Origin of the sequence: Phenylobacterium sp., assembly GCF_965229015.1 — a bacterium.
Lineage (GTDB): Bacteria > Pseudomonadota > Alphaproteobacteria > Caulobacterales > Caulobacteraceae > Phenylobacterium.
In genome coordinates this window covers 2010812-2118405 of record NZ_CBDDIM010000001.1, presented here as the reverse complement: position 1 = coordinate 2118405, position 107594 = coordinate 2010812, and the positions used below count along the sequence as shown (strand labels likewise).

Here is a 107594-nt window from a genome sequence, read left to right as displayed (position 1 = left end):
GATCCGCACCGACCCTTCACAGGTGTTTACGGCGGCAAGTTCGGGCCCCACGACCGGCCGGAATTCTACAAGGCCATGCTGCGCTCCGGCTACGCCAACGCCGTGGCTTTGATCAACCTGCCGAGCACCGACGCGGCCCTGGCTTTCCGGCAACCGATCGGCCTGCTGTTCATCGACGGTGATCATACCGAACCGGGCGTGCAGGCCGATGCGGACGCCTGGCTCCCGCGCCTGGCCCCCGGGGGCATGGTCCTATTCGACGACGCCCTCGATCCCGAGATCGGCCCGTTCAAGGTGATCGAGCGGTTGAAGAGGACCAACCGCTTCCAAGTCACGGAGAGCGTCGGCAAGATCGTCGCGCTGAGGGCGCAGCCGCTCTGAAGCGGCCGCGTCCTACCGTGGCGGCCGTGGCTGGAATCCGATCCAGCGATCGGGCGCGTTGACGTTGACCATCTCGGCGAAGGGGGGGGAGTTCGCCACCCTTCACCAGCCTGGCCATTCCGAAGGTCACGGTCAGCTCCCGGATCGCGCCGTAGTTGGACGCGGTGGCCATGGCGAGCTCGAGGATCATGGTGGCAAGGGGCTGGCGGTCTTCGAAGAAGAAGTCGGGGGCCTTGTAGCCTGGCCAGTTGGCCCATCCCCAATCCTCGATGACGTAGCACCCGCCAACCCGCAGGCGTGGAAAGACGATGTCGAAGCAGCGTGTGGTGAAGCCGTACATGTGCGAGGCGTCATCAATCACGAGGTCGATCGGCTCGCCGCCGAACTCCTTCTCCAGGATCGCCTCCACCTGCGCCTTGTCGTCCTGGGAGACGCCGGAATAGAGCTTGATGCGGTCGCCATAGCCCATGTTGGCGATATGCCAGCGGACGGAGGGGTCGGCGGGCCGAATGTCGATGCCGACGATCTTGGCGTCCGGGAAGATGTCGGCGAGCAGCAGTGCCGAGCCGCCCTCGAAGACTCCCACCTCGAGAATTCTTTTGACGGGGCTGAGGGGCAGTTGACGATATTGCTCGAAGAAGGTGCGCGGTTTGAGGATCACCACCTGGTCGGCGGTCGTGCGCAGCGACCCATAGTCCGAGTTCCGATAGCGGAACGGCACGCCCTTGAGGACACAGAGGTCCTCCGATTCCCACACCTGCTCCATCGCGCGCCCTCTCGGTGGTCTCGTCTGAACCGTCGGGTACGCAACCAATCAACGCCGCCGCCGGAGGCCTCGTCGTCTAGCATCGGCCCGCCTGGGTGTGGAGTCGGGCTGGGCCCGGAGAGGCGTGGACCCGGGCGGTGCGCCCTTTGATTGCGGCCGCCCGGACGCCCGGCTATTTCTCCAGGCGATCATTCCGGGAGGTCGCGTCGCGTATGGCTCAGATGACAGTGGGCATGCCTGCCTACAAGACGACGTTTCTTGTGCAGGCCATCGCGAGCGTGCTGGAACAGACCTTCACCGACTTTGAACTGCTGATTTCCGACGACAGCCCCGATGGCTCCGTCAGCGACATCGTCCGCCGGTTCCGCGATCCCCGTATCCGTCTCGTCCAGGGGCCCCGCGCGGGTCTGGCGGCGAACTGCGCCCATGTCTGGGACAACACGACCACCGACCTCCTGAAGTTCCTCTGCGACGACGACCTGCTGTTCCCCACCGCCCTGGCCGACCTGCTTGGCGTGCTGCGGAAGAACCAGGACTATGTGTTCGCGTTCGGCCGCCGGTCCATCATCGACCGCTACGGGCGCGTGTTACGGAAGCCCCTCGGCTTCCTGGGCGACAACTGGGTCTGGTTCGAGCCGACGGCGCTCGCCAACAACCTTGTCCACGAGATCGACAACGACCTGGCGGAACTGAGCAGCCTGCTCATCCGGCGTTCGGTGTTCCAGGACGCCACCTGCCTGACCCGCTATGCCGGCGTGACCATCCGGCGCCTCGTCGATGTGGCCTTCATGATGAACGCCGCCGAGCGTGGGCCATCGGTGGCCACCTGCCAGCTGGTGGCCAGCGTTCGAGACCATCCGAACCGGATCTCGGCGCGGGCGGACGCGCCCGACATCTCCGCAGGGCTCTTCGAGTGGGAGATCTTCCTGCGCGGGGGCGTTCAGCGGGGCGTCGTCACCGCCGACCGCGCCCTGCTGGGGCTACCGAACCTGCAGCGCCTCTACCGGCGCCGGGGCCGCGGCCTGGGCGAGATTGTTCAGCTTCAGAAGGGGCTGCCCGAGCTGGAGGACATGCTCGCCAAGGGCCAGCCCAACCTCGTCACCGACCGGTTCCGCAGCGACCTCGAGATCGCCGACTACATGATCAACGGCCGCCTGGCCGCCGCCCAGCCCACGGCTGTGGATCCCGAGGCGGCCGAGGTGACGCAGTTCCACGGAAAGATCGAACACATCTCACGCGACCACGCCCGGGGCTGGGCCTGGGCGCCCGAGGCCGGCGACCGGACCGTCCAGGTGGTCGCCATGCTCGGTGATCGGGTGATCGGCCATGCGCTCGCCAACCAGGATCGGCGAGACCTGTCCGATTGGAACATCGGCAGCGGCCAATACGGCTTCGACATGACCTTCTACGAACCGCTGCTGACCGATGCCACGCCCACCTTCAGACTCTTCTCGGACGCCGAGGATTGGCGTCCCGAGGGGATCAAGCTGACGCCCCTGGACCGGACCGCGGTCGCCACGGGCGACAGCGCCCGCGCCGCCCTCCGGGAGCATTCGAAGTTCACCGAGCGCGGACCGCAGTTCGAGGACTTTCACTGGACCGAACTCGCCGGCATCCCGGAGATGCCGAGCGGCCGGGCGCCCTTGGTGGTGGCCTTCTACCTGCCGCAGTTCTACGCCACCCAGGAAAACGACCGCTTCTGGGGCAAGGGTTTCACGGAGTGGCGGCAGCTTCCCCGCGGCGTGCCGCGGTTCCCCGGGCACTACCAGCCGCGTATTCCCCGCGACCTGGGATTCTACAACCTTCTCGACGCCGACGTCATCGCGCGGCAGGCCGCCATGGCCAAGGCGGCCGGCGTCGGCGCGTTCGCCTACTATTACTACTGGTTCGACAAGCAGCGGGTGCTCGAGCGCCCGGTGGAGCTCCTGCTCAACTCAGACATCGACATGCCCTTCTTCATCATCTGGGCGAACGAGAACTGGACTCGTCAATGGGACGGCTCCGAGCAGGAGGTGCTCCTCAAGCAGGACTACAGGCTGGAGGACGAGGACGCGCTCCTGGCGGACCTGGCGCGACACATGCTGGATCCGCGGTACGTCCGGCTGGAAGGCCGGCCCCTGTTCGTCATCTACAACCCGGAGCCGATCCCCGACATCCGCAACACGATCGCCCGCTGGCGCGAGACGTGGGACGCCAAGTTCGGCCTGAAGCCCCTGATCTTCATGGCCCAGACCTTCAGCCGGCTGGACCCCCGGCCCTACGGTCTCGACGGGGCCCTGGAATTCCCGCCGCACAAGCTGGGTCAATACGCGCCGCGCCGGGATGTTCTCGATGCCTTCTCCCGCGACTTCGCCGGCCAGGTCATCCAGTACGATGACTTCGTGAGGACGTCCGTCTCGGAGCCCGCCAGCGGCTTCCCGCTGGTGAAGACCGTGGTGCCCAGCTGGGACAACGAGGCCCGCAGACCCAACCGCGGGGTCATCCTCGAGGGGTCTTCCCCGCAGAAGTACCAGGACTGGCTGCAGACCCTGGTGGAAAGCGCCATCGACAACCCCGTCTTCGGCACGCCCCTGGTGGCCATCAACGCCTGGAACGAGTGGGCGGAGGGCGCCTATCTCGAGCCCGACATCCATTTCGGCTCAAGCTATCTGAACGCGACCGCCCGCGCGGTGAAGGGCGCGATCCAGAAGAAACACCTCGAACTGTCGCGCGCCCGCGCAGAACGGCCGAAGCCTTCCGGGCGCGGCGGAAAGGTGCGCGTCTTCCTCCACGTCGGCCTGCACAAGACCGGGACCACCAGCATCCAGGGCGCCCTCACGACGCTGAGGGCCGAGCTCGCGGGGAGGGGGGTGCTCTATCCGAAGACGGGACGGCCGGAATGGGCCGACCTGGCTCAGCACCTGCTGCCTTGGTCCGTCGCGCGGGACCAGGACGCCCTGCCGACGGTGCATGGCCACCGGGCCAGGTTCGGCGACGGCGACGCTGACGCCCTCTGGGAGGCGCTGCGCCAGGAGATCGCCAGGTCCGGCTCCAGCGCGGTGATCATTTCGTCGGAAGAGTTCGACACCCTGGATCGAAGCGAGATTGAGGATATCGGCCATAGGCTGTCGGCCTATGACATCACGCCGGTGGTGCTGCTGCGGCGCTCCAGCAGACTGCTGGAATCCAACTACCGGACCTCGGTGATCTATTCCCGGTACGCGGGCGACATCCGGCAATTTCGGCAGGACCACCGCAACCGCCTGGACATGTGCGATCTGGTCAACGACTGGCGATCCATCGCCGCGGGCCGCGAGGCGATCATCCTGGACTACGAGCAGCCCGAGGTTCAGCGCGACGTCATCAGGGCCTTCATGACCGCCCTGGACCTCGGCGACATGGCCGGCGGCGCGCACGCGCGGCTCCACCTGAACAAGAGCACGCCGGCCTTCATCTGCGAGGCGGTGCGCTTCATGCGCCAGTCGGAGATTCCGGAGGATCAGATCTCGCAGTGGCTCGACGAGACGGGTCGCCTGCAGATCCCCACCCAGGCCAGTCGCGCCTATACCTGCATGCCCCCCGAGCTGGAGGCGGAACTGGATGCGCAATACGCCAACGAGCTGAAGCGCCTGATGAGCGATCCGGAGGTGGCCGCCATGGCGCGAGGCGAGTTCCGGACGGCGTTCGCCCCCGGCAAGGCCACGGTGATCGAGGAGCCGGCGACCGCGATGCTGATGCTGGGGCGCGAGCTTCGAAGAGGCGCGCAGCTCAGCGCGCGCTGAGCGTCCGGCCTCGGTCAGGCCAGCGCCTGGGCCAGGCCCGGCAGGCGGGCGATGACGCCGGCGTTGAGCGCCTCGCGCCGGTCACAGAGTTCGCGGTACCAGGCGCGGCGGTCGGCGGCCTGGTGGGCGAACATGCGCTCGGTCCGGACATAATCCCAGGCGTTGCGCGCCATGGCCTGACGGGCGGGCTCGTCGCGCAGGGCGCCGGCCAGCAGGGGCGCCCAGTCCTTCAACTGGCGGGCGATGAGGCCGGTCCGCCCGTGGGCGACGGTTCCGGCATAGATGGTGGGGGAGGCCAGCGTCACCACCCCCCGGCTGGCGGCGTCCAGGAACTTGGCGTCGCTCTTGGTGTCCTCGTAGAGCCTACCCTCCACCGGCGAGAGGGAGACCGCGCAGGCGCCCATCAGGTCCAGATAGTCGCCATAGGGCAGGTGGTCCTGGAAGGTCTTGTTGGCGGTGGGCAGGGCCTCGAACACCGCGCGGTCGCCTGCCACGACGAACTCCACCTCCGGGAATTCCTCGGCCACCGGTCCCAAGGATGCGGCCACGCGCGCGGCGAACCGGCCCCGCGAGAGGGCGCCGTAGAACACCCGCCGGGGCGCCGGACCCGCCGGGAAGGGCGGCAGCTCGAAGACCGCGTTGGGAAACACCTTCACCACCGGATGGTGTTGGGACAGCACCCGGGCCAGGGCCTCGGTGGAGGTCTGTATGGCGTGGGGAAAACCGTAGGTCAGCCATTCGGCGGGGGTGATCTTGCGGCCGGCGACGGCGGCCAGCAGGGCCGGATGGTCGTCGATCTCCAGCACCGGGAGCCAGCCGCGGCGAATGCTGTTGGCCGTGGCGGCGCGCCAGGCCTCCAGCGAGGGGAGGGCCGGACGTTGCAGGACCAGGATCTTGGGGGTCTCGGGCGGCAGGGGCAGGAGTTGAACCGGCGCCCCGCCATAGGCGACGATCAGCTCCGGATCGCCGCGCAGGGCGTGGGCGGGCAGTCGGGTGCGGATATCCATCAGGCGCGGGGCGAAGGCGGCGCTCTGCACCACCAGGGGCTCGGGCGGCGGGGGCGCGGCGTCACGCTTCTGGACCACCAGCAGCAGGTCGCGGTCGGAGACCTGATCTATGGCGGCCGGGTCGCGGCGCGGGGCCAGGTCGTTGAAGTGGTCGTCGCCGGGGACCAGGAACTGCAGCTTGGCGATCCGGAAGCCGTCTCCCAGGGCCGCCAGCACAGCGGCCACCCGGGCCCCCGATCGCGAGGCCGCCACCAGATAGCCGCCCGGCTCGACGACCGCGGCGGCGGCGGCGATATCCTGCGGCGTCCCGGCCTCCAGATCCGCCATCACCAGGACATCGGCCGCCTCGCCGTCCTCGACGAAGGCCGCCTGCGGATTGCGGGTCAGGTAGTCGTCCTCGAAGGCCGCGCGGCCGGGTCCCACATAGGCCAGCCGCCGGGCGGTCAGCGGCGTGCGGCCGGCGAGCAGCTGGAAGGACATACGCACCCCGGAACGCGCGGCCCCCTTGGCCGCGCCGCCGAAGTCTAGAAGCCTTTGGCCGAGCCGGACAAGCCGCTCGCGCCCGGCTCAGGCGCCGCGCCCGCACGCCGCTTGCCTGACGTGGGCGTCACCCGCCTAGCCTCCCGCCAAAGCCTTAGGGAGGCGACCCGTGTCCAGGACCTACGAGCACATCCTCTGCGACGTCTCAGAGGGGATCATGCAGATCACCCTCAACCGCCCCGACAAGCTCAACGCCTATACCGCCATCATGGGCGCCGAACTGGCCGACGCGTTTGATCGGGCCGACGGGGATGACGCCGTCCGCGTGGTGCTGGTGACCGGGGCGGGGCGGGGCTTCTGCGCCGGGGCCGACATGTCGGCCGGCGCCGGCGCCTTCGACACCACCTCGGCCGAGGGCTCGGCGGCCTTCGGGGATGTCTCCAAGGCCGGGCGCTCGGGCGGGTCGGGGATGGTGGGGGCGGTCTATGAGTGCCGCAAGCCCTCCATCGCCGCCTTCAACGGCTCGGCCGTGGGGGTGGGCCTAACCCTGACCCTGCCGATGGACATCCGAATCGCGGCGACCACCGCCAGGTTCGGCTTCGTCTTCGCCCGTCGCGGCCTGGTGCCCGAGGCCGGCAGCGCCTGGTTCCTGCCCCGGCTGGTGGGCGTCTCCCAGGCCCTGCGCTGGTGCCTGGATGGGGCGCTGTTCTCCGCCGAAGAGGCGCTGAAGGGCGGGCTGGTGAGCGAGGTGACGAGTCCCGAGGACCTGCTGCCCCGCGCGCGGGCGATCGCCCGCTCCATCGCCGACAACACCGCCCCGGTGTCGGTGGCCCTGACCCGACAGATGCTGTGGCGGCTGTCGGAGGCGGCCACGCCCTACGACACCCTGAAGGTGGACGGCCCGCTGGCCATGGCGCTTGGGACCGGGGCCGACGTGCGCGAGGGCGTGGCGGCCTTCCTGGAGAAGCGGCCGCCGGCCTTCACGGGCAAGGTCTCCACCGACATGCCGCGGGGTTATCCCTGGTGGTCGCGCTGACGGCGCCTCCTACGCCAATTCCGGACGTATAGGCAGAAAAGAACATCTTGTGAACGGAGAACAAACTAAGTACACCTGAGTCCGGCGGCGGGGAGAGCGATCTACCCCACCGGGTTGGCGGAATCATGGGATAGGGAGTGCTTGGTATGGCGTCTCAAACGGCATTGAAGCTCGTGGCACGAGAAGACGGTGACAAGCAGCGCGCGCTGGAAGCAGCGATGGCGCAGATCGATCGGGCCTTCGGCAAGGGCTCGGTGATGAAGCTTGGCGACAAGAGCCACATGGAGATCGAGTCGGTCTCCACCGGGTCCTTGGGCCTGGATATCGCCCTCGGCATCGGCGGCCTGCCCAAGGGGCGGATCGTGGAGATCTACGGGCCGGAAAGCTCGGGCAAGACGACCCTGGCCCTGCACGTGGTGGCCGAGGTCCAGAAGGCCGGCGGCACCGCGGCTTTCGTGGACGCCGAGCACGCGCTCGACCCCTCCTACGCCAACAAGCTGGGCGTGAACCTGGATGAACTGCTGGTCTCCCAGCCGGACACCGGCGAACAGGCCCTCGAGATCACCGACACCCTAGTGCGCTCCGGCGCGGTGGACATCGTGGTCATCGACTCCGTGGCGGCCCTGACCCCGCGGGCGGAAATCGAGGGCGAGATGGGCGACAGCCTGCCCGGCCTCCAGGCCCGCCTGATGAGCCAGGCCCTGCGCAAGCTGACCGCCTCGATCTCCAAGACCCACACCCTGGTGATCTTCATCAACCAGATCCGCATGAAGATCGGGGTGATGTACGGCAGCCCGGAAACCACCACCGGCGGCAACGCGCTGAAGTTCTACGCCTCGGTCCGCCTGGACATCCGTCGCACCGGCTCTGTGAAAATCCGCGACGAGATCATGGGCAACAACGTCCGCGTGAAGGTGGTGAAGAACAAGGTGGCCCCGCCGTTCCGCGAGGTCGAGTTCGATATCATGTACGGCGAGGGCATCTCCAAGCTGGGCGAGATCATCGACCTGGGGGTCAAGGCCGGGGTCATCGAGAAGTCCGGCTCCTGGTTCTCCTGGAACAGCCAGCGCATCGGCCAGGGCCGCGACAATGTGCGCGAGTTTCTGAAGGCCAATCCCGACATCGCCGACGCGATCGAAAAGCAGGTCCGCGGCGCCAAGGAAGTCATCCAGGAAGAACTCCTGGTCGGCCCCACGGCGGGCGAAGACGAGGAATAGGACGCAGGCCGGCCGGCGGACCTGAGCGCCCGCCGCCGCACCTGCCCGAAGGTTCAAGCGAACGGCCGCTTTGGCCCCCTGACATCGCCGTCGCGCCCCCGCCAACCCGCGCGGCTGGCGCGAAGGGGCTGAACCCCGCACGGTCGTTCACGAAGAGAAGGACGCTTGGACCCAGGTCCGGGCGTCCTTTTTCTTTGCGGGGGCGTCCAAGTCTCGTAAACGAACGCCGATGTCGCAGCGCAACACGCGCCCCAACTTTCAAGTTTAAGCGTCTAGAGCCATGCCGAGCCTGAACGAAATCCGCAGCGCCTTCCTGGGCTACTTCGAGAAGAATGATCACCTGATCATTCCGTCGGCTCCGCTCGTGCCGCAGAACGACCCGACCCTGCTGTTCGTCAACGCCGGGATGGTGCCGTTCAAGAACTACTTCACCGGCGCCGAGACCCCGCCCGCGCCGCGCGCGGCCTCGTCCCAGAAGTCGGTGCGCGCCGGCGGCAAGCACAACGACCTGGACAATGTCGGCTACACCGCCCGCCACCACACCTTCTTCGAGATGCTGGGGAACTTCTCCTTCGGCGACTACTTCAAGGCCGGCGCCATCGAGCACGCCTGGACCCTGCTGACCCAGGAATTCAAGATCCCGGCCGAGAAGCTGCTGGTGACGGTCTACCACACCGACACCGAAGCCGCCGACCTGTGGAAGAAGATCGCCGGCCTGCCCGACGAGAAGATCATCCGCATCTCCACCAGCGACAATTTCTGGTCGATGGGCGACACCGGCCCCTGCGGTCCGTGCTCGGAGATCTTCTACGACCACGGCGCCCACATCCCCGGCGGCCCCCCCGGCAGCCCGGACGAGGACGGCGACCGGTTCGTGGAGATCTGGAACCTGGTCTTCATGCAGTTCGAGCAGTTCGCCGACGGCTCGCGCAAGCCCCTGCCCAAGCCGCAGATCGACACCGGCATGGGTCTGGAGCGCATCGCCGCGGTGCTGCAGGGCGTGCACGACAACTACGACATCGACCTGTTCCGCACCCTGATCGCGGCCAGCAAGTCCCTGGTGGCCGGCGGCTCCAACGGCCCCTCGCACCGGGTGATCGCCGACCACCTGCGCTCCACCAGCTTCCTGATCGCCGACGGGGTCTCGCCCTCCAACGAGGGCCGCGGTTACGTCCTGCGCCGGATCATGCGCCGGGCCATGCGCCACGCCCACCTGCTGGGGGCCGAGGAGCCCCTGATGCACCGTCTGGCGCCCGTGCTGATCGCCGAGATGGGGGGCGCCTATCCCGAGCTGCGCCGCGCCGAGCCGGTGATCGTCGAGACCCTGCGCCAGGAGGAGGAACGCTTCCGCCGCACCCTGGGCCGCGGCATGGCCCTGCTGGACGAAGCGACCGCCAAGATGAGCGAGGGCGGCGTGCTGTCGGGCGAGACCGCCTTCAAGCTCTACGACACCTACGGCTTCCCGGTGGACCTGACCCAGGACGCGGTGCGCAGCAAGGGCATGACCGTCGACATGGAGGGCTTCGAGGCCGCCATGAACCAGCAGCGCGCCCAGGCCCGCGAAGCCTGGACCGGCTCGGGTCAGGCCTCGGCAGCCGGGGAGTGGTTCGCCATCCGTGAGCGCCTGGGGGCCACGGTCTTCCTGGGCTACGACGCCGTCGAGGCCACCGCCGAACTGCTGGCCCTGGTGGAGGGCGGCGCCGAGATCGACGGGGCCAAGGCCGGCCAGACCGTCCAGGCCCTGTTCGACCGCACTCCCTTCTACGCCGAAAGCGGCGGCCAGGCCGGCGATGTCGGCGAGGCCGAGTGGGAGGGCGGCAGGGGCCGCGTCATCGACACCCAGAAGCAGGCCGGCGACCTGCATGTCCATATCCTGGAGATCACGCAGGGCGCCCTGGCCAATGGCACGCGGGTGCGCTTGGCCGTGGACGCCGAGCGGCGCCTGACCACGCGCTCCAACCACTCCGCCGCCCACCTGTTGCACGCGGCCCTGCGCAATGTGCTGGGCCCCCACGTCTCCCAGAAGGGCCAGATGGTGGACGGCGAGCGGCTGCGCTTCGACTTCAGCCATGGCGGCCCGCTGACGGCGGCCGAGCTCGACGCCATCGAAACCGAGGTCAATGCGGTGATCCGCCAGAACCTGCCGGCGGTGACCAAGGTGATGGCCCCGGAAGAGGCCATCGAGGCCGGCGCCATGGCCTTGTTCGGCGAGAAGTACGGCGACAGCGTCCGCGTCCTGGCCCTGGGCAAGGCGCTGGAGGGCGAGGGCGACTATTCGGTGGAGCTCTGCGGCGGCACCCACGTCTCGCGCACCGGCGACATCGCCCTGTTCAAGATCGTCTCCGAGGGGGGCGTGGCCGCCGGCATACGGCGGATCGAGGCCCTGACCGGCGAGTCCGCGCGCCGCTACCTCAACGACCAGGCCGCCGTCGCCAAGGCCCTGGCCGACCAGTTCAAGACCCCGGTGGCCGAGGTCCTGGCCCGGGTCGACGCCCTCGACGCCCAGCGCCGCAAGCTGGAGAAGGACCTGGCCGACGCCAAGCGCCAGCTGGCAATGGGCGGCGGCGGCTCGGGCGGCGAGGCGGCGGCCATCGAGGATATCGCCGGGACCAAGTTCATGGCCCGGGTCATGGACGGGGTCGGCGGCAAGGACCTGCGGCCCATCGTCGAGGAATATCGCAAGCAGGTGCCCGACGGCGTCATCGCCATGGTGGGGGTCGCTGACGGCAAGGCCGCCATCGCCGTGGCGGTCATGGGTTCGGCGGCGGCGAAGTTCAACGCCGCCGAACTGGCCAAGGCCGCGGTGATCGCCATGGGCGGTCAGGGCGCCGGCGGCCGTCCGGACTTCGCCCAGGGCGGGGCCCCGGACGGCTCCAAGGCCGCCGAGGGGATCGCGGCGGTGAAGGCCGCCCTGGGCTAAGCGGCCCGCTACTTGCGGGGGCGGCGCTTGTTGAGGTCCCACTCGTCGTAGAAGGCGATCTTGGCGTCGATGTCGTCGACGGCGGATTGCAGGTTCGCGATCGTAGCCTCGATATCGGCGCGATGATCCAGCAGCAGCGACTTGCGCGCCTCCAGGGTTCGCCAGCCCTGCATCGACAGCTCGGTCAGGCGGCGCATCTCCGCCACCGACATGCCGGTGCGGCGCATGCGTTCCAAGAACAGCAGGTGCTCGACGTGATCGTCCTCGTACACCCGGCGGCCGCCCGCATCGCGGCCGACGGCTGGTATGAGGCCCTGGGCCTCATACCAGCGGATCGTATGGACGCTTCGATCCACGAGTTTGGCGAAGCGCCCGATATGATAGCGGATGCTCACCCCTTCAGCGGCTCCAGGACGGCCTCGGCCAGGGCCGAGTCGAGGTATTCGCGGACTTCCTTCATCTTGCCGCCCGCCATCTCGATCACGAAGCAGTAGCGGTTGTTGTAGGCTTTGCCGGACTTCAGGGTCACTGAGCCCTGGGCCTCGACGATCACGGCGTCACCGGCGCCGAAGATGTTGGTGGCGGTGTTGGTGTAGGCGCTGGCGTACTGCTTCCGCAGCGGAGCAAACAGATTGTCCCGCGCCTGTTCGCGGCCGTGGTGCACCTCGCCCCACACGCCGCCGACCATCGGACGCCAGATCACGTCCTCGGCCATGGCGTCGTAGAACGGGCGGTTGTCCCCCGTCGCCAGGGCCGCCATCGCGCCGGCGACGATCTCCTTGTTGTCGATATTTCGCATCTCACTGGTCTCCAGATTGAACCAGTGACGGAGGGAACACCCTAGAGCCCGCTCGAGGTCAAGCCCCCTACCGCGCCGTGCAGGTGACCTTGTTCAGCGGGAAGGTCTCGGCCTTCCGCCCGGCCTCGGTGTCGTAGAGGAACCCGCTATCGTCGGGCAACAGGGCGATGGCCTCCTGCTGGGCCAGGGGCGGGGCGCGGAACACCGAGACATTGTCGCCGGCGGTCAGCGTCGCCGGCACGCCGCCCGCCAGGTCGAAGCCCAGCTCCACCACCGCCATATAGGTCAGCAGCACCGCGCGCTTGCCGTCGCGGCTGATGTCCAGGCCGGTCGGGATCCAGCCGTAGAACGGCAGGTCGGACAGCAATTGCGGCAGGTTGAGTTCGCCCACCTTGGTGAAGACCTGAACGCCCTCGGTCTGACGCAGCTGGTTGGCCGACAGCCGGTAGACCGAGGCCGGCCCCGGCTTGGTCATCTGCTTGTCGATGGGCTTGGTGACGGCGAAGAGGTCGCCGTTCGGGTGGACGGCGAAGGCCTCGACATTGTGCGGGCCGTCGGGGTAGCGGGCGCGGACCACCCGCAGGGGCGTCTCGGTGTCGGAGAAGGTCTTCTTCTCCGGCAGGATCGTGAAGGCCACCTCGGTGCGGGCGCCGGCGTTGTCGCCGGTGTCGCCGAGATAGAGGCAGGTCTTCGCCCCGCAGGGGCCCAGGGACATCTCCTCGATATCGGCGGGCTTGGGGCCCTTTAGGTTCACCACCTGCAGGTTGCCGCCGGCCATGTCGGTGATGAAGAACCGTAGGTCATCGCCGGAGTCGTTGTTGTGGTAGAGCCGGCCCGGATAGGCCCGCGACGCCTCCAGGCCGCTGGCCTCGTCGATCGGCTTTGAAGCGATGGAGGCGGCCAGGACCGGCGCGCTCCAGGCCTTGCAGACTCCGGCCTGGGCGGGCAGCGGCAAGGTCGCCATCAGGGCGTAGGCGAGGGCGGCGACAGCGCGCATGGCGGCGGCTCCAGGTTGCATTTGAAGCCGCCACGATCGGGCCATGCGCCGCCCTGGTCAAGCTGGCAGGGCGGCCCCTAGCTCGGCTTGGTGAAGATGCAGAGCTTGTTGCCGGTCAGGTCGCGGACATAGGCGCCGTAGAAGCTGGTGGAGTCGGCGGGCCGCGGTCCGGGCGCGCCCTCGTCGGCGCCGCCCTGGGCGAGGGCGGCGTCATAGGCGGCCTGCACGGCGTCCTTGGAGGGGGCCAGGAAGGCCAGCATGATGCCGTTGCCCGGCCGGGCCGGCTCGCCGTCGAAGGGCGGGCAGAGGAAGACGTTGGCGTCGCCGTCCTTGGGGCCGTAGCCGGCCCAGCCGCCGTCCAGGAAGGCGCGGTGATAGCCGATGGCGCCGAGCACCGCATCGTAGAACGGCAGGGCCGACGCTACATCCAGCGCGCCGATGGTGACGTATCCGATGGTCATGGAATTCTCCCTCTCAAGCTGGCGGGAAGCCTAGCAGAGCGAGAGAACAAAACAAGAACTAAGGTTGCGTCTCGTCGTCGGCGGGCAGGCGGATCTGCACCAGCTTCCACTCGAACCAGCCGCGACGCTGGAAGGTGAAGACTGTCTCCCGCTCGGGCTTGCCCGGCGTGCGGACCACGAAGCGGGAGCGGTTGGGGCCCCAGTAGCGCAGGGAGGGCCAGGGCTCCTTGGCCGCGGCCATCAGCTGGTCGGGCAGGGCGGCCGGCGCCGGCGGCTCAGGCGGCGCCTTGCCGGGCTCGTAGCCGCGGGTCAGGGCGTGCAGGCCCTCGACGCTGACATAGCGCTCGACGGCGGGCGGCGGCGGAGTCAGGGGCTCGAGCGCCCGCTTCATGGCGCCGATGGGATCGGTCCAGATGGTGGGGGCCGGCGCCGTCGGCGCATTGGGGGTGGGGCCCAGCTGGGTCTTCAGGGTGGCGCGGACGGCGTTGTAATCCACCAGCTCGGCCAGACCCTGGACGTCGCCGTCGCGGGAGTCGGCCTTGAGCGCGCGAAAGGCGAACCAGGGCGCGGCCACGAAGGCCGCGGCGGCCCCCAGCAGCAGGACCAGGATCAGGTTGAAGATGGTCCGCCACATGGGCTTGAGCCTCGCTGAAGTCGCCCGATGATTAACATGCACGCGCGGGCTGGCGAGAGGTTCCTCCCAGGAGGCGAGCCCGACCGCCATTCCGGCGCTTGCGCGCATCGCCCAACGGCGCGAGGCTTGGGGATTGTTTGAACCATAAAAAGCCCAGGGAGGGCGCTATTTCATGTCGGCGAGCATCAACCCCAATGGAAATCTGAAGGGCAAGGTCGCCCTGGTCACCGGCGCCAGCCGCGGCATCGGCGAGGCCATCGCCGCCCGCCTGGCCATGGAGGGCGCCAAGGTCGTGGTCTCGGCCCGCACCGCCCAGGACGGCGAGAGCCGCCTGCCGGGCACCCTGATGGAGACCGTGGAACGCATCAAGAAGGCCGGCGGCGAAGCCACCTTCATCAAGGCCGACCTGGCCCAATCCATCGAGCGCGAGCGCCTGGTGGAGGAGACGGTGGCCACCTACGGCCCCATCGACATCCTGATCAACAACGCGGCCATCACCTATTTCACCCCGGTGGTCGACTTCACCGAGAAGCGCTTCAAGCTGATGATGGAGGTGCAGGTCTATGCGCCCTTCCACCTGTCGCAACTGGTCCTGCCCTCGATGATCGAGCGCAAGACCGGCCACATCGTCAACATCTCCTCGCCGGCCGGCATCCACCCGCAGAAGCCCTACCGCGGCGGCCGCGGCGGCACGGTCTACGGCCTGTGCAAGGCGGCCCTGGAGCGCTTCACCACGGGCCTCGCCTCCGAGGTCTATGACGACAACATCGCGGTCAACGTGGTGTCGCCGGGCCTGGTGGACACCCCTGGCGTGGCGGTGCACGGCCTGATCAACGAGGCCACCAAGGACCGCGTCCAGCCCATCGAGTACATCGCCGAGGCGGTCTACCAGCTGGCCAGCGGCGATCCCAAGACCATGACCGGCCGCGTCGACTACGCCGAGCCGCTGTTGAAGGAACTGAACCTCAAGCCGTCCGAACTGGTCTGAGCCGGTAAGGAAAGGTCTTCAGCCGTGAAGCCCATCGCCATGGTGACAGCGCGGGCCGAGACCCTGCCCCGCATCATCATCGACGCCTGCGCCGCCGCCGGTCGCCCGGTCGCGGGTCTGGTGCAGGTAGGCGATGAGGCCGATCGGCTGAAGACCCACCTGCCGGTGCTGGGCGGGCAGGAGCTGCTCAGTGATGCAGCCTTCCTGTCGGCGCACGACATCTTCGTGGCCATCGGCGACGGGCGCCGCAAAGCGCTCAGCGAGGCGGTGCTGGCGCGCGGCGGGACCGTGGCCACGGTGATCCACCCGGCGGCCACCGTCTCGGCCTCGGCGACCATTGGCGCAGGCACGGTGGTCTCGGCCGGGGTCGTCGTGCAGATGGACGCCCAGGTGGGCCGCTATTGCAGCCTCAACACCGCCTGCACGGTGGACCATGACAATGTCCTGGCCGACGGGGTCAATATCGCCCCCGGCGCCCACCTGGCCGGCGGGGTCCAGGTGGGGGAGGGCGCCTTCATCGGCATCGGGGCCACCATCAAGGGCTGGCTGCGGATCGGCGCGCGGGCGACGGTCGGGGCCGGCGCCGTGGTTCTGAAGGAAGTGCCCGACGGCGTGACCGTGGTGGGCAATCCGGCCAGGCCGATGGCGACCAAAACCTGACCTTGCCAACCCGCGCGACCACGCCTTTCATCCCCGGCCTTAGGGAGGGGGCGATGTAGCTCCTTCCGGGTGTCTTGGTGGCGGGTCTGATGGCTGGTGTGGCGCACGCGGAGAAACTGAGCCCTGAGCGGGTCTACGCGGCGCCGGACCTTTCGGGGCCGCGGGCCCGGGGGGTGACCCTGTCGCCGGACGGAGCGATGGTCACCTATCTGAAGGCCAAGGCCGACGACGCCCGGATGACCGATCTGTGGGCCGCCGACGTGGCCGGCGGCGAGCCGCGCCTGTTGCTGGACGCGCGCGACCTGATGCCTGAGGACCGCGAACTCTCCGAGGCCGAGAAGAGCCGCCGCGAGCGCCAGGGCGTCCAGACCCGGGGCGTGGTGGCCTATGACTGGGACGAGGAGGGCCGCTTCATCCTCGTGCCGGTGGAGGGCGATCTCTGGCTCTATACGGTGGCGGACGGGCAGGTCGCCCGCCTGACCCATTCGGCGACCGACGAGATCGACGCCAAGGTCTCGCCCAAGGGCGCCTTCGTCTCCTTCATCCGCGACGACAATCTGTTCGTCCTGCCCTCGCAGGGCGGCGCCGAGCGCGCCCTGACGACCGATGGGAGCGAACTCAGGTCCTGGGGCACGGCCGACTACATCGCCCAGGAGGAGATGGACCGCCAGACGGGTTACTGGTGGAGCCCTGACGAGACCCGCATCGCGCTCACCCATGTCGACCAGACCGGCGTGGACGTGGTGGAGCGCCTGGATATCGGCGCCACGGGCGCGGAGATCGTCAAGCAGCGCTATCCCCGGGTGGGCCGCCCCAACGCGGTGGTGGACCTCTACGTCGCCGACGTCGCGACGGGCGCGCGGGTGAGGATCGACCTGGGCGCCGAGACCGACATCTACCTGGCCCGCGTCGACTGGGCCAAGGACGGCAAGACCCTCTATGTCCAGCGCCAGAGCCGCGACCAGCGACGCCTGGACCTGCTGGCCGCCGATCCGGCCACCGGCGAGACCCGCGTCCTGCTCACCGAGACCAGCCCCCACTGGGTGGAGCTGACCTATGACTTCAAGCCGCTGACGGACGGCGGCTTCCTGTGGTCGTCGGAGCAGAGCGGTTGGCGCCACCTCCATCTGCACGGGCCCGACGGCAAGCGCGTGCGTCCGCTCACCTCGGGCGCCTGGCCGGTGGACGCGGTGGCGGGGGTCGACGAGGCGCGTGGGGTGGTGACCTTCACCGCCTTCAAGGACAGCCCCATCGAGCGGCGGCTCTACGAGGCGTCGCTCAGGACCCCCGGCGAACCCCACCCGCTCACCGCCGCCGGCGGCTGGTGGACGGTGAAGATGGCCAAGGCCGGCGGCGCCTTCGTGGGCGCCTACGAGGACCCGGCCACCCCGCCGCGCACCGGCCTCTATCGGGCCGACGGAACCCTGGTCCGCTGGATCGAGGCGAACGGGCTCGCCGAGGGCCATCCCTACGCCCCCTATGCCGCGCGCCTGCGCACCCCGACCTATGGGACGATCAAGGCCGAGGACGGCCAGGACCTCTGGTGGTCCCTGCGCACGCCCCCGGGTTTCGATCCGGCCAAGCGCTATCCGGTGATCGTCCAGGTCTATGGGGGGCCGGGCAGCGCCACGGTGCGGAGGATCTGGCAGAACCCCGCCGACCAGCTCTATCTGGAGGCCGGCTACATCCTGTTCTCCCTCGACAACCGCGGCACGCCCCATCGCTCCGTGGCCTTCAAGACCGCCATCGACCGGCGGCTGGGTCAGCTGGAGGTGGCCGACCAGATGGCGGGCGTCGGCTACCTCAAGTCGCTGCCCTATGTGGATCCGGCCCGCATCGGCGTCACCGGCTGGTCCTATGGCGGCTATATGAGCCTGCTGCTGATGACGGCGGAGAACAGCCCCTACGCCGCGACCGTGGCGGGCGCGCCGCCCACCGAGTGGACGCTCTACGACACCCACTATACCGAGCGCTACATGGGCACGCCGGCCACCGATCCGGCCAGCTACGCCGATTCCGACGTGCTGAACCGGGTGGGGCGGCTGAAGCCGGGGAGCCTGATGCTGATGCACGGCATGGCCGACGACAACGTCACCTTCGACAACTCCACCCGGCTGATGGCGGCGCTGCAGGCCCAGGGGACCCCCTTCGAGACCATGATGTATCCTGGCCTGCGCCACCGCGCCGGCTGGACCCAGGCCCACCTGCTGCACCGGACGCGCATGACGCTGGACTTCTTCGCGCGGAAGCTGACGCCGACAGCGGCGGAGTAGGGGGCGGATCAATCCCTATCCGCTCATCCCCACGAAAGCGGGGAGCCAGGCTTTTTTGGTTTTCTGAGGCTGTTGGAGCGCCAGGCTTTCAGGAGGGAGAAAACACCTGGGTCCCCGCTTTCGCGGGGATGAGCGGGGGTGGTCCTACTCCGGCGAACGCCGCTGCACCGGCCGATACCAGCAGAGCTGTTCGCTGGTCGCCAGGAGCTTGCCGTCGCGGCTCCAGTAGCTGGAGCGTTCGTCCGAGGCGCCGCCGGCGCCGACGCGGCCTTCGCATTCCACCAGGATGAAGTCGTCGCCCACCTGGGCCAGCTCCTCCTTGGTGGCGTGGAGATAGACCGTCAGGGACAGGGTGGTGTTGTTGATGGTGCGGCCCAGCGCGTACATGGCCCGCGGCGCGGAGTTGTCGGTGACCATGCCCAGCAGGGCCTTGTCCCACGGCGCGCGGCGCGAGCGGACCCAGACCAGGGACCGGGAATTGTCGCTCACCTGCGGCGGGAAGATATCCTGACCCCGGCGCTCGAAGGCCTGGGCGCCGTAGTGCATCGGAGCGTGGGTGTTCTCCGGCGCCGGCAGGCTCTCGGGGGAGGGCGCGTCGGGCATGGTGGCGAAGGCGAAGGCCGGGGTGTCGGGGCGCTTGGCCATGGTGACCATGCCGTGGACGCCCACCTGGTCCGAGCCCGCCGCCAGCAGTTCGACTTCCCAGACCCCGATCGACCCGCCCTGGCGCAGGCGCCGCGTGCGGATGTCCACCTGGCCCGAGGGCAGGGCGGCGGCGTAGGTGAGGGTCAGGGACAGGGCCTCGCCCACCGCCTCGGGCTCGGCCTCCAGCACCTTGATGAACAGGCCGATGGCGTAGCCGCCCCACAGCCCGCCGCCGGGGTTCTGCCATCCGGGACCGGCGAAGGTGGTCCAGCGGCCGGGCGCGACGGGGGTGAGCGATATGGAGTCGGACTGGGTCATGCCCGGTCTCTAACCCGACGCCGCCACGTCATGGAAGGCGCCTTGCCGCCGCTCCCGGGAGATGGCTAGCTGAGCCATTCATCCGGGGGTTCCTTCCATGCGCCGCACGCTCACCGCCATCGCCGCCCTGCTGGTCTTCGCCGCCGCCGGGCCGGCCCTGGCGCAGTCCTCGGACCTTGAGAAACGCTTCGACGCCCAGATCTCGCCGCCGGAGATGAGCGCCTGGATGAAGGACCTGGCCTCCCAGCCCAACCATGTGGGCTCGGCCCACGACAAGGCCAACGCCGAGGCCCTGCTGGCCAAGTACAGGTCCTGGGGCTGGGACGCCAAGATCGAGACCTTCTCCGTGCTCTATCCGACCCCCATCACCGTGGGCCTGGAGCTGATCTCCCCCACACCCTTCAAGGCCACGCTCACCGAGGCGCCGATCCCCGGCGACGAAAGCTCCAGCCGCACCGCCGACCAGCTGCCGGCCTATGTGGCCTTCCAGGGGGACGGGGACGTCACCGCGCCGCTGGTCTACGTCAACTACGGCATGCCCGCCGACTACGACGCCCTGGAGCGCATGGGGGTCTCGGTGAAGGGCAAGATCGTCATCGCCCGCTATGGCGCCGGCTGGCGGGGCCTGAAGCCCAAGCTGGCCCAGGACCACGGGGCCGTCGGGACCATCATCTATTCCGACCCGCGCGACGACGGCTATTCCACCGACGATGTCTATCCCAAGGGCGCGGCGCGGCCGGCCAATGGGTTCCAGCGCGGCTCGGTGGCCCAGATGCCGCTCTATCCCGGCGATCCCCTGACGCCCGGCGTCGGCGCCACGGAGAAGGCCAAGCGGTTGAAGCGTGAGAACGCGCCCTCCCTGCTGAAGATTCCGGTCCTGCCGATCTCCTATGGCGACGCCCAGCACTTCCTGGCGGCCCTGGACGGCAATGTGGTCCCCGCCGCCTGGCGCGGGTCCCTGCCCATCACCTACCACGTGGGCGGGTCGGACGCGGCCAAGGCCCATATCGTGGTGAAGTCCGACTGGAGCCAGAAGCCGATCTACAACGTGGTGGCCACCCTGAAGGGCTCCACCTGGCCCGATCAGTGGATCCTGCGCGGCAACCACCACGACGGCTGGGTGTTCGGCGCGTCCGACCCGCTCAGCGGCAATGTCGCCATGCTGGCCGAGGCCAAGGCCATCGGCGGCCTCGTGGCCCAGGGCTGGAAGCCCAAGCGGACGCTCGTCTATCTCAGCTGGGACGCCGAGGAGCCGCTGCTGCTGGGCTCCACCGAGTGGGTCGAGACCCACGCCGACGAACTGAAGGCCAAGGGCCTCATCTACATCAACAGCGACGGCAACGGCCGGGGTTTCCTGGACGTCGGCGGCAGCCACGCCTTCGAGCACCTGGTGACCCAGGTAGCCGACGACGTCACCGACCCGCAGACCGGCGTCAGCGTCGCCAAGCGGCTGCGGGCCTCCCTGCAGGTGGGGGCGAGCCAGACCGGCGCCAGCGAGGCCCTGAAGGCCCAGGCCAAGGTCGCCGCCGATCCCGCCAAGGACCTGCCCATCGACGCCCTGGGGTCCGGCTCGGACTATTCGGCCTTCCTGCAGCATGTGGGCCTGGCGTCGCTGAACATCGGCTATGGCGGGGAAGGCTCCAGCGGCGGGGTCTATCACTCGGCCTACGACACCTGGGAGCACCACAGCCGCTTCGTCGACCCGGGCTTCGCCTATGCCGGGGCGCTGGCCAAGACCGGCGGCCGCCTGGTCCTGCGCCTGGCCGACGCCGACCTGCCGCTGCAGCGCTATTCGAACTTCGCCGACACCGTGGCCACCTACCTCGACCAGGTGAAGAAGCTGGCCGACACCAAGCGGGAGACGGCCGACACGCAAGGCCGGCTGCTGGCCGCCGGCGCCTACAAACTGGCCGACGACCCCACCGAGACCCGCGGCGATCCCACTCCCCTGAAGGCCGTGCCCCACTTCAACTTCGCGCCCCTGGAGGACGCGGTGGACCACCTGAAGCGCAGCGCCAAGGCCTATGACTCGGCGCTCGCCGCCAAGGGCGCCGCCCTGTCGCCGGACGCCAAGGCGCGCCTGTCGAAACTAACCCAGGGGATCGAGCAGACCCTGACCCCTGAGGTCGGGCTGCCGGGACGGCCCTGGTACAAGAACCTGGTCTATGCGCCCGGGACCTTCACCGGCTACGGCGCCAAGACCCTGCCGGGCGTCCGCGAGGCCATCGAGGAAGAACGCTGGGCCGACGCCGACCAGTATTCGGCGCTCACCGCCCAGGCGCTGAACGACTACGCCGCCGAACTCGACAAGGCCGTGAAGCTGATCAACGGAGGCTAGAGCCTTCTAGGGTCGGATGGACTCATCTGACCCGTTCAAAAAGGCTCTAAATTCAAAAGAGTAGAGCGCGCCGGGCGGGTTAACCGGCTTCCACTTAACCCTGGCGCGCTCTAGCCGAAGCGCAGGGTCAGGGGGTTGGTCGCCTCGAAGGCCGGGCGCGCCCGCATGCGTTCCAGCCAGGCCGCGGCGTCGGGGGCGTGGCCGAGGGCCTCCTGGCCCTCCGGTGTGGTGGAGACCAGGTGCAGGTGGGGCGCCAGGAAGAGGTCGGCCAGGGTCAGCTGATCCCCGGCCAGGAAGGCCCGCCTTCCGACGGCGGCGTCGATCAGGCGAAACTGGTGGGCCAGGGGCTCGCGCATCGCCGCCAGGGCCGCGTCGTTGGGCGGGTCGCCCCGCCAGAAGGCGGCGGTGCGTTCCTTGATCAGGCCGTTCATCAGCGGGAAGACGTAACTGCTGACGATGCTGATCCAGCGCAGCATGTCGGTCTGGCCCTTGGTGTCGGTGGGCTGCAGGGCGGGGCCCGCGAAGGCGCGGTCGATATAGTGGGCGATGGCCAGGGTCTCGTAGACGAACACCTCGCCATGCTGCAGCACCGGCATCTTGCCGAAGGGGTGCAGCTTCAGGCGCTCCGGCGTGCCGGCCTCGGGAATGGGGACGATCTCGCAGTCGACGCCCTTCTCGGCCGCCGTCAGGGCGGCGGTCCAGCCATAGGGGCTCATGGCGATGGAGTGCAGGACCAGGGTGCTCATGGGCGTGACCCTGGCCATCGCCGGCGCGCGCCGCGTTGACCTGGGTCAACCGCCCGATTGTCGGGGCCGCCCCGTCCGCCTAAGGGTTCACGGGCACGCCGCGCGCAGGAACCCATGGCCTGGACCAAGACCTATGACGAAGCCGAGCCGCAGCGGGTCAACCGCTGGCTCGCCCAGAGCGGGGTGTGCTCCCGGCGCGAGGCCGAGGGGCTGATCGCCCAGGGCCTGGTGAGCATCGACGGCCAGACGGTGGAGGACGCCGGGCGCAAGATCGAGCCCGGTCAGACCCTGGTGCTGTCCGACGGGGCCCAGGCCAAGCTGGAATCCACCCTGACGGTGGTGATCCACAAGCCGGTGGGGATCGTCTCTGCCCATCCCGAGGCGGGGCAGATCGCGGCGGTGACCATGCTGACGGCGGGCGCCCTCTATGGCGAGAGCCCGGTGATCCCCACCCTGGAGAACCGCCTGGCCCCGGTGGGCCGGCTGGACATGGACTCGCGCGGCCTGCTGATCCTCTCGGAGGACGGGGTGGTGGCCAAGGCGGTCATCGGCCCGGAGTCGGACCTGGAGAAGGAATACCGGGTCAAGGTGACCGGCCAGATCACCGACAAGAAGATCGCCATGCTGCGCCACGGCCTGCAGCTGGACCGGCGGCAGTTGCGGCACGCCAAGGTCACCCTGATCGGCGACCAGCTGCTGCGCTTTGTCCTGAAGGAAGGCCGCAACCGCCAGATCCGGCGGATGTGCGAGCTGGTGGACCTGCACGTGGTCGACCTGTTCCGCGTGCGGATCGGCTCGCTGAAGATCGGCGACCTGCCCGAGGGCCGCTGGCGGGTGATCACCCCGCAGGAACGGACCGAGCTGATCAACCCGCCGGCGCACCCGGAGCGCTTGAGGACCGGCAAGCGATCCTCCTGACCGATCGCGCCTCACGCCGGTGCGGCCCTCCGGAGAGTCTTCGCAAAGGTTTCGAAGACCTGAATTGGCCGCGCCAAAGATTTCGCAGGCCTGAATTGATCGCGCCGTGAATCGCGACAGGCCGGGCCCGCGCCGTCGGGCGGGTCCATAAGTCAAAAACGCCGGTACGCCAAGCTGGGCCTCGGATTCCCGAGATCGCGGCTATCCAGGTCTCTGGATGCGACAGATCGTCCACATCCTGGTTCTCGGAAATTCTGTTTACGATTTCTCAAGACCCTCTTAGGCGGCCCGAAAGACTCAAGTGGTACAGATTCGGCAGAGCAAAAAAGCTCACGCCCATCAAAAATGATGGGTGAAACCTAGAATTGTGGGGTTTTGAGGATGCCGAATAGCGTCAACACGAACGTAGGTGCGATGATCGCCCTACAGAATCTCAATCAGACAAGTAGTGAGTTGATGGAGGTCCAGGCTCGCATCAACACCGGCAAGAAGATCGCCTCGGCCAAGGACAATGGCGCGGTCTGGGCCATCGCCCAGAACCAGCGCGCCACCTCGTCGTCCCTGAACGCGGTCCGGGATTCCCTTCAGCGGTCGCAGTCCACGGTCGATGTGGCCATCGCCGGCGGCGAGGCGGTCTCCGACCTCCTGCTGCAGATGAAGGAAAAGGCGCTCGCCGCCTCGGACTCCAGCCTCGACACCGCCTCCCGCACGGCGCTGAACGAGGACTTCATGGCCCTGCGCGACCAGGTCGCCAAGTCGGTCTCCAACGCAACCTTCAACGGTGTGAACATGATCAGTTCCGGGGGAACGACCGTCGCCGCCCTGGCCAATGACGACGGAACCTCGAAGATCACGGTCCTGGCCCAGGACCTGTCCCTCACCGGGATCGGCCTGTCGGCGACGGCCTCGGTGGGGACCCAGAGCCTGGCGGTGGCGATGGTGACCAACGTCGGCACGGCGATCAGCAATGTCTCGACGGCCCTGTCGAAGCTGGGCACGGGGTCCAAGGCGATCGCCTCGCACCTCACCTTCGTCGGCAAGCTGCAGGACTCCATCGACGCGGGCGTCGGCAACCTGGTGGACGCCGATCTCGCCAAGGAGAGCGCCAGGCTGACCTCGCTGCAGACCAAGCAGCAGCTGGGCGTGCAGGCCCTGTCGATCGCCAACACCTCGTCGGCGACGGTGCTCAGTCTCTTTCGCTAAACCGCAGGCCGGGCCGGGAGCCGCGCGGGCTCTCAAGGTCCCGGAATAGAGGCCGGGCCGCCCGTCACGGGCGGCCCGAGTCTTCGGCTCAGGCCGGTTGGGCCAGAGCCTTGTCGAGGTTCACCGCGACCTTGTCGATGAAGCCCTCGGTGGTCAGCCAGCCCTGGCTGTCGCCCACCAGCAGGGCCAGGTCCTTGGTCATGGAGCCGCTCTCGACGGTCTCGACGCAGACCCGCTCCAGCGTGCGGGCGAAGCGGTCCAGCTCGGGATTGCCGTCCAGCTTGGCGCGGTGCTCGAGGCCGCGCGTCCAGGCGAAGATCGAGGCGATGGAGTTGGTCGAGGTGCTCTCGCCGCGCTGGTGCTGGCGGTAGTGGCGGGTGACGGTGCCGTGGGCGGCCTCGGCCTCCATGGTCTTGCCGTCGGGGGTGACCAGCACCGAGGTCATCAGGCCGAGCGAGCCGAAGCCCTGGGCCACCTGGTCGGACTGCACGTCGCCGTCGTAGTTCTTGCAGGCCCAGATGAAGCCGCCGGACCACTTGAGGGCCGAGGCGACCATGTCGTCGATCAGGCGGTGCTCGTAGGTGATGCCGGCTTCCTTGAACTGCGCGGCGTACTCGGCGGCGAAGATCTCGGCGAAGATGTCCTTGAAGCGGCCGTCATAGCCCTTGAGGATCGTGTTCTTGGTGGAGAGATACAGCGGATAGGTGCGCTGCAGGGCGTAGGCGAAGGAGGCGTGGGCGAAGTCGCGGATCGACTCGTCGAGGTTGTACATGGCCATGGCCACGCCGCTGCCCGGATAGTCGAACACCTCGTGCTCGATGACCTGGCCGTCCTTGCCTTCCCACTTGATGGTCAGCTTGCCGGGGCCGGGGACCTTGAAGTCGGTGGCGCGGTACTGGTCGCCATAGGCGTGGCGGCCGATGATGATCGGCTGGGTCCAGCCGGGGATCAGGCGCGGTACGTTCTTGCAGATGATCGGTTCACGGAAGACGACGCCGCCGAGGATGTTGCGGATCGTGCCGTTGGGCGACTTCCACATCTTCTTCAGCTTGAACTCTTCGACCCGGGCCTCGTCGGGGGTGATGGTCGCGCACTTGATGCCGACGCCGTATTTCAGGATGGCCTCGGCAGATTCGACGGTGATCTTGTCGTCGGTGGCGTCGCGGCTCTCCATGCCCAGGTCGTAATAGGCCAGGTCGATATCGAGATAGGGCAGGATCAGCTTGTCCTTGATCCACTGCCAGATGATGCGGGTCATCTCATCGCCATCGATATCGACGACAGGATTGGCGACTTTGATCTTGGCCATGAGGGCGATGCGCTCCGGGGCGTAAAATTGGCTTTGGGGGCCGTATACTAGGCGTCGGCCTCCACGCAAAGGCCGCGGAGGCCCCGGGCGTGGATTAGCCGCGAACCGTTCCTGGCCAAGGAACGCTACTGCACGCCGCGGGTCACCATCCGGGCGACATCGGCGATGATCTTCTCGTTTTCCGCATCGTCGTGGGTCGAGCCCGAGAGGAAGACCGTCACGGCGTAGCGGCGGCCGTCGGCCAGGGTGACGATGCCGATGTCGTTGACCGCGGGGTTCATCCCCAGGTCGGTGCGCGCGGTTCCGGTCTTGTGGGCCAAGCGCGCGGTCTCCGGGAAGCCCGCCTTCAGGCGATCGGCGCCGGTGGGGGTCTCGGTCATGATCTTCAGCAGCAGGGCGGTGGAGGCCGGGGTCAGCAACTCGCCGTCGTCGAGGCGGTCGAGGAAGGCCAGCGCCCCGCGGGGCGTGGCGGTGTCCTGCGGGTCGGCCAGATAGGCGGCCGTGGCCCTGCGCCGGGTCTCGGGCGGGATCGAGTTCAGCACCGTCATATAGGCCGGGCCCTTCCAGGCCGGACGGAAGGAGGCCATGCCGGCGATGTCGGGCTGGAGCTGCCGCTCGTAGCGGTCGACGCGCATCTCCTCGACCTTCTTGTTCACCAGCCAGGCGGTCACCGCGCCGGGGCCGCCGATCTTCTTCATCAGCACGTCGGCGGCGGTGTTGTCGGAGCGCCCCGTCGCGGCCACCAGCAGCTCGCCGACGGTGTAGTCGCGCCGCGCCGGCCAGGCGTCGGCCACCGGGCTGAAGGGGGGTGACAGGTCCTGGTCGGTGATGGTGATGGGATCGTCGAGGCGCAGCCGCTTGGCGTCCACCTCGGCCAGGACCGCGGCGCCCAGGGGGGCCTTGAACACGCTCTGCATGGGGAAGCGGCGCTCGCCGTTGAAGTCCCAGCTCTGGCCGCTCTCCAGGTTCATGACGCCGATCCCCAGGACGCCGGGCTTGGCGCGCTCGGCGATCTCCACGACCTCGGTGTTCAGCCACGCCATGTTGATCTGGGGGGTGTTGGAGGCGGTCTGCGGCGAGCCCTGCCCGCAGGCGGCGAGAACCAGGCCGGCGAGGGCGACGAGCAGGGGAATACGCATGATCGAGCGCCTTAGCACACACCGCCCTTGCAATGAGACGGGCAAGCGATTGAAAACGCGCCATGCCCACAGGTTCCGCCGCTCCCCCCTGCATCATCCTCAATGCGCCGCAGCTGGCCCAGAACATCGGGGCGGTGGCCCGCGCCATGGCCAATTTCGGCCTTGCCGACCTGAGGCTGGTCAATCCCCGCGACGGCTGGCCCCAGGAGCGGGCGTGGTCCTCGGCCTCGGGCGCCGAATGGCCGCTGAACGCCGCGCGCGTCTATGACAGCGTCGAGGCCGCCATCGCCGACCTGCACCTGGTCTACGCCACCACCGCCCGTCCCCGCGAACTGCAGCTTCCGATCCTCACGCCCCGCGAGGCGGCGGCCAACCTGATCCACGAGGTGGCCGAGGGCCGCAGGGTGGGCCTGCTGTTCGGCGGCGAGCGCGCCGGGCTGGAGACCGCCGACATCGCGCTCTGCCAGGCGGTGGTGACCCTGCCCATCGACCCCCGGTTCCGGTCGCTGAACCTGGCCCAGGCGGTGATCATCCTGGCCTATGAGTGGCGCATGACCCAGGCGACGGGGGCGCCGGCCATCTTCCGCGACGCCCCGCCCCCGGCCGAGGCGGCCGCCATGCAGGGGCTCTACGATCATTTCGAGCAGGAGCTGGAGGCCGCCGGCTTCTTCCATCCGCCGGAGAAGAAGCCCTCCATGATGCAGAACCTGCGCTCGGCGCTGGGCCGCGCCCGGTTCTCCGACCAGGAGGTCCGCACCTTCCGCGGCGTGGTCACCGCGCTCTCCAAGGGTCGGGGCCGCGCCCTGCACAAGCTGGCCCGCGAGAAGGCCAAGCAGGGCCTGCCCGAGGCCTGAGGCTTGCGAAGCTTGGCCGCGCGGGCCAAGGGTGCGACGTCGAGAAATGGGGGAGACCATCATGGCGACCAAGGACCTCGAGGCCCTGAAGACCGCGGCGCGGGACGCCTATATCTTCACCCTGCCCCTGGTGGAGATCGCCACCACCCGGGCCCGCGGTCAGGCCGCCGGCTCGCCGATGAACGTCTTTGGCCACATGCGCCGCCTGGCCGACCACACGGCGCGGGCCGTCACCACCCCCAACAACGACACCTTCTATTCCACCGCCCAGGTGGACCTCTCCCAGGGGCCGGTGACCCTCAACCTGCCCGCCACCGGCGACCGCTATGTCTCCCTGGCCCTGATGGACGCCTACACCAACAACTTCGCCATCCTGGGAACCCGCACCACGGGACCGGAGGGCGGAACCTTCACCCTGGTGGGCCCCAACGACGCCGCCGAGGGGCCGAATGTGGTGCGGTCCCCCACCAACCATGTCTGGGCGCTCGCCCGCATCCTGGTGGACGGCCCCCATGACGTGGAGGGCGCCAAGGCCGTGCAGCACGGCCTCTCCATGCAGGGCCCCGCCGCCCCGACCCCTGGCCCCTTCGCCCATCGTGGCGCGCCCTGGGACGAGTATTTCGAGACCGCCGCCCGGCTGATGGCCGCCAACCCGCCGCGGGTCGAGGATCGCGCCTTCCTGGCCGCCATGGCGCCGTTGGGCCTCGCCGACTTCGACGCCTCGCGGTTCTCTCCGGAGGAGGCCGCCGCCATCGAGGCGGGCCTGGCCGAGGGCAAGATCGCCGCGCGCAAGGGCGGCCTCTCCGGCGCCGGCTTCGTCGAGGGCTGGTCCTATCCCTCGGCGCGGCTGGGAAACTTCGGCCAGGACTATGGCCTGCGGGCCTCGGTGGCGGTGGCGGGCCTGGCGGCCCTGCCGCCGGAGGAAGCGATGTACATGCGGGCCGAGGGCGACCTGCCACGCGCCCTGTTCGATGGGACCCGGTCCTGGCGGCTTTCCTTCCCGGCGGGCGGCCACCTCCCGGTCCACTCCTTCTGGTCGCTGAGCCTCTATGAGGCGACGCCGGACGGGCAGTTCTTCTTCACCGACAATCCCCTCGACCGCTACGCCATCGGCGACCGCACGCAGGGCCTGGTCACCGGGGCGGACGGTTCCCTGGACATCTGGATCGGCCACGAGGATCCAGGCCCCGAGCGCCGCGCCAACTGGCTGCCGGCTCCGGCCGGGCCCTTCGCCCTGTTCATGCGGGCCTATCTGCCCAAGACCGAGTTGCTGGAGGGCGGCTATCGCCTGCCGCCGGTCGTGCCGGCCTGAGCCTCCGCCTCGGGCTCAGGATGGCTCTGCCCCAGGCGCGGTTCCGTCCCGGCCAGCAGCCGCCCGATGTTGGCCCGATGGCGCACGATCACATAGACGCCGCCGGCGATCACCATCAGGCGGTAGGGCAGGGGTTGCTCCAGGGCGCAGACGAGGGCGATCGCGGTCAGGGCGGCGAGCATCGAACTGAAGGACATGATCCGGCACGCGGCCAGGACAGCGCCAAAGACCGCCAGGGCGCCGAGGCCGACAGGCCAGGCCATGGCCAGCAGCACGCCCAGCCCCGTCGCGACGGACTTGCCCCCCGAGAAATTCAGCCAGATCGACCGGCCATGTCCCAGCAGGGCGGCAAGTCCGGCGAGGGAGACGGCCCAGGGTGTCCAGGTTTGCAGATCCAGCGCCGCCGGCGGCGTGACGAACGGCAAGGTGAAGAACCAGGGATAGAACAGTCGGGCGAAGACGATCGCCGCCACACCCTTCAGAACATCGACCAGCAGCACCCCCCAGAACGGCCGCGCCCCCAGGGTGCGCAGGACGTTCGTCGCTCCGATGGATTTGGAGCCGTGCTCTCGGATGTCGATGCCCTTGAGCAGTTTTCCCGCCAGATAGCCCGTCGGGGTGGAGCCGAGCAGGTAGGCGACGGCCAGGACAACCAGGTTCGCGATCCAGAAGTCCATTGGGGGTCACCTCGGCGCTGAAGTTCCAAGCTTGTCGCGATGGCCTTGGTCAGGGCAAGCAGGATGACGACCCTGCGGGGCCAGGCAAGATCATAGGGGCGATTTCCGAACCGACCTAGCCAGGGCGCTATCCCCACCCGCCGCCGGATTGACTTACCGCGCCCGCCGCATCATAAACCGCCCCTTCGCGCCGCCGGGTCACCCTGGCGGCTGTGGACACCTATGACGGGTGATCTGGACGCCGCCGTTGAAATCGCACCTTCACTGATGAAGGCGCCGGCCCGGATCGTGTTGAAAGAGCTACCATGTCCAAGCGGCATTCCGCGAAATACAAGATCGACCGCCGGATGGGCGAAAACATCTGGGGCCGTCCGAAGTCCCCGGTGAACGCCCGTCAGTATGGCCCCGGCCAGCACGGTCAGCGCCGCAAGCAGAAGGTCTCCGACTTCGGCCTGCAGCTGCGCGCCAAGCAGAAGCTGAAGGGCTTCTACGGCAACATCACCGAGAAGCAGTTCGTCCGCACCTACGAGGAAGCCGACCGCCGCAAGGGCAACACCTCGGAAAACCTGATCGGCCTGCTGGAATCGCGCCTCGACGCCGTCGTCTATCGCGCCAAGTTCGTGCCGACCGTGTTCGCCGCCCGTCAGTTCGTCAACCACGGCCACGTGCTGGTGAACGGCAAGCGCGTCAACATCGCCTCCTACCGCGTGAAGGCCGGCGACATCGTCTCCGTCCGTGAGCGCTCCAAGAACATGGCCCTCGTGCTGGAAGCCCTGCAGTCGGGCGAGCGCGACACGCCCGACTACATCGAGCTGGACACCAAGGCGATGACCGCCAAGTTCATCCGTCAGCCGGAATTCAGCGAGGTTCCCTACGCTGTGAAGATGGAGCCGAACCTGGTCATCGAATTCTATTCGTCCTGATCACGTCCGACATTTCGAGTTCAGCGAAGGCCCCGGAGCGATCCGGGGCCTTTTGCTTTGGGGGTTTCGGCGATTCCGGGTGCGCGCCCGCCAGCCTCAACCGAAGGGTGAGCTTGACAGCCGTGTGACAGCTACGTTTCCTCCCAGACACAAACGGACCGCAGCGCCCGACCCGGGCGAGTCGACGGTTCCGAAAAACTCCGGGGGAAGCCCATGAAGAGACTAATGACGAGCGCGGCGACGCTCGCGCTCAGCGTGTTCGCTGCCGGCGCGGCCTACGCCCAGACCGCCAAGGATCCGACCGTCGAGGAGGTGGTGGTCACCGGCTCGCGCATCCGGACCAGCCCGCTGGATCAGATCCAGCCGGTGATCCAGATCGGCGAGGAGGCGATCCTCAAGACCGGCCTGTCCTCCACCGCCGACGTGCTGCAACGGCTGCCGGTGGCCTCCGGCGGCCTCAATTCCAAGTTCAACAATTCCGGCAACTTCGGCAACCCGCCGGACGGCGGCGGGGTGGGGGCCGGCGCCGCCGAGATCGACCTGCGCTACCTGTCCTCCCGCCGCGTCCTGGTGCTGGTGGACGGCCTGCGCTGGGTGCCGGGGGCCTCGGCCTCGGGCGTGCCGGGCTCGGTGGACCTGAACACCATTCCCTCCCCGATGATCTCGCGGGTCGAGGTGCTGCAGGAAGGCGCCTCGCCGATCTATGGCTCCGACGCCATCGCCGGGGTGGTCAACATCATCACCAAGACGCGGCAGGACGGCTTCCAGGCCTCCGCCCAGGTCGGCCAGTACGGCGACGGCGACGGCTTCTCCAAGGAGCTGAACGTCTCCTGGGGCGCCAGCCAGGACCACACCACCATCGTGGTGGGCGGCGGCTACATCAAGCAGGACGCCGTCTCCTCCGGCGACCGCAGCATCTCCCTGTTCCCCAGCCCCGGGGCGACCTCCTGCCTTGGCGGCGGCTGCAGCTCGGGCACCCTGCTGGGCCGGTTCATCATCCATGATCCGAACACCAACCAGGATATGGACATGACCCTGAAGCAGGCCCTGGCCGTCGGCCAGCGCCCGACCTACGTGCCCGCCGACCCCACCGGCGCGGCCTCCAGCTTCAAGGACTTCACGACCCTCGATCGGTTCAACTTCCAGCCCTACAACTACATCGTCAGCCCCTCGGAGCGGACGAGCCTGTTCGGGTCGGTGACCCAGGACATCACCGACAGCGTCAAGCTGCGGGTCCGGGCCTCCTATGTGAACCGCCGCTCCGCCAACCAGGCCGCGCCCCTGCCGCTGTTCGTCGGCCCCGACGCCGGCAACGGCAACCTGCTGGACACGGTCGCGGTCGACGCCACCAACCCCTACAACCCCTTCGGCTTCACCCTGCAGCAGGGCACCTACGCCTTCATCGGCCGCCGGCTGATCGAGAACGGGCCGCGCCACTACGAGCAGGACGTCAACACCTGGAACCTGACCGCGACCCTCGACGGGCAGATCGAGGCCGCGGGCCGGGTCTTCTACTGGGACGCCAACGCCGTCTGGTCGCGCAACCGCGCCGAACAGACCTTCACCGGCAACGTCAACGCCCAGCGGGTCCAGCAGGCCCTGGGCCCGGTCGCCCAGTGCACCGGGTCCTGCGTGCCCCTGAACATCTTCGGCGGGCAGGGGACCATCACCCCGGCCATGCTGGGCTTCATCGGCTTCACCCAGCAGGACGTCTCCGAGCAGGAGCTGCACGACTACTCCCTGAACATCACCGGGGACCTGTTCGACCTGCCGGCCGGGGCCCTGGGCGTCGCCGCGGGCTATGAGCACCGGGAGAACGAGGGCTTCTTCCAGCCGGACGCCATCGTCGCGGCCGGCCTGTCCTCCGACATCCCCGCCCAGCCGGCGCGGGGCTCCATCAAGGTCGACGAATTCTACACCGAGCTGTCGGCGCCCATCGTCAAGGACATGCCGCTCTTCCACCGCCTGGACGTCTCGCTGGCGGGCCGGTGGTTCGACTATTCCACCTCGGGCAAGGACTCCACCTACAAGGCGGGCCTCGCCTGGCGGCCGGTCAGCGACGTCCTGGTCCGCGCCTCCTGGGGCCAGGGCTTCCGGGCGCCCACCATCGGCGAGCTGTTCGGCACCGCCTCGCGCTTCGACCAGGAGGTCAACGACCCCTGCTCCAACCTGGCGACCAAGGCGGCCAATATCCGCGCCAACTGCATCGCCCACGGGGTTCCGGCCAGCGGCAGCTATTCGCAGCTCAACCCGCAGATCTCGGTCATCACCAGCGGCAACCGCAACCTCCAGCCGGAGACCAGCGAGAGCCGCACCTATGGGGTGGTGTGGGAGCCCAGCGCCCTGAAGACCGCCAGCTGGGCCAGCGGCGGCTCGATCGAGGTGATCTACGCCGACATCGAACTGGACGCCGCCATCCAGGCCCAGAACGGCCAGACCCTGCTGGACCGCTGCGCCCAGACCGGAGACGCGCTCTCCTGCGCCACCATCACCCGGACGGCGTCGGGCGCGGTGGCCGGGATCGCCAACCCGCTGATCAATATCGGCGGCATCAAGACCCGGGCGGTGGACCTGAACATCCTCTACCAGTCCCCCGACACCGCCATCGGCCGTTTCGCGGTGCGGTCGAACTCCAGCTTCCTGCTCGAGTTCACCGAGAACGTGCCCACCTCCTCGGGCCTGGCGGGCATCAAGCGTGAGGGCACCGAACGGGGCAGCCCGGACCAGGCCTATCCCAAGACCAAGTCCACCCTGGCGATCGACTGGGACAAGGCCGAATGGGGCGCCACCGCCTCGGCGCGCTACCTGTCGAGCATCACCGAGCCCGGCGCGGCCGACAACAAGCTCAAGGCCGTCACCTATTTCGACGCCCAGCTGCGCTACACCCCCGACTATCTCGACGGCTTCAGCTTCGCCGCCGGGGTCAACAACCTGTTCGACAAGGATCCCCCGGGCTGCATCACCTGCGGCCTGAACAACTACGATCCCAACGCCTATGACGCGCCGGGCCGGTTCTTCTATCTCCGGCTCAGCTACAAGCAGTAGGAACCAGGACCCCGGCGGGCCAACCGCCGGGGTCTTCGCTTTGGGGGTTGTCGCGCAGGCGGCGAACATGGCGAAGTGGGGCCATGCATCGTCGTCTTCTGTTGATCGCGGGCCTCAGCCTGCTCGCCGGCTGCGCCACCGCGGCCCCGCCCATCGTCGCCCCGGCCGGATCGGCCCTGGGGGAGCTCGAACCGCTCTACTCGGCCAGCGCCGGCCGCGAGGCCCTGACCATCCGGGTCTCCTCCAACGGCTGCACCAAGAAGGAGGACTTCGCCTTCTTCGTGGAGACGAAGGGCGACGCCGTGACCCTCGCCTTCGGCCGCAAGCGCCTGGACCCGTGCAAGTCCTTCGCCATGGGCCACACCGACCTGACCTTCAGCTATGCCGAGCTGGGGGTGGCGGGCCGCACCCCGCTCTTCCTGCTGAACCCCTTCTACCCGTGGACCGGGCCGGGGAGCTGAGGCTTCAGATAAACCTGTCCACCATGTCCTGGGGCACGCGCTTGGGGCGGCCGGTGGCGGCGTCGATCAGGCACCAGACCGTGACCGCCTGGGCGCACATGGCGCCGTCCGGGCCGTCGATCCGGACATAGCGGTCGAAGCGGGGGCCCTCGGGTTTGCGCGCCACCCAGGTGCGGGCCCGGGCGGTCTCGCCCGGCAGCAGGGCGCGGCGGTAGTCCACCTCGTGGCGCAGCACGATCCAGGCCCAGCGCGCCTGGTCCTCCGCCGGCTGGCGGGCGGCCCAGTGGGCGGTGGCCATGTCCTGAATCCAGCGCAGATAGACCACGTTGTTCACGTGGCCATTGGCGTCGATATCGGAGGCTTGCGGCGTGAACCCGGCCTCGAAGACCTGCTGGCCTTCGGGCGGTTCGAGCAGCCTGGTCACGGGAGGCCGCTTAGGCGGCGAGCACGCCCTGTTCGATGAGCAGGGGCTTGAGTTCGCCCGACTGGAACATCTCCTTGACGATGTCGGCGCCGCCGACGAACTCGCCCTTCACATAGAGCTGCGGGATGGTGGGCCAGTCGCTGAAGGTCTTGATGCCGTCGCGCAGGGCGTTGTCCTGCAGGACGTTGACGCCGACGAAGTCGACGCCGAGGTGGTCGAGCACCTGGACCACCATGCCGGAGAAGCCGCACTGCGGCTGTTCGGGCACCCCCTTCATAAACAGGACCACCGCGTTGTCGGTGACGGTCTTGGCGATGAAGTCATGCACGGGATTGGCGGCGTCGGTCATGGGACGGCTCTTTCGTCGAAACGTTCGGGTGAGAGCTAGGGAGCCGGGGGCCGCGGGTCAAGCTCCGGCGCGATTGGCCGCGGTTTCGCCCGCCCGCCGGGCGTGTCAAAAATAGTCAGGCTGCGGAGCGCCGACGTAGCTTGCCAAGGCGAGGCGAGCCGGTCATTGCCCTGGGCTGGGGGACTAATCTTGCAATCACATCCTATCAAGCACCGGCGTGCGCGTTGGTCGTCGGTTTCCGCCCTGGCCGTCGTCGGTCTGCTGGCGGCCGGCTCGGCCCGCGCCCAGACCGCGCAGGTTGACGAACTGGTGGTCACCGGGTTCCGCGCCAGCCTGGCCAGCGCCATCGAGATCAAGCGCGCCCGCAACGACATCGTCGACGTCATCAACGCCGAGGACATCGCCGACTTCCCGGACCTGAACCTGGCGGAGTCCCTGCAGCGGATCCCGGGCGTCGCCATCGACCGGGACGGCGGCGAGGGCCGCTCCATCACCGTGCGCGGCCTGTCGGGCGACTTCAGCCGCGTGCGCCTCAACGGCTTCGAGGCGCTCGCCACCACCGGCGGCAAGGACACCTCAGGTTTCGCCAATCGCGGCCGCGGGTTCGACTTCCAGGTCTTCGCCTCGGAGCTGTTCAGCCAGGTGGCGGTGCGCAAGTCGCAGTCGGCCGAGCTGGAGGAGGGCTCCCTGGGCGGCACCGTGGACCTGACCACCGCCAAGCCCTTCGACCATCCGGGCTTCACCGCCGTCGGCGGCGTCCAGTACGGCTACAACGACCTGTCGAGGGACTTCGACCCCCGGGCCACCGCCCTGATCTCCGACACCTGGTTCGACGGCAAGCTCGGAGCCCTGGTCTCGCTGGCCTATAGCGACCGGCACGTCACCGAGGGCTCCTTCTCCAGCGGCCGGTGGGAGAACCCCTCGGTCCCCACCAACTCCGCCGGATGCTTCCAGACGCCCGGCCCCTGCAACAGCCCCGCCGGCGTCTACAGCGCGGTCAATTCGGCCTGGCACGCGCGCATCCCGCGCTATGGCAAGCTGACCTATGACGCGACGCGCTACGGCTCCACCGCCGCCGTGCAGTTCCGGCCCACCGACGCCACCACCTTCAGCTTCGACGCCCTCTTCGCCCTGTTGGACACCCGCCGGCACGAGAGCTACCTGGAGGCCGTCTCGCTCAGCCGGGGCAGCCAGGGAACCCGCGAGACCGACGTCCGCAATCCGGTGTTCGACGCCCAGAACCAGCTGGTCAAGGCGACCTTCGACGACGTCGACATCCGCACCGAGGACCGCCAGGACGAGCTCTCCAGCGAGTTCAGCCAGCTCTCCCTGGGGCTGGAGCACGACTTCAACGACCGCCTGAAGCTCAAGGCGATGCTCGGCCAGTCCCGCTCGATCCAGGACAATCCGGTCCAGACCACCGCCTCCTTCGACCGCTACGACCAGGACGGCTACAGCTACGACTTCTCCTCCAGCCAGACCCTGCCCGGGTTCGACTACGGCTTCGACGTCACCGACCCGGCAAACTGGGTCTTCAGCCCCACCGCGGGCAAGGGCGACGCCTCCCTGCTGCGGATGCGGCCCAACAAGACGGTCAACCGCTTCAAGACCGCCGGGGTGGACCTGAGCTTCGTGGTCAACGAGGGCCTGACCCTCAAGGGCGGCCTGCTGTTCAAGGACTACAAGTTCCGCACCGCCGAATGGCGCCGCTACACCATCGGCGGCCTGGTGGACGGCGCCGTCGCCCTGCCCGGGGTGAGCCTGGCCTCCATCAGCCAGCTGGTCAGCGGCCTGGGCATGGACGCGCCGACCGGCACGCCCACCACCTGGCTGGCGCCCGACGTCAACAAGATCGCCGCCCTGGTGGACCTCTACTGCAACTGCGTGAACGCCTATGGCGACTTCCGGATCAGCTCCGACAACCAGCGCGGCGCCAACCGCGACGTGGCCGAGCGCGACCTGGGGCTCTACCTCCAGGCCGACTTCGCGACCCAGCTCTTCGACATGCCCCTGCGCGGCAATGTCGGCGTGCGCCGGGCCTCCACCAGCAGCACCGCGCGGGGCTATGTGGGGACCGACTACGTGGCGGTGTCGCGAAAGTACGACGACACACTGCCGGCCCTGAACCTGGTGCTGGAGCCGTGGACCGACGTCCAGGTCCGCTTCGGGGCGGCCAAGGTCATGGCCCGTCCGCAGCTGCCGAACCTGACCCCGGGCGGGACGCTGAGCAACACCGCCCGCACCCTGACCATCGGCAATCCCCTGCTGGATCCGATCCGGGCCACCACCTTCGACCTGAGCTTCGAATGGTATCCGGCGCGGGAGACCCAGTTCAGCGTGGGCCTGTTCTACAAGGACCTGCAGTCCTACATCCAAGGCTCGGCCACCACCGTGCCCTATGGCTCCACCGGCCTGCCGGTCAGCCTGCTGGCCAATGGCAACACCGCCGACACCGTGTTCCAGGTGACCCAGTTGCTGAACACCGCCGGCGGCGAGCTGAAGGGGTTCGAGATCAATCTGCAGGGGCCCTTCGCCTTCCTGCCGGCGCCCTTCGATCGGTTCGGCGGGATCGTGAACTACACCCATGTGGAATCGACGGTGACCTACATCACCAACGCCGCGGCCGTTCCCGTCGCCACCAAGGTCTTCCCCCTGGTAGGCCTCTCTCCGGAATCCTGGAACGCCACGCTCTACTATGAGGACCCGCGGTTCAGCGCGCGGGTGTCGGCGGGCTATCGCGACGCCTATCTCAGCGCCATTCCCGGCGGCAACGGCAACGACGTCCGCGGCAAGGACTCCACCCTGAACCTGGACATGAGCGCCAGCTACAAGCTCAGCGATCGCCTCAGCCTGACCTTCGAGGCCATCAACCTGACCGACGAATACGAGAACCGGTTCACCTCCACGGAACGCCACAATTCCGAGGAGTACACCCACACGGGCCGCCAGTTCTTCCTGGGCGCGAGGTATCGGTTCTGATGCAGGACCGACCCCGCATCGGTTTCATTCTCGGCAACGACACCGACCGGGCCATCCTGTTCGATCAGGACGGCGGCATCCTCCTGATGGGCAACAACGACGCCGACCGGGTGTTCGGCCTGCTGGAGGGCGAGGCGTTCAACTGGGCGCGGCTGCATTTCACGCCCAGCTACTTCCGCAAGGCCCGCCACTGGGACGTCTCCAAGGTCGACGTCCTGTGGAACATGGTCTCCGACGCCGACCAGAATCCGGAGACCCTGTCGGTCATCGAGAAGTTCACCCGCGGCCTGGACATCCCGATCATCGACCCCGCCGCGGCGATCAAGCAGACCCGGCGCCATCACATCTCCGCCCGGCTCGCCGGCCTCGAGAACGTGGTCATGCCCAAGACCCTGCTCCTGCGGAACCCGAGCCTGGAGCGGGTGAAGCGCCAGCTGGAGGAGGCCGACTTCCGGTTTCCCGCCATCGTCCGGCGCACCGGCAGCCACAATGGCGAGTTCCTGGGGCTGTTTGAGTCCGCCGAGGCCATCGAGGGCTGCTACGGCGATCGCCGCAACGAGTACTACATCACCGAATTCGTCGATGTGCGGGCCGCCGACGGCATCTATCGCAAGACGCGGTTCTTCTTCGTGGGCGAGGCGATCGTCCTGCGCCAGCACATCCTGGCCGACGTCTGGAACATCCACGGCAACACCTCGCGGCGTTTCATGGTCAACCATCCCGAGATGGTGGAGGAGAGTCGGGCCGCCCTGCTGGGGGGCTTCGACGCCCAGCCCGAGATCACCCGCACGGCCCTGCGCGCGATCCGCGACCGGATCGGCCTGGACTATTTCGGGATCGACGTCTGCGTCCAGGCCGACGGACGGCTGGTGGTCTTCGAGGCCAACGCGACGATGAACTTCAACCCGTTCTTCCGGAATCCGGCCATGCAGCACAACCGCGCCGCCGTGGCGCCGATGGTGGCCGCGGTCACCGAACTGCTCCACGCCAAGCTCGCTCAGCGCGCCTCAAGGATATAGCCCCGCTTGGCATAGGTCCGGCCGCCGATGGTCAGTTCGCTGGATTCCTGGCTGCGGAAGGTCTCCACCTGGCGGAAGCCCACGCTCCGCAGCAGAGCCTCCACCTGCTCCGGCGTGGTCACCCAGAGACGGGCGGGGCGGAGCGCGGCGTAGCGGACCAGGGCGGCGTCGAACTCGTCGGCCGGGCCGGGTAGGGGAATTCCCGACCGGGCGATCTTCGCCTGCGCCCGGGCGATCCAGGCCTCGTCGTGCCGGGCGGCGTCGGCGTCTTCCATGGCCGAGGCGCTGCGCATGGCCAGTAGCAGGCGCCCGCCGGGCGCCAGGGCCCGTCGCAGGCGCGTGAGGATCTCCAGCCGCGCCTCGGGACCCACGAAGGGCAGCATGGAGTGGGAGACGATGACGTCCCACGCCGCCTCATGATCGAGCGTCGTCAGGTCGAGTTGTAGCGTCTCCACCTGGATGGCCGGGTAGGGCCTGAGCGTCTCGATCACCTTCAGGGGCGTGGCGCAGATATCGGCCACCATGACCCGGAGCGGTGTCGTCCCGGCGGCCCGAGCCACCATGTCCAGGATGCCCGGGTCGGCTGACCCCGCCAGCAGCACCCGCGCGCCCGGCGTCAGGGCCCGCGTCAGCAGGGGCGCCAGGACCGCCTCGTCGGCGTCCGCGCCCCCCACCACACCGGCGGCCCGCAGGGCGCCCCACATGCGGTGATAGCCGCCGCAGGCGGTGCAGTACCGCGCGCCCAGCCGCCATCCGGCCCGGGCCAGGGCGATCAGGTCGTCGGGCGCCAGGGGCTCGGCCGGGTCGGAGAGAGTCGGGGTCACGGGGTCAGGGTCTCCAGGCCGAGGGCCGCCCCGGCGGCGGCCAGGGCGATGAGGCCGGCGCTCACATAGCCGACGCCGCCCCGGGTCACCAAGGCGGCGAACACCAGGGCGGCCACGCCGACCGGCAGGTTGATGGCCGCGGTCACCGCCAGGGCGCCGAGGAACAGGGTCAGGATCAGCCTGTCGCTGGCGGCCGGCGCGGTGGCCGCCGCCCTGTGGGGCCAGTAACGCAGGGCGGTCACGGCGGTGGCGGCCAGGCCGATCCCGGCGGCGACATAGAGGATCGCCGAGGCGGTGGGAGGCAGGGTCACGGCGGTGGCCAGGGCCAGGACGCACAGGCCGCCCACCAGGCACATGGCCGGGGTCAGCAGGGTGGTCCCGGCCTCACGGCCATGGGCCGCCGGCTCCCGGCGCGCGCGGGACGAGGCGAAGATGATCGCCGCGGCCAGGGCCAGGATGATCAGGACTCCGGGCCGCGTCAGGGCCTGCCAGCCATAGACCATGCCCGAGCGCACCAGGCCGGACTCCAGGCCGGGACCCAGCACGAACCCCAGCAGCAGCGGCGCGCGGGGCAGGTTGGCGCCTTTCAGAAGCAGGCCCAGGCCGGAGAACAGCGCCAGTTGGGCCAGGGTCGAGATCCCGTGCCCGGTAAGGACCGTGGCGGCCATCGCCGCGGCCAGCGCCAGGGGAACCACCTGCGCCCGCCGGATAGTGGCGAACCGCGCCATCGCCGGCGCAAGCAACAGGCACAGGGGCGCGGCCAGCAGGTTGGACAGGATGTTCGACCAGCCCAGCAGGAACACGAACTCCGGGGTCTTGGTGAGCATCTTCGGGCCCACCTCGACCCCCAGGGTGGCGAAGGCGGCCAGCAGGATGCCCATGCCCGAGGAGGCCGGGATGCCGAGGAAGAGGGTGGGGATCAGCGAGCCCCCCTCCTTGGAGTTGTTGGCGGCCTCGGGCGCGATCACCCCGGCGATGGCGCCCTCGCCATAGGGGATCTCGGAGGCATGGGTCTGGCGGGCGTGGCCATAGGCGATCCAGACCGCGGCGCTGGCGCCCAGGCCCGGCACCAGCCCCACCGCCACGCCAATCAGCGAGCTGCGCAACATCAGCCAGAAGTGGGTGAAACTCTCGGCGCAGCCCGCAAGAACGGCGCCGAGATGGGTCTGCTGGGGGCGGCCCGCGGCCGAGGCGGTCTCCCGCGCCGCCAGCTCGGGGGCGACGAAGAGGCCGGTGACCAGGGCCGCCGGGCTGACCCCATCCCACAGGTCGAGGAGGCCGAAGGTGAGCCGGGGCGCGCCGGAGAACGGATCGATCCCCACGGCGGCGATCAGCACTCCCAGGACCGCCACCATCAGGCCGGCCGACAGCCAGCCGCCGGACAGGGCGGCGATGGAGATCAGACCCAGGGCCGAGAGGGCGGCGATCTCCGGCGTCCCGAAGTGGACGATCAGGGCCATGGCCGCGGGAACCGCCAGGAACAGGACCAGGGCGCCCACCAAGCCCCCGAAGGCCGAGGCCGAGAGGGTGGCGCCGATGGCCCGGGCGGCCTCGCCCCGGCGGGCCATGGCGTAGCCGTCGATGGCCGTGGCCGCCTCCGCCGCCGAGGTCGGGGCGCCCAACAGGATGGCCGGGATCGAGCCGGAGGTGTGAACCACCGAATGGAAGGCGATCAGGAACACCGCCCCGGCGCTCGGTCCCAGGCTGAGCGCGATGGGCGTCACCAGCAGCAGGCCGGCGCGGCCGCTCACCCCGGGGGTCAGGCCGGCCAGCAGACCGGCCAGGGTGCCCGCCAGCAGGCCGCCTAGGCCCGCCGGGGATCCGGCGAGACCGGCCAGGGCTTCAAGCGCCGGGATCATCCCGGCGGCGTCGGCGCCAGGGCCCGGCGCAGGGCGCCGGCGATGGAGCCCGCCGCGTCCAGCACGCGGGTGAGCGCCTGCTGCACCTCGCCGCCGGACAGCTTCTCCAGGGTGTAGCCTCGCTTCGCCGCCTCGGCGCGGAAGGCGGGGTCGGCGAGCACGCCGTCAAGGTGGGCGCGCCACTCGGCCAAGAGACCGGCGGGCGCGCCCGGGGGCAGGGCGAACATCCGGCCCAGGGTGGCGTAGGTCTCCACCAGATAGAGCAGGTCCGTGGCGTCCTCGCCCCTGGCGAAGGCCGCCAGCAACGGCGGCGGCTCCGAGGCCTGGGGCGTGGCGGGGGGCAGGGGGCGGTCGTTGAGGCGCAGGATCAGCCGGGACCCGGGGGCCTCCAGCAGGGCGCCCATGCCATCCAGCCCCCCCACCATGCCATCGCCCTCGCCCGACAGGACCGCCAGGTTCCGGGCGCCGCCGCGATAGCCCGGCACCGGCTTGAGGGGCGCTCCGGTGAGGTGGCGGATGATCATCGGCTCGATGTAGTTGGCCGAGGCGGCCGAGGTGGACGGTAGCAGCAGCGGCTTCTGGCGCGCCAGGACCTCGCTGAAGCTGGTCACCCGACTCTGGCGGCTCACCAGCAGCACGCGGCGGTCGGCGCCGACGCCCCCCAGCCAGCTGAAACGCCGATAGTCCGTCGCGCCGCTGGCCCCCTCCAGCAGCTGCTCGTAGAGCAGGCCCGCCGGCAGGAAAGCCAGTGTCCGCCCGTCAGGCCTGGCCCGCGATAACAGGTCGGCCGCCAGCTTGCCGCCGGCGCGTCCCTCGTTCTCGACCTGCAGCGTCAGGCCGGTGAGGCGCTGCAGGTGGCGGGCGAACAGCCGGGAAAAATCGTCGTTGCCTCCGCCGGCGTCGGCTCCGACGATCAGCCGGACGGGCCCTGACTTGCGGGGGTGGCAGGCGCTCAGTCCAGCGGCGGTCCCGAAGGCCAGGACGGCGCGGCGGGTGGCCCTTCCGGAAGGCCACATCGGACGAGGCATGGATTCGAGTGCTCCTGGGGAAGCCGGCATATAGCCCGGAGGCGCCCGGAACTTAAAGCCACGCCGCGCGAGCGCGCGGCGAAATCGCGCGGTCGCTCAGGCGCGCCGCTGCTCGACGGTGTCGGCGCTGAAGCGCGCCATCTCGATCTGGGCGGCCACGCCGGTGGGCAGGTCCTTGTCGGTGATCATGGCCAGGCGCTCGATGGCCTCGGCGCGGAACTGCTCCACCTGGACCGTGGCGAAGGCGGGCTCGGTGAGGGCGTAGGCCAGGCAGAGCTCCTCGGCCGACCAGCCCTGGGTCTGGTGCAGGAAGGCGTAGGTGCCGGCGCCGGCCAGGGGCTCGGCGCGGCGGAACAGGCCCGCCTTCGGGACCACCCCGCCGCCGCCCGGTCGGCACAGGGCCGGCGGGAAGGGATCATAGGCGATCATGGTCATGTCGCGGGCCGAGGCGTCCTTGATCCGCCGCCGGGCCTTCCAGTCGGAGATCAGGCTGAAGGGGGTGGCGAGCACGTCGAAGGCGCCGCTGTCGATGCAGGTGTCGATGCAGGGGCCATCCCCCACCACGCCGATATGCAGGGCCAGGCCCGCGGCCCGCAGGTCGGCGAGATAGCCATGGGCGTCAGGCGCCAGGCTCTCGAAGGCCGCCTCGTCCATCATCAGCAGGTCGAAATAGCCGGCCCCGGTCTTGGCCAGGCCGCCGCGGACGCTCAGGGAGATGGCCTCGGCGGTCAGCACCTTGCGGGGATCGCCGCGCAGACGCCAGCCGACCGAGATCAGCCGGCGCTCCACCGCGCGCAGGGCTTCGCCGACCCCCAACGCCATGACGTCGGATCCGGCGGTGATCTCGAAGCAGTTGACGCCGGCCTCCATGGCCGAGAAGGCCAGGGTGCGCCAGGCGTGCGTCGTGGTCATGTTGGGAGCTTCGCGCAGCAGCAGGCTGATGGCCGAAACCGCCTTGCCGCTCGCGCCGAAGGGCCGGTAGCGCATGGCGGCCTAACCCGGGGCCTGGGTCTCGAGGGCGAGCGCATGCAACTCGCCGCCCATCTTGCCCTTCAGGGCGGCGTAGACGAGTTGGTGCTGCTTGACCCGCGAGAGGCCGGCGAAGGCCTTCGAGACGATGCGGGCGCGATAGTGGTCGCCGTCGCCTGCCAGGTCCTCGACCTGGATCTCGGCGTCGGGGAAACCCTCGCGGAGCGAGGCTTCCAGATCGGCGATGGGCATGGGCATGGGAATCGCGCCTCTCAGGTGATCGTTTCTGCGCTAGAAAGCTTAACAAGCCTTGGATCGGGGGGTCGGTTTCATGTTGCGGATGATCGTCGCGCTCGTCCTGGCCATGGGGACGTCGGCCTGCGCGGTGGTGAGTTCCGAGCGGCCGCTGTTCACCGCCGCCGACAGCGTCGGGGCGCCGGTGCTGCGGCCGGGTCTCTGGGCCGCCATCGAGCCGGCCTGCAAGTTCAATCCCCGCAGCCCCGCCGCGTCCTGGCCCAAGTGCGTCAGCGCCGTCGTGGTGGGCCCCAGCACCCTGGTCGACGTCAAGCGCAGCGACGATCCGTCCGGCTCCGACCCCACCGTCCAGACCTATCGGCTGGCGGCCGGCGACCCGGTGGTGGTGCAGATTCAGACCCCACCCGAGCCGGGCGCCTTCTATTACGGCCTGCGGCCCATGGCCTCGGACGGACAGGGGCGAATCACCAATGTCCGCTTCTGGTACGGGCGGTGCGAAGCGCCGATCCCCGCCGGCCAGACGGCCAAGAAGCGCAAGCTGCTGGCGGGCCTCTATCCCATCAAGGGTCAGGAAGCCGGTTGCCTGGCCCGGACGCCGGCGGCGGTGCGCAACGCCGTGCGGCTGAGCGAGGCCTGGGCCTTCGAGGGCGGGGCCGACGAGGCCGGCGGCGTCGTCCGCTGGATCCGCGACGGCGACCGATAGGCCCCTCCCGCGAGGAGAGGGGCCCCGGGATCGTCAGTCGATGATGGCCGAGTAGATCAGGCTCTTCAGCTGGCCGCGGAAGTTGAAGGTGCCCGAGGGCATCAGCTGGGTCATGAACACCACCGAGAGGTCCTCCTTGGGGTCCACCCAGAAGATGGTGGAGGCCGCGCCGCCCCAGTAGTAGTCGCCCGACCCCAGGGTGGCGGTCTGGGTCTGGCTCATGGTCGAGGCGAAGCCCAGGCCGAAGCCCACGCCCTCGTTGGCGGTCTCGGAGAAGCCGCCGATCGCCATCTGGGTCAGGTCCTTGCCGCCGGCCAGGTGGTTCATGTGCATCATTTCCAGGGTGCGCGGGCCGATCACGCGATGGCCGTCCAGCTCCCCGCCCCGGCGCAGCATCTCGCAGAAACGCATGTAGTCGGCCGTCGTGCCGGTGAGGCCGCCGCCGCCGGACTTGAAGCCGGGGTCCTTGGTGAACTCGCTGGTCATGGGGTCGTCCATCACCTTGAGCTTCTTGTCGGGGCCGCGCTGATAGTTGGCGCAGAAGCGGTCGATCTTGTCGGGCGCCACGAAGAAGGCGGTGTCCGTCATGCCCAGGGGGCCGAAGATCTCCTCCTGCAGGTACTGGGCGAAGGGCTTGCCGGATATCACCTCCACCAGGGCGCCGCAGATGTCGGTGGCGAGGGAATACATCCAGCGCTCGCCGGGCTGGTAGAGCAGCGGCACCTGGCCGAGCTTGTCGAGGAACTCCATCATGGAGTCCTTGCCGCCGACGCTGCGCACCTTCAGGCCGCGATAGATCTTGTCGACGGGGTGCTGGTCGCCGACGCCGGGCAGGCCGCCGCCATAGGTGAAGCCGCCGGTGTGGGAGAGCACGTCCTTGAAGGAGACCGGGCGCTTGGGCGCCTCGGTGACCATGTCCTCGCCCTCGCCGGAGACCCAGACGCGGTGCTTCTTCCAGGAGGGGACGAAGCGGCTGACAGGGTCGTTGAGCTGGAAATAGCCCTTTTCGTACAGGGTCATCAGCGCGATCGAAGTGATCGGCTTGGTCATGGAATAGATGCGGAAGATGGCGTCATCCATCATCGGCTTGCCGCGCTCCAGGTCCATGGAGCCGAAGGACTTCTGATAGGCAGAATGGCCGTGCCGGGAGACGGCGATCTGGCAGCCGGCGATCTTCTGCGGGCCGATATAGTTGCGCTCGATATGGTCGGTGATGCGTTCCAGCCGACCAGCGTCGAGCCCGGTCCATTGGGAATGGGCGTCCATGAATAGTTCCTCCGAAAATCTCAGCTGTTCTAATTGCCGGCATCATTAGCCCGAGGCGGGGCCAAGCCAAGAAAATCCTGACGCGGCGTCAGGGCGATCGCGGCGTTGCCCCGGCGGCGCGGACGGGCGATGACGATGGGAACGAGGAAGAGGAACCCGCCGATGCAAGCGCTCTACGACCTGGCCGAGACCATCGGCGCCCAGCTCAAGGCCCGCAAGGAGACGGTGGCCGTGGCCGAAAGCTCCTCGGGCGGCCTGGTGTCGGCGGCCCTGCTCAGCGTCGGCGGGGCCTCGGCCTATTATCTGGGGGGCGGGGTGATCTACACGGGCAAGGCCCGCATGGTGCTGCTGGAACTGCCCAGGGAGGCCGTCGCCGGCATGCGCTCGGCCAGCGAGCCCTACGCCATGCTGCTGGCCCGCACGGTCCGCGAGCGGTTCGGGGCCACCTGGGGCGTCTCGGAGACCGGGGCGGCGGGCCCCACCGGCAATCCCTACGGCGACGCCGCCGGCCACACCTGCATCGCCATCTCCGGCCCCATCGAGATGGCCATGACCATCGAGACCGCGTCGGACGACCGCAGGGCCAATATGGAGGCTTTCGCCGCCGCCGTGCTGCGGATGCTGGAGCGCTCCCTCAGCGAGTAGGTCAGGGCGCCTCGAAGGCCGGCTGGCCGCGCACGCCCAGGGGGGCGAAGTGGGCGCGGTAGTCGGTGGGGGTCATGCCGGTGATCCGCTTGAACAGGCTGCGGAAGAAGGCCACGTCGTCGTAGCCGACCTCCGAGCTGATGGACTGGATCGGCTTGGCGTCGCGCTCCAGCATGTTCTTGGCCGCCTCGATCCGCAGGGCCTGGAGGTAGGCCGCCGGCAGCCGTCCGGTGGCGGCCTTGAAGTGCCGCACGAAGGTCCGCGCTCCGAGGCCTGCATGGTCGGCCAGGTCCTGGGTGGAGACGTCGCGGGACAGGTTGGTCTGCAGGAAGGCCTCCACCTGGCGGATGCGGGAATCGTCGTGCGGCTGGGAGACCGGCAGGACCGCATAGCCCGACTGGTGGATGCGCGGCATGGGCAACAGCAGGGCCTTGGCGCACTTCAGCGCCACCTCGTGGCCACACAGCTTTTCCACGAGATAGAGGCTGACATCCATCGAGGCGTAGACCCCGCCGCTGCACAGCAGGCGGGAATCCTCGGTCACGAACAGGTCCTGCCGCCAGCGCACCTTCGGATAGCGGGCGCAAAGCCGGTCGGAGACCGCCCAGTGGGTGGTGGCGATCCGCCCGTCCAGCAGGCCCGCCTCGGCCAGATAGGCCGCGCCCATGCAGACACCCGCCACATAGGCGCCCTGGGCGTAGTGCCGCTTCAGCCAGGGCAGCAGGGCGCTGTTCTCGACGAGCTTCAGATCGAGGTCGAGCCCCGAGGTCGGCACGATGATGATGTCGGTCCGCTCGATGGCGTCGAGGGAGGTCTCTGGGGTGATCGACAGGCCGTAGGGGCTGCGGACCGCCCCGCCGCTAAGCGACACGGTCCGCACCCGGAAGGCGGGTTGGGGCGCCTGGTCGTGGAGGTCGTTCCAGAGCGTGCCGGCGGAGTGGAAGATCTCCACCGGCATGATCGCCGTCGAGGACAGCCCGTCGTCGAGCAGCACCACGGTCACGTCCAGCACTGGGCGCTCCTTCATCTGCAGGATCCCCAACCTTCCTAGCCCGCCGTGGTCGGGTCGATGGACCCGGACAGCAGGGTGATCTTGTTGGCGGGGAAGCCGCTCAGTTTCGCATGTTCCTGAACCGCCGCCTCGTCCTCGGCCAAGTAAACGCAGAAGGTCTTGTCTTTGGCGACAAAGGACTCCTGCCACTGGACGCGGGGAGACAGCTTGGCGAGGGCGGCGTTGGAGGTGGCCGCCGCGCCCTTGAGCTCCTCGGCGGTCATCTTGTCGACGCCGGGGATGTCCCGCTCGATCATGTACTTCTTCATAGGTAAGGCTCCGTTTCAGGGAGCGCGAACCTGACCGCAGTCGCGGTTTGGCGGTAGACGGCGATCAGGACAACCTAGGGGGGCGATTTGCCCTTGCCCAGATGCTCCCCCACATCGCGCTAGCGCGCTGGGGGGGGGGGATCTTAGGCGCTTACCCCATATAGCCCGGCATCCAGCCCTCGTGGCTCGTGCGCAGGTCGTCCAGTGAAACGCTGAAGATGCCGGCGCAGGCCAGGGCCTGGCCGTCGGCGTGGCCGACGACCTCGCCCGCGATCCCGGCCGCGTGGGCGGCCTTCAGCAGGGCGATGGGATCGGCGACGGCGATCAGGTAGCGGCCCTGGTCCTCGCCGAACAGCAGGGCGTGGTCGGGGAGCTTGGAGGGCAGTTCCAGGGTGACGCCGACGTTGGAGGCGAGCGCCATCTCGGCGGCCGCGGCCACCAGCCCGCCGTCGGACAGGTCGTGGACGACGGTCACCCGCCGGGCCTCGATCTCGCCGCGCACGAAGTCGCCGATCCGGCGTTCCATCGCCAGGTCCACCGGCGGCGGCGCGCCGTCCTCGCGGCCCAGGATTTCGCGCAGGTACATGCTGGCGCCCAGTTCGCCGCGGGTCTCGCCCAGCAGCACCAGGGTGTCCCCGGCCTTCATGCCCGCGAAATCGGCCCGCTTGGTGGAGTCGGCCAATATGCCCACGGCCCCCACGGTCGGCGTCGGCGGAATGGCCGCGCCATTGGTCTCGTTGTAGAGCGACACGTTCCCGCTCACGACCGGGAAGTCCAGCGCCCGGCAGGCCTCGGCCATGCCGTCGATGGCGCGGACGATCTGGCCCATGATCTCGGGGCGCTCGGGATTGCCGAAGTTCAGGTTGTCGGTGATGGCGATGGGGTCGGCGCCCACGCAGGTCAGGTTGCGCCAGGCCTCGGCCACGGCCTGCTTGCCGCCTTCATAGGGGTCATTCTGCACATAGCGCGGGGTGACGTCGGAGGTCATGGCCAGCGCCTTCCTGGTCCCGTGCACCCGCACGATCCCGGCGTCGGCGCCGGTGGCGCTGTCCTCCAGGGTGTCGGCCATGACGTGGCGGTCGTACTGCTCCCAGAGCCAGCGCTTGGAGGCCATGTCCGGGGCGCTCATCAACTGAAGCACCGCCTTGCCGTAGTCGTCGGGCTCGGGAATCTCGGCGGGGTTCAGGCGTGGGTGCAGGGCGGGTTGCGCCCAGGGCCGGTCGTAGAGCGGGGCGTCTTCGAACAGGGGCGCCAGCGGCACGTCGCAGACGGTTTCGCCCTTGTGCTTCAGCACCAGGTGGCCGGTGTCGGTGGTGTGGCCGATGACGGCGGCGTCCAGACCCCACTTCTCGAAGATGGCGTGGCCGTCGTGCTCGCGGCCGGGCTTCAGGACAGCCAGCATGCGCTCCTGGCTCTCCGACAGCATCATCTCGTAGGCGGTCATGCCCTCTTCGCGCTGGGGCACCATGTCCAGGTCCAGCTCGATGCCGACCTCGCCCTTGCCAGCCATCTCCACGGAGGAGGAGGTGAGGCCCGCCGCCCCCATGTCCTGGATGGCGGCCACGGCGCCCGAGGCCATGAGCTCCAGGGTCGCCTCGATCAGCAGCTTCTCGGCGAAGGGGTCGCCGACCTGGACGGTGGGGCGCTTCTCGTCCGACGCGTCGTCGAATTCCTGGCTGGCCATGGTGGCGCCGTGGATGCCGTCGCGACCGGTCTTGGAGCCGAAATAGACCACCGCCAGGCCCGCCGAGGGGGCGGCCGAGTAGAAGATTTTGTCGGCGTCGGCCAGGCCCACGCACATGGCGTTGACCAGGATGTTGCCGTCATAGCCCTTATGGAAATTGGTCTCGCCGGCCACGGTGGGCACGCCCACGCAGTTGCCGTAGCCGCCGATGCCGCTGACCACGCCGGCCACCAGGCGCTTGGTCTTCGGGTGGCTGGGATCGCCGAAGCGCAAGGCGTTCAGCAGGGCGATGGGGCGCGCGCCCATGGTGAAGACGTCGCGCATGATGCCGCCGACCCCGGTCGCCGCCCCCTGATAGGGCTCGATATAGGAGGGGTGGTTGTGGCTCTCCATCTTGAAGATGCAGGCCTGGCCGTCGCCGATGTCGACCACGCCCGCGTTCTCGCCCGGCCCGCAGATCACCCGGGGACCCTTGGTGGGGAACTTGCCCAGGTGGATCTTGCTGGACTTGTAGGAGCAGTGCTCGCTCCACATCACCGAGAACACGCCCAGCTCGACCGGGGTCGGTTCGCGGTTCAGGCGTTTGACGATGAGGTCGTATTCCTCGGGCTTCAGGCCGTATTCGGCGGCCGTCTCGGCCAGGGTCTTCACAGGCTGGGCGCTCATGGCGCGCCTTCTAGCCGGACTCGGGCGCGCACGCGATAGGGGCAGGCGATTCCCTGCGCCGCTTGAGCCGATCCTGCCGCCCGCGTGGCCACGCCAGGCGCCATCCGTCGCGCTGATTGTCGCGGGCCTGCGTCCTTAAGGGGCCCTTAACCCTCACCGCCCAGCTTCGCCGGATTACTCAGTCTGGGTGTATTTCCGCCATGCCGCGTACCATCGACGACCGCCTCCGCTTCATGAAGCTGGACCAGGAGGCGCAGGCGCGCATCGCCAGCCTGAAGCCGGTGGTCATGAAGGCCCTGCCCGCGGCCCTGGACGGATTCTACGACCAGGTCCGGGCGACGCCGGAGACCCGGGCGCATTTCTCAAGCGACGCGCACATGACGGCGGCCCAGAACCGGCAGCTCGGTCACTGGGACATGATCTCCAGCGGCCAGTTCGACGACACCTACGCCAAGGCGGTCACCAAGGTGGGCGAGGTTCACGCCCGCATCGGCCTGGAGCCCAGCTGGTACATCGGCGGCTACGCCCTGGTGCTGGAGGCCCTGCTGACCAAGGTTCTGGAAGCGCGCTGGCCGAAGGGCGGCTTCGGCGCGCGCGGGCCGGACGTCAAGACGGTGGCCGCCGAGGTGGGCGCCCTCACCAAGGCGACCTTCCTGGACATGGACATCGCCATCTCCGTCTATCTGGAGGCCCTGGAGACCAAGCGGGTCGAGGCCGAGAGGGAGCGCCGCGAAAGCGAGGAACAGCAGAATCAGATGGTCGCGGCCCTGGCCGACGGCCTGCGCCGGCTCGCGGGGGGCGATCTCACGGCGACCATGACCGTTCAGGTCGATCCTCGCTTCCAGGGGATCAAGAGCGATTTCAACGTCGCCCTGGACGGGCTGCGCGAGGCCATGTCGGCGATATCCACCTCGACCTCGGCGGTGCGGGGCGGGTCCGACGAGATCTCCACTGCGGCCGACGACCTGTCGCGCCGCACCGAGCACCAGGCCGCCAGCCTGGAGCAGACCGCCGCGGCCCTGGACGAGATCACCGCCACGGTGCGCCAGACGGCGTCGGGCGCGCGCGCGGCCTCGGAGGTGGTGCTGGCCGCCCGCGGCGACGCCCAGGCCAGCGGCGACGTCGTTCGGCAGGCCGTCGCCGCCATGGCGCAGATCGAGCAATCCTCCACCCAGATCAGCCAGATCATCGGGGTGATCGACGAGATCGCCTTCCAGACCAACCTGCTGGCCCTCAACGCCGGGGTCGAGGCCGCCCGCGCCGGCGAGGCGGGTCGCGGCTTCGCCGTCGTCGCCTCCGAGGTCCGGGCGCTCGCCCAGCGCTCGGCGGAAGCGGCGAAGGAGATCAAGACCCTGATCTCGGCCTCCAGCCAGCAGGTGGGATCGGGGGTGCAGCTGGTGGGCCAGACCGGCGAGGCCCTCCAGCGGATCGTCGATCGGGTCGCCGAGATCGACAGCATGGTCAGCGAGATCGCCGCCACGGCCCAGGAGCAGTCGGTGGGCCTGGCCCAGGTCAACACCGCGGTGAACCAGATGGACCAGGTCACCCAGCAGAACGCCGCCATGGTGGAGGAGACCACCGCGGCGGCCAGCAGCCTGCGCTCCGAAGCCGGCGAACTGAGCCGCCTGATCAGCCGCTTCGAGACCGGCGCCCCGGCCGCGGCCGCCCGCGTTGAGATGGCCCCTCGCCGACGGCTGGCAAGCTAGCCCCCGCGCTGACGCCGGCGTTGACTGACCCGTGGTCACCGCCGTCATGTCGAGTCCGACGGGGCGCGGCGAACGCGCCCGGGAGGGACCGGCGATGTGGGGTAGGTTTTCGGCGCTGATGGGCGCGGCTGCGGTCTGTCTGGCGACGGGCGGGGCCCAGGCGGCCCCCACCTTCAAGGCCAAGATCACCCGCACCCAATATGGCGTTCCCCACATCAGCGCCGCCGACTATGGCGGGATCGGCTATGGCCAGGCCTACGCCTTCGCCCAGGACAATCTCTGCCTGCTGGCCGACAAGGTGGTCACCGTCAACGGCGAGCGCTCGAAGTATTTCGGCCCCGACGGCGTCACCACCATCGCCTTCGCCGAGACCAAGAACCTGGAGAGCGACTTCTTCTTCCGCGCCAACCTGGACGTCGCGGCCCTTAAGACCAATTTCGACAAGCTGTCGGCCGACTACCGCAACCTCGTCCTGGGCTATGTGGCCGGCTACAACCGGTTCCTGCGCGACACCCCCAAGGCCCGCCTGCCGGCCGCCTGCCGCGACGCCGCCTGGCTGCGGCCGATCCATCTCGACGACATGCTGCGCCTCAACGAGGAACGGATGATCCAGGCCAGCGGCGGGGCGTGGCTGCGCCAGGTCAACGCCGCGGCCCCGCCGGCCAGCAAGGCCCAGGCGGCGCTGGACGCGCCGGGCCTGCCCGCCGATCCGGCGCAGTTCGGCCTGGGCAGCAACGGCTGGGCCTTCGGGCGAGACGTCACCGCCAACAGGTCCGGCGTCCTGCTGGGCAATCCGCACTTCCCCTGGGAGACCACCAACCGCTTCTACCAGGTCCACCTGACCATCCCGGGCAAGCTGGACGTCATGGGGGTCACCATCGGCGGCGCGCCCGGCATGTCCATCGGCTTCAACAGGGACGTGGCCTGGACCCACACGGTCTCCACCGACCGCCACTTCACGATCTTCGAGCTCAGCCTCGATCCGGCCGATCCCACCGCCTACTTCGTCGACGGCAAGCGCCTGAGCATGGCCTCAAAGGCCGTGACCGTGGAGGTCAAGGACGGCCCGCCCCAGACGCGAACGGTCTACACATCCGTCTATGGACCCCTGGTGGTCATGCCCCAGGTGGGGGTCGCCTGGAGCGCCAAGACCGCCTACGCCCTGCGCGACGCCAACAGGAACAATGTCCGCTCCGGCGACACCTGGCTCGACATCGCCCGCGCCCGCTCGGTCGAGGAGATCAAGGCCGGGATCAGCAAGACCCTGGGCATCCCCTGGGTGAACACCATCGCCAGCGACCGCGGGGGCCAGGTTCTCTACGCCGACATCACCGCCACCCCCAATGTCACCGCCGAGCTGGCCAAGACCTGCGCCCCGCCTTCGGGCCTGGGGCCGCTGGCCGCCACGGCGCGGATCTATGTGCTGGATGGTGCGCGCTCGGCCTGCAACTGGGAGGTCGCCGCCGGGACGCCGTCCCCGGGCCTGGCGCCCGGCGAGGCCATGCCGTCCCAGATTCGCACCGACTATGTGGCCAACAGCAATGACAGCTACTGGCTGGCCAACGCCCGCGCGCCGATGGCCGCCTTCGCCCCCATCGTCGGGCCCACCGCCGTGGCCCAGAACCTGCGCACCCGTTCGGGCCTGATGGAGATCGAGGCGCGCCTGGCCGGGACCGACGGCCTGCCGGGCAAGACCATCGACCCCGCCGCCGTCGAGGCCATGCTCTACCGCAACCGCAACCTGGCGGCGGACCTGGCCATCCCCGACCTGCTGAAGCTGTGCGCCGAGGCGCCGAGCGGGACCAGCACGGCGGGCCAGGATGTCAGCCTCGCCGACGCCTGCACGGTGCTTGCCCAGTGGGACCGGCGGATGAATATCGACAGCCGCGGCGCCCACCTGTTCGTGGAGTTCTGGCGCAAGGCCGAGCGCATTCCCGGCCTCTGGGCCACGCCCTTCGACCCCACCGACCCTGTCCACACCCCGAGCGGCCTGAACGCCGCCGCCAGCGCCAAGATCAAGACGGCGCTCGCCGACGCCGTAGAACTGCTGGCCTCCAAGGGCGTGACCCTCGACGCCCCCTGGGGCCAGGTGCAGTACGCCGTGCGCGGCGACCAGAAGATCCCGATCCACGGCGGCGAGGGGAGCGACGGGGTGCTCAACGCCCAGCAGTCGGCCTGGGTGGGGTCGGGTCTCGTCCCCTTCCACGGCTCCAGCTACATCCAGGTGGTGACCTTCGACGCCAAGGGGCCGGTGGCCGACGCCATCCTCACCTATTCCCAGTCCACCGATCCGGCCTCGCCGCACTTTGCCGACCAGACCCTGCTGCACGCCAAGAAGGGCTGGGTGCGCCTGCCGTTCTCGGACGCCGAGATCGCCGCCGACAAGACCCTGACGGTGACGACGATCGCGGAGTGATCCCGATCTGGACTTATCGGGCCGCCAGGGTCAGGGCTTTGACCTGGTCAGCCGAGAGGGAGATCACCACGACGGTGGCGGGCTCCCGGCGCAGGGCCGCCTGGTGCGGCTGGTCCAGCCAGCGGACGTGGGGCGGGACCGGCGGCTGGGCGGCCCAGGCGCCGAGGCCTGTCGCGCCGGCCAGGGCCATGACGATCCAGAAGCCCGCCAGGGCGCGGCTCTGGGACGGCCGCGCCTGCTTCAGCATGTCGATCCGCGCCTCCAGGGGATGACGCGACGGGGCCGGCCAGTAGCAGCCGAAGGGCAGTGGATCGGCGGCGAGCTGGGTCTTCAGCATGGTCTGGGCGTAGCGGCGCCGTTCGCTGGGCCGCCGGGCCATCACCGTGGCGTCGCAGGCCAGCTCCTGGTCCAGGCGGACGTGATAGGCGGCCAGATGGACCAGGGGGTTGAACCAGTTGATCGCCTGGGCCAGGGCGACCCAGGCATTGATCTTTGGATCGCCGCGATCGATGTGGGCCCGCTCGTGGGCTCGGACCAGGGCGCGCTCCTCGGGCGTGAAGCGGTCGTGGTGGTCGGCTGGAGTGACGATGCGCGGGGCGATGATTCCCACCACCGCCGGCCCCGCGGCGCCGGCCTTGGCGCGCTGCAGGAACCGCCACTGGCCAAGGACCATCAGGGCCAGGAGGGCGAAGGCGCCGGCCGCCCAGACCGCCACCACCAGGGACAGGCCGGCCGGCTGGGTCAGGGGGATCGGCAGGGGCCGGCAGGCGCAGGGCGAAGACCAGGGCGATCGCCAGGCTGGCGGCCAGGTTGGCCCGCAGGAGGTCGGCCAGCAGGTCAGTCATCATCGTCGAGCTCCGCGATCAGCTTCTTGAGGCGAGCGATCTCTTCGGGTTTCAGCTTCCGGTTCTGGGCGAAGTGGGCGACGAGTGGGGCGAGCTGGCCCTCGAACAGCCGGTCCAGCAGGCCCTGGCTCTCGTCCTGCACGTAGTTGGCCCGCGCGATCAGGGCGACGTACTGGTGGCGGCCCTCGACCCGTTCGGACCGGATGGCCTTCTTCTTCAGCAGGCGGTTGATCAGGGTCTTCACCGTCGCCTCGGCCCAGGGCTGGCGGGCGCGGACATCGGCAACGATCTCGTCGGCGGTGAGCGGCGTCTTCCGCCACAGCGCCTCCATGATCTGACTTTCGGCTTCGGTGATGTTCATGGGACTTACGCTTGTAATTTTGACCGAGGCTACGCGCCTCCGCTCTCAAGTCAAGCCGGCTGCCCAGGTCCGATTCCCGCCAGATCGACTCCTCAAGTCTGGTAGACTGCAGCCATGTCAGAGCTCGGCTACACCCTCTTCGACACGCCCATCGGCCGCTGCGGGCTGGCCTGGGGCGAGGCCGGCATCGCCGCCGTGCGTCTGCCCGACAGCTCCGACGCCAGGGCGCGGGCCCGGTTCGAGCAACGGTTCCCCGGGATCGCGGCGCGCGAACCGACCCCGGAGATCGCCGCGGCCGTCGCCCGCATCCAGGGCCTGCTGGCCGGGGGCAAGGACGACCTGGCCGATATCGTCCTGGACATGGAGGGCCTGAGCGACTTCCAGCGCCGGGTCTACGCCATCGGCCGGTCCATTCCGCCCGGCCAGACCCTGACCTATGGCGAGGTGGCGCGGCGCCTCGGCGATCCGACGGCCTCGCGGGCGGTCGGCGAGGCCATGGGCAAGAACCCGTTCCCCATCATCATGCCCTGCCACCGCGTCCAGGGAGCCGACGGCAAGCTGGGCGGCTTCTCCGCGCCCGGCGGCGGAGCGACCAAGCTCAAGCTGCTGGAGATCGAGGGCGCGACCTCGGTCGACGCCCTGCCGCTGTTTGCTAGGCGCTAGCCAGGGCGCTCTGGAACAGGATCGCCCCGTCGGCCGAGCCCAGCTCGGCCTCGAAGGCGCGGTCGGGGTGGGGCATCAGGCCGAGCACATTGCCCCGCGCATTGACCACGCCGGCGATGGCGTGGGCCGAGCCGTTTGGATTGTCCTTGTAGCGGAACACCACCTGGCCCTCGCCCTCGATGCGGGCCAGGGTCTCGGGATCGGCGAAGAAGTTCCCCTCGCCATTGCCCACCGTCATGGTCACTTCGCGGCGCCCGGCATAGCCGGCGGTGAACCGCGTCTGGGCGTTGGTGACTTCGAGCGCCACCGGCTTGCAGACATATTTCAGCGCCTCGTTGCGCAGCAGGGCGCCAGGCAGCATGCCGGCCTCGCAGAGGATCTGGAAGCCGTTGCAGATCCCGACGGTGGCCACGCCGCGTTCGGCCGCCAGCTTGACGTCGTTCATGATCGGCGAGAGGGCGGCCATGGCCCCGCAACGCAGGTAGTCGCCGTAGGAGAAGCCGCCCGGCAGGACGATCAGGTCGATCCCGTGGGGCAGGGCGGTGTCGCCGTGCCAGACCATGTCGACGCTGGCGCCGGTGGAGCGCTCGATGGCGACCTTGCAGTCCCGATCGCAGTTGGACCCGGGGAAGACGATGACGGCGGCTTTCATGGGCGGGGTTCCTAGGCCGATTTGAGCGGGATTTCCAGGCGGGGCAGGCTCATTTCGCCCGCGCCCTGGCCAGGGCCTGCAGATAGGCGGTCAGTTCGGCATAGCCCTTCGCGTCGCCGTAGGGGCAGCCGGAGTTGACGATCCCCGAGGGGGTGACCTCCTGCTTGAGGATGGCCGGGTGCCCCGGCGCGCCGGGCTCGGTGACCATGTAGGAGGTCTGGCCGCCCTTGGCGTTGAAGTAGTGGAACGGCTCGCCGCGCTCCTTGACCGCCGGCTTCATCCCCGGCGTCGCGGCGATCTTGGCGCTGAGCGCCTCGAAGCCCAGGTCGCAATCCAGCACCAGCGGCGGTGTGGGCGGCTCGGGCTTGGCGCAGGCGGTCAGGATGAGCGCCCCCAGAAGCGGGAGCGCCCAGGGCCTCACGCCACCTCGACCCGGTAGCTTTCGATCACCGTGTTGGCGAGCAGCTTCTCGCACATGTCCTTGACCTCGCTCTCGGTCTCGGCGGCGTCCTTGCCCTTGAGGTCGAACTCGATGGTCTTGCCGACCCGGACGCCTTCGACATGACCCCAGCCGAGGCCGTGCAGGGCGGCCTCGACGGCCTTGCCCTGGACGTCCAGCACGCCGGGTTTCAGGAACACATGAACTTTCGCGCGCACTAGTGCAGGCCTCCTTGGATCACGGTGGGCATCTCTTTCATGATGCCCAGCCGCCGGGCGACTTCGGTATAGCTTTCGATGACGTCCCCCAGATCGCGGCGGAAGCGGTCCTTGTCCAGCTTCTCGTTGGTCTGGGTGTCCCAGAGCCGGCAGCTGTCGGGGCTGATCTCGTCGGCCAGGATGACCCGGGCGAAGTCGTTCTCCCACAGCCGGCCGAACTCCACCTTGAAGTCCACCAGGGTGATGCCGACCGCCCCGAAGGTGCCGGTGAGGAAGTCGTTCACCCGCAGGGTGAGCGCCATCATGTCGTCGATCTCCTGGGTCGAGGCCCAGTTGAAGGCGGTGATGTGCTCCTCGGTGACCATCGGATCGCCGAGCTTGTCGTCCTTGAGATAGAATTCGATGATCGAGCGGGGCAGGGCCTGGCCCTCGGGCAGGCCGAACCGCTGCGACAGCGAGCCGGCCGCGACATTGCGGCACACGACCTCGAGCGGGATGATCTCCAGCTCCTTGATCAGCTGCTCGCGCAGGTTCAGGCGTTTGATGAAATGGTTCTGAACCCCGATGGAGTTCAGCCGGGTCATCACATATTCGCTGATGCGGTTGTTGATGACTCCCTTGCCTTCGAGGACCGCTTTCTTCTGGGAATTGAAGGCCGTAGCGTCGTCTTTGAAGTATTGGATCAAGGTTCCGGGCTCCGGCCCCTCATACAGAATCTTGCCCTTGCCTTCGAAGATCTTCTTGCGGCGGGTGGTCATACGCAGCCTTCTCCACGTGGCGAGGGTTCTGGCCAGGGTCGGAAACAAAAAACGCGCGCGAGTGGTCCCAACGCGCGCGGTCCGACGCCCCGCCTCTCGCCGATCTGAGGCCGGCGAAAAATAGACGATTGGGTCTCCGGGCGCAAACGGCATGGGGACATCGCCCATCGAGCGAAGCGTTTACATTGCGACCGCGCCCGCCAGGGGATATGCAACCCCGCTACAGCCTATTCGGAGACCCCATGGCCACCTTCAACGACCGCGAGCGCGGCTTTGAGAACAAGTTCGCGCTGGACCAGGAGCAGGAGTTCAAGGCCGGGGCTCGCCGTAACCGCGCGCTCGGCGAGTGGGCGGCCGGCCTGATGGGCCTGGAGGGCGAACGCGTCGCCGAATACGCCAAGGCCGTGGTCAAGTCCGACTTCGAGCTGCCCGGCGACGAGGACGTGCTGCGCAAGGTGTTCGAGGACCTCAAGGGCTCGGGCGTCAATGTCAGCGAGGGCGATGTCCGCATGAAGATGGACGAACTGCTGGCCCAGGCCCGCGAGGCCATCAAGGGCGGCGGCTGACGCCACCCTCACCTCGGCCCCGCGCCGCGATGACGCCGCCTCGCAAGGGCGGCGTTTTTTGTGTCTGATCCCAGGATGACCGCCGAATCGGCCGCCGACGTCATCGCCCGCCTGGAGCTCGCCCGCCACCCCGAGGGCGGCTGGTACCGCGAGACCTGGCGCGCGCCCTCCGAAGCCCAAGGCCGCAGTCCCGGGACCGCCATCCTCTTCCTGCTGGAGGCTGGCCAGGCCTCCCACTGGCACCGGGTCGACGCCACCGAGCTGTGGCTGTTCCAGGCGGGGGCGGCCCTGACCCTGAAGACCGCGACCCAGGACGCGGGGCCCGTGATTGAGACCCGCCTGGGCGCCGACATCCTGGCGGGCGACTCGCCGCAGCACGCCGTCGCCCCGGGGGAATGGCAGGCGGCCCAGGCCGCGGCCGACGGCTGGGCCCTGGTGGCCTGCGTCGTCGTGCCGGGCTTCGAGTTCGCAGGCTTCGAACTGGCGGCGGCGGGCTGGGCCCCTGGGTCCCGGCTCTCCGCTTCGCTGCGGCCGGGATGACGGGGGAAGTGTGCTGGATGAGTGGGCGCCTCTCCGCAAATCCCCGCGCCAATTGAGCAGGCTCAAGGATCGGCGGGGGATCGGGGGGTAGGTGGGGACAACAGGACGCCCCCCATGCCGCAAGACACCGTCAATTCCGCCGCCGACCTCGAAGCGCTGCTGGGCCCGAGCGCCAAGGCCGGGCCGTGGCGGCGGCGGGGACTGATCGCGGGCGGGGTCGTGCTGGGGATCGTGGCCCTGGTGGCCGCCGTGCTGATCTTCCGGGCGATGAGCGCCCCGGCGCCGGCGGGGTTCGTGACCACCCCGGCGCGGCGCGGCGACCTGGTGGTCTCGGTGCTGGCGACGGGATCGCTGGAGCCGGTGAACCAGGTGGATGTGGGCTCGGAGGTCTCGGGCACGGTCGACAGCGTGCTGGCCGACGACAACGACCGGGTGACCAAGGGCCAGGTGCTGGCCACCCTGGACACCTCGCGCCTGCGCGACCAGATTGCGCTGGGCGAAGCGGCCCTGGAGGCCGCCCAGGCCAATCTGCGCCAGAGCCAGGCCACGGTGACCGAGACCGGGCTGCGGGCCGGACGTCTGCACCGCCTCTACCAGATCTCCAAGGGCGGCTATCCGGCCAAGGCCGACATCGACGCCGCCGACGCGGCGCTGGCGCGCGCGCGGGCCTCGGCGGCGGCCTCGTCGGCCGGGGTGGCCCAGGCCCGGGCCAATCTCAACACCGGCCGCACCAACCTGACGAAGGCCACCATCCGCTCCCCGGTGAGCGGGGTGGTGCTGGCCCGCAAGATCGAGCCCGGCCAGACGGTGGCCGCCACCCTGCAGGCCCCGGTGCTGTTCACGCTGGCCGAGGACATGACCCGGATGGAGCTGCACGTGGACATCGACGAGGCCGACGTCGGCAAGGTGGCCGACGGCCAGCCGGCGGTCTTCACCGTCGACGCCTATCCGGGGCGGACCTATCCGGCCACGGTGACCCGGGTGGGGCTGGGCTCCAAGACCACCGAGGGCGTCGTGACCTATACCGGCATCCTGGCGGTGACCAATGCCGACCTCTCCCTGCGGCCGGGCATGACCGCCAGCGCCGAGATGACCAGTTCGCGGCGGGCCGGCGTGCTGCTGGTCCCCGACGCGGCCCTGCGCTTCACCCCGCCCGAGACCAGCGCCAAGGGCGCGGCCAGCGTCACCAGCGCGCTGGTGCCCCGCATGCCCCGCATGGGCGGACGGGCGACCCGGCGCTCCACAGACCCCAGCGCCCAGCAGGTCTGGGTGCTGCGCGACGGCGTCCCCGCGCGGGTGGCCGTGCGGGTCGGCGCCTCGGACGGACGCGACACCGAGATCACCGGCGGCGACCTGAAGGTGGGGATGGCGGTGATCACCGAAACCGCCGCCGCCGCCAAATGACCGGCTCGCCGGCGAGTCGGCCGCCCCTGATCGAGCTGTCGGGCGTCACCAAGGTGTTCGGCTCCGGCCCGGGCGCCTTCCAGGCCCTGCGGGGGGTGGACCTGAGGGTGGAGGAGGGCGAGTTCGTCGCCATCATGGGACCGAGCGGCTCGGGCAAGTCGACGGCCATGAACATCATCGGCTGCCTGGACGTGCCGAGCGCCGGCTCCTACCGGTTCCGCGGCCTGCACGTGGAGAAGCTGGACCGCCGCCAGCGGGCCCTGCTGCGGCGGCGCCACCTGGGCTTCGTCTTCCAGGGCTACAACCTGCTGCCGCGCACCAGCGCGCTGGAGAATGTCGAGCTGCCGCTCATGTACCGCGGGGTCTCGGGCGTCGAGCGCCGGCGGCTGGCCGCCGAGGCCCTGGCGGTGGTGGGGCTGGAGGGCTGGGGGACGCACACCCCGTCCGAGCTCTCCGGGGGCCAGCAGCAGCGGGTGGCCATAGCCCGCGCCATCGTCACCCGGCCCACCGTCCTGCTGGCCGACGAGCCCACCGGCAACCTGGACAGCGAGATGGGACGCGGGATCATGGACCTGATCCTTGGCCTCAACCGCGACCAGGGGATCGCGGTGCTGATGGTCACCCACGAGCCGGACATGGCCGCCTACGCCCCGCGGCACGTGCGCTTCGTCGACGGGGCGATCGCCTCGGACGGCGCCCACGGGTTGGCCGCCTGATGCTGTGGAGCGCGCTGAAACTGGCCCTGGGGGCCATCCGCCGCAACCTGGTGCGCTCGATCCTGACCGTGCTGGGCGTGGTGATCGGGGTGGCCGCGGTGATCACCATGGTGACCCTGGGCAATGGGGCGACGCTCGCGGTCACCAACCAGATCTCCAGCCTGGGCTCCAACCTGCTGATGGTGCGGCCGGGCCAGAGGATGGGGCCGGAGGCGGGCCGCGCGCCGCGCTTCCGCGACGCCGACGTGGCGGCCATCGAGGCCGGGGTCAGCGGCATCGGCGCCATCTCCGGGGTGGAGAGCGCGGCCGCGGTGATCGTCTACCGCGCCCAGAACTGGTCGACGAGCGTGACCGGGGCCAACCCGGCCTATTTCACCGCCCGCAACCTGATCCTGTCCCGGGGGCGGGTGTTCAACGCCGCCGAGGCCCGCGCCGGGCGGCCGGTCTGCGTGATCGGGGAGACGGTGCGCAAGGAGCTGTTCGCCGCCGCCGACCCGGTGGGGTCGCGCATCCGGGTCAAGGGCTTCGCCTGCGACGTGGTGGGGCTGCTGAAGGCCAGCGGCCAGGTCTCGATGGGGGGCGACCCCGACGACGTGGTGATCATGCCGCTGCGGGCGGTGCAGCGCCGGCTGACCGGGGACCAGGACATCGGGTCCCTGGTGATCTCGGTGAAGGCCAGCGGCGACACCGACCGGGTCAAGACCCAGGTCACCGACATCCTGCGCGAGCGGCGCAAGGTCGCCAGCAACGAGGACGACAATTTCAGCATCATGGACACCCGCCAGATCGCGCAGGCGATGTCGGGGACCACCCGGGTGCTGACCCTGCTGCTGGGGGCGGTGGCGGCCGTCAGCCTGCTGGTGGGGGGGATCGGGATCATGAACATCATGCTGGTCTCGGTGACCGAGCGCACCCGGGAGATCGGCATCCGCCTGGCCATCGGCGCCCTGGAGCGCGACGTGCTGCTGCAGTTCCTGATCGAGGCGGTGGTGCTGTCGGCCTTCGGGGGCCTGGTGGGGGTGCTGCTGGCGGCGGGCGCCTCGGCGGGCCTGGCGGGGTGGATGAAGGTGCCCTTCGCCTTCGACCCGGCGGTGAACCTGCTGGCCTTCACGGTGGCGGCCCTGATCGGGGTGGTGTTCGGCTACTTCCCGGCCCGGCGGGCGGCGCGGCTCGATCCGATCGAGGCGCTGCGGCACGAATAGGGGCGGGGGTTGCCTTAGGGCGAGGTGGTCGCGTGGTAGATGTTCCGTCGTTGTTCTTGGGCGACGTCTCTTGAAAGGAAGAGACCTTGCCCAAGAACGAAGAGAACGACGCAGCCCCTATTGTCAGCGCTGCGCACCTTGATCTCCTGACAGTGCTTGCCTCAGATGTCGCCCTCCGTCGTGATGACGCTGGGACGTGGCGAGTCATATTCCCGTTCGCCAGGCCCAGCGGCTCAACCGCCGCGCGGGGGAAACTGTTGACGCGCTGGTGGCGTCGGGATGGGCAACCGTGTCCGACGATGTTGCCAGCATCACCAGCGAAGGGCGGCGAACGTACGGTGCCGTTCTCACGGATGCGAGTAGGAGCGCTGTTAGGTGGCTGAGGACTTCCGCTGGGATGGCGCGCACTTAGAGCTACCGCTCCTAGACGCCGTTGCGGCGGACCTCGGGAAATCAGTCAAACCCGGAACCGCGAAGTTCAATTTCATGATGCACGCCTTCATCATCCGGTATTTCCTGGGTGACGATTGGTTTGAGAAGCACGTCCATTTGGACGCTCATCCGAACTCATTTCTAAGGCCGAATTTCTCAGGAGATCGCGATGTCGATCCCCGGTATTCGGTGTTGATCCTTCGGCTCGCCGAGCTGTTCATAAACCTGCAGTTCGCGCTTGGGTTCTCGAAATGCCTTGAACACATGAGCCTGGAGCAAATTGAATCCGGGCTGGCCGAGATGCACGTGGGTCAGCTTTTCAAGGAGCGAGGCATTCCCTTCAAGTACGTTGAGGAGGCCGACCGCACCACGGTCGACATCATCTTCGAAGCGCCGGACCACACCCAGGCGCTTTGCGAGATAAAGTGCAAGTACGAGAAGACCAACTTCTCGAAAGGCACGCTACAGTCTGCGTTTCGAGAAGCCAGCAGACAGATTGGGCGCGGCAACTCCGGGATTGTTGTTGTAAAAGTCCCGTCATCGTGGATGAACATCAGTCAATCACGCGCGAGTGAGCCCCCTAACATCAAGATACCGCAGGAAATTATTGACGTAACGAAGGACCAAATTCGACAATATAGCCGGATCAAGAAAGTTGTATTTGTGGTCTCGCACTATGCCTACGATCCGGAATGGGGCCTCAGCGCAACCCACACGACAATGGAATTCAACAACCCAAAGAACGCCGCGCCATGGGACGTCGAGCTTTTGAACGCGTACCCTCCGGGTGATTGGTATAGCATCGTCGCCCTAGGCAAACGTTGGGCCAAGCAAGCATGAACGCCGTGGAAGACGGGGTTACGGTGACACTGTATGAAATAGGACAATCCCATCGTCGGAGGACGCGTTCGGCTTGGGCTGCATTTGCCCGGCGCGAGGCTCCGTTCGGGACTATCTATTTCATACTGTGTCACCGTAATTCCCGAGGCCTATGGGCGGTTCGGTCAGTGGTGCCTGATCAGCGAGGCGACTACTGGGCACCCAGCGTAGACGGACTCTCGTCGCCAACGCACATCTACTTGGCCACTAACGTAAACTGACGTTGACGGTTGGCCTGGTTGTAGACCCGCCAAGCGTACGACGTGTATCCGCCCCGATGGACTTCGAAGAGTAGCACCGTCGCGGCGTAAGGGCAGTCAGATAACTCGCCCTGGCTCCCGCAGGCATGGGTGACGGGATCGTCGTACAGCCGACACCAGAGATTCGACGCCTCGCCCTTGACCTTGACCCAAGCAACGCCCGTGCCGCCAGCAGCAATCTGAGCCGGCTTGCCAATCGTTGCTCCAGCCGGCGGGGAGCCATTGCTACAATAGAGCGACGTGTACAAGGCGGTGCCTGGGGGGCCGTCCACGGGAAGGCCCTGCGGTTCATGGTGGAACTGCTCCGGGTCGCGTCTAGGAGCCGGAATGCCAATCGATGGCCCTCCTCCTCCCCCACACGCCCTCCGGGCATTCTCCCGACACTGGGCCAGTTGCGGGCGACAGAACTGGTCGATCTGCGCCGTTGACCTCGTCTTCATGCAAAAGTCCATCTCATAGCCGCAGTGCAGGGCGCTGGACTGGAAGCAGGCCTCCGAGACCTTCTCCTCCGCCGACGGGGCGCTTCCATAGGCCGAGAAACAGAGTGCAGCCGTGATCGTGGCAAGCCGATTCCAATTCACTCAGAGTGCTCCTATGTCAGCGCAGACAATTGGACTCTCGGACGAAGTTGTCACAGCTTCGCTCTTCGGAGAACGGTGATCTTTCACAACTCCGCGCTCTGAGGTCACATCGTGAGAGGTCGGCCTGCCCAGGTCCATGCCGACTGGACGCCAGGATCGTCTGGCTATCACCTCTACTATTCCGCAGACTACAGCCCGATCGGGAATTCAGCCTGCTCGCGGATGCCCTTCACCACCGACCCGGCTTGAAGGTCCGCTCCCTACCGTTCTCGGACCTCGACGAGGTCGGCTTCCGGGCGGCGGTGGAGTGACGGGGCGGCCAAATGTTCTCTATTTGTTCTTGACATCCTCGCGCGTTTTCGGGCGGCGCTTCAGTGAGGCGCTGGGGGTGGTGATCTGCCAGCGGGTGGCGGCCGGCGAGAGCCTGATGGAGATCTGCCGCGACCCGGACATGCCCAGCCGGGCGGCGATCAAGACCTGGAGCCGCGAGCGGCCGGCCTTTGGCGCCAGCCTCGCCCAGGCCCGGTTCGACGGGCGCCACCGGCCGGGCCGGCGCGACACCTACTGCCCGCACGTGGCGGGGCTGATCTGCGAGCGGCTGGCCCTGGGAATGAGCCTGCGGCAGGCCTGCGCCCTGGAGGGGCTGCCCGGGGAGACCACGGTCATGGGCTGGCTGCGGCGCCATCCCGACTTCGTGGAGGCCTACGGGCGGGCGCGAGTGCTGCAGGCTCACCGGCGCTTCGACCAGGTCTGGGAGATCGCCGAGGCCGCCGACAAGGAGGGCGCCTATCTGGCCAAGGTGAAGATCGACGCGGTGCGCTGGCAGGCCTCGCGCCTGGCCCCCAAGCGCTACGGCCTGAAGGCCGACCTGGCCGAGGCCGGCGAACGGGCGGCCGAGCCGACGCCCGCCGAGGCGCCGGAGGAGCCGGTGGAGATGATCAACGTCCTGCTCACCAGCTACCGCCCCGGCGTGCCCGACCGACTGGTGCGGATCCCGCGGGGCAAGGATTGAGGGGGGCGGGGGGCCTCGTCGTCAGATGCTCCCCCTCTGGGGGAGCTCCGGCCGAAGGCCGGGTGAGGGGGACTGGAATGCGTTTTCGTGCGGGCCGAACGGTCGTTGAAGGAGTCAAAGTCCCCCTCAGTCAGCTTCGCTGCCAGCTCCCCCAGAGGGGGAGCATCCGGCCGTCATAGGCGATAGCCCCCCGTTCATGGTGGGGGGGCCGGCGGCGCGACGAGGGCCTACTGGCCGATGGCGTCCTTGAACTGCGACAGGGCGCCGGTCCAGCGCTCCAGGCTGTGGTCGAGCTGTTCCCAGGTTCCGCCGGGGCTGACGTCGATGTCGTACTCGCCCCAGACCGCGCCCTTGGCGGCCTGATAGCCACGGATGTAGCGATTGCCGTGGTTCCAGGTGTTGAGGGTCCCGTCGGCCAGGCTCAGGCCGCTCCAGCCGGCGGCGTATTGCAGCGAGGCGCAGCGGCCGGTCTTGCCGCAGTCGTAGAAGTAGATGTCCCAGTTCACCCCGTCCGAGGCGCTGCTGACGATGCTGTTGCCCTCGCTGTCGTCGTGGGTCTGGGCCTTGTAGCCGTGACCCTGCAGCCACTGGGCCACCTCGGCGCGGGTCAGGCCGCCGGCGGGCAGGTCGCGGGCCTGGGCCGGCAGGGCGGCCAGGGCGGCCAGGGCCAGGGTGGCGGCGAGGGCGGGAAGCTTCATGGCGTGTCCTCCCGGACAGGCGGGCGCGAGGGCGCGCTCAAAGGTGAAGCTTCACCCGGGGGCGGACTGGGTCAAGACATTGGAAGTTGTGGGGGGCCCAGCCCCCTCCGTCACGCGCATATCTGCGCGCGCCACCTCCCCCGGCACGGCCTGCGGCCTGGGGGAGGAATTTGGTGTGCTAGTTCCTCCCCCAGCGCGAAGCGCGGTTCGGGGGAGGTGGATCTGAGCGCAGCGAAGAGACGGAGGGGGCTGGGCCCCGCCGCCTACTCGGCGGCCTTGGCCATGGCGTCGGCGCCGAACACCCGGCCGAAGATGACGTCGACGTTCTTGTAGTGGTAGCCGAGGTCGAAGAGGTCGCGGATCTCGGCCTCGGAGAGGGTGACGCTGGGATCGGCCAGCAGCAGGTCGATGAACTTGCCCTCGCCGCGCCAGACCTTCATGGCCGCGCCCTGGACGGCGGCGTAGGCGGCCTCGCGGGCCACCCCCTTCTGGGTCAGGGCCAGCAGGACGCGCTGGGAGTGAACCAGGCCGCCGAGGCGGTCCATGTTCTTGAGCATGTTCTCCGGATAGATCACCAGCCGCTCGACGACGCCGGCCAGGCGGCGCAGGGCGAAGTCCAGGTGGACGGTGGCGTCCGGGGCGATGCCGCGCTCGACGGACGAGTGGCTGATGTCGCGCTCGTGCCAGAGGGTGACGTTCTCCATCGCCGGCACCACGGCCGAGCGGATCAGACGGGCGAGGCCCGTGAGGTTCTCGGTCAGGATCGGGTTGCGCTTGTGGGGCATGGCGCTCGAGCCCTTCTGGCCCGGATCGAAGGGCTCCTCGGCCTCCAGCACCTCGGTGCGCTGCAGGTGGCGGATCTCGGTGGCCAGGCGCTCGATGGAGGAGGCGACGACGCCCAGGGCCGCGAAATAGGCCGCGTGGCGGTCGCGCGGGATCACCTGGGTGGAGACCGGCTCCACGGCCAGGCCCAGCTGCTCGGCCACGTGGGCCTCAACCTCGGGGGCGACATTGGCGAAGGTGCCGACCGCGCCGGAGATGGCGCAGGTGGCGATCTCGAACTTGGCCATGGCCAGGCGCTCCTTGGCGCGCTGGAACTCGGCGTAGTGGCCGGCGAGCTTGAGGCCGAAGGTGGTGGGCTCGGCGTGGATGGCGTGGCTGCGGCCGACGGTGGGGGTCAGGCGGTGCTCGAAGGCGCGGCGCTTCAGGGCGGCCAGCACCAGGTCGACGTCCTCCAGCAGCAGGTCGGTGGCGCGGCAGAGCTGGACGGCCAGCGCGGTGTCGTTGACGTCGGAGCTGGTCATGCCCTGGTGCAGGAAGCGCGCCTCGGGGCCGACGATCTCGGTGACGTGGGTGAGGAAGGCGATGACGTCGTGCTTCACCTCGCGCTCGATCTCGTCGATGCGGTCGGCGTCCCAGATGGCGTCGCGGCCCTTTTCCCAGATGGTCTGGGCCGCCAGCTTGGGGATGACCCCAAGCTCGGCCATCTTGTCGGCGGCGTGGGCCTCGATCTCGAACATGATCTTGAAGCGGGTCTGCGGCGACCAGATGTCGGCGGCTTCCTTGCGGGCGTAGCGGGGGATCATGTCGAGGGCTCCTTACGGAGGCTGATTAGCGCCACCCGCCGGAAATCGCCACCCCGCCGGGCCTATTCCTTCGGGAAGAAGTGGCTGTAGGGGGCGGCCTCCTCCAGGACCCGGGCGAAGGACAGGCGCTGTCTCAGCCGGGCCAGGTAGGCGGTGGTGTTGGGGAAAGCCTCGCCCAAGGGCTCCACCCGGTCGGCATAGTGCAGGGCCGGGGCGGCGGCGCAGTCGGCCAGGGTGAAGGCCTGCCCCATGATCCAGGGGCCCTCGGCCGCCCAGGTCTCCACCAGGGCGTAGGCGGTGCGCAGGGTGGCCCGGGCCTGGGCGACGCCGAAGGGGTCCTTGGCGTCCGCCGGCCGCAGGCGGTCGCCGACGATCTTCTGCATCGACTCCTGGACATAGAGGTCGAAGACCCGGTCGCGGTGGCGGACGGGCAGGGCGGCGGCCGGATCGCGGGGGATCAGCTCGACCTTGCCGGGATGATGCAGGGCCAGGTGCTCGATGACCACGGTGGCCTCGGAGACCAGGGTCTCGCCGTCCTTCAGCAGGGGCATCTTGCCGAAGGGCGAGAGCGCATTGAACTCGGCGCGGACCTTGGGATAGCCCAGGTCGAGGTTGTGCGGGGTGAAGGGGGTGTCGTTCTCGTAGAGGGCGATCAGCGCCTTCCAGCAGTAGGAGGCGAAGGGGTGGTAGTAGAGGGTCAGGGCCATGGCGCGCCTCGTTACTTAAGTCGATGATTAAGTAACGAGGCTGACGCTGTCTGGCAAGCCTAGGCGGCCTCGCCCCGGTCGGTGCGGGCCTTGGAGAGCGCCTTGGTGAGGCCGATGGAGCCCAGCAGGTAGTGGAAAGCGGCCCAGAGGTAGAAGCAGATGGAGACGATGACGCCCGAGCGCGTCGCCTCCACCAGGCTGGCCTTGCACTGGCCGACGAGGGCGAGGCTCGCCCCCTCCGGCGCCTTGCCGCCCGGGCAGGCCGTGGCGAAGCTGGCAGCCCCGCCGTCGCCCCCCAGCAGGCCGCCGAGCGCCGCCAGCGTGCCCGAGCCGCCGTCGTGGTTGAAGTTGAACTGGGCGAACTGGTCGATGATCCAGCCGGTGAAGGGCGGGCCGCCGCCGAGCGCGATCAGGTTCAGGAAGAAGAACAGCAGGGCCGTGGCCGTGGCCCGGCGGCGCGTCGGCACCATGTTCTGCACCACCCCGAAGGTGGGGCCGAGATAGGTGTAGTGGAAGATCCCCGGGATCAGCAGGATCAGGGCCGCGGTCTGCCAGGAGGGCTGCAGATAGGCGGCGATGTAGATCGGCGTGGCGATGGTCAGGCCGATGGCGGGCGTCAGGGAATACCAGCGCGGCGAGCGCTTGCTCATGCGGTCGGTGATGAAGCCGCCCAGCAGGGTGCCGATGCCCGAGGAGATGCCGCCGACGATGCCGGTGATCAGGCCGACCTGGGCGTAGTCCAGGCCGAAGGTACGGGTGAAGTAGGGCGGCACGAACTGGCCCGAGCCATAGGAGCCGAAGGAGGCGATGGTGACGCCCAGCACCATGTTGAGCACCGGCCACTTGCCGAACAGGGTCCCGGCGACGCTGGCCAGTTCCTTGATCTCGCCGAACAGGGAGAACTTCGGGGCGGGCGGCGCCTCGATGGCGACGTCCTCGGGCGAGGCCGGGGCCTGGTCGGGCTCGGAGTGGCCGCGCGGCGGCTCCTTGATGAGCAGCTTCATGGCGATGGCGATGGCGATGCCGGGGGCGCCGACGATCATGAAGGCGATGCGCCAGGAGAAGTTCTGGGCCAGCCAGCCGCCGGCGACGGCGCCGACCATGGTGCCGAGCGGGATGCCGAAGGAGTAGATCGAAAGCGCCGTGGCCCGCTTCTTGGGCTCGAAATAGTCGCTGATCAGGGAGTGGGCGGGCGGGGAGAGGCCCGCCTCGCCGAACCCGACGCCGAAGCGGTAGGCGGCGAGCTGGGCGAAGCTGGTGGCGGTGCCGCACAGGGCGGTGAAGGCCGACCAGATGAGGATGGCGCCCGAGATGATGGAGACCCGGTTGAACCGTTCGGCCAGGCGGGCGATCGGGATGCCCAGTAGGGTGTAGAGCAGGGCGAAATAGAGCCCGCCCAGCAGGCCGAGCTGGGTGTCGGTGATCTTCAGGTCATCCTTGATGGCCTGGCCGATGGTGGCGATGATCGTCCGGTCGATGAAGTTGAGCGTGTAGGCGGTGACCAGCAGGCCCAGCACCACGCCCTTGTAACTGTCCGAATAGACCGGCTTGCCGCCGACCGCCGTGGTCCCAGCCATACGCACGTTCCCCCCATGCACTCTCTTGGCGGGGACTGTAGGCGGACCCGAGGGGCCAGGGGAAGGGGCGAACGGCCGGTCAATCCTGGCCGTTGAGTCCGGCGTCAGACAGACGCCACCGTCAGTTGCGTTCTAGATCAGCCTGCGGCGCCCCCGCGCCGCGATCCGGGATCCAGCCATGCCCGCCTACACCTTCTATCCGTACGCCGCGCAGGGCCTGGCCCTGACCTTCGAGGACACCGATCTGCCCGACGAGGCAACCGCCTATGTCCAGGCCCGGCGCATCCTGGCCGAGCATGACAGCGCCGTGGAGGTGCAGGTCTGGCAGGACGACCGGCTCGTGCACCGTGAGGTGCGGGAGCAGGGCGCCTCGGCCTAGGGCCGGCGAAGCCCGAACAGGTCTCCAGGTCCGGCCGTCACCCTAATGGGCGTGGCTGGGCGCCAGCAGCTTGTCGAACCTTTGACTGCTGACGGCGTAGCATTCGCAGGCCTCGCGCTCGAGGCCCTCGCGGTCGAGGATGGTGATCACGCCGCGCCGGTACTTGATGAGACCGGCCCGCTTCAGGGCGCTGGCCACCAGGGTCACGGTGGTCCGCTGCACGCCGAGCATGATGGCGAGATATTCCTGGGTCAGGGGGATGACGGGACCGGCCACCCGGTCCTGGGTCATCAGCAGCCAGCGCGCCAGGCGCGGGCCGGCGTCGTGCAGGGCGTTGCAGGCCACCGATTGCTGGGCCTGGCTGATGCCGGCGTCCATGTGGCGCAGCAGCAATTGCATGAGCGGCGGACTGGCCAGGGCCCGATCGCGCAGCTTGGCGGCGGGCAGCCGGATGGCGCCGCCGCCCACCTGGGCGAAGACCCGGCTGGCGCTGGGCTCGCCGCTGAGGGCGGAGGAGAGGCCCGCGAGGCTCTCGAAGCCGACGGTGGCGCTCTCGACGCTGCGGCCGTCGAGGGTGGGGGTGACCACCGAGATCACGGCGCTGGAGGGGAAGTAGACCTGGTCGATCAACTCGCCCGCCGGATGCAGCACCTGGCCGGCCAGCAGGGCGACCTCGGTCAAGGCGGGACCAAGGGCGGCCATGTCGCCGGCGTCCATGGCAGCTAAGAGGTAGTTTCTAAAATTCACTGAGAAGCCGGGCGATGCGACAAATAATGAGCGAGAGTCGACTCGACACTGGCACGGAAGTTGGCCGCGCGCTCTGCGCAAGTGATCCGCAGAGGTTGTCTGATATATTTTATTTGGCTTTTCGAGAGGCGATAAGCGCGAGAAACTTTCGATCAAATACATAGTATGTCTGGAATTGTATCTCCTATGAACAATATCCGACATAGAATGCAAACGGCGCGACTCTCGGGGAGAGCCGCGCCGTTCGACAGATCAGGCTGCGCCGGTGGCGCGCGCGACCGAGTCGCCGGTCAGTTGGCCTTGGCCGGGGCCATCTGCGCCATCAGCTCTTCCTTGCGGGCCTTCAGGCGCTCGCCCATGGCGTCGAGGTCCTCATCGCCCTTCTTGGCCTGGGCGAAGATGCCGCCCGGCTGTTCCTCTTCCTTGACGTGGTGCTTGATGTACTCGCCGAGCACCTTGACCTTGGCGTCGTAATATTCGTCGGAGGGCTTCATCGCCTCGATCTCGGCGATCAGCTTCTTGGCGCCGTCGTGTTCGACATAGGCCTCGTCCATCATGTCGTCTTCCACGTCGCCGCGCTCCTCGGGGTAGAAGATCTCTTCCTCGATCTGGGTGTGGACCTTCAGCGCCAGGGCGATCTTGTTGAAGAGGGCGAGCTTCTCGGCGTCCTTCTCCAGCTGTTCGTACTCGTCGAACATGTCGTCGACCTCGCGGTGGTCCTTCTTCAGCAGGCTGATGGCCAGCGGGTCGCGCCGGCCGGTGCGGCGCTTGCGGCCGGCGGATTTCTTGGTGGTTTGAGCTTTTGCGGCGGTCGCCATGACGTCCCTCATCCTGAACTCTCGGGCGGTATCACCCAGACTCGGGAAACACCCTTTCCGGGAGCGAGTTCCGGCGGATATCCGACAGAAAGGGACGATTTCCGGGGTCCGCGACCGGGCTGGGCGGACCCCGGCGAAGGGTCAGCGGGCGCTGTTGGCGCCCTGGGTGTTCCCCGGCGAGATGGCGCCGGTCTCGACGCCGGTGCTCAGGCCCGAGCCGCTCTTGGACTGCTCTCCACCGGTGGTGAGGGCGGGCCGCGCGAAGACGCCGTGCCGAGAGAATGTGAGGTATCGGGAGCGCTGGCGGCTCTGCGGCAGCCTCACGGACGAGCCAAGTCGACGCTGGCTTCGAAGCCATCGCTCTGCCCGCTCGCGGGAGACCTGATCTCCAGACTTGCGCCGGCCGCAGCCGCGACAAGGTCGGCGATGGTCAGTCCCAGGCCCGCGCCTTCGGCAGGGGTTTCACCGCGCTCGAAACGACGTCGCACCCGGCTCAGGGTCTCGGGGGCCAGCACCCGCCCGCCGTTCACCACGCGAAGGAGCCCGTCAGCGGAAAGGGAGGCGACGACCGGGCGGTCAGGCGCGCCATGCTTCAGCGCGTTCTCGATGAGATTTCGGGCGAGGATGGCGAAGACGTCGGGATCCAGGCGCGAGCCGTGGGACTCCGACGGCGGCGTGCTGACCTGGAGTCGCTCTCCGCCGGGCTCGCTCCGGCGCAGGTCGTCAACGACATGACGCAGGACCGGGGCCAAGGCCTGCGGGCCCTCGGCGAGGATGCCGCCGCCTTCCGCCCGGGCCAGTTGGAGCAGCTTTTCCGACAGGCGCGCCAATTGGCCCAGCGACGCCTCGATCCGCCGCGCCCGCCGGTTGAGGGGCCCGGCCGGCGTTTCAGCGACCAGCCGCTGCGTCTGGGCCAGGGCCGCGGCCAAAGGGGTCCGCAACTCATGAGCGCTGTTGCTCGCGAAGTTGCGCTCAGCCTCCAGCACCCGCCGTAGCCGCCCGATGAGCTGATTGACGGACTCGCCAATCGCCTGGATCTCCGAGGGCAGGCGCGACAGAGGCACGGGATCCAGGTTCCCCGCGCCGCGCGCCTCGACCGCGGCCGTGAAGCCCGACAGGGAGCGAAGACTCAGGCGGACGAGCAGCCAGGCCCCGAGCAGCGAGGCCGGGACCAGCGCCGCCAGAGGCAGGAGCAGGGTGAGGGCGGCCTCCAGCGTCGCTTCGCCGCGGTGATCCAGCCGCTCGGCGACCTCAATGATCACGGCGCCGTTAAGGGCGCTTTCGCCGTAAAGTCTGTGCGTGGCCGTGCTTTGGAACCCGGCGCCGGGCGTCTCGCGGAACACCCTGAGATCGGCGTCGTGCGACTGCAGCAGCACCTCGCCGGATCGATCGCGCACGACATAGGTGAGGAATTCCTCGTGGCGGGCCAGAGGCGAGACCCGGCGCGGGCCGAGCGAGCGATCGCGTTCGGTGATGTCGATGACGGCGAGCGGCAGCAGCCTCTGCGCGGTCTCCTGCAGCGCCGAGTCGAACGTTTCGTCCAGTTCATGGCGGATAACCACGGCGCCGCACGCCGTCGCCACGAGCCAAGTCACCGCCACCAGGAGGGCCACGCCGAGGCCCAGGCGCCGCTGCAAACTGAACCGGCCGTTCATACGCGGCCCAACCGGTAACCCAGGCCGCGAACGGTCTGCACCACATCGGGGCCCAGCTTCTTCCTGAGCCGGCTGACATAGGCCTCGATGGTGTTGCTCTCCACCTCGCCGCCGAAGGCGTAGAGATGGTCCTCGAGCTGTCCCTTGGAAATGATGGCGCCCGGGTGCTGCACCAGCGCCTCAAGAACCCCCCACTCGCGCGCGGTGAGGTCGATGAGGTGGCCGGCGATGAAGGCGGCATGGGCGGCAAGGTCGACTTCGAGCGCGCCGATACGGACCAGCGGGTTGGGGTTGCCCGCGTAGCGTCGGGCCACCGCCGAGACCCGCGCCGACAGTTCCAGGAGGTTGAAGGGCTTGACCAGGTAGTCGTCCGCGCCCGCGTTCAATCCGGCGATGCGCTCGGATATCTGGTCGCGGGCGGTCAGGATCATCACGGGTGTCACATCGCCCTCGCGCCGGCGCTCGCGCAGGAACTCCAGACCCGGGCCGTCGGGCAACATCAGGTCGAGGAGCAGGAGGTCATAGGGGACGGCGCGCACGTGATCGCGCGCCTCGCTCAGGCGCTGGACCCAGTCCACCGCATGGCCGTCCGCGGCGACCTGGTCGCGGACCGCTTCGCCGAGCGCCAGGTCATCCTCGATCAACAGAACCCGCAAGACCGCCGCCATGAAGGTGGAAGGAACCTAGCCAGCTATTCCACCAAGCTGACGTGAACCTGAAGAACATTCGCGCGCGGCGTCAGGCGGGCGTCAGATTGCGGCCCGATCCTCCTTCCATCGCAACCGAGAAGGAGACCTCCCATGAAAGCCATCCTGTTCGCCGCCGCCGCGGCTTTCGGCGCCCTCGGCGCCGGAGCCGCCGTCGCGGCCGAGAAGTGCAATGTGCCGCTCGCCGAATGGCAGCCGCGGCAGGCGCTGGAAAAGAAGCTCCAGGCCGAGGGCTGGAAGGTGAACCGGCTGAAGACCGAAGACGGCTGCTACGAGGTCTACGGCATCGACCGTCAGGGCCGCCGGGTCGAAGCCTACTTCAACCCGAAGACCCTCCAGTCCGTGAAGGTCAAGCTGGAGCGCTGACATGAAGACGCCGTCCATACGGGTCTGGGACCCAGTCGTGCGGCTCTTCCACTGGAGCCTCGCCGTCAGCTTCGCGGTCGCGTGGCTGACGGCCGAGGACTGGGAGGATCTTCACTACGCCGCCGGCTACGCGGCGGCCGTCCTGATCGGCTTCCGGCTCGTCTGGGGGCTGGTCGGGCCCCGCTATGCCCGGTTCAGCCAGTTCGTTCGCAATCCCGGGGACACGGCGCGCTACGTTGGCGCGATCCTCAGGGGGCGAGAGCCCCGCTACCTTGGCCACAACCCGGCCGGTGGGCTGATGATCCTCGCCTTGCTGTCGACCCTGTCGGCGACCGCCCTCACAGGCTGGATGTACACGCAGGACGCCTTCTGGGGCGCGGAGTGGGTCGAGGAGCTGCACGAAGGCGCCGCCACCCTCACCTTGGGTTTGGTCGCGCTCCACATCGCGGGCGTGATCGTGGCCAGCCTGCGTCATCGCGAGAACCTGGTCCGGGCGATGGTCACCGGCCGCAAACGCGCGCCCCAGGCCACCGATGTGGCGTGACCGATGAAAATCCTCAAGAGGAGCTTGCCCATGCGGGCGAAACTCAAGACTGCCGCGGTTCTGCTGGGCCTCGGGCTCGGAGCGCTCTCCACGCCGGCGATGGCCCACTGCGACTCCCTGGACGGACCCGTCGTCGCGGCGGCGCGGACCGCCCTGGACAGCGGCGATCCGAACCCGGTCCTGGCCTGGGTGAAGCCGGACAACGAGGCGACCGTGCGACAGGCGTTCTCGAAGACCCTGGCCGTGCGCGCACTGGGTCGGGAGGCGCGCGAGCTGGCCGACCAGGCCTTCTATGAGACGCTGGTGCGTTTGCATCGCGCCGGGGAAGGCGCGTCCTACGACGGGCTCAAGCCGGCCGGCCACGACTTCGGTCCCGCCGTGCTCGCGGCGGACGAAGCCGTCAGATCGGGGTCCCAGGAGGCCGTGGAGGAACTCTTGAGCCGAGAGGTGTCGCAAGGTCTGCGGGCGCGCTTCGCGAACCTCCTGGCGAGCCGCGCGTCCCGTCCGCGCGACGTCACCGCCGACCGCGCCTATGTCGACGCCTATGTGAGCTACGTCCACTACGTGGAAGGTGTTCACGCGGCCGGGGGTGGGAAGGCGGCTCCGCCGGCAAGCGGACGCCCTCCGCCCCATAGGGACTGAACAACAGGCGCGCCGCCTCGGCCTCGTGGGCGATATCGCGGCCCGGGCCCGGTGCGGGCCAGACGAGCTTCGTGGGGCCTGTCCCGTCCTCGTCCCGGTAGATCAGGCCTGGCTGGGCGACCGCAGGACCGGCAGTTCGGCCAGGGGCGCCTGGGCCCGGTCGACCTCGGCGGCGAAGTAGCGCCAGGTCCCCACGAGAGCCTGGGTGCGGTCGTGGATCAGCACCCGGGCGTCGCAGCCGGCCGCGGCCAACTGCTCGGCCAGCGCCTTGGCCTTTGCTTCGGCCTTGGCGCCCGAGAGGAACATCAGCGGGGTGTCGTCCAAGGGCGACAGCACGCGCCAGCCCCCCTCGACGGGCAGGACGGAGATGTGGTGGTCGGTGTCAGGCGTCGGTTGCACGGGCATGTCCTCTTCCTGGACCCTGACCGTTTCAGACGGACCCGTCTGAAACGGCAAGAAGGGTCTAGATTCAAAGATTGGAGCGCGTCGGGCGGCGGAACCGGTATCCACTTCCGCCTGACGCGCTCTAGCGGCATCAAGCGCCCGAAATGAGGTCGGTGTCTGTCGGGCGTCAGACCCGGTCACGCAGCTTTGAGGTGTGGGCCGGGGCCATCGAGGCGGCTCAGGGCCGCCAGGACGTCCTCAAGCGGGACGGGGGATTCGCAACCGACCATCTGGCGCAGGGTGGGCTGGTCCTCCACCGCGCAGGCGTCGGAGGCCCAGGAGGAGAGGACGGCGCGCTTGTCGTCGGGGGAGAGCAGGGGGTCCTTCAGCACCTCGCGTGGGTGCTGGAATCCCACCGCCGGCCGCAGGATGCGCTCCAGGGCCAGGCGCAGGGTCACAGGGGAAGGGGCTTGGTCGTGGCTGGCGAACATCGCCGATCTCCGTGTTGTATGTCCTCACTTTCCAGGTGACGAGGCCGCGCCGCCGGCGGCGGCCGACGCCTCGTCGGTGCGATGATTTGGGCGCCGACCCGACGGTTTCAAGGGGTCAGGCGTTGCGCGCCATCAGGCCGCCGTCGACGGGGATCACCGCGCCGGTGATGTAGCTGGCGGCGGGCAGGCAGAGGCTGAGCGTCATGTGGGCGACCTCCTCCGGCGCGCCGTAGCGGCCCAGCGCCGTGCGCCGCCGGGCGTAGGTCTGGCGCGCCTCGTCGGGGATGGCGTCGGTCATGCCGGTGAGGATGGGGCCCGGGCAGATGCAATTGACCGTGATCCCCTCGCGGCCGAGTTCGACGGCCAGCGCCCGGGTGAGGCCGGTGACGCCGGCCTTGGCCGCGGCGTAGGCGCTGTCGCGGGCGGTGGCGCCCAGGGCCTCGGTGGAGGCGATGTTGACGATGCGCGGCGCCGCCGACTTGCGAAGGTGCGGCAGGGCGGCGCGGATCACCCGCTGGTGGGCGGTGAGCAGGACGCTGACGGAGCGGTCCCAGACCGCGTCGTAGCCGTCGTCGTCGATGGCCGAGAAGCCGGAAATCCCGGCGTTGTTGACCACGATGTCGAGGCCGCCGAAGCGGGCGGCGAGGTCGCCCACCACCGCCAGGATCTCCACCGGATCGGCGACGTCCAGGGGCCAGGCGAGCGCCGAGCCGCCCTCGGCGACGATGGACTCCGCCACCGTGGCGGCGGCGGCGGCGTCGCGGTCGGTGACGGCGACGTGGGCGCCTTGCGCGGCGAAGACCCGGGCGGTGGCGGCCCCCATGCCGCTGCCCGCCCCGGTGACCAGGACGACGGAGCCTTTGACCGAGCGGCTGAGGGACATGGGAATCTCCGTCATGAGAGGGACAGGCCGCCGTCGACGATCAGGGTCTGGCCGTTGACGTAGGCGGCCAGGGGCGAGGCCAGGAAGAGGGCCGCGCCGGCCATGTCGTCGGGGGTGCCCATGCGGCCGGCCGGGATGGCGCGCAGGGCGCCGGCCAGGCGGTCGGGATGCTCGGTGGTGACGGCGGTGAGCTTGGTGGCCACCAGGCCGGGCGCCAGGCCGTTGACCCGGATGCCGTCCCGCGCCCAGGCCTCGCCCAGGGTCTTGGTGAGGCTGACGGCGCCGGCCTTGGAGGCGGCGTAGGCCGGATTGCCCCGGTTGGACTGGAAGCCCGAGATTGAGCTGACGATGATGATCGAGCCCTTGGCGGCGGCCAGCCGGTCGTGGAAGGCCATGGCGCAGTCCATCAGGCTGTCGAGATTGACCGCCATCACCCGGTCCCAGCCCGCCGGCGCGAACTCCCCGCGCTTGTAGACCACCGTGCCCTGGCAGAGCACCAGGACGTCGAGGCGTTCGAGCCGGCCGGCGGCGGCGGCGATGGCGGCGCGGTCGGCGACGTCGACGCAGGCATAGGTCAGGCCGGTGAGGTCGGAGCCCTCGACCCCGTCATAGTCGCCGGCGTTCGCCCGCGTGCCCCAGACGTGGACCTGGGCGCCGCGCCGGCGGAAGCCGTGGGCGACGCCGTTGCCAATGCCGCTGGAGCCGCCCACCACCAGGACGTTCTGGCCGCTGAAGTCGAGGTCGGACATGGGCGATCTCCGGGGGTTCGGCGTCGATCAGGCGCCGTCTGTCGCGGCGTCAGGCAATCGAATTCGCCCTCGGAACAGGGACGGCCGCAGCCTGTTGAGACATCCGAGGACTGACAATGGAGGATGATCGATGCTCAAGACGTTCGGCTACCTGGTCTCCAGCCTCAGCGTGCTGCTGCTGGGGGTGGTGAGCTGGAAGGGTGTGTCGGGCCACCCGCTGCTGGAGGTCTGCCTGGGGCTGGGCATGGTCACCTCCTGGGGCGGGATGCTCTGCCGCTGGCTGTCCTATCAGCGGGAGGATCAGGCCGGCGCGGATTCCGCCAGGCCGCGGGCGCGGGCCTCGGCGGGGGCGAAATAGACCAGGCCGTCGCCCCAATCGTAGGCGACGACGTCGGCGGGGGGCTCGGCGTCTTCCCCGCAGAGGAAGGTCAGCTCCCTGGCGGTCAGCACCGGCCAGCGGGCGAAGGCCTGGTCCGGGGTCGGGTCGGGGCGCGGGTCGGCGGTGGCGCCTGGCAGGGCGGCCTCGAGGCCAGCGACATATTCCTCGTAGCCGACCCAGCCCGCCACGGTCTGGTCGCCGCCGGGACCCCGGAAGATGAGGGTGGGCAGGGCGTAGCGGTCATGGCCCTCGGAGTGCTTGAGCTCCCCGTTCATCGGGCTGTCGTGCTTGAGGTTGCGGACATGGTCGTTGGGGGCGCGGGTCTCCTCCCAGTCGGCGCGATAGGCGGCCGCGACGGCCTCGGAGGCCTGGTCGGCCCGCCAGCGGCGGTGGTCGAGGCCCGGGACGCCCTGGGTCGCGGCGTCGAACTCGTCGGGGGTCTGGGGGCCCAGGCCGAAGATGAAGATCTGCTCGCGGAAGCGGCGCAGCACGGCGTGGGCCACCTCCTGGCCCTGCAGCTCGGCGGCCTTGACCGCCTGGCCCAGGGGATCGGTGGACTGCAGCATCAGGTGCATGGGGTTGGGATAGGGCATGCCGGTGAGCTCCCAGACCCGCTTCCAGTAGGCCCGCATGGGAACCGCGGCGCCGACCCGGTCCCAGTCGTCCTTGCCGGCCGCGGCGTTCCCCACCAGGCCGCCCATGACCTTGCGCCAGGTGAGATGGTGGCCGTGACGCCAGTCCAGCCGGCGCAGCAGCGGCTCGGCGCCCCAGGCGGTGGAGCAGACGGCGTCGGTATATTCGATCGCCTCGATACGGTCGGTGGTCATGGCGTGATCTTCCCTTGGCGGGCCCTCTTTCGGGGCCATGGCCAAGGTCTAGCACATTCAGGCCGGAGGCAGATTCTGGATTTGGATCGCCGTGAAGGCGTTCACCTGGGCCGGGGTCATGGCCGCGATGTTGGTGGCCGAGAGCTGCCGCACCTGGGTGACGCTGAGGCGCGGGATCTGGGTCGGGGTGAAGGCCGTCACCTGGGTGGTGGTGAGCGCCGCGATCACTGTGGTGGAGAGCGCGCCGATCTGGGCCGCGGGCAGGGCCGCGATCTGGGTGGCGGTGAAGGCGTCGAACTGGACGGGCTCGATCGCCGTCAGCTGGCTGGCGCTGAGGCCCGCGATCTGGTTGGCGCCCAGGGATCCGAACTGGGTGCTGGAGAGGCCGAACAGGTTGGTGGTGGAAAGCGCCCCCACCTGGCCGGCGGTGAGCGAGGTCAGCTGGGTCGCCGTCAGTTCGGCGAAGTCCGTCGTGCTGAGGCCGCGCACGTTGTTGACGCTGATCCCCTGCACCTGGGTGGTGGTGAGCCCCGCCACCTGGGTGGAGGTCAGGGCCGAGAGGTTGGTGGCCGACAGGCCGCTCATCTGGCTGGAGGTCAGGGCCGAGACCTGCAGTGAGGTCAGGGACGCCACGGCCTCGGTGGAGAAGGCGTTGATCTGACCGGCCGACATGGCGCGCAGCTGGACGAAGTTGAACTCGCCGATGTCGGTGGCCGAGAGCCCCGAGAGCTGGGTCGCGGTCAGGCCCTGGACCTGGGTGGTGGCGAGGTCGGAGACCTGGGTCTGGGTGAGGGAGCCGAGATTGGTCGCCGACAGGCCGCCGAGCTGCACGCCGCTCAGGCTGTCGACCTGGGTCGCGCTGAGACGGCCGAAGTCGGTGGCCGACAGGCCGCCGAGCGCCGTGGCGCTGACCCCCTTGAGCTGGGTCGCCGAGAGCCAGCCGAGCTGGGTGTCGGTGAGCGAGGCCAGGCCCGTGGCCGACATGGCGCCGATCTGGACGGCGCTGAGGGCCTCGAACTGGGTGTCGAACAGGGCCGGAAGGGCGGTGGCGGAGAAGGAGCCGAACTGGGCCGGGGTCAAGGCCGCGATCTGGGTGGCGGTGAACTCCTGGATGTCGGCCGCCCCCAGGCTGCGCACCTGGAAGGCGGTCAGGCCCTGGAGCTGGGTGGTGGTGAGCTGCTGGATCACCGTGGCGTTCAGCGAGGCGACATTGGTGGCCGACAGGGCGCCGATCTGGGGCGCCGTCAGGCTGACGATCTGGCTGGGGGCGAACCGGGCGAAGTCGGTGGTGGTGAGGCCGCCGAGCTGGGTGGCGCTGAGCCCCTTCACCAGGGTCGGGGTGAGCGCCGCGAACTGGGTGGCCGACAGCGAGGTCAGGTTGGTGACCGACAGGCCGCCGAGCTGGGCCGGGGTCAGGGCGCCCACCTGGGTGGCGCTGAACTCGGCGAAGTCGGTGGTCGACAGACTGCCCATCTGGGTGGCGGTGAAGCCGGCCGACTGGGTGGCGTTCAGGCCGCGGATCTCGGTCTGATCCAGGGAGGCCAGGTTGGTGGCCGAGAGCGAGGCCAGCTGGGCGGCGCTGAAGGCGGCGATCTGGCCCGAGGTGAACTTGTCGAAGTCCGACGCCTCCAGGCTCTTCACCTGGGTGGTGGTCAGGCCCGCCACCTGGGTGGTGGAGAGCGAGGCGACCTGGGTGGTGTCGAGGGCGCCGAGCGCGGTGACCGTAAGGCCGGCGACCTGGGTGGCCGACAGGGCCGAGATGGCCCCGCCGCTGAGGGCCGCGAGGTTGGTGGCGGTGACCGCGCCGATCTGGGTGGCCGACAGGGCGCCGATCTGGGTGGCGGTGAACCGGCCGATGGTGGTGGCGTCGATGTCCCGCAGCTGCAGCGGGTTGAGCCCCTTGACCTGGGTGGTGGAGAGCGACGCCACCTCGGTGGCGTCCAGCTGGGCCAGGTGGGTGGTGGAGAAGACGCCGAGCTGGGTGGGGGTGAAGGCGCCGAGCTGGGTCTGGTCGAACTCGTCGATGTCGGCGGCGCTCAGCCCCTTGATCTGGGTGGTGGTGAGCCCCTTGATCTGGGTGGCGTTCAGCGCGCTGACCTGGGTGGCCGACAGGGTCGAGAGGCCCGTGGCCGACAGCCCGGCCAGCTGGGTTCCGGCCAGGGCGGCGATCTTGGTGTCCAGGGCCGCCAGCTGGGTGGTGCTGAAGCCGCCCACCTGGGAGGCGCTCATGGCCACGAGCTGGGCGGTGTCGAACACCACCGAGGCGGCGAAGTGCGAGATCTGGGTGGCCTTCAGGCCCTTGACCTGGGTGGCGCTGAGGGCCGCGACCTGGGTCACGCCCAAGGCCTCGATGCCGGTCGCGCTGATGGCGCCCACCTGGGTCGAGGTGAGCTGGGCCATCTTGGTGGCGGACAGCGGCGCAAGCGTGGTCACCGACAGGGCGGAGATCTGCGCGGCCGAGAGATACGAGATCGGCATGGGGCGATCCTAGCCGGTCACGCTTAAGCGATGATCAACCGGCGGGCGAATCTTTGCCGATCAAGGCTAGGGGCGGCGCTCCCGCGGCGCAATGCGGCCCTTGGGCGCCGGAACGGCGGGTCGGGGCTCCGCGCCCCGACCCGCCTGAATCGACCCTAACCGCAGACGCCGAAGCAGGCGATGGCGTAGGACCCGTAGGGCAGGGTGAAGATGCACTGGGTGAACTTCAGCACCTTCTGCCACCACTTCTTCTTGCTCTGAGCCTGGTTCCAGCAGCTGAGCCAGTTGGTCTTGAGGTTGTTCCAGGCGCCCTGGCCGATCTTGCCGATCATGCAGGTCGCGTAGCACCCCCAGAAGCTGCCGCTGCTGCTCTTCTGGGTTCCGGTGGTCGCCGCGCCGCCGCCGCGCAGCATGGCCACCGGGGTGTCGTTCTCGGCGATGGTGGAGGTCTTGCGCGCGCCGTTGGGGCCGATGCTCTCGACGGTGGCGGGGCCGGTGTCGCCGCCGCTGACGCGGAAGATGTGCCGTTCGCCGTTGGGCAGGGCGACGGCGAAGGACTCCCCCTGCTTGCCCGGCGCGAGGCGGGGGAACTTGGCCAGTTCGGCGAGGGTGGGGGCGGCGATCTTGCCGGAGCCCATGTCCGGCATGGGGGCGGCGAGGGCGCGCGCGCCGCCAAACAGGCTGAACAGGGACAGGCCGGCGGCCCCGCGCATGACCGCGCGCCGGTCGGCCAGTGAAGCTCGAGTAATCACGTGCATGTTCCTTTCTGCGCAGGCGACCGCCTGGGCATAGCGAGACTCGCGGCAATATTTTGCCGTAGCCAGTTCTGTAATTGCAGACGAAGCGCCGTGCGCCGAAGGTCGAAACAGGACATCACGCGCTTTCGATGGGCGCGGATATTCTTCTAGACATGCTCACGAAACCAACGCGTGAAAAGAACGCCGATATGTGAAGGCTGTCAAGCTTCTGATTTTGCGCACAACCTACGGCGGCGCCTTCAAATACATGGCGTCGACCTCATCGAAGCCCGCGAGCCCGCCTCAGCTCACCAGGTCGCGCACCATGGTCTTGCGGGCCATCCAGAAGATGGCCGCGCCCAGCAGGCCGAACAGCGAGGTGAGGATCAGGGACCAGCGCAGGCCCTCGGATTCGCCGAGCCCGCCCAGGGTCGCCAGGCCGTCGCTGAGCGCGCCGACGAACAGCGGTCCGAGCCCCAGGCCGATGAGGTTGAGCACCAGCAGCAACAGGGCCGCGGCGGTGGCCCGGGTGTGGGCCGGGACCACGCTCTGGGCGGTGGCGAAGACCGGGCCGTACCAGAGCGCGCCCAGGACGCTGGGGATGATGTTGAGCCACAGCGCCGTCATCGGGTCGGCGACCGTGTAGATGAAATAGTAGGAGGGCAGGGCCAGGACGGCGGCCAGGGCCGGGACCACGGCGTAGCCGCGGGCGTCGCGGCGGGCGGCGATGTCGGCGAACCAGCCCCCCAGCACGGTGCCGATCATGCCGGCGATCCCGCCGATCAGGCCCAGCGCCAGGCCGAGATAGCCGGCGGACTTCAGGCCGTAGGGGGCGGCGAGGGCGGTGAGCTGGTCGCCGTGCAGGCGCATGAAGAAGGCGGCGTTGAAGGCGCCCTGGCCGTAGCCGACGAAGGCCATCAGGCCCGCGCCCACCGCCATCAGCCAGAAGGTGGGCTTGGTCGCCAGCTCGCGCAGGGCGGCGGCCAGCGGCGGGGCGGCCTGCGCCTGGCTGGCGGCGACGCCGGTGATGAACTTGCGCGGCTCCTTCAGGAACACCCCGGCCACCAGGGCCAGGACCAGGCCCGGCGCCCCGGCCACCAGGAAGGCGGCGCGCCAGCCATAGGCGTCGGCGATCAGGCCCCCCATCACCAGGCCGAGCAGGGTGCCGATGGGGATGCCCAGGGAATAGGTGGCCAGGGCCGAAGCGCGCTTCTCCTTGGGCGTGTAGTCGGCGATCAGGGAGTGGGCGCAGGGGTTGCAGCCGGCCTCGCCGAACCCGACCCCCATGCGGGCCACCAGCATCTGCGGGAAGGTCTGGGCCCGGCCGCTGAGCAGGGTGAACAGGCTCCACAGCGCCATGGAGCCGGCGATGATCCAGGGGCGCGAGAACCGCTCGGCCAGGCGGGCGATGGGGATGCCCAGGGTGGTGTAGAAGATGGCGAAGGCCAGGCCCGTCAGCATGCCAAGCTGCCAGTCGGCCAGGCCCAGGTCGCGCTTGATGGGCTCGGCCAGGATCGACACCACCTGGCGGTCGAGGAAGGACAGGATATAGGCGCCCAGCAGCACCGCCAGGGCGAAGGCCCGGTAGCGGGCGTCGAAGGGAGAGCGGGTCTCGGCCTCCAGCACAGCCGGGGCGACGGCGTCGACCATGGTGTTCTCTCCCAGGACGTTTTTTATCGTTGATGTCAGATTGGCCCAGATGCGGGCGCCGCGCCACGGGGCCGGAAATCACGTCGGCGTCATGGGCCGTTCCCCGAGCGCGCGGCTTGACCCTCTCGTCCGCGAGGCCTCGAACTGACGCACCCCTTCGACGCCTCGCGCGTTGAGCCCATGGACTTGAAAAGGACCCCCATGGCCGCTTCCCGACTTCTGCTCGCCGCCGGCGTCGCCGCCCTGGCGCTCGCCGCCTGCAACCGGCAATCCGCCACCCCCGCCGCCCCGCCCGCCCAGTTCCCCGGAACCGTGCCCGCCGCGCCGGCTCCGACGCCCGCCCCGACGCCGGCGCAGGACCCTGAGGCGCCGGTGGAGGCGCCCGCGCCGGGTTCGCCCGCCGGCCTGCCCGACGACCGCACGCCGATCTCCGAGGCGCCCTTCACCCCGCAGAGCGCCCAGGGCGCGGCCGATGTGGTGCAGACCTATTTCGCCCTGATCGGTGAGAAGAAGTACGCCCAGGCCTGGGCCCTGTGGGGCGACGGCGGCAAGGCCAGCGGCATGACCGCCGAGCAGTTCGCCGCCAGCTTCGACAAGTATTCCCAGTACCACGGCAATGTCGGCGCGCCGGGCCCGATGGAGGGGGCGGCAGGGTCGTCCTATGTCGAGGTCCCGGCCATCGCCTTCGGGCGGCTGAAGACCGGCGAACAGTTCAACCTGAAGGGTCCGATCACCCTGAAGCGGGTCAATGACGTGCCCGGCTCCAGCGCCGAGCAGCGCAAGTGGCATATCCAGACCAGCGGGATGAAGCCCGTGCCTCAGCCCTGACCCATGAGCTCTGAGACCCTGACCCGCGACGTCGAGGAGACGGTCGAGGCTATCGCGCAGCTGCATCAGGACCATGACCAGGCGGCGAGCCCCTTGCAGCGGGCCATCGACGCGGTGACCGACCTGCTGGGTCGGCCCGCGGCCATGGTGATCCTGGTGATCGCGGTGACGGCCTGGATCGCGGGAAACCGCCTCGCAGCCGGCTGGCCGGACCCGGACTTCGTGGGCCTCGAACTGGGGGCGACCCTGGCGGCCCTGCTGATCGCGGTGCTGATCCTGGTGACCCAACGCCGGGAGGACCGGTTGGCGGAGCGCCGCGAGACGCTGACCCTGGAGCTCGCCCTGCTCAATGAGCAGAAGAGCGCCAAGATCATCGCCCTGCTGGAGGAGCTGCGGCGCGACGCCCCCTCCATCGTCGACCGGCGGGACGAGGAGTCCGAGGCCATGGCCCAGCCCGCCGACGCGGCGGCTGTGCTCAATGAGATTGAAGACCGCACGGCGCGGGACGCCGCCTCGAGCAAGGACTGAGCATGCGCAATCCCTGGATGCGGCTGACGATGGACACCTGGGCCCTGGGGGTCGAGGCCTCCTCGGTCATCGGCCTGCGGACGCTGAAGATGGCGGCGGGCGGGGCGGCGGCCCAGGCCGAGGCGGAGCTGATGGTGCGCGAGAAGATCGAGTCGGGCCTGGCCCTGCAGGCCCGGGCCATGACCGGCGGGCTGGGGCTCACGGCCCACGGGGCGGCGGCCAGGACGGTGGCGCACTATCGCCGCAAGGTCCGCGCCAATCGGCGCCGGCTGTCGAAGATCTGAGCGTTGGGCCTCCTCCTGCGCGGAGGAGGCCCGTCACACTGTAGCGCCCTAGCGGCCGCGGACCGCGCTCAGCAGGAAGAGCAGCAGCACCGCGCCGAGGGTGGCGATCACCAGGCTGCCGACGACGCCGCCGAAGCTGATGCCCATGGCGCCGGCGATGAAGCTGCCCAGCAGGGCCCCCACCAGGCCGACGATCATGTTGGTGAGCAGGCCGTGCTTGCGGCCCATGAGTTGTTCGGCGATCCAGCCGGCCAGAATGCCGATGATGATCGCCCCGAGAATACCTACGCCGTTCATGATGTTAGCCCTCTCTGATTTCCTGACGGGGTGGGAACGCCGGTGCGCGGCCAAGGTTCAGATCGGCTTGCGTCGGCGCGCGCCAGGTGGGAGGCGAGGCGCATGAACGACACTCAAGCCCAGGTCATCGGCCTTTGGCGGCGAATCCGGCGGCGGATCGCCGGCGCCAGCCTCAGCCTCGACACCGTCGCCGCCCAGGAGGCCGAACTGACCGCCGTCGAGGCGGACCTGCCGGCCTATCTGTGGGCCTACCGCGAGGTGCTGGGGCCCTGGCTCGCGTCGGCGGTGGCGGCCGGGGACCTGGCCGACCAACTGGTGCGCTGGCTGCATCGCCACAACCAATTCCTCTACGCCACGGCCCAGACGCGGGCCGAGCTCGCCCAGGCCTACGCCCAGAGCCTGTCGGACACCGCCGAGCTGCTGGCCGAGGCGCGGAGCCAGGACGAGGTCGTCGAGGGTCTGGCCGAACTGCTCACCGAACACCATGCGCGGCTGGCCCTGGCCCTGAAGGTGGCCTTCGGGACGCGGCTGAGGGACACGGTGCAGGCGGAGTACTCGCCGGGCCTCCAGTTCGCCGTCCTCGGCCTGGACCGGGTCGAGACGCCGGTGCTCGACGTCGGCTGCGGGGCGAGCGGCGCCCTGGTGGCGCACCTGCGCGCCGCGGGGATCGAGGCGGTCGGCATGGACCGCGACGCCCAGGCGCCCGGCACGGCGGCGGGGGACTGGCTGACCCAGGACTACGGGCGCGACATCTGGGGGACGGTGATCTCCCATCTCGGCTTCTCCCTGCACTTCCTGCATCACCACATGGCGGGCCACGACCTGGCCTACGACTACGCCCGGGCCTATCGCCGCATCCTGGCCTCGCTGAAGGTCGGCGGCCGCTTCGCCTATGCGCCGGCCCTGCCCTTTGTGGAGGCGGTGCTTGGGGAGGGTTACAGCGTCGAGCGCCGCAACTTCGACGCCTATGGCGGCAGCCTGCCCATCGAGAGCGCCGCGGTGGTGACGCGGCTGAGCTAGACCGCCGCCGAGGTCATGACCGGGGCGCCGTCGAGGATATCGGCGACGGCGGCGAGCGCCTTGTCGATCTGACGCCGGGGCGCGGGACCGCCAAGGCCGATGCGCACGGCCTCCGGGGGATTGGGACCGATGGCGAAGGCGTCGGAGACCACCACCCCGATGCCGGTGGCGCGCAGCTGCAGGGCGAACTCGCCCCGGGTCCAGCCGGGCGGCAGGTTCAGCCACAGGTGGAAGCCGTCGGGATGGGCGGCGAAGGATCCCGCGGGCAGCAGGCGGGCGGCCAGGACCTGACGGGCGCGGGCCTCCTGGCGGATCGCGTCGCGGACCGCCTGGGCGGTCCCGCCGGTGATCCAGCGCGTGGCGATGGCCGCGGTGAGCGGCGAGGCCATGGCGGTGGTGGCGCGGATGGCGGCGCGAACCTTGGCGCCGGACCGGCTGTCGGGGGCCGCCAGATAGGCGATGCGCAGGGCCGGGGAGACCGGCTTGGCCAGGCCGGCGATGTGGAAGGTCAGGTCCGGCGCCAGGGCCGCGATGGGCGGGGGCGAAGTCTCCGGCAGCAGGCCATAGGCGTCGTCCTCGACGATGGGGACGGCGTGGGCGCGCGCGATATCGACCAGGGCCCGGCGGCGGGCCAGGGACATGGTGGCGGTGGTGGGGTTCTGCAGGGTGGGGGTGCAGACCAGGGCCTTGACCGGGTGGTCGCGGCAGGCGGCCTCGAAGGCGTCGGGAACGATCCCCTCGCCGTCCATGGCCAGGCCGATGACGTTGAGGCGGAGCTGGGCGGCCAGGGCCTTGAGGCCGGGATAGGTCAGGGCCTCGGCGCAGATGGTCTCGCCGGGGGCCGCGAGGGCGCCGATCACCGCCAGCAGGGCGCTCTGGGCGCCGGGGCAGACCGTGATCCGCTCGGGGTCCAGGCCGGGCAGACGGTCCTGCAGCCAAAGGGCCCCGGCCTGCCGATCGGCCGCCGCGCCGCCGGCCTCCTGGTAGCGCAGCAGCAGGTCCAGGCCCGTGGCCTGCAGCTCGGCGATCTCGCGCCACATCCGCCCCGTCAGCTCGCGATCCTCGAAGTGCGGGGGCAGGTTCATGCTGAGGTCGACGGGGCCGCCGGCCGAGGCGGCGGCGCCGGGGACTCGCACATAGGTGCCCTGCCCGACACGACCCTCCACCAGGCCTCGGCGGGCGGCCTCGGCATAGGCGCGGCTGACGGTGGTGAAGTCGACGCCCAGGCCCTGGGCCAGGACCCGCTGTGGCGGCAGGCGCGCGCCGGGGGCGAGCCGACCAGCCGTCAGGTCCGAGGCGATGGCCTCGGCTATGGCCAGATAGAGCGGCCCCGCCGCCGGATCGAGCCTGGGGCGCCAATCATCGCTCATGTTCATCTCCATACATTTCGTCATTGTATGGGCCCGAATGCTGGGGGACAACCCCAAATGGGCTTGGATTTTCCGGAAACGCCTTGCCTGTGTAAGATTCCGCGCCGTGCGATCAATTGGATATTGCATGCAGATTGCCGGCGTCCTATATCCGGCCTGCGCCCCGATGGGCGCCAACTTCGAGGATCACGCGACATGGACGCCAAGCGGTCGGCCGGCGAGGGTTTCAAGCGCGGCCTGAAGCGCCGCTGCCCCAACTGCGGCGAGGGCAGCCTGTTCCGGGGCTATCTGGCGGTCCAGTCCACCTGCGAGGCCTGCGGGCATGACAATGCCGCCTACCGCGCCGACGACGGCCCGGCCTATTTCACCATCGTCCTGGTGGGACACCTGGTGGTCGCCCCGCTGCTCTGCTTCCCCTTCATCTGGCAGGCGCCGCTGGCCTTCGTCCTGCCCTTCACCCTGTCCCTGGTGACCCTGGCCACCCTGGTCCTGCTGCCGCTGGTCAAGGGCGCCTTCATCGGGGTGCAGTGGAGCGCCCGGGGCCCGACGGCCCAATAGGGTTGAGGTGGATCAAGACTCCGGGGCCGGGTTCGGGGATACTCTGCGGACTTGGCCTGGAGACCTCGATGTCGCGTAACGCCCTGACCTGTCTTGTGATGGCGGCCGCGCTCGGCCTGGCCGGCCACGCCCTGGCCCAGGACGCGGCCACCGACGAGTCCGCCAACCGGGGTCAGGAACTGGTGCTGAAGAACTGCGGCCAGTGCCACGCCACCGGGACCACCGGCGCCAGTCCCAATCCCGCCGCGCCGCTGTTCCGCGACCTGCACAAGCGCTATCCCATCGACAGCCTGGGGGAGGCCCTGGCCGAGGGCATCATGGTGGGGCACCCGCAGATGCCGGAGTTCAAGTTCTCGCCCGACGACGTGAACGCCATCTCCGACTACCTGACCCGCATCCAGACCCGGCAGGGCGCCGAGGGCGATCCGGCGACCTCAAAGAACTAGGCGCTGGCCTTGGCCTGATCGACCCAGCGGCGCAGCAGGCCGAGGTCGGCCACGCCGGCATGGTTGGCGGCGATCTTGCCCCCCTGGAACAGGAACAGGGCCGGGATGCCGCGCACCCCGTACTCCGCCGAGAGCTGGGGATTGGCGTCGACATCGATCTTCACGAACCGGGCCCGGGGCTCCAGTTCCGCCGCCGCCTTGGCGAAGGTGGGCGCCATGGCGTGGCAGGGGCCGCACCAGTCGGCCCAGAAGTCGGCGATCACCGGGATGCTGCTGCCGGCCACGTGCTTCTTGAAACGGGCGCCGGTCAGGTTGGCCGGCTGGCCGTCGAACAGGGGCTGGTGGCACTTGCCGCACTTGCCCGCCTTGGCGTCACGCTCGGGGGGCAGGCGGTTCACGGCGTCGCAGTGAACGCAGACGATCTGGACGGACATGGCGATCTCCTCCGGCGGCTAACGCGCGGGGCCTTAGATAGGCGCCGCGCGGCCTCGCGCCATGCGCCAAGTCAAATGGGCGCGCAGAGCTGGCCGTCCTCGGCCACCCAGGCCTCCGCCTCCGGGGCCACCACCACGACCGGGGCGAAGCCGCCGCCGGGCGTGCGGAAGTTGGTGGTCTGGCCGCTGTAGAGGCGGGCCGCGGCCAGCAGGGTCTTGCCGGCATAGGTGTAGAGCCGCACGTCCATCTTGCGCACCTGCGGATCGCCTTGGATGCGCACCCGCCGCTCGCTGGGGGCGGCGAAGGCCTGGGCGATATAGTCGCCGGCCGTCACCGTGGCCCAGGCGCCGCGGGTGATCTTGTCGCCGCGATAGACCGCCTTGCCGGCGTGGCCGGCGGCCGGCTTGAAGAACAGCGACTTTCGTTCGGCCCAGAGGTCCTCGGCGTTGGCCGGGGTCACCAGGCGCGCGGGGGGCAGGCCCGCCAGGGCCGCGATCAGGTCGGGCCCGACGCCCAGGCGGGCGAGCGCCTCGGGATCCGACAGCAGGGCGAGGTTGCGCTTGTCGGCCAGCAGGGCGTGGTTGCGCGGATTGGGGGTCACCACCACGGCGCCGGCGAGATAAGCCTCCCGCAGGGCGGCGGTCTGCGGGGTTTCGAGCCCGAAGTCGCAGTGGCGGTTGTAGACCAGGTCGATGGGCACGCCGCCGGCGGTGAGGCGGCCGTCGGAGACCCGAAGCTCGGAGGGATCGACGATCAGGGCCTCGACGCCGCGCCGCTCGAAGAAGGCCTGGGCCAGCAGGAATTCCGGATAGAGGTATTGGCCCTCCGGCGCCTCGTCGACGATGGCGACCAGGGCGGGCTTGCCGGAGCGGCCCTGCAGCCGCCACTCGGCCTCGAACATGGCCCAAACGGCGTCCTCGAAATCGGCCAGGGGGCGCGGGGCGGTCACCGCGGCGACCTGCGGACAGCAGGCCAGCAGCGCCTGGGCCAGGAGGGCGTTGAGGAAGGCCCCGCCGGCGTTGGTGTTGACCTCGATCAGCTTGGGGCCGTCCGGGGTCAGGTGGAAGTCGTAGCCCATGAAGGCGCCACGCGGGCCGGTGGCGATGCGTGCGGCCTGCGGCGCCCAGGCCAGGACGGCGTCCTGGAAGGCCGGAATCTCCGCGACGGATTCGATGGCGGCGACCACCGCCTCCATCTGGTTCACCTGGGCCTGGGACAGGAAGGCCGGGCCGGTGGAGAAGAGGTTGGGGCGGTCCTGGGCCAGGGCCTGGCCGGAGATCACCCCGCCGGCCGCCTCGTCCACCGCGCGCCAGACGCTGGCCTCGTCCACATCGATGCAGAAGCAGTCGCGGTTGAGGCGATCCTGCAGGGGGCCGGACCCCTGCGAACAGCTCGTCTTCGAATCCTCGGTCATGGGAAGGCCGTTCGGGTCTGGGGGGCTGGCGGTCATATGGGGGACGAAATCCGGCGCGGGAAGGGTGAAGGATCATCCGAACGGCCTGGGCCCGCCATGCGCCAGGTCAAGGCGGCGCCTGGAGTCGCGCCATCGCCGCCCGGGCCGAGGCGGTGAGCAGGAACATCCGTTGAGGGCGGGACGGGAAGGGCTGGAAGCCGAAGGCCTGATAGAAGGCCGCCGCGGGGGCGTCCTTGGCGTCCACCAGGATGGCGAAGATGCCCAGGCGGGTTCCGGCCTCCAGGACGCGCGCGATGGCGTCGGCCAGGAGCAACTCCCCCACGCCCCGACCGCGCACCCGCGTGTCGCGGGCCAGACGGCCGATCAGCGCGGCGGGAATGGCGTCATAGCGCGGCAGCTTGTCGGTCAGGGGCGGCGGCAAGTCCGTGATGGCGAGGCTGAAGGCGCCGAGGCTGTAGAAGCCGACGATCCCCAGGTCGTCATCCACGGCGACGAAGACGCGAGCGACATCGCGGCGCGCGTCCTGCCCCGCCTGGCGTCGAAACCAGCTGTCGAGGGCGTCGTGGCCGCAGTGGAAGACGCTGCGATCGTGCGCCTTGCCAAGCGGCTGGATCGTGAGGGCCAAGCCTCAGCCCAACTGCTCACGGCGCCGGCGCAGAGCGGCCACGAGCCGATCGGTGGGTTCGGGCGGGTTGGTCACCGCGGCCAGGAAGGCCTCGCGATCGGCGCCGGTCAGCACCATCCGCTCGTGCTCGTCCAGCACCCGCCGGGCGCCCTCATAGGCCAGATCCCCCGCGGTCAGGCCGCTCACCGCCATGGCGCGCTGGATGAGTTCCTTGGCCGAGGCCGCGACGCGCAGCTCGATCCGTTCCTTCTTCAGCTCGCGCGCGGCGGTCATGGTGGCGTTCCTCCGGGTCTTGAATGTACGGCAAAGCGCCGTGCGAAACAAGACGTGTGAGGTCAAGCCGCCAGGTCTGCGCCGTCCTTGCGCAGCAGGGTGTGGGTCAGGCTGCCGGCGGGCGGGGGGGCCAGGATCTCCTGCTGGGGGCGGGCGAGCGTCAGCCAGTCGAGGCCAGCCTTGGGGGTCAGCGGGATGATCCCCCGGTCGTGATAGGGGGCGACATCGGGGCCGGGCCGGGTGGTCAGCAGGGAAAAGCAGCCGTCCTTGACGATCCCGGCCATCCAGAACCAGTCGAAGCCGGCCAGCTTGAATTCGTGGCGGTCCTTCAGCTTCACCTTGGGCGCGGCGGGGGCGGTGTACTCATAGAAGGCGTCGGCGAAGACCAGGACGCGGTCGTTGCGGGAGAAGTCGCGGTTCTCCGAGACGAAGTTGAACACCGGCTTGCCCCCGGGACCGGGCCAGGCCCACGGGGTCATGGAGCCCACCAGCCGGTTCTCCGACAGCCGGAAGACCGGGGCGGTGTCGCGGATCCTGACGCTGGCCTTGCCCGAGAGGTCGTTGGGGGTGTGGTCGTTCTCCCAGGCGAACAGCGGGCTATCGCCATAGACCTCGGCGAACTCGGCCAGCAGCTCGTCGAGGGACTTCTTGCGGGCGTACTCGTTGCACACGGGCCGTCAGTCCACGCACATGCCCGGGCCGACATGGCCCTTCACCACGGTGGTGAAGCAGCCGCAGGGGTCGGAATTGGCCTGGCACTGGCCGGTCACGGCGGCGGCCGGATCGGCGGGGGCCTCGCCGCGATAGAGGCAACGGCCCTGGCAGTCGGACTTGTCGGCGCAGGTCTTCCCCGCGTCGGCATAGGCGATGACGCAGGCGGGCTTCTGCATGCGGCAGACGGGTCGGACCGTTCCGCCCTTGGCGGCGCACTGCGCGACATCGGGGCCGGTCGAGGTGACGACGGGCGGCGGCGGCGCGGGGGCGCAGGCGGCCATGACCAGGGCCAGGGTGGCGGCGAGGATTGATTTGAACATGGCCCGACTAGATCACGCGCCGCCATCTAGGCCAACAGCCGCCCGCAGGCCTGGGCCATCCGTTCGCCCAGCTGCGCGCCATAGGTGGGGAACAGGTGCGGCTCGATGGCTTCGAGCTCCATCAGCAGGAGGCCGGCGGCGGTGGGGATGACGTCCACGCGGCAGGCCAGGGCCGGGACCGGCAGGGCGGCGACGAAGGCCTGGGCCGCGGCGATCTCGGCGGGGCTGGGCGCGTAGGCCTGCTCGGCGCCGCCGTGGATGATGTGGATGCGGTAGTCGCCGCCGCCCGGCAGCTTGCGCACCGCGTGGGAGAAGTCGCCGTCGATGAAGATGAAGGAGAGCTCGCCCTCCGTCATGATCTCCGGAACCAGGGGCTGGGCGAACTGGCCCGGCGGGATGACGACGTCCCGGGCCTCGCCGCGGGTCAGGCGGGTCTGACCGAAGCCGCCGCCGCCCACCACCGGCTTGAGCACGATCTCCTCGCCGCCGAAGGCCTCGAAGGCCGCCGTCGCCGGGGTCGGTTCGTCGACGAACAGGCTCGGAATAACCGGCAGGCCCTTGGCGGCGAGTTCCCGCAGATAGCGCTTCGACAGGTTCCAGCGGACGACGGCCGGATCGTTGGCCACCGGAGCCAGCGCGGCGGCCCGGTCGAGGAAGGCCAGGAACTCCGCCTCGTGGTCGATATAATCCCAGGTGGCGCGGATCAGCAGCAGGTCGAACCGGGCCGGGTCGCAGGCCCGCCAGTCGGCCTCGGTGAGCGACCAGCCGCGGGCCTGGAAAGCCGGGGCCATCGCCGCCAGCTCCCGGTCCTGCTCATAGGCGTCGGGCCTGCGCGTCTCCGCCGTGGTCAGGCAGTCGGCGCAGGTCAGATAGGCGACCCGCCTCAGGACACCATCTCTTCGCGGATCGTGCGCCGGGCCATCCAGAAGAGGCCGGTGGCGATCAGGCCCAGGAAGGCCGAGAGGATCAGGGCCCACTTCACGCCGCCCGCCGAGCCCAGCTGCAGCGGGCCGTTGGCCAGGATGTCGGACAGGATGCCGACGAACAGCGGCCCCAGGCCCAGCCCCACCAGGTTGATGATGAACAGCAGGATGGAGGCCGAGGTGGCGCGCATCTGCGGCGGCACCAGGCTCTGGGCGCTGGCGTAGACCGGGCCGTACCAGAGGGAGCCCAGCAGGCCGGGCAGGATCAGCAGCCACAGGGCCACGGCCGCCGAGGGCATCAGGATGGCGGTGGCGTAGATCACCGGCGAGATCAGGGAGGCCACGGCCGGGACGCTCATATAGGCGCGGATGTCGCGCTTGGCGGCCCAGTCGGCGATGGCGCCGCCGGCCCAGGAGGAGATGATCCCCGCCGTGCCGCCCATCAGGCCGAGCGCCAGGCCCATGAAGCCCACCGAGCCGACGCCGAACTTGTCGGCCAGCTGCGCCACCTCGGCGGTGTGGTTGCGCAGGAAGAAGGAGGCGGTGAAGGGGGCGTGGCCGTAGCCGATGAAGGCCTTCACGGCGGCCCCGAAGGCGATCAGCCAGAAGACCGGCTTGGCCCGCAGGTATTTCAGGGTGGCGGCGAAGTGGCCCTTGCCCGGCGCGTGGGCCTTGGCGGCGGCCACGCTCATGGCCTTGCGGGGCTCGCGCATCGTGAAGAAGACCACGAAGGTGAAGATCAGGCCGGGCACGCCGGCCAGCAGGAAGGCGGTGCGCCAGCCATAGGCGTCGGCGATCAGCCCGCCCATGGCCAGGCCCAGCAGGCCCCCCAGCGGCGTGCCGATGGAGAAGAAGGCGAGCGCCGAAGCGCGCTTTTCCTTGGGCGCATAGTCGGCGATCAGGGAGTGGGCGGTGGGGGTGCAGCCGGCCTCGCCGATGCCGACCCCGATGCGGGCGCCCACCAGCTGGGCGAAGCTGGTGGCCTGGCCGCAGAGCACGGTGAAGCCCGACCAGACGGCCAGGGACCCGCCGATGATCCACACTCGGTTGAAGCTCTCGGCCAGGCGGGCGATGGGCAGGCCCAGCACGGTGTAGAAGACGGCGAAGGCCAGGCCGGTCATCAGGCCCAGCTGCCAGTCGGCCAGGCCCAGGTCGTTCTTGATCGGCTCGGCCAGGATGGTGACGATCTGGCGATCGAGGAAGTTGAGCGTGTAGACCGCCAGCAGGATCACCAGGGCGTAGCGGCGGTAGGCGTCGGAGACCAAGGGCACGGCCGGAACCGTGGGCTCGGAAATCGTGGCGCCGATAGGGGCCGGGGCGGACGCCTCGGTCATGATGGGGGTTTCCTCGGATTTTTTTGATCGTTGCCGACACTAGACGGCGCCCGCGCGCTTCGGCCAATAGCGGCTGCGTGATCAAGGAGATTGGCCTATGGAACTGGTGATCGGCACGAAAAAGTGGTCGACCTGGTCGATGCGACCCTGGCTTGTGCTGAAGCGCTCGGGGATGCCCTTCACCGAGACCCTGATCTCGCTGCGGCAGGAAAACAACCAGACCTACGAGGCCATCCGGCCCTTCTCGAGATCGGGCCTGGTGCCGGCCCTGAAGGACGGGGAGCTGCTGGTCTGGGACTCCCTGGCCATCTGCGAGTACCTGGCCGAGAAGCTGCCCGAGGCGAAGCTGTGGCCGGCCGACCCGGTGGCCCGGGCGCTCGGCCGATCAGCGGCCGCCGAGATGCATTCGGGCTTCCAGGCCCTGCGCCAGGAATGCCCCATGGCCCTGGAGATCGAACCGCGCCAGGCGGAGCTCTCGGCGGCGACCCTGAAGAACGTCGCCCGGATCACCGAACTGTTCAACGAGCTGCTCGGCCGGTTCGGCGGCCCCTTCCTGCTGGGGGACTGGTCTATCGCCGACGCCTTCTACGCGCCGGTGGCGACCCGCTTCCGCACCTACGGGATCAAGGCCGAGGGTCCGGCCGCCGCCTATGTCGAGCGCCTGCTGGCGACGCCGGAGGCCCTGGCCTGGGAGGCTGGGGCCAGGGCCGAGTAGCCCCCGGGCTTCCCGGTCTTCCCCCAAGCTGTCATCCCGGTTTCGCGCAGCGAAGACCGGGACCCAGACGCACCGATCCCTCCGGCGCGCCCCGCGCTTCTGGGTCCCGGCCCTCCGCTTCGCTGCGGCCGGGATGACACTGAGTTTGTGCCGTTCCGTCAGTTCGTGTTCTCCTTCTCCGAGGGAGTCACCATGAACCTGATCATCAACGGCGAGCTGCGGGAGGAGGGCGCCGAGCCCACCGACAACCTGCTGGACGTGCTGCGCAATGAGCTGGGCCTGACCGGGCCGCGGTTCGGCTGCGGGACGGGGCAGTGCGGGGCCTGTTCGGTGCTGGTGGACGGCCAGGATGTGGCGGCCTGCCAACTGGAGGTGGGCAACCTCGAGGGCAAGGCCATCGTCACCGTGGAGGGGCTGGGGACGCCGGACGCGCCCCATCCGCTGCAGGCCGCCTTCCTGGAGCTGCAGGCCGGCCAGTGCGGCTTCTGCCTGTCGGGCATACTGGTGGGCGCCAAGGGGCTACTGGATCGCAATCCGAACCCGACGCGGCAGGAGGTGGCGCAGGCCCTGGCCTGGCACCTGTGCCGCTGCGGCGTCCACAACCGGGTGATGGACGCGGTGCTGCTCGCGGCCTCGCGGATGAGCGCGGAGGCGGTCCGATGATCCCCCCCAGCCTGCAGGCCAATCCCAGCCTCGACCGCTGGGTCGGGTTCCCGGCGCCGGGCGTCGTCCGCATCGCCTTCGGCAAGGTGGAGTACGGCCAGGGCGCGCTGACGGCGCTCGCCCAGATCGCCGCCGAGGAGCTGGACGTGGCCATGTCGCAGGTGGAGGTGGCCAATGCGGCCACCGGCGCCGTGCCCGACGAGGGGATGACCGTGGGCTCCATGTCGGTGGAGGTGTCCGGCGCCTCGGTGCGGGCGGCCTGCGCCGAGGTGCGCGCGCTGTTCGTGGCCGAGGCCTGCCGGCGGCTCGACTGCGCGCCCGGACAGATCGACATCGCCGACGGCGCCTTCCGGCTGGACGGCGCGCCGAGCGGGGAGACCTATTGGACGCTGAGCCCCGCCATCGACCTGGCCCAGCCGCCGAGCGGGACCGCACGCTGGAAGTCCCAGGACCAGCACCGGCTGGTGGGGACGAGCACGCCGCGCCTGGACCTGCCGGCCAAGATGTTCGGCGGGGGCTTCATCCAGGACATCGCGCTGCCGGGGATGCGGCACGCCCGTGTGCTGCGCCAGCCGGGGCCGACGGCGCGGCTGGCCTTCCTCGACGAGGCCGCGGCCTGGAAGGCGGCCGGCGACGCCGATCTCGACATCCTCACCGAGGGGTCCTTCGTGGCCTTCATCTCCTCCAGCGAGGCCGCCGCGGCGCGGGCCCACGCCGCGGCCGAACCGACCACACGCTGGGACACGCCCCGCGACCTGCCGCATGAGGTCACCGAAGCGGCGTCCCTGAAGGACATGGCCGCCACGGACCTGGAGGAGGGCGCGCCGCTCGGCGGCCCCTCCAACCGCCGCCGGCTGCAGGCGGCCTATTCACGGCCCTATATCTCGCATGCCTCCATGTCGCCCTCCTGCGGGATCGCCTGGTTCGAGGACGGCCGGCTGAGGGTGTGGACCCACGCCCAGGGGGTCTATCCGCCGAGGCTGCAGATCGCCCGCATCACCGGGCTTCCGCCCGAGGCCATCGAGATGGAGCACGCCCAGGGGGCGGGCTGTTACGGCCACAACGGGGCGGAGGACGCGGCCTTCGACGCCGCCTTCATCGCCAGCCGGCGGCCCGGCGCGCCGATCCGGGTGCAGTGGCGGCGCGAGGACGAGTTCGGCCACGCGCCGGTGAGCACCGCCATGCGGGTGGAGATGACCGCCGAGCTGGACGCCGCCGGGCGGCTGGCCGACTGGACCACCGAGATCTGGACCAATCTGCACGTCAATCGCGGCCGCACCCTGATCGAGACGGCCCTGCCCCAGGGCCCGCCCGACCTGCCGCCCCCCAACCAGGCCACAGCCTTCGGCGGCCGGCTGAACGCGGTCCCCTCCTATGACATCCCCGCCGTGCGGGTGAAGGAGCACCTTGTGATCCATTCGCCGGTGCGCACCTCGTCCCTGCGGGGGCTGGGCGGGCCGGTGAACACCTATGCCGGGGAGTGCTTCCTCGACGAGCTCGCGCAGGCGGCGGGCAAGGATCCCCTGGCCTTCCGTCTGGAGATGCTGAGCGAGCCGCGCGCCCGGGCGGTGGTGGAGCGGATCGGCGCGGTCTGCGGCTGGGCTGAGCGCGGCCCTGGCGGGGAGGGGCAGGGCCTTGGCCTCGGCTATGACCGCCACCGCGACCGGGGCGCCTTCGTGGCCGTGGCGGCCCGGGTGAGCGTCGACGAGGAGGTGCGGCTGGAGCACCTGTGGTGCGTCGCCGACGCGGGCCTGATCATCAATCCGGACGGGGCCAGGAACCAGATCGAGGGGGGCATGATCATGGCCGCCAGCTGGGCCCTGAAGGAGCAGGTGAAGCTGGAGGGCGCCGGCGTCGCCTCGGTGACCTGGGACGACTATCCGATCCTGCGCTTCGACGAGGTTCCGCCGGTGGACGTGGAGCTGATCGTGCCGCCCGGCGCGCCGCCGCAGGGGATCGGGGAGATCTCGCTGGGGCCCTGCCTGGCGGCCATCGGCAACGCCGTGGCCCACGCCCTGGGGACGCGGCTGCGGGACCTGCCCTATACGCGGGACCGGATCGCGCGGGCCCTGCTGGCCGAGTAGGGGTCTATCCCCCGAAGGAGCGGGAGCCGCCGCCGAAGCCGCCGCGGGAGATGATGGAGCTGCGGCTCTGGACGCGGGCCGGGGCGCCGGCCTTGGGGGCCTCGAAGCTGTCGGCGCTGACCCGGGTGCGGCCGGTGAGATAGTCGCGCGACACCGGATAGCCTCCGCCGCCGTAATAGCCGCCGTCGCGGTCGCGATACATCGGCGCGCCGCGATAGCCGCCCATGTTGTTCATGGCCTGGCCGATGATGAAGCCGGTGAGCAGCGGAGTGAAGAAGCTGCCGCCCTGGCCCTGCCTGGGCACGCACTGGTCGACGCCGAACCGCTCCTCGCAACTCTGCTGGTCGCCGAACTTCGGGGCGTTCTCGGCGCTGGCCTTCTGGGCGTCCTCGAAGGCCGTGCGGCACTGGAGGGCGGTGAAGGTCCCGGACGCCTCGCAGGCGCCCAGGCTCTCGAAGGAGGCGGCGTCGACAGCGCGGCCGGCGCTGACGGCGGGGGGATTTTCCCACTGGCCGGTGGTGGGGGTGTTGTCGCAGGCCGAGATGGAGATCGCCGATCCGGCCATCAGGCCGGTGAGGGTGATGGCGCTGGAGCGCTTGCGCGGGCGGGGGGCGGTCATGGGCGGCTCAGGAGGTCATGCAGGCGGCGTTGAGGAAGCCGACCGCCAGCGAGATGCTCATCAGATAGACCCCGGCGGCGATCTCGCCGCGCTCGATGCGGGCGCTGACGTCCTTCATCACCATCATGCGGATCAGGGTGAAGGCGGCGATCTGGATGACGCCGGCCAGGGCCCCCCAGGCGCAGAACTCGATGAGGGTGATGGTGTGGGAGAGCGCCGAGGCGAGCGGGATCACGTAACCCAGCAGGGCGCCGCCGAGCGCGATGGCCGCGGCGGTGTTGCCCTCGCGGATCAGCTTGGCCTCGTTGTAGGGGGTGACCCACTGGTAGAGGACCTTGAAGGCCAGGGTGAAGAGGCCGGCGGCGACGAAGGCGATCAGGAAGGCCACGGCGCTGGCGGCGAAGCCATAGAGGTCGAACATCTCAGTCGTGCTCCAGCAGGGTCAGGCCTTGAACTCGCCGACCTCGAGGGGGACGCCGAGCATGACCTCGAACGACACCTCGCCGTCCTCGGTCTCCTGCTCGATGGCTAGCAGAAGCTCGCGCGCGTCGCCCGGCAATTCTCGGGAAAACAGCATGCAGGTCTGGAAGATGCGGCGATCGGGGACCCCGTCGCGGTCGTCGTGCAGGTCTTCCCAGAAGGTCACGGGGTCCTGGCTCTCGGCCTCGTCGCCGAACCAGAAGCGGGTGTAGTCGGGCAGGCCCGAGGCGGTGAAGGTCCGGGCCCGCAGGCGCTTGCCCCAGGCCTCGCGGTCGGCGCGGGAGCCGGGATAGGCGCTTTCCCAGGGCACGAAGATCGTCACGTCGTTGATCCTCTGGCCCTCGCGGTCGTCGGAGACGGCCTGAAACATGGCGTGGTCGTCGGTGTAGAACCGATGGACGAAGCCGCCGTCCTTCAGGTCCACCAGGCCCTGGGCGGTGATCTCCAGGGTGTCGCGGTCCAGGGGGAAGCGGCGCTCCGAGCCCAGGCGGCGCCAGGCCAGGGTGTCGAGCCAGACCGTGCGGCCCAGGGTGACATTGCGGATCGCCGGCAAGGCCGAGGCCGGGGCGGCCTCCTTGCGGCCGAAGAGCTTACCGAACATGACGCTGACCCGCAGGAAGACTGGTCTCCTATCTAGGATAGCCGCCGCCTGCGCAAAAGGGCGAAGCGCGCCCTCGACGGCTGGCGCGCGGCCACCCATCTTGTATGAACCTGTCACCACCGAAGGATCGCCTGATGACGCAGACCGCCTGGACTGTTCGCTCCCTGAAGACCGCCCTGGACGCGGCCGCCAAGGAGGGGGAAGCCCTCGCCGCCCGCGTGGTGGAGGGCGCCGATCCCGTGCTGCTGGTGACCATGGCCGACGCCGGGGACCTGGAGGTCTTCGTCAGCGTCAGCGACCAGCAGATCGCCGCCTCGGTCCTGCTGTGGCCGGTGGACGAGCAGGCCGACCGCCACGCCTTCAACGAATTCCTGCTGAAGGCCCAGAAGCTGGTGCCGCTGTCGAACTTCGGCATCACCACCGTGGCCGGCCGCGATTTCTACGAACTGTTCGGCGAGCTGGCCACGACCTCGAGCCTCGAGGACATCCTGATCGAGCTGCGCATGCTGGCCGAGAACGCCATCGAGGCGGCCTCCGACCTGCGCGCCTCCTTCTCGCCCGCCGCCTGACCCCAAGCCCCTGGAGCCTTTCCCATGACCATCTGGCGCAAGCTGTTCACCCTGGGCCGCGCGGGCGCGCATGACGCCGCGGCCGGCGTCGTCGACGCCAACGCCCTGAAGATCCTGGATCAGGAGATTCGCGACGCCGACACCGCCCAGGGCAAGGCCCGGGACGACATGGCCACCCTGGTGGCCCGCCGACGCATCCTGGAAAAGGAGGTCGCCAGCTTCCGCGAGCAGGCCCTCAAGTACGAGAGCTCGGCTCGCGCCGCGGTGGCCAAGGGCGACATGGACCTGGCCCGCCAGGTGGCCCAGCGGATCGCCGACCTGGAGTCCCAGGTGGCCCAGAAGGAGCCGCAGATCGCCGACATGCGCGGCGCCGAGGACCAGCTGCACGCGGCCATCACCGCCACCGACCGCAAGATCGAGACCCTGCGCCGCGAGGTGGAGGTGGTGAAGGTCAACGAGTCCGTCCAGCGCGCCCAGGCCTCCGTGGCCGCCCGGGGCGCCGGGGCCGGCTCGTCCCTCGGGTCGGCGGCCGACAGCCTGGCGCGGATCAAGGAGCGCCAGGCGATCCGGGGCGAGCGTATCCAGGCCGCCGCCGAGCTGGAGGACATGCGCACCGGCGCCGACCTGGACGAGAAGCTGCGGCTGGCGGGCATCGGGCCCGGCCAGTCCTCGGCCGACGACGTCCTGGCCCGCCTGTCGGCCCCCGCGCCGACCCTGCAGATCGAGCAGAAGGCCGCGGCCAAGTCCGGAGACGAGTAGGGGGGTGCGCCGCCTCACCCTGGAGCCCCGCCCCGACTGGAAGGACAAGGCCGACGCGGTGGGGTTCGTCTACCACCACACCGACGGCCAGGCCTATTGGGACGAGAGCGCGGCCTACGCCTTCACCCTGGCGGAGGTGGAGGACGACCTGGAGCCCGCGGCCGCCGAGCTGCATGAGCTGTGCCTGGATCTGGTGGACGAGGCCTCGCGCAGCGAGGAGCTGTTGGCCAAGCTGGCCATTCCCGCCGCCCATTGGGACTTCGTGGCCGGCGCCTGGCGGGCCAAGGAGCCCTCGCTCTATGGCCGCTTCGACTTCGGCTATGACGGGACCGCCAAGCCCAAGCTCTACGAGTACAACGCCGACACCCCCACCAGCGTGTTCGAGGCGGCCACCTTCCAGTGGCTGTGGCTGGAGGAGCTACTGGCCTCAGGCGCGCTGCCGCCGGGCACGGACCAGTTCAACAGCCTGTTCGAGGCCCTGCGCGACCGGTTCAGGACGCTGTTCCCGACGGGCGGCTTCGTCCACTTCGCCAGCGACGCCGGGGCGGTGGAGGACCGGCAGACGGTGCGGTTCTTCGAGGACCTGGCGACCCAGGCCGGGCTCGACCCGAAGTTCGTGGCCATGCTGGACATCGGGGTCAACGCCGAGGGCCAGTTCGCCGACCGCGAGGGCCTGCTGCTGCAGGCGGCCTTCAAGCTCTATCCCTGGGAGGACATGCTGCGCGAGCCCTACGCCGCGCACCTGGCCACCGCCAAGGTCCGCTGGCTGGAGCCGCCCTGGAAGGCGATCCTGTCCAACAAGGGAATCCTGCCGCTGCTGTGGGCGCGCCACCCCGGCCACCCCAACCTGCTGGAGGCCTATTTCGAGGGCGATCCGGCCGCGTCGGCCCTGGGCCCCCGCCATGTGCGCAAGCCGTTGTTCTCCCGCGAGGGCGCCAATGTCGAGATCGTCGGCGGCGAGGAGCCGGTGCTGGACCAGGGCTATGGCGCCGAAGGGGCGATCCTGCAGGCCTATCACCCGCCGCCGGACTTCGACGGCAAGCGCCCGGTGGTGGGCGCCTGGATCGTGGGCGCGGAGCCCGCCGGGATCGGCATCCGCGAGGACGACAGCGTGGTGACCAAGAACCTCGCCCGCTTCGTGCCCCACATCATCGAGGCCTGAGGCTCAGAGGCCCAGGACCACCTGCTGCGCCGGCAGGCGGACCACGAGGCCGGCCAGCTCCTCGGTGATCCGGATCTGGCAGGCCAGCCGCGAGCCGGCGTCGACGTCGCCGGCGAAGTCCAGCATGGACTCCTCCATGGCCGACGGCTCGCCCGCGCGTTCACGCCAGGCCGGATCGACATGGACGTGGCAGGTGACGCAGCAGCAATTGCCGCCGCAGACCCCGTCGATGCCGGGAACCTTGCCCCGCCGCGCCAGGCTCATCAGCGACCACCCCAGGCGCAGGGGCAGGCGATAGGCCTCGCCCTGGTGGGTGATGAAGGTGACGCCGTCGATGGGGATCAGGCCACCAGCACCCAGGCCACCATGAAGACCACGGCGCCCAGGGTGGTCCAGAGCAGCATGTTGACCAGCATGCGGATCATGCCGCGCTCGTGCTCGTCGACGACGCCAAGCGCGTCGCAGACCGCGTTGGCGGGCAGCATCAGGAGATGGAACATGGTCAGTCCTTGGTTGCGGCCGGGCTGAAGTCCGGCAGGGCGGCGGCGCGAAGCCTGGGCGGCCCCGCGGCCTGGGGCGACAGGCCGCCCAGGCCGAAGGCCAGCAGCCAGAGGGTCTTGAGGCCCTCGGCGGCGATGTAGAGGACGTGCAGGCGCGACGGCGGCGGCGGGCTGCCGGCGATGATGGCCGCGACACGGGCGTCGAGCCGCGGCAGGAGCCAGAGGGCCTGGAGAAGGACGACCGCGGCGGGAACCGCCAGGGCCAGCCACCAGCCGCGCGGGGGCGGCGAGACGAGGCCGAGGCCCGCGAGGCCCAGGAGCAGCGCGATCTCCACGCGATTGTAGAGGTGGAAGGTCTGCTGGCCCACCTCCAGCGCCACCGGCAGGCTCAGGCCGGGCGCGAGGAACTTGGCCGGGGTCGCCAGGAAGGCGACGCCGAGGGTCAGGCCCGCCCAGAGCAGGATCAGGCCGGGGCCAAGGCGGCCCGCGCGGCTGCCCTCGCTGGGAACGGTCATGACGCGGCCGAGCCGTTGAGGGGCGGCAGCTCGCCGCGGGTGGCGGCGATCCCGTACTGCAGGCTCTGGGCGATCATCTCCGACTTGGCGACGAACAGGGCCGCGGCCGGCGGCGGGCACAGCCGCTCGGCGCTCTGGCGGAACAGGTGCAGCCAGCGGGCGAAGTGGGTCGGCCGGATCTCGGGGATCTTCGAATGGGCGACCATGGGCGAGCCCTTGAAGCGGCCGGTCATCAGCATGACCGAGGACCAGAAGTCGCAGAGCTTGGCCAGGTGGGCGTCCCAGCCGTCGCCGATGATCCGGTTGAAGATCGGGCCCAGGGCCGGGTCGGCGCGGACGGTGGCGTAGAAGCCGTGGACCAGGTCGTGGATCATCGCCTCGGTGACGCCCACGGCCGCGCCGGGGCTGAGGCGGGGAGGGGGCGGGGCGGCGGAGAGGGAGCTCATGGGGGAATCTGTTTGGGTTGCGGTTTGAACATGTATCTACAATATTGGTTTAAACCTGGCTAGGCCCCGCGCGGATCGGCCGCGCGCCCCGGCGGGCAGGAGCGACCGTGTTCATCACCACCGAACCGACGCCCAATCCGGACGCCATGAAGTTCTCACCCCCGGCGGACGCGGGGGGCGGAGCGGGGCTGCAAGCCCTGGAAGGCGCCCTGACCGTCGCGCTCCGGGCGCTTCCGGGGGTCGGCGGGGTCTTCGTCGCGCCCGGCTTCGTGACCGTGACGCGGGCCCAGGGGCGGCCTTGGGGCCGGCTGGGCCCTGAGGTCATCGCCGCCCTGAGCGCGGTCCTGGACCAGGAGGTCCGCGCCGCGCCGCAGGCCGCCACGCCGGCCGGCGGGCCCGCGACCTCCGGCGACACCGACCTGGAGGCCGAGATCCGCGGGGTCCTTGACCGGCATGTGCGGCCCGGCGTGGCGCGCGACGGCGGGGACATCGAGTTCGATCGCTTCGACGCCGAGGCCGGCGTGCTCTGGATCCATATGCGCGGCGCCTGCGGCGGCTGCCCCTCGGCGCGGCTGACCCTGAAGGGCGGGGTGCAGCGGATCGTCCAGTACTACGTGCCCGAGGTGGCCGGCGTGGAGGAGGTCGAGGCCGAGCCGTCGGCGGCGGTCTCGGTGGGCGAGCGCCTGAAGGCCTGGGCCGCGCGCCTCGACGGCCGCTCGGGCCCGCCGGCACGCACGGCCTTCAGCCACCAGGGCCGGCCGATCGCCCCCGAGCGCGTCTAGGGGTCAACGATCTCGGCGGGCGGTCCGCGGGCCAGCAGGGCCTGCAGGGCGCCCTGGTTCTCCACCAGGTCGGCGAGGCTGTAGCCGTCCAGGACCTCGAGGAAGGCGGCGCGCGCTTCGTGCAGGGCGCGGCGGAGCTTGCAGGCCGGGGTGATGACGCAGGCGCCGTTGACGGGATCGAAGCAGGGGACCAGGGCCATGTCCGGCTCGGTGCGGCGCACCACCTCCCCCAGGATGATCGCCTCCGGTTCGCGGGCCAGGCGCAGGCCGCCGTTCTTGCCCCGCACGGTCTCGATATAGCCGGCCAGGCCGAGTTCATAGACCACCTTCATCAGGTGGTTGCGGGAGATGCCGTAGCTGGCGGCGATCTCGGCGATGGTGGGCAGGCGGTCGCGATGCAGGGCCACGTACATCAGCACCCGCAGCGAGAAGTCGGTATAGACCGTGAGCCGCATTCTCGTCCTTCACCCTGCCCCGCCGGCCGAACCTAGCATCCCCACGGCGCTCAGGTGAGCGCTTCGGTGAGGAGACGGGCCAGCAGGTCGGCCACCAGGTCCTGGCCGGCCGGCCCGGCGATCAGGTCCTGGCGCACCTCAAGCTCCAGATAGTCCAGGCCGCGCGGGTCGGCGTGCAGGGGCACGGTGTTGTCGGTCTCGTCCATCCGGTAGGGCTGGTTGTCGCCGGCCTCGTCCCCGAGTTCCCGGCCCAGCAGGTCCAGCACCTGGCGGGAGAAGCGGGAATCGTCGCGGTGCAGCACCCCCATTCGCCAGGGTCGCGCCTGGCCCTGCATCACCGGGGTGAAGCTGTGCAGCGACACCAGCAGGGTCGGCCGCCCCTGGCGCGCCCGGCGGTCGAGGGCCTCGGCGATGGCGTCCTGATAGGGCTGGTAGATCTCGCCGCGCCGGGCGGAGACCGCCTCGGGCGTCAGGCCGACATTGCCGGGAATGGCCACGCCGTCGCTCACCTCGGGAATAGCGGCCGGCGCGCCCGGCTTGCGGTTGCAGTCGATCACCAGCCGGGAATAGGCCTGGGCGACGAAGGGGGCGTCCAGGCGGACGGCCAGCCGCTCGCCCAGGCCGGCGACGCCGATGTCCCAGGCGATGTGGCCGTCCAGGTCGGAGGCCGTCAGCCCCAGGCGCCCCAGGCTCCTGGGGATCGCGCGGCCGGCATGGTCGCCGATGAGCAGCAGGGGGCAGGCGCCGCCTGGAATCGTGACAGACACCGGGGGCGGATCGTCGCGCCCGAGAATTCGTTTAGACCTTAGAGACAAATCGGCCTCACGCTCGCCCAATGCCGATCCTCTCGATCCGTCATGTCACCCGCTACCGCTACCGCAATCCGGTGGCGCTCGGCGAGCATCGCATGATGTTCCGGCCCCGCGAGAGTTATGACCAGCGCATCCTCACCTGCGACCTGAC

At 69.6% G+C, this 107594-nt stretch carries 114 protein-coding genes (2 of these 114 running past the window's edge); 49 read left to right on the top strand and 65 right to left on the bottom strand.

What is annotated here, in order from left to right; genetic code table 11:
- Window positions 1-381, top strand: the 3' portion of a protein-coding gene (locus tag ACO06I_RS10655) for a class I SAM-dependent methyltransferase (protein WP_421932545.1). 198 nt of this gene lie to the left of the window's left edge; 381 of the gene's 579 nt are visible here — the last part of the coding sequence; its start codon lies off the left edge, out of view; the stop codon is at window positions 379-381.
- Here ACO06I_RS10655 and ACO06I_RS10650 read toward each other — a convergent pair.
- Window positions 332-1147, bottom strand: coding sequence for a class I SAM-dependent methyltransferase (locus ACO06I_RS10650; protein WP_421932544.1), 816 nt, complete (start codon window positions 1145-1147; stop codon window positions 332-334). The two genes, ACO06I_RS10655 and ACO06I_RS10650, sit on opposite strands and share 50 nt — an antisense overlap.
- A 212-nt stretch (window positions 1148-1359) precedes the next feature.
- Here ACO06I_RS10650 and ACO06I_RS10645 point away from each other — a divergent pair, with 212 nt between their 5' ends.
- Window positions 1360-4908 carry a glycoside hydrolase family 99-like domain-containing protein gene (locus tag ACO06I_RS10645; protein WP_421932543.1) on the top strand — a complete coding sequence of 1183 codons (3549 nt, stop codon included), beginning with the start codon at window positions 1360-1362 and terminating at the stop codon, window positions 4906-4908.
- Between the two features lie 14 nt (window positions 4909-4922).
- Here the strand turns inward: ACO06I_RS10645 and ACO06I_RS10640 are convergent, their stop codons facing one another.
- Window positions 4923-6395 carry a glycosyltransferase family protein gene (locus ACO06I_RS10640; protein WP_421932542.1) on the bottom strand — a complete coding sequence of 491 codons (1473 nt, stop codon included), beginning with the start codon at window positions 6393-6395 and terminating at the stop codon, window positions 4923-4925.
- A gap of 169 nt (window positions 6396-6564) precedes the next feature.
- Between ACO06I_RS10640 and ACO06I_RS10635 the strand changes: the two genes are divergently transcribed.
- The 3 genes from ACO06I_RS10635 (at window position 6565) to alaS (ending at window position 11568) form a co-directional block, all read left to right on the top strand.
- Window positions 6565-7431, top strand: coding sequence for an enoyl-CoA hydratase-related protein (locus tag ACO06I_RS10635; RefSeq protein WP_421932541.1), 867 nt, complete (start codon window positions 6565-6567; stop codon window positions 7429-7431).
- Window positions 7432-7577: 146 nt separating this feature from the next.
- Window positions 7578-8648: a recombinase RecA gene (gene recA / locus ACO06I_RS10630; RefSeq protein WP_421932540.1), complete on the top strand. Its 1071-nt coding sequence runs from the start codon at window positions 7578-7580 to the stop codon at window positions 8646-8648.
- Between the two features lie 280 nt (window positions 8649-8928).
- A complete protein-coding gene (gene alaS / locus ACO06I_RS10625; RefSeq protein ID WP_421932539.1) occupies window positions 8929-11568 on the top strand; it encodes an alanine--tRNA ligase in 2640 nt (879 codons plus the stop codon).
- An 8-nt stretch (window positions 11569-11576) separates the two neighbouring features.
- Here alaS and ACO06I_RS10620 read toward each other — a convergent pair whose 3' ends face one another.
- The 5 genes from ACO06I_RS10620 to ACO06I_RS10600 all read right to left on the bottom strand — a co-directional run bounded on the left by ACO06I_RS10620 (window position 11577) and on the right by ACO06I_RS10600 (window position 14459).
- Window positions 11577-11963 carry a MerR family transcriptional regulator gene (locus ACO06I_RS10620; RefSeq protein ID WP_421932538.1) on the bottom strand — a complete coding sequence of 129 codons (387 nt, stop codon included), beginning with the start codon at window positions 11961-11963 and terminating at the stop codon, window positions 11577-11579.
- Window positions 11960-12367, bottom strand: a complete 408-nt coding sequence (locus tag ACO06I_RS10615; RefSeq protein WP_421932537.1) for a nuclear transport factor 2 family protein — start codon at window positions 12365-12367, stop codon at window positions 11960-11962. Before ACO06I_RS10615 ends, ACO06I_RS10620 begins: the two co-directional genes overlap by 4 nt.
- 67 nt (window positions 12368-12434) lie before the next feature.
- Window positions 12435-13364 (bottom strand): hypothetical protein, encoded by a 930-nt coding sequence (locus tag ACO06I_RS10610; protein WP_421932536.1) that lies wholly within the window; start codon window positions 13362-13364, stop codon window positions 12435-12437.
- Window positions 13365-13441: 77 nt separating this feature from the next.
- Entirely contained in the window at window positions 13442-13825 is a 384-nt protein-coding gene (locus tag ACO06I_RS10605; protein ID WP_421932535.1) for a VOC family protein, read from the bottom strand.
- Window positions 13826-13883: 58 nt separating this feature from the next.
- Window positions 13884-14459 carry a DUF2939 domain-containing protein gene (locus ACO06I_RS10600; RefSeq protein WP_421932534.1) on the bottom strand — a complete coding sequence of 192 codons (576 nt, stop codon included), beginning with the start codon at window positions 14457-14459 and terminating at the stop codon, window positions 13884-13886.
- A gap of 172 nt (window positions 14460-14631) precedes the next feature.
- On the opposite strand from ACO06I_RS10600, the gene ACO06I_RS10595 reads away from it, so the two are divergent.
- From ACO06I_RS10595 to ACO06I_RS10585, 3 genes are all read left to right on the top strand, one after another.
- Complete coding sequence (locus ACO06I_RS10595) at window positions 14632-15447, top strand: SDR family NAD(P)-dependent oxidoreductase (RefSeq protein WP_421932533.1); 816 nt, start codon at window positions 14632-14634, stop codon at window positions 15445-15447.
- A gap of 24 nt (window positions 15448-15471) precedes the next feature.
- Entirely contained in the window at window positions 15472-16107 is a 636-nt protein-coding gene (locus ACO06I_RS10590; RefSeq protein ID WP_421932532.1) for an acetyltransferase, read from the top strand.
- Between the two features lie 89 nt (window positions 16108-16196).
- On the top strand, window positions 16197-18380 hold the full coding sequence (locus tag ACO06I_RS10585; protein WP_421932531.1) for a S9 family peptidase: 2184 nt from the start codon (window positions 16197-16199) through the stop codon (window positions 18378-18380).
- 144 nt (window positions 18381-18524) lie between these two features.
- Here ACO06I_RS10585 and ACO06I_RS10580 read toward each other — a convergent pair whose 3' ends face one another.
- Window positions 18525-19343: a thioesterase family protein gene (locus ACO06I_RS10580; protein WP_421932530.1), complete on the bottom strand. Its 819-nt coding sequence runs from the start codon at window positions 19341-19343 to the stop codon at window positions 18525-18527.
- A gap of 97 nt (window positions 19344-19440) precedes the next feature.
- Here ACO06I_RS10580 and ACO06I_RS10575 point away from each other — a divergent pair, with 97 nt between their 5' ends.
- Entirely contained in the window at window positions 19441-21681 is a 2241-nt protein-coding gene (locus ACO06I_RS10575; protein WP_421932529.1) for a transferrin receptor-like dimerization domain-containing protein, read from the top strand.
- Between the two features lie 110 nt (window positions 21682-21791).
- Here ACO06I_RS10575 and ACO06I_RS10570 read toward each other — a convergent pair whose 3' ends face one another.
- Complete coding sequence (locus ACO06I_RS10570; protein WP_421932528.1) at window positions 21792-22427, bottom strand: glutathione S-transferase family protein; 636 nt, start codon at window positions 22425-22427, stop codon at window positions 21792-21794.
- A gap of 114 nt (window positions 22428-22541) precedes the next feature.
- Between ACO06I_RS10570 and ACO06I_RS10565 the strand changes: the two genes are divergently transcribed.
- Complete coding sequence (locus ACO06I_RS10565) at window positions 22542-23345, top strand: pseudouridine synthase (RefSeq protein WP_421932527.1); 804 nt, start codon at window positions 22542-22544, stop codon at window positions 23343-23345.
- A gap of 381 nt (window positions 23346-23726) precedes the next feature.
- Window positions 23727-24548, top strand: coding sequence for a flagellin (locus ACO06I_RS10560; RefSeq protein WP_421932526.1), 822 nt, complete (start codon window positions 23727-23729; stop codon window positions 24546-24548).
- A gap of 88 nt (window positions 24549-24636) precedes the next feature.
- Here the strand turns inward: ACO06I_RS10560 and ACO06I_RS10555 are convergent, their stop codons facing one another.
- Together ACO06I_RS10555 and bla are read right to left on the bottom strand one after the other, a co-directional pair.
- Window positions 24637-25857 carry an NADP-dependent isocitrate dehydrogenase gene (locus ACO06I_RS10555; protein ID WP_421932525.1) on the bottom strand — a complete coding sequence of 407 codons (1221 nt, stop codon included), beginning with the start codon at window positions 25855-25857 and terminating at the stop codon, window positions 24637-24639.
- 125 nt (window positions 25858-25982) lie between these two features.
- Window positions 25983-26996 carry a class A beta-lactamase gene (gene bla, locus ACO06I_RS10550; protein WP_421932524.1) on the bottom strand — a complete coding sequence of 338 codons (1014 nt, stop codon included), beginning with the start codon at window positions 26994-26996 and terminating at the stop codon, window positions 25983-25985.
- A gap of 62 nt (window positions 26997-27058) precedes the next feature.
- Here bla and ACO06I_RS10545 point away from each other — a divergent pair, with 62 nt between their 5' ends.
- Both ACO06I_RS10545 and ACO06I_RS10540 read left to right on the top strand, forming a co-directional pair.
- Complete coding sequence (locus ACO06I_RS10545; protein ID WP_421932523.1) at window positions 27059-27850, top strand: RNA methyltransferase; 792 nt, start codon at window positions 27059-27061, stop codon at window positions 27848-27850.
- Window positions 27851-27911: 61 nt separating this feature from the next.
- Window positions 27912-29162, top strand: a complete 1251-nt coding sequence (locus ACO06I_RS10540; RefSeq protein WP_421932522.1) for a DUF1254 domain-containing protein — start codon at window positions 27912-27914, stop codon at window positions 29160-29162.
- On the opposite strand, the gene plsY is transcribed toward ACO06I_RS10540, so the two are convergent.
- A complete protein-coding gene (gene plsY, locus ACO06I_RS10535; protein ID WP_421932521.1) occupies window positions 29132-29839 on the bottom strand; it encodes a glycerol-3-phosphate 1-O-acyltransferase PlsY in 708 nt (235 codons plus the stop codon). The genes ACO06I_RS10540 and plsY overlap by 31 nt on opposite strands.
- 305 nt (window positions 29840-30144) lie before the next feature.
- Between plsY and rpsD the strand changes: the two genes are divergently transcribed.
- The 3 genes from rpsD (at window position 30145) to ACO06I_RS10520 (ending at window position 34268) form a co-directional block, all read left to right on the top strand.
- Window positions 30145-30762, top strand: a complete 618-nt coding sequence (rpsD, locus tag ACO06I_RS10530; protein WP_304699249.1) for a 30S ribosomal protein S4 — start codon at window positions 30145-30147, stop codon at window positions 30760-30762.
- A gap of 213 nt (window positions 30763-30975) precedes the next feature.
- Complete coding sequence (locus ACO06I_RS10525; RefSeq protein ID WP_421932520.1) at window positions 30976-33807, top strand: TonB-dependent receptor domain-containing protein; 2832 nt, start codon at window positions 30976-30978, stop codon at window positions 33805-33807.
- 83 nt (window positions 33808-33890) lie between these two features.
- The gene (locus ACO06I_RS10520) at window positions 33891-34268 is read left to right on the top strand and encodes a hypothetical protein (protein WP_421932519.1); all 378 of its coding nucleotides are present in this window, start codon (window positions 33891-33893) and stop codon (window positions 34266-34268) included.
- Between the two features lie 4 nt (window positions 34269-34272).
- Here ACO06I_RS10520 and ACO06I_RS10515 read toward each other — a convergent pair whose 3' ends face one another.
- Complete coding sequence (locus ACO06I_RS10515) at window positions 34273-34692, bottom strand: acyl-CoA thioesterase (protein ID WP_421932518.1); 420 nt, start codon at window positions 34690-34692, stop codon at window positions 34273-34275.
- Between the two features lie 10 nt (window positions 34693-34702).
- On the bottom strand, window positions 34703-35041 hold the full coding sequence (grxD, locus tag ACO06I_RS10510; RefSeq protein WP_421932517.1) for a Grx4 family monothiol glutaredoxin: 339 nt from the start codon (window positions 35039-35041) through the stop codon (window positions 34703-34705).
- A 189-nt stretch (window positions 35042-35230) separates the two neighbouring features.
- On the opposite strand from grxD, the gene ACO06I_RS10505 reads away from it, so the two are divergent.
- Window positions 35231-38020, top strand: coding sequence for a TonB-dependent receptor (locus ACO06I_RS10505; RefSeq protein WP_421932516.1), 2790 nt, complete (start codon window positions 35231-35233; stop codon window positions 38018-38020).
- Window positions 38020-39039: an ATP-grasp domain-containing protein gene (locus ACO06I_RS10500; RefSeq protein WP_421932515.1), complete on the top strand. Its 1020-nt coding sequence runs from the start codon at window positions 38020-38022 to the stop codon at window positions 39037-39039. Before ACO06I_RS10505 ends, ACO06I_RS10500 begins: the two co-directional genes overlap by 1 nt.
- Here the strand turns inward: ACO06I_RS10500 and ACO06I_RS10495 are convergent.
- From ACO06I_RS10495 to ACO06I_RS10475, 5 genes are all read right to left on the bottom strand, one after another.
- Window positions 39018-39863 (bottom strand): SAM-dependent methyltransferase, encoded by an 846-nt coding sequence (locus tag ACO06I_RS10495; RefSeq protein WP_421932514.1) that lies wholly within the window; start codon window positions 39861-39863, stop codon window positions 39018-39020. The two genes, ACO06I_RS10500 and ACO06I_RS10495, sit on opposite strands and share 22 nt — an antisense overlap.
- Window positions 39860-41722 (bottom strand): tripartite tricarboxylate transporter permease, encoded by a 1863-nt coding sequence (locus ACO06I_RS10490; protein ID WP_421932513.1) that lies wholly within the window; start codon window positions 41720-41722, stop codon window positions 39860-39862. The genes ACO06I_RS10495 and ACO06I_RS10490 overlap by 4 nt, the downstream gene beginning before the upstream one ends.
- The gene (locus ACO06I_RS10485) at window positions 41719-42750 is read right to left on the bottom strand and encodes a Bug family tripartite tricarboxylate transporter substrate binding protein (protein ID WP_421932512.1); all 1032 of its coding nucleotides are present in this window, start codon (window positions 42748-42750) and stop codon (window positions 41719-41721) included. The genes ACO06I_RS10490 and ACO06I_RS10485 overlap by 4 nt, the downstream gene beginning before the upstream one ends.
- 96 nt (window positions 42751-42846) lie before the next feature.
- The gene (locus ACO06I_RS10480; protein ID WP_421932511.1) at window positions 42847-43737 is read right to left on the bottom strand and encodes a hypothetical protein; all 891 of its coding nucleotides are present in this window, start codon (window positions 43735-43737) and stop codon (window positions 42847-42849) included.
- Window positions 43738-43743: 6 nt separating this feature from the next.
- Window positions 43744-43977 (bottom strand): BolA family protein, encoded by a 234-nt coding sequence (locus ACO06I_RS10475; RefSeq protein ID WP_304699239.1) that lies wholly within the window; start codon window positions 43975-43977, stop codon window positions 43744-43746.
- A gap of 73 nt (window positions 43978-44050) precedes the next feature.
- On the opposite strand from ACO06I_RS10475, the gene ACO06I_RS10470 reads away from it, so the two are divergent.
- A complete protein-coding gene (locus tag ACO06I_RS10470) occupies window positions 44051-44677 on the top strand; it encodes a hypothetical protein (protein ID WP_421932510.1) in 627 nt (208 codons plus the stop codon).
- A 33-nt stretch (window positions 44678-44710) separates the two neighbouring features.
- Here ACO06I_RS10470 and ACO06I_RS10465 read toward each other — a convergent pair whose 3' ends face one another.
- Complete coding sequence (locus ACO06I_RS10465) at window positions 44711-45943, bottom strand: serine hydrolase domain-containing protein (RefSeq protein WP_421932509.1); 1233 nt, start codon at window positions 45941-45943, stop codon at window positions 44711-44713.
- 162 nt (window positions 45944-46105) lie between these two features.
- Here ACO06I_RS10465 and ACO06I_RS10460 point away from each other — a divergent pair, with 162 nt between their 5' ends.
- Window positions 46106-46588 (top strand): CinA family protein, encoded by a 483-nt coding sequence (locus tag ACO06I_RS10460; RefSeq protein WP_421932508.1) that lies wholly within the window; start codon window positions 46106-46108, stop codon window positions 46586-46588.
- Between the two features lies 1 nt (window position 46589).
- Here the strand turns inward: ACO06I_RS10460 and ACO06I_RS10455 are convergent, their stop codons facing one another.
- The 3 genes from ACO06I_RS10455 to purL form a co-directional block, all read right to left on the bottom strand.
- Window positions 46590-47615, bottom strand: a complete 1026-nt coding sequence (locus ACO06I_RS10455; protein ID WP_421932507.1) for a GlxA family transcriptional regulator — start codon at window positions 47613-47615, stop codon at window positions 46590-46592.
- 20 nt (window positions 47616-47635) lie between these two features.
- Window positions 47636-47908 (bottom strand): DUF4242 domain-containing protein, encoded by a 273-nt coding sequence (locus ACO06I_RS10450; RefSeq protein WP_421932506.1) that lies wholly within the window; start codon window positions 47906-47908, stop codon window positions 47636-47638.
- A 151-nt stretch (window positions 47909-48059) separates the two neighbouring features.
- The gene (gene purL, locus ACO06I_RS10445) at window positions 48060-50258 is read right to left on the bottom strand and encodes a phosphoribosylformylglycinamidine synthase subunit PurL (RefSeq protein WP_421932505.1); all 2199 of its coding nucleotides are present in this window, start codon (window positions 50256-50258) and stop codon (window positions 48060-48062) included.
- 200 nt (window positions 50259-50458) lie between these two features.
- On the opposite strand from purL, the gene ACO06I_RS10440 reads away from it, so the two are divergent.
- Window positions 50459-51964, top strand: a complete 1506-nt coding sequence (locus ACO06I_RS10440; protein ID WP_421932504.1) for a globin-coupled sensor protein — start codon at window positions 50459-50461, stop codon at window positions 51962-51964.
- 94 nt (window positions 51965-52058) lie between these two features.
- Window positions 52059-54380, top strand: a complete 2322-nt coding sequence (locus ACO06I_RS10435) for an acylase (RefSeq protein WP_421932503.1) — start codon at window positions 52059-52061, stop codon at window positions 54378-54380.
- Window positions 54381-54393: 13 nt separating this feature from the next.
- Here ACO06I_RS10435 and ACO06I_RS10430 read toward each other — a convergent pair whose 3' ends face one another.
- Entirely contained in the window at window positions 54394-55098 is a 705-nt protein-coding gene (locus ACO06I_RS10430) for a M56 family metallopeptidase (protein ID WP_421932502.1), read from the bottom strand.
- Between the two features lie 119 nt (window positions 55099-55217).
- Window positions 55218-55586: a BlaI/MecI/CopY family transcriptional regulator gene (locus ACO06I_RS10425; protein WP_421932501.1), complete on the bottom strand. Its 369-nt coding sequence runs from the start codon at window positions 55584-55586 to the stop codon at window positions 55218-55220.
- Between the two features lie 114 nt (window positions 55587-55700).
- Here ACO06I_RS10425 and ACO06I_RS10420 point away from each other — a divergent pair, with 114 nt between their 5' ends.
- The gene (locus ACO06I_RS10420) at window positions 55701-56249 is read left to right on the top strand and encodes a methylated-DNA--[protein]-cysteine S-methyltransferase (RefSeq protein ID WP_421932500.1); all 549 of its coding nucleotides are present in this window, start codon (window positions 55701-55703) and stop codon (window positions 56247-56249) included.
- Here ACO06I_RS10420 and purQ read toward each other — a convergent pair.
- Genes purQ through purC form a run of 4 tightly spaced genes read right to left on the bottom strand, consistent with a single transcriptional unit; the run spans window position 56239 to window position 58316 of the window.
- The gene (gene purQ / locus ACO06I_RS10415; RefSeq protein ID WP_421932499.1) at window positions 56239-56901 is read right to left on the bottom strand and encodes a phosphoribosylformylglycinamidine synthase subunit PurQ; all 663 of its coding nucleotides are present in this window, start codon (window positions 56899-56901) and stop codon (window positions 56239-56241) included. The genes ACO06I_RS10420 and purQ overlap by 11 nt on opposite strands.
- A 49-nt stretch (window positions 56902-56950) precedes the next feature.
- The gene (locus ACO06I_RS10410; RefSeq protein WP_421932498.1) at window positions 56951-57322 is read right to left on the bottom strand and encodes a hypothetical protein; all 372 of its coding nucleotides are present in this window, start codon (window positions 57320-57322) and stop codon (window positions 56951-56953) included.
- Complete coding sequence (purS, locus tag ACO06I_RS10405) at window positions 57319-57558, bottom strand: phosphoribosylformylglycinamidine synthase subunit PurS (RefSeq protein WP_215339286.1); 240 nt, start codon at window positions 57556-57558, stop codon at window positions 57319-57321. The genes ACO06I_RS10410 and purS overlap by 4 nt, the downstream gene beginning before the upstream one ends.
- Window positions 57558-58316: a phosphoribosylaminoimidazolesuccinocarboxamide synthase gene (purC, locus tag ACO06I_RS10400; RefSeq protein ID WP_421932497.1), complete on the bottom strand. Its 759-nt coding sequence runs from the start codon at window positions 58314-58316 to the stop codon at window positions 57558-57560. Before purC ends, purS begins: the two co-directional genes overlap by 1 nt.
- 242 nt (window positions 58317-58558) lie before the next feature.
- Here purC and ACO06I_RS10395 point away from each other — a divergent pair, with 242 nt between their 5' ends.
- The 7 genes from ACO06I_RS10395 to ACO06I_RS10365 all read left to right on the top strand — a co-directional run bounded on the left by ACO06I_RS10395 (window position 58559) and on the right by ACO06I_RS10365 (window position 65908).
- Entirely contained in the window at window positions 58559-58882 is a 324-nt protein-coding gene (locus ACO06I_RS10395) for a DUF1476 domain-containing protein (RefSeq protein ID WP_421932496.1), read from the top strand.
- Window positions 58883-58957: 75 nt separating this feature from the next.
- On the top strand, window positions 58958-59422 hold the full coding sequence (locus ACO06I_RS10390; protein ID WP_421932495.1) for a cupin domain-containing protein: 465 nt from the start codon (window positions 58958-58960) through the stop codon (window positions 59420-59422).
- A gap of 114 nt (window positions 59423-59536) precedes the next feature.
- Window positions 59537-60826 (top strand): efflux RND transporter periplasmic adaptor subunit, encoded by a 1290-nt coding sequence (locus ACO06I_RS10385; RefSeq protein ID WP_421932494.1) that lies wholly within the window; start codon window positions 59537-59539, stop codon window positions 60824-60826.
- Window positions 60823-61542, top strand: a complete 720-nt coding sequence (locus tag ACO06I_RS10380) for an ABC transporter ATP-binding protein (RefSeq protein WP_421932493.1) — start codon at window positions 60823-60825, stop codon at window positions 61540-61542. Before ACO06I_RS10385 ends, ACO06I_RS10380 begins: the two co-directional genes overlap by 4 nt.
- Entirely contained in the window at window positions 61542-62744 is a 1203-nt protein-coding gene (locus tag ACO06I_RS10375; RefSeq protein ID WP_421932492.1) for an ABC transporter permease, read from the top strand. Before ACO06I_RS10380 ends, ACO06I_RS10375 begins: the two co-directional genes overlap by 1 nt.
- Before the next feature lie 375 nt (window positions 62745-63119).
- Window positions 63120-64016, top strand: coding sequence for a hypothetical protein (locus tag ACO06I_RS10370; protein WP_421932491.1), 897 nt, complete (start codon window positions 63120-63122; stop codon window positions 64014-64016).
- A gap of 1220 nt (window positions 64017-65236) precedes the next feature.
- Window positions 65237-65908, top strand: coding sequence for a hypothetical protein (locus tag ACO06I_RS10365; RefSeq protein ID WP_421932490.1), 672 nt, complete (start codon window positions 65237-65239; stop codon window positions 65906-65908).
- Window positions 65909-66135: 227 nt separating this feature from the next.
- Here the strand turns inward: ACO06I_RS10365 and ACO06I_RS10360 are convergent, their stop codons facing one another.
- The 4 genes from ACO06I_RS10360 to ACO06I_RS10345 all read right to left on the bottom strand — a co-directional run bounded on the left by ACO06I_RS10360 (window position 66136) and on the right by ACO06I_RS10345 (window position 70476).
- Window positions 66136-66606: a YbjN domain-containing protein gene (locus tag ACO06I_RS10360; RefSeq protein ID WP_421932489.1), complete on the bottom strand. Its 471-nt coding sequence runs from the start codon at window positions 66604-66606 to the stop codon at window positions 66136-66138.
- 263 nt (window positions 66607-66869) lie between these two features.
- On the bottom strand, window positions 66870-68192 hold the full coding sequence (gene purB, locus ACO06I_RS10355) for an adenylosuccinate lyase (RefSeq protein WP_421932488.1): 1323 nt from the start codon (window positions 68190-68192) through the stop codon (window positions 66870-66872).
- 62 nt (window positions 68193-68254) lie between these two features.
- Window positions 68255-68899 carry a glutathione S-transferase family protein gene (locus ACO06I_RS10350; protein WP_421932487.1) on the bottom strand — a complete coding sequence of 215 codons (645 nt, stop codon included), beginning with the start codon at window positions 68897-68899 and terminating at the stop codon, window positions 68255-68257.
- Window positions 68900-68958: 59 nt separating this feature from the next.
- Complete coding sequence (locus ACO06I_RS10345) at window positions 68959-70476, bottom strand: spinster family MFS transporter (RefSeq protein WP_421932486.1); 1518 nt, start codon at window positions 70474-70476, stop codon at window positions 68959-68961.
- Window positions 70477-70654: 178 nt separating this feature from the next.
- On the opposite strand from ACO06I_RS10345, the gene ACO06I_RS10340 reads away from it, so the two are divergent.
- Entirely contained in the window at window positions 70655-70855 is a 201-nt protein-coding gene (locus ACO06I_RS10340; protein WP_421932485.1) for a hypothetical protein, read from the top strand.
- 42 nt (window positions 70856-70897) lie between these two features.
- Here the strand turns inward: ACO06I_RS10340 and ACO06I_RS10335 are convergent, their stop codons facing one another.
- The 5 genes from ACO06I_RS10335 to ACO06I_RS10315 all read right to left on the bottom strand — a co-directional run bounded on the left by ACO06I_RS10335 (window position 70898) and on the right by ACO06I_RS10315 (window position 74743).
- Complete coding sequence (locus tag ACO06I_RS10335; RefSeq protein ID WP_421932484.1) at window positions 70898-71557, bottom strand: Crp/Fnr family transcriptional regulator; 660 nt, start codon at window positions 71555-71557, stop codon at window positions 70898-70900.
- A gap of 335 nt (window positions 71558-71892) precedes the next feature.
- The gene (locus ACO06I_RS10330; RefSeq protein ID WP_421932483.1) at window positions 71893-72420 is read right to left on the bottom strand and encodes a hemerythrin domain-containing protein; all 528 of its coding nucleotides are present in this window, start codon (window positions 72418-72420) and stop codon (window positions 71893-71895) included.
- 141 nt (window positions 72421-72561) lie between these two features.
- Window positions 72562-72744: a hypothetical protein gene (locus ACO06I_RS10325; RefSeq protein ID WP_421932482.1), complete on the bottom strand. Its 183-nt coding sequence runs from the start codon at window positions 72742-72744 to the stop codon at window positions 72562-72564.
- Window positions 72741-74075, bottom strand: a complete 1335-nt coding sequence (locus ACO06I_RS10320) for a histidine kinase dimerization/phospho-acceptor domain-containing protein (protein WP_421932481.1) — start codon at window positions 74073-74075, stop codon at window positions 72741-72743. Before ACO06I_RS10320 ends, ACO06I_RS10325 begins: the two co-directional genes overlap by 4 nt.
- Window positions 74072-74743 carry a response regulator transcription factor gene (locus tag ACO06I_RS10315; protein ID WP_421932480.1) on the bottom strand — a complete coding sequence of 224 codons (672 nt, stop codon included), beginning with the start codon at window positions 74741-74743 and terminating at the stop codon, window positions 74072-74074. Before ACO06I_RS10315 ends, ACO06I_RS10320 begins: the two co-directional genes overlap by 4 nt.
- Window positions 74744-74875: 132 nt before the next feature.
- Here ACO06I_RS10315 and ACO06I_RS10310 point away from each other — a divergent pair, with 132 nt between their 5' ends.
- From ACO06I_RS10310 to ACO06I_RS10300, 3 genes are read left to right on the top strand one after another with little or no spacing between them, the layout of a single operon-like run.
- Window positions 74876-75148, top strand: a complete 273-nt coding sequence (locus ACO06I_RS10310) for a PepSY domain-containing protein (RefSeq protein ID WP_421932479.1) — start codon at window positions 74876-74878, stop codon at window positions 75146-75148.
- A 1-nt stretch (window position 75149) separates the two neighbouring features.
- Window positions 75150-75692, top strand: a complete 543-nt coding sequence (locus tag ACO06I_RS10305) for a cytochrome b/b6 domain-containing protein (RefSeq protein ID WP_421932478.1) — start codon at window positions 75150-75152, stop codon at window positions 75690-75692.
- A 30-nt stretch (window positions 75693-75722) separates the two neighbouring features.
- A complete protein-coding gene (locus ACO06I_RS10300) occupies window positions 75723-76334 on the top strand; it encodes a DUF6448 family protein (RefSeq protein ID WP_421932477.1) in 612 nt (203 codons plus the stop codon).
- A 102-nt stretch (window positions 76335-76436) separates the two neighbouring features.
- On the opposite strand, the gene ACO06I_RS10295 is transcribed toward ACO06I_RS10300, so the two are convergent.
- From ACO06I_RS10295 to ACO06I_RS10280, 4 genes are all read right to left on the bottom strand, one after another.
- Window positions 76437-76739, bottom strand: a complete 303-nt coding sequence (locus ACO06I_RS10295) for a hypothetical protein (RefSeq protein WP_421932476.1) — start codon at window positions 76737-76739, stop codon at window positions 76437-76439.
- Between the two features lie 176 nt (window positions 76740-76915).
- Entirely contained in the window at window positions 76916-77209 is a 294-nt protein-coding gene (locus ACO06I_RS10290) for a hypothetical protein (protein WP_421932475.1), read from the bottom strand.
- A gap of 115 nt (window positions 77210-77324) precedes the next feature.
- On the bottom strand, window positions 77325-78092 hold the full coding sequence (locus ACO06I_RS10285) for an SDR family NAD(P)-dependent oxidoreductase (RefSeq protein WP_421932474.1): 768 nt from the start codon (window positions 78090-78092) through the stop codon (window positions 77325-77327).
- Window positions 78093-78103: 11 nt separating this feature from the next.
- A complete protein-coding gene (locus tag ACO06I_RS10280) occupies window positions 78104-78841 on the bottom strand; it encodes an SDR family NAD(P)-dependent oxidoreductase (protein ID WP_421932473.1) in 738 nt (245 codons plus the stop codon).
- A 130-nt stretch (window positions 78842-78971) separates the two neighbouring features.
- Here ACO06I_RS10280 and ACO06I_RS10275 point away from each other — a divergent pair, with 130 nt between their 5' ends.
- Window positions 78972-79199, top strand: coding sequence for a hypothetical protein (locus ACO06I_RS10275; protein ID WP_421932472.1), 228 nt, complete (start codon window positions 78972-78974; stop codon window positions 79197-79199).
- Here ACO06I_RS10275 and ACO06I_RS10270 read toward each other — a convergent pair.
- From ACO06I_RS10270 to ACO06I_RS10255, 4 genes are all read right to left on the bottom strand, one after another.
- Complete coding sequence (locus tag ACO06I_RS10270) at window positions 79142-80047, bottom strand: DsbA family protein (RefSeq protein WP_421932471.1); 906 nt, start codon at window positions 80045-80047, stop codon at window positions 79142-79144. The genes ACO06I_RS10275 and ACO06I_RS10270 overlap by 58 nt on opposite strands.
- Window positions 80048-80104: 57 nt before the next feature.
- Window positions 80105-82525 carry a beta strand repeat-containing protein gene (locus ACO06I_RS10265; RefSeq protein ID WP_421932470.1) on the bottom strand — a complete coding sequence of 807 codons (2421 nt, stop codon included), beginning with the start codon at window positions 82523-82525 and terminating at the stop codon, window positions 80105-80107.
- A 155-nt stretch (window positions 82526-82680) separates the two neighbouring features.
- The gene (locus ACO06I_RS10260; RefSeq protein ID WP_421932469.1) at window positions 82681-83283 is read right to left on the bottom strand and encodes a hypothetical protein; all 603 of its coding nucleotides are present in this window, start codon (window positions 83281-83283) and stop codon (window positions 82681-82683) included.
- A 282-nt stretch (window positions 83284-83565) separates the two neighbouring features.
- Entirely contained in the window at window positions 83566-84912 is a 1347-nt protein-coding gene (locus ACO06I_RS10255; RefSeq protein WP_421932468.1) for a spinster family MFS transporter, read from the bottom strand.
- A gap of 201 nt (window positions 84913-85113) precedes the next feature.
- On the opposite strand from ACO06I_RS10255, the gene ACO06I_RS10250 reads away from it, so the two are divergent.
- Genes ACO06I_RS10250 through ACO06I_RS10240 form a run of 3 tightly spaced genes read left to right on the top strand, consistent with a single transcriptional unit; the run spans window position 85114 to window position 86552 of the window.
- Window positions 85114-85740 (top strand): hypothetical protein, encoded by a 627-nt coding sequence (locus ACO06I_RS10250; protein ID WP_421932467.1) that lies wholly within the window; start codon window positions 85114-85116, stop codon window positions 85738-85740.
- Between the two features lie 3 nt (window positions 85741-85743).
- Window positions 85744-86268 (top strand): DUF1003 domain-containing protein, encoded by a 525-nt coding sequence (locus ACO06I_RS10245; RefSeq protein WP_421932466.1) that lies wholly within the window; start codon window positions 85744-85746, stop codon window positions 86266-86268.
- Window positions 86269-86270: 2 nt separating this feature from the next.
- Window positions 86271-86552, top strand: a complete 282-nt coding sequence (locus tag ACO06I_RS10240; RefSeq protein ID WP_421932465.1) for a hypothetical protein — start codon at window positions 86271-86273, stop codon at window positions 86550-86552.
- Between the two features lie 48 nt (window positions 86553-86600).
- Here the strand turns inward: ACO06I_RS10240 and ACO06I_RS10235 are convergent, their stop codons facing one another.
- Window positions 86601-86849: a GlsB/YeaQ/YmgE family stress response membrane protein gene (locus ACO06I_RS10235; RefSeq protein ID WP_421932464.1), complete on the bottom strand. Its 249-nt coding sequence runs from the start codon at window positions 86847-86849 to the stop codon at window positions 86601-86603.
- Between the two features lie 102 nt (window positions 86850-86951).
- Between ACO06I_RS10235 and ACO06I_RS10230 the strand changes: the two genes are divergently transcribed.
- A complete protein-coding gene (locus tag ACO06I_RS10230) occupies window positions 86952-87869 on the top strand; it encodes a hypothetical protein (protein ID WP_421932463.1) in 918 nt (305 codons plus the stop codon).
- On the opposite strand, the gene ACO06I_RS10225 is transcribed toward ACO06I_RS10230, so the two are convergent.
- Window positions 87866-89239 carry a PLP-dependent aminotransferase family protein gene (locus ACO06I_RS10225; protein WP_421932462.1) on the bottom strand — a complete coding sequence of 458 codons (1374 nt, stop codon included), beginning with the start codon at window positions 89237-89239 and terminating at the stop codon, window positions 87866-87868. The genes ACO06I_RS10230 and ACO06I_RS10225 overlap by 4 nt on opposite strands.
- 195 nt (window positions 89240-89434) lie before the next feature.
- Between ACO06I_RS10225 and ACO06I_RS10220 the strand changes: the two genes are divergently transcribed.
- The gene (locus tag ACO06I_RS10220) at window positions 89435-89797 is read left to right on the top strand and encodes a DUF983 domain-containing protein (RefSeq protein WP_421932461.1); all 363 of its coding nucleotides are present in this window, start codon (window positions 89435-89437) and stop codon (window positions 89795-89797) included.
- A 68-nt stretch (window positions 89798-89865) separates the two neighbouring features.
- Window positions 89866-90243, top strand: a complete 378-nt coding sequence (locus tag ACO06I_RS10215) for a c-type cytochrome (protein ID WP_421932460.1) — start codon at window positions 89866-89868, stop codon at window positions 90241-90243.
- Here the strand turns inward: ACO06I_RS10215 and trxC are convergent.
- The 8 genes from trxC to ACO06I_RS10175 all read right to left on the bottom strand — a co-directional run bounded on the left by trxC (window position 90240) and on the right by ACO06I_RS10175 (window position 96281).
- Complete coding sequence (gene trxC / locus ACO06I_RS10210; RefSeq protein WP_421932459.1) at window positions 90240-90677, bottom strand: thioredoxin TrxC; 438 nt, start codon at window positions 90675-90677, stop codon at window positions 90240-90242. The two genes, ACO06I_RS10215 and trxC, sit on opposite strands and share 4 nt — an antisense overlap.
- Before the next feature lie 71 nt (window positions 90678-90748).
- Complete coding sequence (locus tag ACO06I_RS10205) at window positions 90749-92092, bottom strand: hypothetical protein (RefSeq protein ID WP_421932458.1); 1344 nt, start codon at window positions 92090-92092, stop codon at window positions 90749-90751.
- Window positions 92093-92198: 106 nt separating this feature from the next.
- Entirely contained in the window at window positions 92199-92717 is a 519-nt protein-coding gene (locus ACO06I_RS10200) for a GNAT family N-acetyltransferase (protein ID WP_421932457.1), read from the bottom strand.
- A gap of 3 nt (window positions 92718-92720) precedes the next feature.
- Entirely contained in the window at window positions 92721-92990 is a 270-nt protein-coding gene (locus ACO06I_RS10195; protein WP_421932456.1) for a DUF1778 domain-containing protein, read from the bottom strand.
- A 62-nt stretch (window positions 92991-93052) separates the two neighbouring features.
- A complete protein-coding gene (locus ACO06I_RS10190; RefSeq protein ID WP_421932455.1) occupies window positions 93053-93661 on the bottom strand; it encodes an SOS response-associated peptidase family protein in 609 nt (202 codons plus the stop codon).
- Between the two features lie 6 nt (window positions 93662-93667).
- On the bottom strand, window positions 93668-94024 hold the full coding sequence (locus tag ACO06I_RS10185; RefSeq protein ID WP_421932454.1) for a hypothetical protein: 357 nt from the start codon (window positions 94022-94024) through the stop codon (window positions 93668-93670).
- 26 nt (window positions 94025-94050) lie between these two features.
- Window positions 94051-94815 (bottom strand): ATP-grasp domain-containing protein, encoded by a 765-nt coding sequence (locus tag ACO06I_RS10180; RefSeq protein WP_421932453.1) that lies wholly within the window; start codon window positions 94813-94815, stop codon window positions 94051-94053.
- Window positions 94816-94907: 92 nt separating this feature from the next.
- Complete coding sequence (locus tag ACO06I_RS10175; RefSeq protein WP_421932452.1) at window positions 94908-96281, bottom strand: spinster family MFS transporter; 1374 nt, start codon at window positions 96279-96281, stop codon at window positions 94908-94910.
- Between the two features lie 97 nt (window positions 96282-96378).
- On the opposite strand from ACO06I_RS10175, the gene ACO06I_RS10170 reads away from it, so the two are divergent.
- The 3 genes from ACO06I_RS10170 to ACO06I_RS10160 all read left to right on the top strand — a co-directional run bounded on the left by ACO06I_RS10170 (window position 96379) and on the right by ACO06I_RS10160 (window position 99743).
- Window positions 96379-96996 carry a glutathione S-transferase family protein gene (locus ACO06I_RS10170; protein ID WP_421932451.1) on the top strand — a complete coding sequence of 206 codons (618 nt, stop codon included), beginning with the start codon at window positions 96379-96381 and terminating at the stop codon, window positions 96994-96996.
- Window positions 96997-97188: 192 nt separating this feature from the next.
- Window positions 97189-97659, top strand: a complete 471-nt coding sequence (locus ACO06I_RS10165) for a (2Fe-2S)-binding protein (protein WP_421932450.1) — start codon at window positions 97189-97191, stop codon at window positions 97657-97659.
- Window positions 97656-99743 carry a molybdopterin cofactor-binding domain-containing protein gene (locus ACO06I_RS10160; protein ID WP_421932449.1) on the top strand — a complete coding sequence of 696 codons (2088 nt, stop codon included), beginning with the start codon at window positions 97656-97658 and terminating at the stop codon, window positions 99741-99743. The genes ACO06I_RS10165 and ACO06I_RS10160 overlap by 4 nt, the downstream gene beginning before the upstream one ends.
- A gap of 4 nt (window positions 99744-99747) precedes the next feature.
- Here the strand turns inward: ACO06I_RS10160 and ACO06I_RS10155 are convergent, their stop codons facing one another.
- The 3 genes from ACO06I_RS10155 to ACO06I_RS10145 are packed head-to-tail and all read right to left on the bottom strand — an operon-like array spanning window position 99748 to window position 101443.
- Window positions 99748-100362 (bottom strand): DUF1190 domain-containing protein, encoded by a 615-nt coding sequence (locus ACO06I_RS10155; RefSeq protein ID WP_421932448.1) that lies wholly within the window; start codon window positions 100360-100362, stop codon window positions 99748-99750.
- Between the two features lie 7 nt (window positions 100363-100369).
- Window positions 100370-100783, bottom strand: coding sequence for a DUF350 domain-containing protein (locus ACO06I_RS10150; RefSeq protein WP_421932447.1), 414 nt, complete (start codon window positions 100781-100783; stop codon window positions 100370-100372).
- Window positions 100784-100804: 21 nt separating this feature from the next.
- Window positions 100805-101443, bottom strand: coding sequence for a DUF2491 family protein (locus ACO06I_RS10145; RefSeq protein ID WP_421932446.1), 639 nt, complete (start codon window positions 101441-101443; stop codon window positions 100805-100807).
- A 134-nt stretch (window positions 101444-101577) separates the two neighbouring features.
- Between ACO06I_RS10145 and ACO06I_RS10140 the strand changes: the two genes are divergently transcribed.
- From ACO06I_RS10140 to ACO06I_RS10130, 3 genes are read left to right on the top strand one after another with little or no spacing between them, the layout of a single operon-like run.
- Window positions 101578-102012: a YjfI family protein gene (locus ACO06I_RS10140; protein ID WP_421932445.1), complete on the top strand. Its 435-nt coding sequence runs from the start codon at window positions 101578-101580 to the stop codon at window positions 102010-102012.
- A 24-nt stretch (window positions 102013-102036) separates the two neighbouring features.
- Window positions 102037-102771, top strand: coding sequence for a PspA/IM30 family protein (locus ACO06I_RS10135; RefSeq protein ID WP_421932444.1), 735 nt, complete (start codon window positions 102037-102039; stop codon window positions 102769-102771).
- Between the two features lie 4 nt (window positions 102772-102775).
- Window positions 102776-103933 (top strand): glutathionylspermidine synthase family protein, encoded by a 1158-nt coding sequence (locus ACO06I_RS10130; protein ID WP_421932443.1) that lies wholly within the window; start codon window positions 102776-102778, stop codon window positions 103931-103933.
- 3 nt (window positions 103934-103936) lie between these two features.
- On the opposite strand, the gene ACO06I_RS10125 is transcribed toward ACO06I_RS10130, so the two are convergent.
- Genes ACO06I_RS10125 through ACO06I_RS10110 form a run of 4 tightly spaced genes read right to left on the bottom strand, consistent with a single transcriptional unit; the run spans window position 103937 to window position 105394 of the window.
- Window positions 103937-104251 (bottom strand): 2Fe-2S iron-sulfur cluster-binding protein, encoded by a 315-nt coding sequence (locus ACO06I_RS10125; RefSeq protein ID WP_421933620.1) that lies wholly within the window; start codon window positions 104249-104251, stop codon window positions 103937-103939.
- Between the two features lie 23 nt (window positions 104252-104274).
- Entirely contained in the window at window positions 104275-104433 is a 159-nt protein-coding gene (locus tag ACO06I_RS10120; RefSeq protein WP_421933647.1) for a hypothetical protein, read from the bottom strand.
- Between the two features lie 2 nt (window positions 104434-104435).
- Entirely contained in the window at window positions 104436-104948 is a 513-nt protein-coding gene (locus ACO06I_RS10115; protein WP_421932442.1) for a hypothetical protein, read from the bottom strand.
- On the bottom strand, window positions 104945-105394 hold the full coding sequence (locus ACO06I_RS10110; RefSeq protein WP_421932441.1) for a group III truncated hemoglobin: 450 nt from the start codon (window positions 105392-105394) through the stop codon (window positions 104945-104947). The genes ACO06I_RS10115 and ACO06I_RS10110 overlap by 4 nt, the downstream gene beginning before the upstream one ends.
- A 107-nt stretch (window positions 105395-105501) precedes the next feature.
- Between ACO06I_RS10110 and ACO06I_RS10105 the strand changes: the two genes are divergently transcribed.
- Window positions 105502-106176, top strand: coding sequence for a NifU family protein (locus tag ACO06I_RS10105; protein ID WP_421932440.1), 675 nt, complete (start codon window positions 105502-105504; stop codon window positions 106174-106176).
- Here the strand turns inward: ACO06I_RS10105 and ACO06I_RS10100 are convergent.
- Together ACO06I_RS10100 and ACO06I_RS10095 are read right to left on the bottom strand one after the other, a co-directional pair.
- Window positions 106173-106631, bottom strand: a complete 459-nt coding sequence (locus tag ACO06I_RS10100; RefSeq protein ID WP_421932439.1) for an Rrf2 family transcriptional regulator — start codon at window positions 106629-106631, stop codon at window positions 106173-106175. The genes ACO06I_RS10105 and ACO06I_RS10100 overlap by 4 nt on opposite strands.
- Before the next feature lie 50 nt (window positions 106632-106681).
- The gene (locus ACO06I_RS10095; RefSeq protein WP_421932438.1) at window positions 106682-107398 is read right to left on the bottom strand and encodes an N-formylglutamate amidohydrolase; all 717 of its coding nucleotides are present in this window, start codon (window positions 107396-107398) and stop codon (window positions 106682-106684) included.
- A 68-nt stretch (window positions 107399-107466) separates the two neighbouring features.
- On the opposite strand from ACO06I_RS10095, the gene ACO06I_RS10090 reads away from it, so the two are divergent.
- On the top strand, window positions 107467-107594 hold the 5' end (the start) of the coding sequence (locus tag ACO06I_RS10090; protein ID WP_421932437.1) for a transglutaminase family protein. Its footprint extends 808 nt past the window's final position; the window shows 128 of its 936 coding nt (coding positions 1-128); it begins with the start codon at window positions 107467-107469; its stop codon lies beyond the right edge, outside the window.

What these genes read in the sequence shown, in the direction of transcription:
- ACO06I_RS10650 (WP_421932544.1), bottom strand. Translation starts at nt 1,147, where the DNA reads ATGGAGCAGGTGTGGGAATCGGAGGACCTCTGTGTCCTCAAGGGCGTG.
- ACO06I_RS10645 (WP_421932543.1), top strand. Translation starts at nt 1,360, where the DNA reads ATGGCTCAGATGACAGTGGGCATGCCTGCCTACAAGACGACGTTTCTT.
- ACO06I_RS10640 (WP_421932542.1), bottom strand. Translation starts at nt 6,395, where the DNA reads ATGTCCTTCCAGCTGCTCGCCGGCCGCACGCCGCTGACCGCCCGGCGG.
- recA (WP_421932540.1), top strand. Translation starts at nt 7,578, where the DNA reads ATGGCGTCTCAAACGGCATTGAAGCTCGTGGCACGAGAAGACGGTGAC.
- alaS (WP_421932539.1), top strand. Translation starts at nt 8,929, where the DNA reads ATGCCGAGCCTGAACGAAATCCGCAGCGCCTTCCTGGGCTACTTCGAG.
- ACO06I_RS10615 (WP_421932537.1), bottom strand. Translation starts at nt 12,367, where the DNA reads ATGCGAAATATCGACAACAAGGAGATCGTCGCCGGCGCGATGGCGGCC.
- ACO06I_RS10610 (WP_421932536.1), bottom strand. Translation starts at nt 13,364, where the DNA reads ATGCGCGCTGTCGCCGCCCTCGCCTACGCCCTGATGGCGACCTTGCCG.
- ACO06I_RS10605 (WP_421932535.1), bottom strand. Translation starts at nt 13,825, where the DNA reads ATGACCATCGGATACGTCACCATCGGCGCGCTGGATGTAGCGTCGGCC.
- ACO06I_RS10600 (WP_421932534.1), bottom strand. Translation starts at nt 14,459, where the DNA reads ATGTGGCGGACCATCTTCAACCTGATCCTGGTCCTGCTGCTGGGGGCC.
- ACO06I_RS10595 (WP_421932533.1), top strand. Translation starts at nt 14,632, where the DNA reads ATGTCGGCGAGCATCAACCCCAATGGAAATCTGAAGGGCAAGGTCGCC.
- ACO06I_RS10585 (WP_421932531.1), top strand. Translation starts at nt 16,197, where the DNA reads ATGGCTGGTGTGGCGCACGCGGAGAAACTGAGCCCTGAGCGGGTCTAC.
- ACO06I_RS10580 (WP_421932530.1), bottom strand. Translation starts at nt 19,343, where the DNA reads ATGACCCAGTCCGACTCCATATCGCTCACCCCCGTCGCGCCCGGCCGC.
- ACO06I_RS10575 (WP_421932529.1), top strand. Translation starts at nt 19,441, where the DNA reads ATGCGCCGCACGCTCACCGCCATCGCCGCCCTGCTGGTCTTCGCCGCC.
- ACO06I_RS10570 (WP_421932528.1), bottom strand. Translation starts at nt 22,427, where the DNA reads ATGAGCACCCTGGTCCTGCACTCCATCGCCATGAGCCCCTATGGCTGG.
- ACO06I_RS10565 (WP_421932527.1), top strand. Translation starts at nt 22,542, where the DNA reads ATGGCCTGGACCAAGACCTATGACGAAGCCGAGCCGCAGCGGGTCAAC.
- ACO06I_RS10560 (WP_421932526.1), top strand. Translation starts at nt 23,727, where the DNA reads ATGCCGAATAGCGTCAACACGAACGTAGGTGCGATGATCGCCCTACAG.
- ACO06I_RS10555 (WP_421932525.1), bottom strand. Translation starts at nt 25,857, where the DNA reads ATGGCCAAGATCAAAGTCGCCAATCCTGTCGTCGATATCGATGGCGAT.
- bla (WP_421932524.1), bottom strand. Translation starts at nt 26,996, where the DNA reads ATGCGTATTCCCCTGCTCGTCGCCCTCGCCGGCCTGGTTCTCGCCGCC.
- ACO06I_RS10545 (WP_421932523.1), top strand. Translation starts at nt 27,059, where the DNA reads ATGCCCACAGGTTCCGCCGCTCCCCCCTGCATCATCCTCAATGCGCCG.
- ACO06I_RS10540 (WP_421932522.1), top strand. Translation starts at nt 27,912, where the DNA reads ATGGCGACCAAGGACCTCGAGGCCCTGAAGACCGCGGCGCGGGACGCC.
- plsY (WP_421932521.1), bottom strand. Translation starts at nt 29,839, where the DNA reads ATGGACTTCTGGATCGCGAACCTGGTTGTCCTGGCCGTCGCCTACCTG.
- rpsD (WP_304699249.1), top strand. Translation starts at nt 30,145, where the DNA reads ATGTCCAAGCGGCATTCCGCGAAATACAAGATCGACCGCCGGATGGGC.
- ACO06I_RS10525 (WP_421932520.1), top strand. Translation starts at nt 30,976, where the DNA reads ATGAAGAGACTAATGACGAGCGCGGCGACGCTCGCGCTCAGCGTGTTC.
- ACO06I_RS10520 (WP_421932519.1), top strand. Translation starts at nt 33,891, where the DNA reads ATGCATCGTCGTCTTCTGTTGATCGCGGGCCTCAGCCTGCTCGCCGGC.
- grxD (WP_421932517.1), bottom strand. Translation starts at nt 35,041, where the DNA reads ATGACCGACGCCGCCAATCCCGTGCATGACTTCATCGCCAAGACCGTC.
- ACO06I_RS10500 (WP_421932515.1), top strand. Translation starts at nt 38,020, where the DNA reads ATGCAGGACCGACCCCGCATCGGTTTCATTCTCGGCAACGACACCGAC.
- ACO06I_RS10490 (WP_421932513.1), bottom strand. Translation starts at nt 41,722, where the DNA reads ATGATCCCGGCGCTTGAAGCCCTGGCCGGTCTCGCCGGATCCCCGGCG.
- ACO06I_RS10485 (WP_421932512.1), bottom strand. Translation starts at nt 42,750, where the DNA reads ATGCCTCGTCCGATGTGGCCTTCCGGAAGGGCCACCCGCCGCGCCGTC.
- ACO06I_RS10480 (WP_421932511.1), bottom strand. Translation starts at nt 43,737, where the DNA reads ATGCGCTACCGGCCCTTCGGCGCGAGCGGCAAGGCGGTTTCGGCCATC.
- ACO06I_RS10475 (WP_304699239.1), bottom strand. Translation starts at nt 43,977, where the DNA reads ATGCCCATGCCCATCGCCGATCTGGAAGCCTCGCTCCGCGAGGGTTTC.
- ACO06I_RS10470 (WP_421932510.1), top strand. Translation starts at nt 44,051, where the DNA reads ATGTTGCGGATGATCGTCGCGCTCGTCCTGGCCATGGGGACGTCGGCC.
- ACO06I_RS10465 (WP_421932509.1), bottom strand. Translation starts at nt 45,943, where the DNA reads ATGGACGCCCATTCCCAATGGACCGGGCTCGACGCTGGTCGGCTGGAA.
- ACO06I_RS10460 (WP_421932508.1), top strand. Translation starts at nt 46,106, where the DNA reads ATGCAAGCGCTCTACGACCTGGCCGAGACCATCGGCGCCCAGCTCAAG.
- ACO06I_RS10455 (WP_421932507.1), bottom strand. Translation starts at nt 47,615, where the DNA reads ATGAAGGAGCGCCCAGTGCTGGACGTGACCGTGGTGCTGCTCGACGAC.
- ACO06I_RS10450 (WP_421932506.1), bottom strand. Translation starts at nt 47,908, where the DNA reads ATGAAGAAGTACATGATCGAGCGGGACATCCCCGGCGTCGACAAGATG.
- purL (WP_421932505.1), bottom strand. Translation starts at nt 50,258, where the DNA reads ATGAGCGCCCAGCCTGTGAAGACCCTGGCCGAGACGGCCGCCGAATAC.
- ACO06I_RS10440 (WP_421932504.1), top strand. Translation starts at nt 50,459, where the DNA reads ATGCCGCGTACCATCGACGACCGCCTCCGCTTCATGAAGCTGGACCAG.
- ACO06I_RS10435 (WP_421932503.1), top strand. Translation starts at nt 52,059, where the DNA reads ATGTGGGGTAGGTTTTCGGCGCTGATGGGCGCGGCTGCGGTCTGTCTG.
- ACO06I_RS10425 (WP_421932501.1), bottom strand. Translation starts at nt 55,586, where the DNA reads ATGAACATCACCGAAGCCGAAAGTCAGATCATGGAGGCGCTGTGGCGG.
- ACO06I_RS10420 (WP_421932500.1), top strand. Translation starts at nt 55,701, where the DNA reads ATGTCAGAGCTCGGCTACACCCTCTTCGACACGCCCATCGGCCGCTGC.
- purQ (WP_421932499.1), bottom strand. Translation starts at nt 56,901, where the DNA reads ATGAAAGCCGCCGTCATCGTCTTCCCCGGGTCCAACTGCGATCGGGAC.
- purC (WP_421932497.1), bottom strand. Translation starts at nt 58,316, where the DNA reads ATGACCACCCGCCGCAAGAAGATCTTCGAAGGCAAGGGCAAGATTCTG.
- ACO06I_RS10395 (WP_421932496.1), top strand. Translation starts at nt 58,559, where the DNA reads ATGGCCACCTTCAACGACCGCGAGCGCGGCTTTGAGAACAAGTTCGCG.
- ACO06I_RS10390 (WP_421932495.1), top strand. Translation starts at nt 58,958, where the DNA reads ATGACCGCCGAATCGGCCGCCGACGTCATCGCCCGCCTGGAGCTCGCC.
- ACO06I_RS10385 (WP_421932494.1), top strand. Translation starts at nt 59,537, where the DNA reads ATGCCGCAAGACACCGTCAATTCCGCCGCCGACCTCGAAGCGCTGCTG.
- ACO06I_RS10380 (WP_421932493.1), top strand. Translation starts at nt 60,823, where the DNA reads ATGACCGGCTCGCCGGCGAGTCGGCCGCCCCTGATCGAGCTGTCGGGC.
- ACO06I_RS10375 (WP_421932492.1), top strand. Translation starts at nt 61,542, where the DNA reads ATGCTGTGGAGCGCGCTGAAACTGGCCCTGGGGGCCATCCGCCGCAAC.
- ACO06I_RS10360 (WP_421932489.1), bottom strand. Translation starts at nt 66,606, where the DNA reads ATGAAGCTTCCCGCCCTCGCCGCCACCCTGGCCCTGGCCGCCCTGGCC.
- purB (WP_421932488.1), bottom strand. Translation starts at nt 68,192, where the DNA reads ATGATCCCCCGCTACGCCCGCAAGGAAGCCGCCGACATCTGGTCGCCG.
- ACO06I_RS10350 (WP_421932487.1), bottom strand. Translation starts at nt 68,899, where the DNA reads ATGGCCCTGACCCTCTACTACCACCCCTTCGCCTCCTACTGCTGGAAG.
- ACO06I_RS10345 (WP_421932486.1), bottom strand. Translation starts at nt 70,476, where the DNA reads ATGGCTGGGACCACGGCGGTCGGCGGCAAGCCGGTCTATTCGGACAGT.
- ACO06I_RS10340 (WP_421932485.1), top strand. Translation starts at nt 70,655, where the DNA reads ATGCCCGCCTACACCTTCTATCCGTACGCCGCGCAGGGCCTGGCCCTG.
- ACO06I_RS10335 (WP_421932484.1), bottom strand. Translation starts at nt 71,557, where the DNA reads ATGGCCGCCCTTGGTCCCGCCTTGACCGAGGTCGCCCTGCTGGCCGGC.
- ACO06I_RS10330 (WP_421932483.1), bottom strand. Translation starts at nt 72,420, where the DNA reads ATGGCGACCGCCGCAAAAGCTCAAACCACCAAGAAATCCGCCGGCCGC.
- ACO06I_RS10320 (WP_421932481.1), bottom strand. Translation starts at nt 74,075, where the DNA reads ATGAACGGCCGGTTCAGTTTGCAGCGGCGCCTGGGCCTCGGCGTGGCC.
- ACO06I_RS10315 (WP_421932480.1), bottom strand. Translation starts at nt 74,743, where the DNA reads ATGGCGGCGGTCTTGCGGGTTCTGTTGATCGAGGATGACCTGGCGCTC.
- ACO06I_RS10310 (WP_421932479.1), top strand. Translation starts at nt 74,876, where the DNA reads ATGAAAGCCATCCTGTTCGCCGCCGCCGCGGCTTTCGGCGCCCTCGGC.
- ACO06I_RS10305 (WP_421932478.1), top strand. Translation starts at nt 75,150, where the DNA reads ATGAAGACGCCGTCCATACGGGTCTGGGACCCAGTCGTGCGGCTCTTC.
- ACO06I_RS10300 (WP_421932477.1), top strand. Translation starts at nt 75,723, where the DNA reads ATGCGGGCGAAACTCAAGACTGCCGCGGTTCTGCTGGGCCTCGGGCTC.
- ACO06I_RS10295 (WP_421932476.1), bottom strand. Translation starts at nt 76,739, where the DNA reads ATGCCCGTGCAACCGACGCCTGACACCGACCACCACATCTCCGTCCTG.
- ACO06I_RS10290 (WP_421932475.1), bottom strand. Translation starts at nt 77,209, where the DNA reads ATGTTCGCCAGCCACGACCAAGCCCCTTCCCCTGTGACCCTGCGCCTG.
- ACO06I_RS10285 (WP_421932474.1), bottom strand. Translation starts at nt 78,092, where the DNA reads ATGTCCCTCAGCCGCTCGGTCAAAGGCTCCGTCGTCCTGGTCACCGGG.
- ACO06I_RS10280 (WP_421932473.1), bottom strand. Translation starts at nt 78,841, where the DNA reads ATGTCCGACCTCGACTTCAGCGGCCAGAACGTCCTGGTGGTGGGCGGC.
- ACO06I_RS10275 (WP_421932472.1), top strand. Translation starts at nt 78,972, where the DNA reads ATGCTCAAGACGTTCGGCTACCTGGTCTCCAGCCTCAGCGTGCTGCTG.
- ACO06I_RS10270 (WP_421932471.1), bottom strand. Translation starts at nt 80,047, where the DNA reads ATGACCACCGACCGTATCGAGGCGATCGAATATACCGACGCCGTCTGC.
- ACO06I_RS10265 (WP_421932470.1), bottom strand. Translation starts at nt 82,525, where the DNA reads ATGCCGATCTCGTATCTCTCGGCCGCGCAGATCTCCGCCCTGTCGGTG.
- ACO06I_RS10260 (WP_421932469.1), bottom strand. Translation starts at nt 83,283, where the DNA reads ATGCACGTGATTACTCGAGCTTCACTGGCCGACCGGCGCGCGGTCATG.
- ACO06I_RS10255 (WP_421932468.1), bottom strand. Translation starts at nt 84,912, where the DNA reads ATGGTCGACGCCGTCGCCCCGGCTGTGCTGGAGGCCGAGACCCGCTCT.
- ACO06I_RS10250 (WP_421932467.1), top strand. Translation starts at nt 85,114, where the DNA reads ATGGCCGCTTCCCGACTTCTGCTCGCCGCCGGCGTCGCCGCCCTGGCG.
- ACO06I_RS10245 (WP_421932466.1), top strand. Translation starts at nt 85,744, where the DNA reads ATGAGCTCTGAGACCCTGACCCGCGACGTCGAGGAGACGGTCGAGGCT.
- ACO06I_RS10240 (WP_421932465.1), top strand. Translation starts at nt 86,271, where the DNA reads ATGCGCAATCCCTGGATGCGGCTGACGATGGACACCTGGGCCCTGGGG.
- ACO06I_RS10235 (WP_421932464.1), bottom strand. Translation starts at nt 86,849, where the DNA reads ATGAACGGCGTAGGTATTCTCGGGGCGATCATCATCGGCATTCTGGCC.
- ACO06I_RS10230 (WP_421932463.1), top strand. Translation starts at nt 86,952, where the DNA reads ATGAACGACACTCAAGCCCAGGTCATCGGCCTTTGGCGGCGAATCCGG.
- ACO06I_RS10225 (WP_421932462.1), bottom strand. Translation starts at nt 89,239, where the DNA reads ATGAGCGATGATTGGCGCCCCAGGCTCGATCCGGCGGCGGGGCCGCTC.
- ACO06I_RS10220 (WP_421932461.1), top strand. Translation starts at nt 89,435, where the DNA reads ATGGACGCCAAGCGGTCGGCCGGCGAGGGTTTCAAGCGCGGCCTGAAG.
- ACO06I_RS10215 (WP_421932460.1), top strand. Translation starts at nt 89,866, where the DNA reads ATGTCGCGTAACGCCCTGACCTGTCTTGTGATGGCGGCCGCGCTCGGC.
- trxC (WP_421932459.1), bottom strand. Translation starts at nt 90,677, where the DNA reads ATGTCCGTCCAGATCGTCTGCGTTCACTGCGACGCCGTGAACCGCCTG.
- ACO06I_RS10205 (WP_421932458.1), bottom strand. Translation starts at nt 92,092, where the DNA reads ATGACCGAGGATTCGAAGACGAGCTGTTCGCAGGGGTCCGGCCCCCTG.
- ACO06I_RS10195 (WP_421932456.1), bottom strand. Translation starts at nt 92,990, where the DNA reads ATGACCGCCGCGCGCGAGCTGAAGAAGGAACGGATCGAGCTGCGCGTC.
- ACO06I_RS10185 (WP_421932454.1), bottom strand. Translation starts at nt 94,024, where the DNA reads ATGTTCAAATCAATCCTCGCCGCCACCCTGGCCCTGGTCATGGCCGCC.
- ACO06I_RS10180 (WP_421932453.1), bottom strand. Translation starts at nt 94,815, where the DNA reads ATGGCCCCGGCTTTCCAGGCCCGCGGCTGGTCGCTCACCGAGGCCGAC.
- ACO06I_RS10175 (WP_421932452.1), bottom strand. Translation starts at nt 96,281, where the DNA reads ATGACCGAGGCGTCCGCCCCGGCCCCTATCGGCGCCACGATTTCCGAG.
- ACO06I_RS10170 (WP_421932451.1), top strand. Translation starts at nt 96,379, where the DNA reads ATGGAACTGGTGATCGGCACGAAAAAGTGGTCGACCTGGTCGATGCGA.
- ACO06I_RS10165 (WP_421932450.1), top strand. Translation starts at nt 97,189, where the DNA reads ATGAACCTGATCATCAACGGCGAGCTGCGGGAGGAGGGCGCCGAGCCC.
- ACO06I_RS10160 (WP_421932449.1), top strand. Translation starts at nt 97,656, where the DNA reads ATGATCCCCCCCAGCCTGCAGGCCAATCCCAGCCTCGACCGCTGGGTC.
- ACO06I_RS10155 (WP_421932448.1), bottom strand. Translation starts at nt 100,362, where the DNA reads ATGACCGCCCCCCGCCCGCGCAAGCGCTCCAGCGCCATCACCCTCACC.
- ACO06I_RS10150 (WP_421932447.1), bottom strand. Translation starts at nt 100,783, where the DNA reads ATGTTCGACCTCTATGGCTTCGCCGCCAGCGCCGTGGCCTTCCTGATC.
- ACO06I_RS10145 (WP_421932446.1), bottom strand. Translation starts at nt 101,443, where the DNA reads ATGTTCGGTAAGCTCTTCGGCCGCAAGGAGGCCGCCCCGGCCTCGGCC.
- ACO06I_RS10140 (WP_421932445.1), top strand. Translation starts at nt 101,578, where the DNA reads ATGACGCAGACCGCCTGGACTGTTCGCTCCCTGAAGACCGCCCTGGAC.
- ACO06I_RS10135 (WP_421932444.1), top strand. Translation starts at nt 102,037, where the DNA reads ATGACCATCTGGCGCAAGCTGTTCACCCTGGGCCGCGCGGGCGCGCAT.
- ACO06I_RS10120 (WP_421933647.1), bottom strand. Translation starts at nt 104,433, where the DNA reads ATGTTCCATCTCCTGATGCTGCCCGCCAACGCGGTCTGCGACGCGCTT.
- ACO06I_RS10115 (WP_421932442.1), bottom strand. Translation starts at nt 104,948, where the DNA reads ATGACCGTTCCCAGCGAGGGCAGCCGCGCGGGCCGCCTTGGCCCCGGC.
- ACO06I_RS10110 (WP_421932441.1), bottom strand. Translation starts at nt 105,394, where the DNA reads ATGAGCTCCCTCTCCGCCGCCCCGCCCCCTCCCCGCCTCAGCCCCGGC.
- ACO06I_RS10100 (WP_421932439.1), bottom strand. Translation starts at nt 106,631, where the DNA reads ATGCGGCTCACGGTCTATACCGACTTCTCGCTGCGGGTGCTGATGTAC.